Annotated in this window: 112 protein-coding genes, 2 tRNA genes, 3 pseudogenes and 1 riboswitch (2 of these 118 running past the window's edge); of the genes and pseudogenes, 66 read left to right on the plus strand and 51 right to left on the minus strand. The window is 64.5% G+C overall.

The annotated features are described in order from the left end of the window. The 4 genes from TO66_RS25965 to TO66_RS25980 form a co-directional block, all read right to left on the minus strand. Positions 1–795: the 5' portion of a DUF1329 domain-containing protein gene (locus TO66_RS25965; RefSeq protein ID WP_044464961.1), read on the minus strand. It extends 570 nt beyond the left edge of the window; the window shows 795 of its 1365 coding nt (coding positions 1–795); it begins with the start codon at positions 793–795; its stop codon lies off the left edge, out of view. A 28-nt stretch (positions 796–823) separates the two neighbouring features. Next, the gene (locus TO66_RS25970; protein WP_044464962.1) at positions 824–2713 is read right to left on the minus strand and encodes a DUF1302 domain-containing protein; all 1890 of its coding nucleotides are present in this window, start codon (positions 2711–2713) and stop codon (positions 824–826) included. A gap of 337 nt (positions 2714–3050) precedes the next feature. Continuing rightward, positions 3051–4733 carry a fatty acid--CoA ligase gene (locus TO66_RS25975; RefSeq protein ID WP_044464963.1) on the minus strand — a complete coding sequence of 561 codons (1683 nt, stop codon included), beginning with the start codon at positions 4731–4733 and terminating at the stop codon, positions 3051–3053. Between the two features lie 171 nt (positions 4734–4904). Next, on the minus strand, positions 4905–6089 hold the full coding sequence (locus TO66_RS25980; RefSeq protein ID WP_044464964.1) for an MFS transporter: 1185 nt from the start codon (positions 6087–6089) through the stop codon (positions 4905–4907). A gap of 86 nt (positions 6090–6175) precedes the next feature. Here TO66_RS25980 and TO66_RS25985 point away from each other — a divergent pair, with 86 nt between their 5' ends. Further along, the gene (locus tag TO66_RS25985; protein WP_044464965.1) at positions 6176–6949 is read left to right on the plus strand and encodes a helix-turn-helix domain-containing protein; all 774 of its coding nucleotides are present in this window, start codon (positions 6176–6178) and stop codon (positions 6947–6949) included. Here TO66_RS25985 and TO66_RS25990 read toward each other — a convergent pair. Together TO66_RS25990 and TO66_RS25995 are read right to left on the minus strand one after the other, a co-directional pair. Then, the gene (locus TO66_RS25990) at positions 6942–8036 is read right to left on the minus strand and encodes a hypothetical protein (protein WP_044464966.1); all 1095 of its coding nucleotides are present in this window, start codon (positions 8034–8036) and stop codon (positions 6942–6944) included. The genes TO66_RS25985 and TO66_RS25990 overlap by 8 nt on opposite strands. A gap of 135 nt (positions 8037–8171) precedes the next feature. Beyond that, a pseudogene (locus TO66_RS25995) lies at positions 8172–8802 on the minus strand (LysE family translocator). A gap of 83 nt (positions 8803–8885) precedes the next feature. Here TO66_RS25995 and TO66_RS26000 point away from each other — a divergent pair. The 3 genes from TO66_RS26000 (at position 8886) to TO66_RS26010 (ending at position 11731) form a co-directional block, all read left to right on the plus strand. Next, on the plus strand, positions 8886–9851 hold the full coding sequence (locus tag TO66_RS26000; protein WP_044464967.1) for a 2-hydroxyacid dehydrogenase: 966 nt from the start codon (positions 8886–8888) through the stop codon (positions 9849–9851). 33 nt (positions 9852–9884) lie between these two features. Next, complete coding sequence (locus TO66_RS26005; RefSeq protein WP_044464968.1) at positions 9885–10883, plus strand: class I SAM-dependent methyltransferase; 999 nt, start codon at positions 9885–9887, stop codon at positions 10881–10883. A 52-nt stretch (positions 10884–10935) separates the two neighbouring features. Then, positions 10936–11057, plus strand: a riboswitch (yybP-ykoY riboswitch). An 89-nt stretch (positions 11058–11146) separates the two neighbouring features. Next, positions 11147–11731, plus strand: coding sequence for a TMEM165/GDT1 family protein (locus TO66_RS26010; RefSeq protein ID WP_044464969.1), 585 nt, complete (start codon positions 11147–11149; stop codon positions 11729–11731). Positions 11732–11823: 92 nt separating this feature from the next. Here TO66_RS26010 and TO66_RS26015 read toward each other — a convergent pair whose 3' ends face one another. Continuing rightward, positions 11824–12639: a M48 family metallopeptidase gene (locus tag TO66_RS26015; protein WP_044464970.1), complete on the minus strand. Its 816-nt coding sequence runs from the start codon at positions 12637–12639 to the stop codon at positions 11824–11826. A 1353-nt stretch (positions 12640–13992) separates the two neighbouring features. Here TO66_RS26015 and TO66_RS34340 point away from each other — a divergent pair. Together TO66_RS34340 and TO66_RS34345 are read left to right on the plus strand one after the other, a co-directional pair. Beyond that, a pseudogene (locus TO66_RS34340) lies at positions 13993–14190 on the plus strand (HAMP domain-containing protein); the annotation flags it as partial. A 111-nt stretch (positions 14191–14301) separates the two neighbouring features. Then, positions 14302–15045, plus strand: coding sequence for a methyl-accepting chemotaxis protein (locus tag TO66_RS34345; RefSeq protein WP_409077202.1), 744 nt, complete (start codon positions 14302–14304; stop codon positions 15043–15045). A 74-nt stretch (positions 15046–15119) separates the two neighbouring features. Here the strand turns inward: TO66_RS34345 and TO66_RS26025 are convergent, their stop codons facing one another. The 3 genes from TO66_RS26025 to TO66_RS26035 are packed head-to-tail and all read right to left on the minus strand — an operon-like array spanning position 15120 to position 16228. Further along, a complete protein-coding gene (locus tag TO66_RS26025) occupies positions 15120–15740 on the minus strand; it encodes an SOS response-associated peptidase (RefSeq protein WP_044464972.1) in 621 nt (206 codons plus the stop codon). 34 nt (positions 15741–15774) lie between these two features. Next, a complete protein-coding gene (locus TO66_RS26030; RefSeq protein ID WP_044464973.1) occupies positions 15775–16035 on the minus strand; it encodes a putative signal transducing protein in 261 nt (86 codons plus the stop codon). A gap of 10 nt (positions 16036–16045) precedes the next feature. Beyond that, complete coding sequence (locus TO66_RS26035; RefSeq protein ID WP_044464974.1) at positions 16046–16228, minus strand: CPXCG motif-containing cysteine-rich protein; 183 nt, start codon at positions 16226–16228, stop codon at positions 16046–16048. Positions 16229–16369: 141 nt separating this feature from the next. On the opposite strand from TO66_RS26035, the gene TO66_RS26040 reads away from it, so the two are divergent. Then, positions 16370–17539 (plus strand): 1-acyl-sn-glycerol-3-phosphate acyltransferase, encoded by a 1170-nt coding sequence (locus tag TO66_RS26040; protein WP_044464975.1) that lies wholly within the window; start codon positions 16370–16372, stop codon positions 17537–17539. A gap of 65 nt (positions 17540–17604) precedes the next feature. On the opposite strand, the gene TO66_RS26045 is transcribed toward TO66_RS26040, so the two are convergent. After that, on the minus strand, positions 17605–17892 hold the full coding sequence (locus TO66_RS26045; protein ID WP_044464976.1) for a hypothetical protein: 288 nt from the start codon (positions 17890–17892) through the stop codon (positions 17605–17607). Between the two features lie 186 nt (positions 17893–18078). Here TO66_RS26045 and TO66_RS26050 point away from each other — a divergent pair, with 186 nt between their 5' ends. Further along, positions 18079–18285 (plus strand): hypothetical protein, encoded by a 207-nt coding sequence (locus TO66_RS26050; RefSeq protein ID WP_009050770.1) that lies wholly within the window; start codon positions 18079–18081, stop codon positions 18283–18285. A 152-nt stretch (positions 18286–18437) separates the two neighbouring features. On the opposite strand, the gene TO66_RS26055 is transcribed toward TO66_RS26050, so the two are convergent. Further along, complete coding sequence (locus TO66_RS26055) at positions 18438–19022, minus strand: YajG family lipoprotein (RefSeq protein ID WP_044464977.1); 585 nt, start codon at positions 19020–19022, stop codon at positions 18438–18440. 206 nt (positions 19023–19228) lie between these two features. Here TO66_RS26055 and TO66_RS26060 point away from each other — a divergent pair, with 206 nt between their 5' ends. Beyond that, on the plus strand, positions 19229–19462 hold the full coding sequence (locus TO66_RS26060; protein WP_044464978.1) for a hypothetical protein: 234 nt from the start codon (positions 19229–19231) through the stop codon (positions 19460–19462). A gap of 733 nt (positions 19463–20195) precedes the next feature. Further along, positions 20196–21707, plus strand: coding sequence for a malate dehydrogenase (quinone) (gene mqo, locus TO66_RS26065; RefSeq protein WP_044464979.1), 1512 nt, complete (start codon positions 20196–20198; stop codon positions 21705–21707). A 110-nt stretch (positions 21708–21817) separates the two neighbouring features. Here the strand turns inward: mqo and TO66_RS26070 are convergent, their stop codons facing one another. From TO66_RS26070 to TO66_RS26085, 4 genes are all read right to left on the minus strand, one after another. Next, the gene (locus tag TO66_RS26070) at positions 21818–22105 is read right to left on the minus strand and encodes a PA4642 family protein (RefSeq protein ID WP_044464980.1); all 288 of its coding nucleotides are present in this window, start codon (positions 22103–22105) and stop codon (positions 21818–21820) included. 63 nt (positions 22106–22168) lie between these two features. Continuing rightward, positions 22169–22654 (minus strand): hypothetical protein, encoded by a 486-nt coding sequence (locus TO66_RS26075; RefSeq protein WP_044464981.1) that lies wholly within the window; start codon positions 22652–22654, stop codon positions 22169–22171. A gap of 142 nt (positions 22655–22796) precedes the next feature. Then, positions 22797–23270 (minus strand): WbuC family cupin fold metalloprotein, encoded by a 474-nt coding sequence (locus TO66_RS26080; protein WP_044464982.1) that lies wholly within the window; start codon positions 23268–23270, stop codon positions 22797–22799. Between the two features lie 3 nt (positions 23271–23273). Continuing rightward, positions 23274–23831 (minus strand): hypoxanthine-guanine phosphoribosyltransferase, encoded by a 558-nt coding sequence (locus TO66_RS26085; protein WP_044464983.1) that lies wholly within the window; start codon positions 23829–23831, stop codon positions 23274–23276. A gap of 166 nt (positions 23832–23997) precedes the next feature. On the opposite strand from TO66_RS26085, the gene upp reads away from it, so the two are divergent. Together upp and TO66_RS26095 are read left to right on the plus strand one after the other, a co-directional pair. Beyond that, positions 23998–24636, plus strand: a complete 639-nt coding sequence (upp, locus tag TO66_RS26090) for a uracil phosphoribosyltransferase (RefSeq protein ID WP_007928379.1) — start codon at positions 23998–24000, stop codon at positions 24634–24636. Positions 24637–24638: 2 nt separating this feature from the next. Beyond that, positions 24639–25913, plus strand: a complete 1275-nt coding sequence (locus tag TO66_RS26095; protein ID WP_044464984.1) for a uracil-xanthine permease family protein — start codon at positions 24639–24641, stop codon at positions 25911–25913. 75 nt (positions 25914–25988) lie between these two features. Here the strand turns inward: TO66_RS26095 and hemH are convergent, their stop codons facing one another. Together hemH and TO66_RS26105 are read right to left on the minus strand one after the other, a co-directional pair. Next, a complete protein-coding gene (gene hemH, locus TO66_RS26100; RefSeq protein WP_044464985.1) occupies positions 25989–27005 on the minus strand; it encodes a ferrochelatase in 1017 nt (338 codons plus the stop codon). Between the two features lie 13 nt (positions 27006–27018). After that, on the minus strand, positions 27019–27921 hold the full coding sequence (locus tag TO66_RS26105) for a TIGR01777 family oxidoreductase (protein WP_044464986.1): 903 nt from the start codon (positions 27919–27921) through the stop codon (positions 27019–27021). A 197-nt stretch (positions 27922–28118) separates the two neighbouring features. Here TO66_RS26105 and TO66_RS26110 point away from each other — a divergent pair, with 197 nt between their 5' ends. The 5 genes from TO66_RS26110 to TO66_RS26130 all read left to right on the plus strand — a co-directional run bounded on the left by TO66_RS26110 (position 28119) and on the right by TO66_RS26130 (position 33125). Then, positions 28119–29102 carry an NAD(P)/FAD-dependent oxidoreductase gene (locus TO66_RS26110; RefSeq protein WP_044464987.1) on the plus strand — a complete coding sequence of 328 codons (984 nt, stop codon included), beginning with the start codon at positions 28119–28121 and terminating at the stop codon, positions 29100–29102. A 296-nt stretch (positions 29103–29398) separates the two neighbouring features. Continuing rightward, complete coding sequence (locus tag TO66_RS26115) at positions 29399–30361, plus strand: DUF523 and DUF1722 domain-containing protein (protein WP_044466160.1); 963 nt, start codon at positions 29399–29401, stop codon at positions 30359–30361. A gap of 3 nt (positions 30362–30364) precedes the next feature. Further along, complete coding sequence (locus TO66_RS26120) at positions 30365–31291, plus strand: MerR family transcriptional regulator (RefSeq protein WP_044464988.1); 927 nt, start codon at positions 30365–30367, stop codon at positions 31289–31291. A gap of 14 nt (positions 31292–31305) precedes the next feature. Next, a complete protein-coding gene (gene phrB / locus TO66_RS26125) occupies positions 31306–32751 on the plus strand; it encodes a deoxyribodipyrimidine photo-lyase (RefSeq protein WP_044466161.1) in 1446 nt (481 codons plus the stop codon). Positions 32752–32819: 68 nt separating this feature from the next. Beyond that, entirely contained in the window at positions 32820–33125 is a 306-nt protein-coding gene (locus TO66_RS26130; protein WP_044464989.1) for a YkgJ family cysteine cluster protein, read from the plus strand. A 7-nt stretch (positions 33126–33132) separates the two neighbouring features. Here the strand turns inward: TO66_RS26130 and TO66_RS26135 are convergent, their stop codons facing one another. The 6 genes from TO66_RS26135 to hemA all read right to left on the minus strand — a co-directional run bounded on the left by TO66_RS26135 (position 33133) and on the right by hemA (position 38496). Continuing rightward, positions 33133–33651 (minus strand): acyloxyacyl hydrolase, encoded by a 519-nt coding sequence (locus tag TO66_RS26135; protein ID WP_044464990.1) that lies wholly within the window; start codon positions 33649–33651, stop codon positions 33133–33135. 110 nt (positions 33652–33761) lie between these two features. After that, positions 33762–34553, minus strand: a complete 792-nt coding sequence (murI, locus tag TO66_RS26140) for a glutamate racemase (RefSeq protein WP_044464991.1) — start codon at positions 34551–34553, stop codon at positions 33762–33764. Next, entirely contained in the window at positions 34546–35301 is a 756-nt protein-coding gene (locus TO66_RS26145; RefSeq protein WP_044464992.1) for a molybdopterin-synthase adenylyltransferase MoeB, read from the minus strand. The genes murI and TO66_RS26145 overlap by 8 nt, the downstream gene beginning before the upstream one ends. Then, a complete protein-coding gene (gene prmC / locus TO66_RS26150; protein ID WP_044464993.1) occupies positions 35295–36125 on the minus strand; it encodes a peptide chain release factor N(5)-glutamine methyltransferase in 831 nt (276 codons plus the stop codon). Before prmC ends, TO66_RS26145 begins: the two co-directional genes overlap by 7 nt. A 5-nt stretch (positions 36126–36130) precedes the next feature. Beyond that, the gene (gene prfA / locus TO66_RS26155) at positions 36131–37213 is read right to left on the minus strand and encodes a peptide chain release factor 1 (RefSeq protein ID WP_044464994.1); all 1083 of its coding nucleotides are present in this window, start codon (positions 37211–37213) and stop codon (positions 36131–36133) included. Then, the gene (hemA, locus tag TO66_RS26160; RefSeq protein WP_044464995.1) at positions 37210–38496 is read right to left on the minus strand and encodes a glutamyl-tRNA reductase; all 1287 of its coding nucleotides are present in this window, start codon (positions 38494–38496) and stop codon (positions 37210–37212) included. The genes prfA and hemA overlap by 4 nt, the downstream gene beginning before the upstream one ends. A 181-nt stretch (positions 38497–38677) precedes the next feature. Here hemA and TO66_RS26165 point away from each other — a divergent pair, with 181 nt between their 5' ends. The 8 genes from TO66_RS26165 (at position 38678) to ychF (ending at position 45594) form a co-directional block, all read left to right on the plus strand. Continuing rightward, positions 38678–40402, plus strand: a complete 1725-nt coding sequence (locus tag TO66_RS26165; RefSeq protein WP_044464996.1) for a tetratricopeptide repeat protein — start codon at positions 38678–38680, stop codon at positions 40400–40402. A gap of 4 nt (positions 40403–40406) precedes the next feature. Next, complete coding sequence (gene lolB / locus TO66_RS26170; protein ID WP_044464997.1) at positions 40407–41024, plus strand: lipoprotein insertase outer membrane protein LolB; 618 nt, start codon at positions 40407–40409, stop codon at positions 41022–41024. A gap of 2 nt (positions 41025–41026) precedes the next feature. Beyond that, positions 41027–41878 carry a 4-(cytidine 5'-diphospho)-2-C-methyl-D-erythritol kinase gene (gene ispE, locus TO66_RS26175; RefSeq protein ID WP_044466162.1) on the plus strand — a complete coding sequence of 284 codons (852 nt, stop codon included), beginning with the start codon at positions 41027–41029 and terminating at the stop codon, positions 41876–41878. A gap of 36 nt (positions 41879–41914) precedes the next feature. Then, a tRNA-Gln gene (locus TO66_RS26180) sits at positions 41915–41989 on the plus strand. Positions 41990–42037: 48 nt separating this feature from the next. Further along, entirely contained in the window at positions 42038–42979 is a 942-nt protein-coding gene (locus tag TO66_RS26185; protein WP_003205529.1) for a ribose-phosphate pyrophosphokinase, read from the plus strand. Between the two features lie 141 nt (positions 42980–43120). After that, the gene (locus TO66_RS26190) at positions 43121–43717 is read left to right on the plus strand and encodes a 50S ribosomal protein L25/general stress protein Ctc (RefSeq protein ID WP_044464998.1); all 597 of its coding nucleotides are present in this window, start codon (positions 43121–43123) and stop codon (positions 43715–43717) included. A 169-nt stretch (positions 43718–43886) separates the two neighbouring features. Next, complete coding sequence (pth, locus tag TO66_RS26195) at positions 43887–44471, plus strand: aminoacyl-tRNA hydrolase (protein ID WP_044464999.1); 585 nt, start codon at positions 43887–43889, stop codon at positions 44469–44471. Between the two features lie 22 nt (positions 44472–44493). Then, entirely contained in the window at positions 44494–45594 is a 1101-nt protein-coding gene (ychF, locus tag TO66_RS26200; RefSeq protein ID WP_044465000.1) for a redox-regulated ATPase YchF, read from the plus strand. A gap of 370 nt (positions 45595–45964) precedes the next feature. Here ychF and TO66_RS26205 read toward each other — a convergent pair whose 3' ends face one another. Next, entirely contained in the window at positions 45965–47182 is a 1218-nt protein-coding gene (locus TO66_RS26205; RefSeq protein ID WP_082061144.1) for an MFS transporter, read from the minus strand. Between the two features lie 98 nt (positions 47183–47280). On the opposite strand from TO66_RS26205, the gene TO66_RS26210 reads away from it, so the two are divergent. From TO66_RS26210 to gspM, 16 genes are all read left to right on the plus strand, one after another. Then, the gene (locus tag TO66_RS26210) at positions 47281–48243 is read left to right on the plus strand and encodes a LysR family transcriptional regulator (RefSeq protein ID WP_044465001.1); all 963 of its coding nucleotides are present in this window, start codon (positions 47281–47283) and stop codon (positions 48241–48243) included. 133 nt (positions 48244–48376) lie between these two features. Continuing rightward, positions 48377–49006, plus strand: coding sequence for a response regulator (locus tag TO66_RS26215; RefSeq protein ID WP_044465002.1), 630 nt, complete (start codon positions 48377–48379; stop codon positions 49004–49006). 15 nt (positions 49007–49021) lie between these two features. Then, the gene (locus TO66_RS26220; protein WP_044465003.1) at positions 49022–52609 is read left to right on the plus strand and encodes an ATP-binding protein; all 3588 of its coding nucleotides are present in this window, start codon (positions 49022–49024) and stop codon (positions 52607–52609) included. A 212-nt stretch (positions 52610–52821) separates the two neighbouring features. Continuing rightward, positions 52822–54318 (plus strand): N-acetylglucosamine-binding protein GbpA, encoded by a 1497-nt coding sequence (gene gbpA, locus TO66_RS26225; protein ID WP_044465004.1) that lies wholly within the window; start codon positions 52822–52824, stop codon positions 54316–54318. Positions 54319–54382: 64 nt separating this feature from the next. Then, positions 54383–54904: a cytochrome b gene (locus TO66_RS26230; protein ID WP_044465005.1), complete on the plus strand. Its 522-nt coding sequence runs from the start codon at positions 54383–54385 to the stop codon at positions 54902–54904. Further along, positions 54901–55452 (plus strand): type II secretion system protein N, encoded by a 552-nt coding sequence (locus TO66_RS26235; protein ID WP_044465006.1) that lies wholly within the window; start codon positions 54901–54903, stop codon positions 55450–55452. Before TO66_RS26230 ends, TO66_RS26235 begins: the two co-directional genes overlap by 4 nt. Continuing rightward, positions 55449–57347 carry a type II secretion system secretin GspD gene (gspD, locus tag TO66_RS26240; RefSeq protein ID WP_044465007.1) on the plus strand — a complete coding sequence of 633 codons (1899 nt, stop codon included), beginning with the start codon at positions 55449–55451 and terminating at the stop codon, positions 57345–57347. Before TO66_RS26235 ends, gspD begins: the two co-directional genes overlap by 4 nt. After that, on the plus strand, positions 57344–58828 hold the full coding sequence (gspE, locus tag TO66_RS26245) for a type II secretion system ATPase GspE (RefSeq protein WP_044465008.1): 1485 nt from the start codon (positions 57344–57346) through the stop codon (positions 58826–58828). The genes gspD and gspE overlap by 4 nt, the downstream gene beginning before the upstream one ends. Before the next feature lie 2 nt (positions 58829–58830). Next, complete coding sequence (gene gspF, locus TO66_RS26250) at positions 58831–60045, plus strand: type II secretion system inner membrane protein GspF (protein ID WP_044465009.1); 1215 nt, start codon at positions 58831–58833, stop codon at positions 60043–60045. Positions 60046–60057: 12 nt separating this feature from the next. Then, positions 60058–60492 carry a type II secretion system major pseudopilin GspG gene (gspG, locus tag TO66_RS26255; RefSeq protein ID WP_044465010.1) on the plus strand — a complete coding sequence of 145 codons (435 nt, stop codon included), beginning with the start codon at positions 60058–60060 and terminating at the stop codon, positions 60490–60492. Further along, entirely contained in the window at positions 60492–60962 is a 471-nt protein-coding gene (gspH, locus tag TO66_RS26260; protein WP_044465011.1) for a type II secretion system minor pseudopilin GspH, read from the plus strand. The genes gspG and gspH overlap by 1 nt, the downstream gene beginning before the upstream one ends. Further along, positions 60946–61320 (plus strand): type II secretion system minor pseudopilin GspI, encoded by a 375-nt coding sequence (gspI, locus tag TO66_RS26265; protein WP_044465012.1) that lies wholly within the window; start codon positions 60946–60948, stop codon positions 61318–61320. The genes gspH and gspI overlap by 17 nt, the downstream gene beginning before the upstream one ends. Then, positions 61317–61919 (plus strand): type II secretion system minor pseudopilin GspJ, encoded by a 603-nt coding sequence (gspJ, locus tag TO66_RS26270; RefSeq protein WP_044465013.1) that lies wholly within the window; start codon positions 61317–61319, stop codon positions 61917–61919. Before gspI ends, gspJ begins: the two co-directional genes overlap by 4 nt. Next, positions 61912–62778 carry a type II secretion system minor pseudopilin GspK gene (gene gspK, locus TO66_RS26275; RefSeq protein WP_044465014.1) on the plus strand — a complete coding sequence of 289 codons (867 nt, stop codon included), beginning with the start codon at positions 61912–61914 and terminating at the stop codon, positions 62776–62778. Before gspJ ends, gspK begins: the two co-directional genes overlap by 8 nt. A gap of 4 nt (positions 62779–62782) precedes the next feature. Next, positions 62783–63865: a type II secretion system protein GspL gene (gene gspL, locus TO66_RS26280; RefSeq protein WP_044465015.1), complete on the plus strand. Its 1083-nt coding sequence runs from the start codon at positions 62783–62785 to the stop codon at positions 63863–63865. A 3-nt stretch (positions 63866–63868) separates the two neighbouring features. Next, the gene (gene gspM / locus TO66_RS26285) at positions 63869–64339 is read left to right on the plus strand and encodes a type II secretion system protein GspM (protein ID WP_044465016.1); all 471 of its coding nucleotides are present in this window, start codon (positions 63869–63871) and stop codon (positions 64337–64339) included. A gap of 12 nt (positions 64340–64351) precedes the next feature. Here the strand turns inward: gspM and TO66_RS26290 are convergent, their stop codons facing one another. Then, on the minus strand, positions 64352–65065 hold the full coding sequence (locus tag TO66_RS26290; protein WP_044465017.1) for an MOSC domain-containing protein: 714 nt from the start codon (positions 65063–65065) through the stop codon (positions 64352–64354). Continuing rightward, a complete protein-coding gene (locus tag TO66_RS26295; RefSeq protein ID WP_044465018.1) occupies positions 65062–65631 on the minus strand; it encodes a MarR family winged helix-turn-helix transcriptional regulator in 570 nt (189 codons plus the stop codon). The genes TO66_RS26290 and TO66_RS26295 overlap by 4 nt, the downstream gene beginning before the upstream one ends. Before the next feature lie 127 nt (positions 65632–65758). On the opposite strand from TO66_RS26295, the gene TO66_RS26300 reads away from it, so the two are divergent. From TO66_RS26300 to TO66_RS26310, 3 genes are all read left to right on the plus strand, one after another. Next, positions 65759–65989, plus strand: a complete 231-nt coding sequence (locus tag TO66_RS26300; protein ID WP_044465019.1) for a thioredoxin — start codon at positions 65759–65761, stop codon at positions 65987–65989. Positions 65990–66058: 69 nt separating this feature from the next. Beyond that, positions 66059–66328: a DUF2024 family protein gene (locus tag TO66_RS26305; protein WP_044465020.1), complete on the plus strand. Its 270-nt coding sequence runs from the start codon at positions 66059–66061 to the stop codon at positions 66326–66328. Between the two features lie 3 nt (positions 66329–66331). Further along, entirely contained in the window at positions 66332–66610 is a 279-nt protein-coding gene (locus TO66_RS26310) for a Rho-binding antiterminator (protein ID WP_044465021.1), read from the plus strand. Positions 66611–66685: 75 nt separating this feature from the next. Here TO66_RS26310 and TO66_RS26315 read toward each other — a convergent pair whose 3' ends face one another. Together TO66_RS26315 and TO66_RS26320 are read right to left on the minus strand one after the other, a co-directional pair. Next, positions 66686–67903 (minus strand): MFS transporter, encoded by a 1218-nt coding sequence (locus TO66_RS26315; RefSeq protein WP_044465022.1) that lies wholly within the window; start codon positions 67901–67903, stop codon positions 66686–66688. 153 nt (positions 67904–68056) lie between these two features. Then, on the minus strand, positions 68057–68962 hold the full coding sequence (locus tag TO66_RS26320) for a LysR substrate-binding domain-containing protein (RefSeq protein WP_044465023.1): 906 nt from the start codon (positions 68960–68962) through the stop codon (positions 68057–68059). 238 nt (positions 68963–69200) lie between these two features. Here TO66_RS26320 and TO66_RS26325 point away from each other — a divergent pair, with 238 nt between their 5' ends. The 6 genes from TO66_RS26325 to TO66_RS26350 all read left to right on the plus strand — a co-directional run bounded on the left by TO66_RS26325 (position 69201) and on the right by TO66_RS26350 (position 74803). Continuing rightward, positions 69201–70319 (plus strand): ABC transporter ATP-binding protein, encoded by a 1119-nt coding sequence (locus TO66_RS26325; protein ID WP_044465024.1) that lies wholly within the window; start codon positions 69201–69203, stop codon positions 70317–70319. Between the two features lie 15 nt (positions 70320–70334). Then, positions 70335–71255, plus strand: coding sequence for an ABC transporter permease (locus TO66_RS26330; protein WP_044465025.1), 921 nt, complete (start codon positions 70335–70337; stop codon positions 71253–71255). Then, on the plus strand, positions 71252–72061 hold the full coding sequence (locus TO66_RS26335; RefSeq protein WP_171820030.1) for an ABC transporter permease: 810 nt from the start codon (positions 71252–71254) through the stop codon (positions 72059–72061). Before TO66_RS26330 ends, TO66_RS26335 begins: the two co-directional genes overlap by 4 nt. Positions 72062–72088: 27 nt before the next feature. Continuing rightward, entirely contained in the window at positions 72089–73123 is a 1035-nt protein-coding gene (locus TO66_RS26340) for an extracellular solute-binding protein (protein WP_044465027.1), read from the plus strand. A 61-nt stretch (positions 73124–73184) separates the two neighbouring features. Continuing rightward, positions 73185–74639 carry an amidase gene (locus tag TO66_RS26345; RefSeq protein ID WP_044465028.1) on the plus strand — a complete coding sequence of 485 codons (1455 nt, stop codon included), beginning with the start codon at positions 73185–73187 and terminating at the stop codon, positions 74637–74639. 87 nt (positions 74640–74726) lie between these two features. Then, a tRNA-Met gene (locus tag TO66_RS26350) sits at positions 74727–74803 on the plus strand. A 38-nt stretch (positions 74804–74841) separates the two neighbouring features. Here the strand turns inward: TO66_RS26350 and TO66_RS26355 are convergent. Next, positions 74842–75810 carry a DMT family transporter gene (locus TO66_RS26355; protein ID WP_044465029.1) on the minus strand — a complete coding sequence of 323 codons (969 nt, stop codon included), beginning with the start codon at positions 75808–75810 and terminating at the stop codon, positions 74842–74844. Positions 75811–75902: 92 nt separating this feature from the next. Here TO66_RS26355 and TO66_RS26360 point away from each other — a divergent pair, with 92 nt between their 5' ends. From TO66_RS26360 to TO66_RS26395, 8 genes are all read left to right on the plus strand, one after another. Beyond that, complete coding sequence (locus TO66_RS26360; protein ID WP_044465030.1) at positions 75903–76829, plus strand: LysR substrate-binding domain-containing protein; 927 nt, start codon at positions 75903–75905, stop codon at positions 76827–76829. A gap of 103 nt (positions 76830–76932) precedes the next feature. Next, positions 76933–78771, plus strand: coding sequence for a gamma-glutamyltransferase (gene ggt, locus TO66_RS26365; protein WP_044465031.1), 1839 nt, complete (start codon positions 76933–76935; stop codon positions 78769–78771). Between the two features lie 537 nt (positions 78772–79308). Continuing rightward, on the plus strand, positions 79309–79596 hold the full coding sequence (locus TO66_RS26370; protein WP_044465032.1) for a DUF3077 domain-containing protein: 288 nt from the start codon (positions 79309–79311) through the stop codon (positions 79594–79596). Between the two features lie 99 nt (positions 79597–79695). Next, entirely contained in the window at positions 79696–79998 is a 303-nt protein-coding gene (locus TO66_RS26375; RefSeq protein ID WP_044465033.1) for a type II toxin-antitoxin system HigB family toxin, read from the plus strand. A gap of 5 nt (positions 79999–80003) precedes the next feature. Further along, positions 80004–80375 (plus strand): type II toxin-antitoxin system HigA family antitoxin, encoded by a 372-nt coding sequence (locus tag TO66_RS26380; protein ID WP_044465034.1) that lies wholly within the window; start codon positions 80004–80006, stop codon positions 80373–80375. A gap of 226 nt (positions 80376–80601) precedes the next feature. Then, the gene (locus TO66_RS26385) at positions 80602–81414 is read left to right on the plus strand and encodes a MerR family transcriptional regulator (RefSeq protein ID WP_044465035.1); all 813 of its coding nucleotides are present in this window, start codon (positions 80602–80604) and stop codon (positions 81412–81414) included. A 107-nt stretch (positions 81415–81521) separates the two neighbouring features. Beyond that, on the plus strand, positions 81522–82238 hold the full coding sequence (locus TO66_RS26390) for a polyphenol oxidase family protein (protein ID WP_044465036.1): 717 nt from the start codon (positions 81522–81524) through the stop codon (positions 82236–82238). A gap of 79 nt (positions 82239–82317) precedes the next feature. Beyond that, positions 82318–82893 carry a DUF4234 domain-containing protein gene (locus tag TO66_RS26395; RefSeq protein ID WP_044465037.1) on the plus strand — a complete coding sequence of 192 codons (576 nt, stop codon included), beginning with the start codon at positions 82318–82320 and terminating at the stop codon, positions 82891–82893. A 30-nt stretch (positions 82894–82923) separates the two neighbouring features. On the opposite strand, the gene ddlA is transcribed toward TO66_RS26395, so the two are convergent. From ddlA to TO66_RS26415, 4 genes are all read right to left on the minus strand, one after another. Continuing rightward, positions 82924–84018 carry a D-alanine--D-alanine ligase gene (gene ddlA, locus TO66_RS26400; RefSeq protein ID WP_044465038.1) on the minus strand — a complete coding sequence of 365 codons (1095 nt, stop codon included), beginning with the start codon at positions 84016–84018 and terminating at the stop codon, positions 82924–82926. A 90-nt stretch (positions 84019–84108) separates the two neighbouring features. Then, the gene (locus TO66_RS26405; protein WP_044465039.1) at positions 84109–84750 is read right to left on the minus strand and encodes a LysE family translocator; all 642 of its coding nucleotides are present in this window, start codon (positions 84748–84750) and stop codon (positions 84109–84111) included. 39 nt (positions 84751–84789) lie between these two features. Beyond that, positions 84790–85002: a helix-turn-helix transcriptional regulator gene (locus tag TO66_RS26410; RefSeq protein WP_044465040.1), complete on the minus strand. Its 213-nt coding sequence runs from the start codon at positions 85000–85002 to the stop codon at positions 84790–84792. Between the two features lie 7 nt (positions 85003–85009). After that, entirely contained in the window at positions 85010–85567 is a 558-nt protein-coding gene (locus TO66_RS26415; protein ID WP_044465041.1) for a DUF2975 domain-containing protein, read from the minus strand. Positions 85568–85833: 266 nt separating this feature from the next. Between TO66_RS26415 and TO66_RS26420 the strand changes: the two genes are divergently transcribed. Both TO66_RS26420 and TO66_RS26425 read left to right on the plus strand, forming a co-directional pair. Further along, the gene (locus TO66_RS26420) at positions 85834–86643 is read left to right on the plus strand and encodes an AraC family transcriptional regulator (RefSeq protein ID WP_044465042.1); all 810 of its coding nucleotides are present in this window, start codon (positions 85834–85836) and stop codon (positions 86641–86643) included. 88 nt (positions 86644–86731) lie between these two features. Further along, positions 86732–87121 (plus strand): cupin domain-containing protein, encoded by a 390-nt coding sequence (locus TO66_RS26425; protein ID WP_044465043.1) that lies wholly within the window; start codon positions 86732–86734, stop codon positions 87119–87121. Between the two features lie 212 nt (positions 87122–87333). Here the strand turns inward: TO66_RS26425 and TO66_RS26430 are convergent, their stop codons facing one another. Beyond that, positions 87334–88737, minus strand: a complete 1404-nt coding sequence (locus tag TO66_RS26430) for an MFS transporter (RefSeq protein ID WP_044465044.1) — start codon at positions 88735–88737, stop codon at positions 87334–87336. A gap of 96 nt (positions 88738–88833) precedes the next feature. On the opposite strand from TO66_RS26430, the gene TO66_RS26435 reads away from it, so the two are divergent. After that, the gene (locus TO66_RS26435) at positions 88834–89718 is read left to right on the plus strand and encodes a LysR family transcriptional regulator (protein WP_044465045.1); all 885 of its coding nucleotides are present in this window, start codon (positions 88834–88836) and stop codon (positions 89716–89718) included. 234 nt (positions 89719–89952) lie between these two features. Here the strand turns inward: TO66_RS26435 and TO66_RS26440 are convergent, their stop codons facing one another. Beyond that, on the minus strand, positions 89953–90558 hold the full coding sequence (locus TO66_RS26440; RefSeq protein WP_044465046.1) for a flavin reductase family protein: 606 nt from the start codon (positions 90556–90558) through the stop codon (positions 89953–89955). Positions 90559–90722: 164 nt separating this feature from the next. On the opposite strand from TO66_RS26440, the gene TO66_RS26445 reads away from it, so the two are divergent. Both TO66_RS26445 and TO66_RS26450 read left to right on the plus strand, forming a co-directional pair. After that, a complete protein-coding gene (locus TO66_RS26445) occupies positions 90723–91496 on the plus strand; it encodes an SDR family oxidoreductase (protein WP_044465047.1) in 774 nt (257 codons plus the stop codon). A 189-nt stretch (positions 91497–91685) separates the two neighbouring features. Continuing rightward, complete coding sequence (locus tag TO66_RS26450) at positions 91686–92603, plus strand: LysR family transcriptional regulator (protein ID WP_044465048.1); 918 nt, start codon at positions 91686–91688, stop codon at positions 92601–92603. Positions 92604–92624: 21 nt separating this feature from the next. Here TO66_RS26450 and TO66_RS34160 read toward each other — a convergent pair whose 3' ends face one another. From TO66_RS34160 to TO66_RS26475, 6 genes and pseudogenes are all read right to left on the minus strand, one after another. Further along, positions 92625–93941 (minus strand): PAS domain-containing methyl-accepting chemotaxis protein, encoded by a 1317-nt coding sequence (locus TO66_RS34160; RefSeq protein WP_044465049.1) that lies wholly within the window; start codon positions 93939–93941, stop codon positions 92625–92627. A gap of 231 nt (positions 93942–94172) precedes the next feature. Then, a complete protein-coding gene (locus tag TO66_RS34350; protein WP_409077203.1) occupies positions 94173–94604 on the minus strand; it encodes a methyl-accepting chemotaxis protein in 432 nt (143 codons plus the stop codon). A 108-nt stretch (positions 94605–94712) separates the two neighbouring features. Next, positions 94713–95489: pseudogene (locus tag TO66_RS34355) on the minus strand (PAS domain-containing protein); the annotation flags it as partial. 214 nt (positions 95490–95703) lie between these two features. After that, the gene (locus tag TO66_RS26465; RefSeq protein ID WP_082061145.1) at positions 95704–97026 is read right to left on the minus strand and encodes an OprO/OprP family phosphate-selective porin; all 1323 of its coding nucleotides are present in this window, start codon (positions 97024–97026) and stop codon (positions 95704–95706) included. 314 nt (positions 97027–97340) lie between these two features. Next, entirely contained in the window at positions 97341–98294 is a 954-nt protein-coding gene (locus TO66_RS26470) for a LysR family transcriptional regulator (protein WP_082061146.1), read from the minus strand. After that, positions 98273–98605 (minus strand): DUF2790 domain-containing protein, encoded by a 333-nt coding sequence (locus TO66_RS26475; protein WP_044465051.1) that lies wholly within the window; start codon positions 98603–98605, stop codon positions 98273–98275. The genes TO66_RS26470 and TO66_RS26475 overlap by 22 nt, the downstream gene beginning before the upstream one ends. Positions 98606–98937: 332 nt before the next feature. Between TO66_RS26475 and TO66_RS26480 the strand changes: the two genes are divergently transcribed. Then, complete coding sequence (locus tag TO66_RS26480) at positions 98938–100266, plus strand: OprD family porin (protein ID WP_044465052.1); 1329 nt, start codon at positions 98938–98940, stop codon at positions 100264–100266. Positions 100267–100443: 177 nt separating this feature from the next. Then, positions 100444–100635, plus strand: coding sequence for a hypothetical protein (locus TO66_RS26485; RefSeq protein WP_044465053.1), 192 nt, complete (start codon positions 100444–100446; stop codon positions 100633–100635). Positions 100636–100977: 342 nt separating this feature from the next. Here the strand turns inward: TO66_RS26485 and TO66_RS26490 are convergent, their stop codons facing one another. The 5 genes from TO66_RS26490 to TO66_RS26505 form a co-directional block, all read right to left on the minus strand. Next, a complete protein-coding gene (locus TO66_RS26490; RefSeq protein WP_044466166.1) occupies positions 100978–101436 on the minus strand; it encodes an REP-associated tyrosine transposase in 459 nt (152 codons plus the stop codon). 484 nt (positions 101437–101920) lie between these two features. Beyond that, positions 101921–105085, minus strand: a complete 3165-nt coding sequence (locus TO66_RS26495; RefSeq protein WP_044465054.1) for an efflux RND transporter permease subunit — start codon at positions 105083–105085, stop codon at positions 101921–101923. 41 nt (positions 105086–105126) lie between these two features. Next, positions 105127–106356: an efflux RND transporter periplasmic adaptor subunit gene (locus TO66_RS26500; RefSeq protein ID WP_044465055.1), complete on the minus strand. Its 1230-nt coding sequence runs from the start codon at positions 106354–106356 to the stop codon at positions 105127–105129. Positions 106357–106406: 50 nt separating this feature from the next. Next, positions 106407–106559, minus strand: coding sequence for a hypothetical protein (locus TO66_RS33500; protein WP_156162103.1), 153 nt, complete (start codon positions 106557–106559; stop codon positions 106407–106409). Continuing rightward, positions 106556–107821 (minus strand): TolC family protein, encoded by a 1266-nt coding sequence (locus TO66_RS26505; RefSeq protein ID WP_044465056.1) that lies wholly within the window; start codon positions 107819–107821, stop codon positions 106556–106558. The genes TO66_RS33500 and TO66_RS26505 overlap by 4 nt, the downstream gene beginning before the upstream one ends. Before the next feature lie 388 nt (positions 107822–108209). Between TO66_RS26505 and TO66_RS26510 the strand changes: the two genes are divergently transcribed. Next, positions 108210–108884, plus strand: coding sequence for a heavy metal response regulator transcription factor (locus TO66_RS26510; RefSeq protein ID WP_044465057.1), 675 nt, complete (start codon positions 108210–108212; stop codon positions 108882–108884). 394 nt (positions 108885–109278) lie between these two features. Here the strand turns inward: TO66_RS26510 and TO66_RS26515 are convergent, their stop codons facing one another. The 4 genes from TO66_RS26515 to TO66_RS26530 all read right to left on the minus strand — a co-directional run. Then, a complete protein-coding gene (locus tag TO66_RS26515; protein ID WP_044465058.1) occupies positions 109279–110184 on the minus strand; it encodes a cation diffusion facilitator family transporter in 906 nt (301 codons plus the stop codon). 119 nt (positions 110185–110303) lie between these two features. Continuing rightward, positions 110304–110852 carry a UDP-4-amino-4,6-dideoxy-N-acetyl-beta-L-altrosamine N-acetyltransferase gene (gene pseH, locus TO66_RS26520; RefSeq protein WP_044465059.1) on the minus strand — a complete coding sequence of 183 codons (549 nt, stop codon included), beginning with the start codon at positions 110850–110852 and terminating at the stop codon, positions 110304–110306. A 63-nt stretch (positions 110853–110915) separates the two neighbouring features. Next, entirely contained in the window at positions 110916–111437 is a 522-nt protein-coding gene (locus TO66_RS26525) for a hypothetical protein (protein ID WP_230013375.1), read from the minus strand. Between the two features lie 193 nt (positions 111438–111630). Further along, positions 111631–111663, minus strand: partial view of an MFS transporter gene (locus tag TO66_RS26530; protein WP_044465060.1) — the end only. It continues 1290 nt past the right edge of the window; 33 of the gene's 1323 nt are visible here — the last part of the coding sequence; its start codon lies off the right edge, out of view — the gene reads right to left on this strand; the stop codon is at positions 111631–111633.

Consider the following 111663-nt stretch of genomic DNA (forward strand, 5'->3'; position numbering starts at 1 on the left):
CACGCGACGCTGACCGGCGTTGTAGACCCACGCCGAACGCGGTTCCTTCACCTGGTCGAGGGTTTCGTGCACCAGCAGCACGCCACCGGCCAGGCGCGCCGGCGCCGTCACTTTCTGCTTGAAGTAGAACAGGATGTTGCCCGGGTTCGCCGGATCGTAGTCCTTCATCTTGTCGCGGAACACGAACTGGTCCTGGAAGTACACCAGGCTGAACGAGCCGTTGGCCTGTGGCGTGGCCTGGGTCACCAGGCGGGTCACGCTGCCGCCGCGATAGCGGGTGATGTGGTTCCAGATGACTTCCACGCCGCTTTTCGGAATCGGGAAAGGCACCGCGGTCTTGAAGTTCTCCAGGCCGTTGCCACCGCTGACCAGGTTGGTCTTGGTGGCGTTTTCCTTGATGGCGGCGAACACCTCGGCGGGCACCGTGGCCCCGCGGTGCGAGGGATAGACCGGCATCTTGAAGGTGTCCGGGTAGCGCTTGAACATCGCGTACTGCCCCGGGGCCAGCTTGTCCTTGTACTGCTCGACGTTCTGCGCAGTGATGGTGAACTGCGGTTGCTCGCTGGCATACGGGTTGGCGAGGAAGCCCTTGCTGTCCACACTGCCGGCGTTGGTCGGCATGGCCTTCCAGGCCGGAATGGTGCCGGCGGAGTTGCCGGCCATTTCCGCGCCCATCGGCGTCAGGGAGGTCCCCAGCTTGGCCGCTTCATCGGCCGAGACCGCGGCCATGACCCCGGTCGCCAGCAGTGACAGTCCGAGGACACCGACCTGCAACAGACTCTTGGTTACTTTCATATTCTTGTTCTTCCTGAAAATGCAGTGCTTAGAAGTTCACGCCGAAACTGAGGGCCACGAAGTCACGGTCATCCACGGTGGTGTACTTGCCGTCGAAGAAGTTGGTGTACGCCAGGCTCGCGGTGTAGGTGTTCTGGTATTCGGCATCCACGCCCAGGCTGATGGCCTTGCGGCCTTCCTCGAAGTTGCCGCCTGGGCCGGGCGAGTAACCACTGACGTCATGCGACCAGGCGACGTTCGGCTTGAGGTTCACGCCGGCGAATACGTCGTTGTATTCCCAGATGGCACGACCGCGGTAGCCCCAGGAAGTCGGCGTGGTGAAACCTTCGTTGGTGCAGTTGCGGCTGCGGTTGTTGGTCGCTGCCCCCGCGCCCGCGCCGTTGATGGTGCTGGTGTTGAGGATCTGCGAGCAGGTATCCAGGCCACCGGTGGCCGGCAGCTCGCCCGGGCCGTAGACCGGGTCGCGACCGTAACGCACGTCCGACTTGGCTTCCAGGCCACCGACGTAGGTCAGGCCGACTTCACCGACCAGGGTCAGGCGGCTGGCGCCCATGACCTGGTCGAAGAAGTGGGTGAAGGTGGTCTGGATCTGGGTGATTTCCTTGCGGCGATAGCCGTGCAGGTCCTCGCCCGGTACGCCATTGAGCAGCGAGGCGTTGGCCAGGGTGCCGCCCAGCGGGCGAACGCCGGCGAACAGGATATCGGTGGAGTTCAGTTGCACCGGCGCGTTCGGACGGTAACTGATCTCGCCGCTCCACGCGGTGCCGGTCGGCAGGGTGGTGGAGAAGCTCAGGCCGTACAGCCGGATGTCCTCGGGGTACTCAACGAAGTACTGGGAGTTACCCGCCACGACCAGCGGGCCCAGGGCGCGGAAAGGTCCTGGCAACGCCGCCACCTGGTTGTACACCGACTGTGGCGCGCCGGTGGCGCTGAAGATCGGCGCACGGCTGTGGTAGTTCATGAAATACGCGCCGAACTCGGTGTCGAGCGGCTCGTACATGTATTTGAAGGACACGCCCCATTGCCCGCTGTCCCGCGCATCGCGGTCCGGGCCACGGCGTACCAGCACGCCCTCCTCGTTGACGTCCACGCCCGCGCCAGCCAATGGCCCCAGGGCGATGGCCGGAATGGTCGAGCGCTTGTTCAGCACCCGCAGGTTGTCGCTGCAACCGTCGGCGATGATGTCCGGCTGGGAGAAGAAGGTGCCGCAGTTGTCGACGACGGTCTGGTCCCATTCCAGCTGGTAGAAGGCTTCGGCCGAGAGGTTGTCGGTCAGGCTCTGCGAGACGTAGAACATGTTGACCGGGATCAGGCCTTCCTTGATCTCCGCGCCAGGGCGACGGAAAGCGGAGACGTCGATCGGGTTGATCGAGTTGATGCCGCCGCCGATGAAGGTACTTTCACCCCAGCTCACCACCTGCTTGCCCAGGCGCACCGAGCCCGGCTGCTCGCCGATCGCATAGTTGTGGTAGACGAAGGCGTCGAGGATCTGCCCGCCGGAGGACTTGGCGCCTTCCTTGCGGTTGCTGTCACTGATGTCCTTGAACTCGCGGCTTTCGTCCTTGAGTTCGAAGTCATACCAATATTTGCCACGGACGAAGACGCCGGTATCGCCGTATTTCAGTTCAAGGTCATGGATGCCCTTGAAGATCTTGGAAAAGGTTTCGCCGCTTTTGAAGTTAGCGTGGCCATCGTCGGAGGTCTGGGACAGACCGTGCCCGCCATTGTTGACCCCAATCAGATTCTTGTTGGGGCTCTGGGTAGACCAGCTCGCACCCAGCGACAGAGAAGAGTCGAACTGACCTTCGATTTCACCGATGTTGAAACTGACGCCGAAGGCAGGTCCGGCGAGCGTAGAGGCGAGACTGACGGCCAGTGGCAGTTTCGCCCGGCGCCAGAACTGGTTTACTGATGTCATCGACGCTACTCCATGTGCTTTATTGTTATGGCAGTGAGCACTTTTAAAAACGCTCTGAACGAGCGGAACCCAGTCAGTTCCGAAGCCGTTCAAAGTTGCATCGCCCCATGTCGTGCGGTTGCCCCGTTCTTAAAAATCCTTGGGCGGACTATAGCCAGCAGGTGGTACGGCTTGATCCCTCTAAAGTGTGATTTGCAGCCACCAACCACTCTGGAACGGTCCTTTCGCCAGTCCGGCGAATGCCGGCACGGCAAGGATGGCTGAAAATTCCGATTTGACAAGGCAAGCGCTTGCTTGGTGGGCTCTACCGTGCCCTTTTGGGCACGGTAGAGGGTGTTCACAAGGTCGAGAGGAAGGTGCTGTTGTTGGCCTGCCATTCGGTGATGTCGAGGCGGATGCGCTTCTTGTCGAGCTTGCCGACACTGGTCTTGGGAATTTCAGTAACAAGGGCGATCTGGCTGGGAATCGCCCACTTGCTCAAGTGCCCCTGCTCGACGAACGGCTTGAGGTGTTCCTTGAGCTCCCTGGCCCCGATCGCATGCCCCTCGCGGACCACCAGCAAGGCGAACGGGCGCTCGCCCCATTGCGGGTCGGGAATGCCCACCACTGCTACTTCGCGTACCGCCGGGTGGCGGCTGACCAGGTCTTCCAGGGCCAGGGACGAGACCCATTCGCCTCCGGTCTTGATCACGTCCTTGATCCGGTCGCGGATGTCGATCACGCCCATGCCGTCGAGGGTCGCCACGTCGCCGGTGTGCAGCCAGCCGCCCTCCCACAGTTCCGCGCCCTTCTGCGGCTCGTTGAAATAACCCTCGGTCAGCCAGGGTGCCCGCAGCACCAGTTCGCCCTGGGTCTCGCCATCGGCCGGCAGGAAGTTGCCGTCGCCGTCGACGATGGCCGCCTCCACCAGAGGCCCGGGCACACCGGCCTTGATCCGGTAGGACGTGCGCTCGTCCTCGGTGCCCGCCAGCAGCTCTTCGTTGAGGTGCGCACACGACACCAGCGGCCCGGTTTCCGACATGCCGTAGGCCGCTGTCAGCTGAATCCCCTTGGCCCTGGACGCTTCATACAACGCACGGTTGAGGGCACTGCCGCCGATGACGATCTTCCAGCCGCCGAAGTCGGTGCCCTGGGCCCCCTTGGCATTGAGCAGCATCTGCAGGATGGTCGGCACGCAATGGGAGAAGGTGACCTTTTCCTTGCGCCACAGCTCCACCAGGAACTCCGGGTCGTAGCGGCCGGGGTAAACCTGCTTGAGGCCGAGCATGGTCGCCACATAAGGCAGGCCCCAGGCATGCACGTGGAACATCGGGGTGATGGGCATGTACACATCGCTGGTGCCCAGCAGGCGCACGCTGTCGATGCTGCCCATGATCACCGACACGCCCATGGTGTGCAGCACCAGTTGCCGATGGGTGAAGTACACGCCTTTCGGGTTGCCGGTGGTGCCGGTGGTATAGAAGGTGGTCGCTACCGAGTTTTCGTCGAAGTCCGCGAAGTCGTACCGGGTACTGGCAGCCGCCAGCAACTCTTCGTATTCGCCGATCAGGTTCGGCAGGTCGGCATGCTTTTCCGCGCCGTCGGTCAACAGCAGGGTTTTCTCCACCGTGGTCAGCTGCCCGGCGATCGCCTGGTAGAGCCCGACGAACTCGCTGTTGACCAGCACGAAGCGATCCTCGGCGTGGTTCATGGTGTAGAGGATCTGGTCCGGCGACAGGCGCACGTTGATGGTGTGGATCACCGCGCCGATCATCGGGATGGCGAACATGCACTCCAGGTAGCGATGGCTGTCCCAATCCATCACCGCCACGGTGTCCCCGGCCTTGACCCCGGCTTCTGTCAGCACATTCGCCAGCCGGGCCACGCGCTCGATCAGGGTCGGATAGGTGTAGCGCAGCTTGTCGCGGTAAATGATTTCGCGGGTTTTCTCGTAACGGGTCCCGGACATCAGCAGCCGCTTGATCAGCAGCGGGTATTGGTAGGCGCCTTCGGCTGGCGGAATAACGCGAGTCTGCAACATAAGCATCCCTTTTTGTGACTGCACGGTCGTGGCTGAAGAACGCTCACTCTAGAGCGCCATCGGCTCCGCCAAATCAGCCAAAGGAATGATTTGCAGAGCCGTACGAATGCTAGCTTCAAGCCAGCATTCGCGCGACCGCGAGCGCCTTCGCTCAGGCACGGCCAACGCCGCTCACGCCGTCTGCCCTGCCGCGGCCTCTGCCGGAGTGCGTGGGAAGATCAAGGCCGCGGCGAAGGTCAGCGCGGCAAAGCCGCCGAGGATCAGGTACAAGCCGCTCAATCCCTGGCGCGGCTCCACCAGCGCAATCAAGGGAATCGCCGTGGCGCTGGCGCCGAACGACAGGCAATAGCGCAAGGCGAATACCCGGGACTGCCATTGTGGGGCGACGAAGTTGGCGACCATCGCGTCGTTGACCGTGACCTGGCCGAACACCACGAACATGAAGGCGGCGCCCAGGACGATCAGTGGCCAGCCCTCGGCCTGGGCCAAACCGACCAGCAACGGCGCCTGGCACAGAGTCAGCAGGATGAAAGGCCATTTCAGGCTGAAACGGTGCAACACCCGGCCGATGCTCAGTTGCGCCACCGCGCCGAAGGCATACGCCAGGCTGACCACCAGGCCCAGCACCTGCGGCGAGGCGAACAGGTCCTGCAGGCGTTCCTGGAACAGCTTCGGGTAGGTCATGGTGGTGGCGTTGAACACCACCCCGCCCGTGGCGGTGGCCAGGGCCAGCACGGCAAATACCAGGGTCATGGAAATGCGCTGGCCACTGGCGCCCTTGAGCGGTACGTGGGGGCGCAGCGGAGCCGGCTCCTCGCGCACCTGCCAGGCAAACCCCAACCCCAGGAGAATCGCCACCGCCCCCGGCAGGATGAATGCCACCCGCCAGCCGAAATGCGCCACCAGCAAGCCGGTGAGCAAGGCCGAAAAGGCGACGCCGAGATTGCCCCACATGCCGTTGATGCCGATTTCCCGTCCGCGATTCTGCGCATAGGCCACCAGCATCGCCGTACCGACCGGGTGATAGATCGCGGCGAATACCCCCATCAGCGTCAGGCCGATCACCAGCATCGTCGGGGTGCTGCTCAAGCCGGTGAACACCGTCGCCGCGCCGATGCCGAAGAAAAACACCAGCATCATCTGCCGCCGGCTCCAGCGGTCGCCCAGCCAGCCGGCCGGTAGCGAGCAGGCGCCGAAGGCAATGAAGCCGCCCAGGGATAGACCGATCAGCGCGGCATAGTCCAGGGCGAAGGCCTGGGTCATGCCGAGGACGGCGGCGGGAAAGATCAGCATGAACATGTGATCGATCACATGGGCGGCGTTGATATAGCGGATGACGTTTCGAGACTGATTCATGACGGCACGCTGTTTCGTTGGAAATGTGCCGTTATGCTAGGTTGGCCAGAAAACGCACTCCTGACAATAAAGTCACTGGATCGGACATGTTGATCAGCCACTTCCAACACAATCCGGTGTGCGCCCATCCGCGCGATTACCTGGACGGCGCCCACCAGCAATTGCACTGCCATCGCGAGGCGCAACTGCTGTATGCGGTGCGCGGCACCATGCGCGTGGTCACGGCCCAGGGGGCCTGGGTCCTGCCGCCGACCCGCGCGGTGTGGATCCCGCCGCGGGTGGAACATGAAATCTTCATGGCGGGCGAGGTGCAGATGCGTTCGTTGTTCATCGCCCCCGAGCTGTCGCCCGCCTCGCTGCAACACTGCTGTGTGCTGGCGGTCACGCCGCTGCTGCGCGAGCTGATCCTGCGCGCCGCCCAGGGGCGCGAACATGCGCAGAACCCGCTGATCCAGCAATTGATGCTGGAGGAAGTGGCCAGCCTGGAAAACCTGCCGCTGCACATTCCCATGCCGCGCGATCGGCGCCTGCAAGCCATTTGCCAGGCGCTGCTGCAAGCGCCCGACCACGCCAATACTCTGGAAGACTGGGCGCAACAGGTCGGCGCCAGTTCACGCACCCTGGCGCGGCTGTTTCAACAGCAAGTGCAGATGAGCTTCAATGCCTGGCGCCAGCAACTGCGCCTGATGGAAGCCCTGCCGCGGCTGATCGCCGGCGAGAGCGTGCAGCAGGTGGCGACGGCGCTGGGCTATGGCAGCGCCCGGGCCTTCAGCACGATGTTCTGCCGCCTGCTGGGCAACCCTCCGCGGGAATACCTCGGCGCCCTGAACCAGCTCAAGGCGCTGGGCCCCGCTACTTAGGTGCCGCCCCGTGCGCCTGCAAGTGCTGCTGCATATAGCGGCGCAGGCGTTTTTCCACGTCGCGGTTGCGCGGCCGCGGCCAGCCGGCGGGCCATTCGCCCTGCGCCAGGGCGCGAATCGACGAGCGCTGGCTCATGCCCCGCCGCTGGATCTGGCGCAATCCCTGATCCCACCAGACATGCCGGCAGGCGTCGACATAGGGCGACACCGGGCAATGGCTGCCATACAGCAGGTCGCGCCCGACTTTCTGGATGTCCTTGTCCTGGCGCTGCAAATAGAACTTGATCCGCGAGCGCTGGAACAACGAAGGCACAGGCTTGCGACGCGGAACCTCACGCTGCATCGCCAGCAACTCCGGGCGGAAGGCTTCGCCATGACGCTGGAAGAACAGCGCCTGCATGGCATGGAAGAAGTCCTTGTCGGAGAAGTAGTGGTAGATGCAGTCCGTGCTCTCGCCTACAGGCCGGTCGCCCAGGGCAAACGACAGGGCGATCTGTTCCAGGGTGTGCAGGTCCTTGATCGGCGCGCTCCATTCGTCGATCAGGGCGATCGAGGTCTGCATCAAGGCGCCGTCGCCGGCCGTCAGGCCGCAGACACCGCTGTTGTACAGGCGTTGCTGCGCCGGCACTGCATAGCCGCTGGCCTGCAAGTGGCGATCGAGATGGGCGAACTGCGGACGGCTGCGGACCTCGGACCAGAGAAACTCGATTTCGTCGACCAGGTAGCGGCCCGGCGCAATACGATCGAACAGGCGCTGCGGATCAGCCTCGAACAGGGTGTCGGTATCGGCAAACAGGGTCTTGTCCGCCAGCTCCAGCGCCGCAGCAAAGGCGCAGGCCTTGCGGCGATGGAAGTAGCCCTGGTCGCCCTGCCATTCGAGCAGCGTCTGCGCACTCAAGGGCACCACTTCTACCGGCCAGCCGTGGTAATCCTGCGGGCGGTCGGTCATCACCCGGATCACCAGGGCGTCGGCATCGCTGCTCTGGTCAAGGGCCGTCAGGATGCTGAACTTCGCTTCATGGCGATACACCTCTTTGTCGCCATAAACCAGATAGAGCAACTGCTGCGGTACTTTCTGTATCGTCATCAAACGTCCGCTCGCGCACGCCGCGCCGGACACTCAAGGTGTCAGGGCAGCATAAAAGCGGGCGATTGTACGATAAATCTTAGATATCGATCAGAAAGATCCTAGACCTTAAAGGTCGCCTGGAAAGCCATCGACTCAGTGCATCTCGGTAAAGGCCAGTTTCACTCCGATGGCGATCAGCACTGCGCCCATGGTGCGGTCGAACCAGTGGCCCATGCGGGCGAAGCCGGCGCGGACCTTCTGCTGGCTGAACAGCAGCGCCACCAGGCAGAACCAGGTGGCTGTCGCCACGGCCAGGTACACCCCGTAGCCGGCCTGGATCGCCAGGGGGGGTGTGCGGGTTGATGACCACGGTGAACAGCGACAGGAAGAACAACGTCGCCTTCGGGTTCAGGCCGTTGGTCACGAAACCCGAGGTGAAGGCGCCGCGGGCGGTGCGCTCACCGGCCTCCAGGTGCAGGTTTTCGGTCTCGGGCTTGGCAGGCTGCGCCCGCAGGGCCTTGTAGCCGATGTACAGCAGGTAGGCAGCCGCGGCCCATTTCAGGGCGTTGAACAGCACGATCGACTGCGACACGATCAGCCCGATGCCCAGCAGCGAATACCCCACGTGCAGGAAAATCGCGCAGCCCACGCCCAGGGCCGTCCAGGTGCCGGCACGGCGACCGTGGGTCACGCTCTCGCGCACCACCACCGCGAAATCCGGGCCGGGGCTAGCCACGGCGAGCAGGTGGATAAGGGCAACGGTCAAGAACTCGGCGAGGTACATGGACGCTCCTGTGTATCTAATTATTTCATCTGTTAGGCTCGGCAGATTACGCCTTCGGACCCCTCGTGCAAAAGGTACAGTTGATGACTAACAATCGCCGCGCCGTCTTTCTCGACCACAGCTCCCTGGACCTCGGCGATCTCGACCTCGATGCTCTGCGTCACAGCTTCGACGAGCTGCAACTGCACGACCGGACCCGCCCCGACCAGGTGATCGAACGACTGCAGGGCGCCCAGGTGGCGATCAGCAACAAGGTGCTGCTCGATGCCGATACCCTGGCCGCCTGCCCCAAACTGAAACTGATCCTGGTGGCCGCCACCGGCACCAACAACGTCGACCTCGCCGCCGCCCGCGCACTCGGCATCCGGGTCGCCAACTGCCAGGGCTACGGCACCCCCTCGGTGGCCCAGCACACCCTCATGCTGCTGCTCAACCTCGCCACCCGCTTCAGCGACTACCGCCAGGCGGTCGCCGATGGTCGCTGGCAGCAGGCCCGGCAGTTCTGCCTGCTGGACTTCCCGATCGTCGAACTGCAAGGCAAGACCCTGGGCCTGCTGGGGCATGGCGAACTCGGTGGCGCCGTTGCGCGCCTGGCAGAAGCCTTCGGCATGCGCGTGTTGCTGGGGCAGATTCCCGGCCGACCGGCCCGCGCCGATCGGTTGCCGCTGGAAGAGCTGCTGCCGCAGATCGACGCGCTGACCCTGCACTGCCCACTCAACGAACACACCCGGCACTTTATCGGCGCCCGCGAACTGGCCCTGCTCAAACCCACCGCGTTGCTGGTCAATACCGCCCGCGGCGGCCTGATCGACGAACAGGCCCTGGCCGATGCCCTGCGCAGCGGTCACCTGGGCGGCGCCGCCACCGATGTGCTGAGCGTCGAGCCGCCAACCGCCGGCAACCCACTGCTGGCCCCGGACATCCCGCGCCTGATCGTGACGCCGCACAATGCCTGGGGCAGCCGCGAAGCCCGCCAGCGCATCGTCGGCCAACTGGTGGAAAACGCCCGGGCGTTTTTCAGCGGTACAGCGCTGCGGGTCGTCAGTTGATAAACTGCGCCACTTTTTTCCCAGGAGCAGATTATGGATCCGCGCAGTGAAGTACTGCTTCGTCAGGCTGACTTGTTCCAAGGCTCGCTGCTGCTGGCCGGCCTGCCCGCCGACGACCTGCTCGGCCGCCTGCCCCAGGCCCATGGCTGGAGCTGGCACGCCGGCGACCAGGCCGCGTTGGAGGCCCGTTTCGCCGGGCGCAGCCACTTCGGGGTGAACGCCCCCGAGCAGGCGTTTACCAGCGCGGTGCTGTTCCTGCCCAAATCCCGGGAGCTCACCGACTACCTGCTCAACGCCCTCGCCTCGCGCCTGGGCGGATGCGAACTGTATCTGGTCGGGGAAAAACGCAGCGGCATCGAACGCGCGGCCAAGCAGCTCACTCCGTTCGGCAAGCCACGCAAGCTCGACAGCGCGCGCCATTGCCAGCTGTGGCAGGTAACGGTGGAACAGGCGCCGCAGGCCGTCGCCCTGGAAAGCCTGGCCCAGGAATACGAATTGCCGCTGGCCGAAGGGCCGTTGAAGGTGGTCAGCCTGCCAGGCGTATTCAGCCATGGCCGCCTGGATCGTGGCAGCGCCCTGCTGCTGGAACACCTGGACCAACTGCCCGGCGGCCATCTGCTGGATTTCGGCTGTGGCGCCGGCGTGCTCGGCGCGGCGATCAAGCGTCGCTACCCGCACAACAGCGTGACCCTGCTCGATGTCGACGCCTTCGCCGCCGCCAGCAGCCGCCTGACCCTGGCCGCCAACGGGCTGCAAGCCGAAGTGCTGACCGGTGACGGCATCGATGCCGCGCCCCTGGGGCTGAACACCATCCTGACCAACCCACCCTTCCATACCGGGGTCCATACCGACTACCAGGCAACGGAAAACCTGCTGCGAAAAGCGGCAAAACATCTGAAAACAGGTGGCGAACTCCGGCTGGTGGCCAACAGCTTCCTGCGTTACCAGCCATTGATCGAAGAGCATCTGGGCCCCTGCTCGATCAGGGCCGAGGGCGATGGTTTCCGTATCTACAGCGCCCGGCGCGGCTAACCACTTTTTTGCAAAAGAACGCTTGCCGAATGGATTTCGCCTAGGCAGAATCCGCTCCGTCCTAGGGGAGTAGTCTCCCGCGAGCGCCAAGCTCGCCCGGCATGCGTCAACATACTTGATCCTCAGATCATGGCGCATGCGACCCGAGAGTCCGCACAGACGGACCGCCGGGTTTGACAAGACCTATGACACGCACACCTTACCCGGGGCGGGAAGGCTGTACGTGTCATAGCCGTGTCGACCCGCCCCTTAGGAATGCCCTGATGCTGGATTCTCTCCTGGTTCCCACCGCGATCGTTGCCTTGGCCGAAATCGGCGACAAGACGCAACTGCTTGCTCTCATTCTCGCCGCGCGCTTTCGCAAGCCCTGGCCGATCATCGCCGGCATCGTCGCCGCGACCCTGGCCAACCATGCCGCCGCAGGCGCGGTAGGCGCCTGGTTCGGCAGTTTCTTCTCGGATGCCACCCTGCACTGGATTCTCGCCGCGAGCTTTGCCGCCACCGCGCTCTGGACCCTGGTGCCGGACAAAATGGATGACGACGAAGCCAGCACCACCCGCAAGTTCGGCCCGTTCCTGACCACGCTGATCGCGTTCTTCCTCGCGGAAATCGGCGACAAGACCCAGATCGCCACCGTGATGCTCGCGGCGCAATACCCGGAGTTGTGGCTGGTGATCATCGGCACCACCGCCGGCATGCTGATCGCCAACGTCCCGGTGGTCCTGGCCGGCAACTTCGCGGCGGAGAAACTGCCGTTGAACCTGATCCGTCGCCTGGCGGCATCGGCGTTCTTCATCCTGGCCATTGTCGCGGTGTACAAGGCCATGCAGAGCAGCGGCTGGGTGTAAGCGTCGCGCCACGGCGTTGCACCGTGGCGCTCCCATCGCGAGCAAGCTTCGCTCCGACAACAGATAGCGGCGTCAGCGACGCCGCTGGAAGGTCAGGACTTCTTCGCCTGCTGGTACAGCGGCATCACTTTGGGAATCGCCGCTTCCAACGAAGAAATCCGGCTGCTGGAGGCCGGGTGAGTGCTGAGGAATTCAGGTGGCGCGCCTTCCGAGGCCTTGCTCATCTTGTTCCACAGGGTGATGGCCGCGTTCGGGTTGTAGCCGGCGCGGGCCGCCAGCTCCAGGCCGATCAGGTCCGCTTCGTTCTCGTTGCCGCGGCTGTTGGGCAGGGTCATCAGCAGGTTGACCCCGTTGTCGCCCACGGCCACCGCTTCCTGCGGGGCGCCGGCGATCAGCGCGATCTGCTTCAGCGCGCTGACACCGTAGGCCTTGGACATGGCTTCACGGCCGTGCTCGCGCAGGGCGTGGGCAATTTCATGGCCCATGACCGCGGCGATTTCATCGTCGGTCAGTTGCAGCCTGTCGATGATTCCGGTGTAGAAAATGATCTTGCCGCCAGGGCCGCAGTTGGCATTGAGCTCGTCGTTCTTGATCAGGTTGACTTCCCACTGCCACTGCGCGGAGTCCGGACGAAATACCGGTGCCTGGGCAATCAGCCGGTTGGCGATCGCCTGAAGGCGCTTGGCATTGGCACTGGATTTATCCAGGGCATTCTTGCTGCTCGCCTCACCGATCGTCTGCTGATAGGACTGGGCGTAGGACTGGTTGACCTCATCGGTCGACAACATGCTGAACATGTACTGCTTGCGATCGACACCGACGGCACCACCACTGGTGGTGTTGACCGATTGGCAACCCGACAGCAGCAACGCCGCGGCCAGCGCAACCGAAACCTGTTTCTTGCTCATGAAAACACTCCCTGGAAACATGGCGCGTATCCTAGGCCCAGTTGTGTATCGGCGCCAGATACCCGGACGCTTAGCACGCGGTTTTCGGATACCGCGCAGAAAAAATTCACCCAGCCTGCCCCACCGCCTCCGCCAACGCCTGGCAGCTATCCATGCGCGACATCCACGCCTGGAAAACGACGATTTTTCCGCGCCTCGCCTCATGACCGCGGGGGGCCTTGCCGATACAACGGGGCAGACGTCATTCCTGCGTCCGGAGCCCTTATGAAATTCAAGTCGATCCAGTTTTCCGTGGCCGCCCTGGCCGGCGCCATCGTCCTCAGCGTGGTCGTTGCCCTGGTGCTGTACGCCCTGTTCGCTGGCGCCCGGACCCAGGAAATGGTGCAGCAGCAAACCCAGATCCAGTTCGAGCAGGTCATCGAGCAACGCCTGATCGGGCTGGCGCAGACCCAGGTCAGCCAGATCCAGCGCGAACTCGAAGCGCCCCTGCTGATCGCCGGCGGCCTGGTGCGGGTCAACGCGCTGCTCGGCAGCAAGGACGCCAGCGGCAATCCGCAACTGACGCTCAGCCGCGAACAACTGATCAACCTGATCAAGGAAAACGTCGCGCAGAACCCGAAGATCCTCGGTGCCTATATAGGCTGGGAAAAGAACGCCATCGACCATAACGACAGCGCCTACGTCGACACCAAGGTGGTGGGGATCGACGCCGGCAACGGGCGCTTCCTGCCGTGGTGGTTCCGCAACGAGGACGGCAGCCTGGCCCTGGACAAACTGGTGGACGTGGACGACCAGAAGGTCCTGTCCACCGGCGTGCGCGCCAGCGAGTACTACCTGTGCTCCAAGGAAAGCAGGAAACCCTGCGTGATCGATCCGGCGCCTTACAAGGTTGGCGACAAGATCGTCATGCTCGCCTCCTTTATCGAACCCATCCTGCTCGACGGCGCCTTCCAGGGCATAGTCGGCGCCGACCTGTCGGTGAATTTCATCCAGGACATGCTCCTGGGCGCCAACCAGAAGCTCTACAAGGGCGTGGGCGAAATGGCCCTGATCGGCGGCAATGGCCGGCTGGTGGCCTACACCAAGGACCCGAGCAAATTCGGCGAGAAGGTCAGCGACATCCTCGACAGCGAAGAAGTCGCCAAGCTGGGCAGCCTCAAGCGCGACGAAGTGAACTACAGCGTCGACCAGAGCAAGGGCCGGATCGAACTGTACCTGCCATTCGGCATCGGCCAGACCGACGCCCGCTGGACCCTGATGCTGCAACTGCCGCTGGACGCGGTCATGGCCGACCTGCAGAAACTGCAGGGCGACCTGGCCGACCAGCGCAAGGCCGACGCCTTTGGCATGGCCATGGTCGGCCTGATCATCGCCGGTCTCGGCTTGCTGGTGATCTGGCTGGTGGGCCACGGCATCGCCCGGCCGCTCAAGCAGATGGTGGCCATGCTCGACGATATCGCCCAGGGCGAAGGCGACCTGACCCGGCGCCTGAGCAGTGACCGCGCCGACGAACTCGGCTCGATCGCCAAGGGCTTCAATACCTTCCTGGCCAAATTGCAGGCGATGATCAGCCAGGTGGTGACGTCGGTGCAGAGCGTCAGCGATTCTTCCGAACACACCGCAGATATCGCCATTCGAACCAACCAGGGCGTGCACAAGCAGATGGCCGAGATCGACCAGGTGGCCACCGCCGTGCACGAGATGACTGCCACTGCCCAGGACGTGGCGCGCAACGCGACCCAGGCCGCGCAAGCCGCCAACCATGCCGACCAGGCCGCCAGCCAAGGCATGCGCATCGTGCGCGACACCTCGACCGCCATCGGCGCCCTGGCCGTGGAAATCGGCCGCGCGGTGGGCGTGGTGCAGACCCTGGCCAAGGACAGCGAGAACATCAACGCGATCCTGATCGCCATCCGCGGCATCGCCGAACAGACCAACCTGCTGGCCCTCAACGCGGCCATCGAGGCGGCCCGTGCCGGGGAACAGGGCCGCGGCTTCGCCGTGGTCGCCGACGAGGTGCGCAACCTGGCGCAGAAGACCCAGCAGGCGACGGAAGAAATCCAGTCGATGATCCAGCAGCTGCAACAAGGCACCCGCGATGTGGTGCGGGTCATGGAGGACAGCCAGCACCGCACCGACGAAAGCGTGCAGCACGCGGCGAAGGCTGCCGAGGCACTGGAGACCATTACCCAGGCGGTGTCGGTGATCAACGACATGAATACCCAGATCGCCAGCGCCGCCGAAGAGCAGAGCGCCGTCGCCGAGGACATCAACCGCAACGTGATCAATATCGGCCAGGTGGCCAATGAGGTGGCCGGCGGCGCCGACGAATCCAGCGCCGCCAGCGCCGGCCTGACCAAGCTGGCCGAGCAGCAGCGCCGGCTGATCAATCAGTTCAAGGTCTGAAACCGACGAAAGGTCCCTTGGACCTTATCGCGGGCAAGGGGATCGCCGCCCGCTCGCTCCTACCGACGAGCGGATCAGCCCGGCGTCAGGCACTCGGGGGCATTGAGCTTCGGGTCGTTCACCAGGTTGGCCAGCACCCGCTCGCGCAAGGCGGCCGGGGGGCTGGCCAGCAAGGCCTGGAGCACCGGCAGCGGGGTCTCGGGGTCGAGCCAGGCGTCCTGGCCCTGGGCATCGAGAATCAGCGGCCGGCGCTGGCTGGCCGCCGGCTGGGTGACCACCGCGGTGCTCAGCCAGACCTGCTCCTGCACCGGATAAGCCTCCCAGATCGCCGCGAAGAACAGCGAAGAACCCTCCCCTGGCGTCAACCAGTACGGACGCTTGCGAGTGCCACCCCGCCATTCGTAGAACCCGTTGGCCGGCAGCAGGCAGCGCCGCTGGCGAAAGGCTTCGCGAAACATCGGCTGTTCGGCCAGGGTCTCGGCCCGGGCATGGGCGGGGGTACGCGACAGGTCGGTCAGCCAGGGCGGCGTCAGCCCCCAGCGGGCGCGCGCCAGGTTACGCTGGCCGTCGCTGCTGCGCAGGATCAGCACCGAATCGTTGGGCGAAATATTCCACTGCGCCTGCTGGTCCGCCGGAAATCCGGGCAAGGCAGCAAACGCTGGGTTCCAGCGAAACAGGGCGTAACGTCCACACATGGGGCAAGCAACTCTTGGAAAAACGGCCGCCAGCCTAACAGATCAGTACGCCGGCATGATTGGCCGGTTCGTCGCCGGGTATCGGCAGCGCGGCGTTATAGGCAGCGATCAGTTCCCGGGCGTATTGCGCCTGGTCGTTGTCCACCGCCAGGCCAAGCAGGCCGAACACCGGCAATTCCCCGGTGCCGCCGAGCAGATCCCGCCCCACCAGGTGCGCCTCGATGCCTTCGCTGGCCAGCATGCCCTGGAGCAACTCGCCTTCCAGCAGGTTTTCCGGTTCGTAGATGCGCTGCATGCCGCCTCCGTCAATCGTTTTCGCTGCGTACGTCGAGCATCCATTCCTGCCCGTCGGTCTGCAGGATGAACACAATGGGCCGACAACAGACGGGGCAGTCCTCGACGTATTGCTGGTCGCCCCCGGACAGGTCCAGCACGGCCTCGGCTTCCTCGCCACAGTAGGGACATTGATAGCGTTCGGTTTCCAGCATCGCGGCCTCCGGAGTGACTTGTGCGTATAATCGCCGGTCTATTTGCAGGGCTATTGAGATCTGAGCTTACTTTTCAGACCGCGCCCGGCTATTTTTTCGATTCAAACCTTTTCTTACCCTAGCCGTTTCCAACAAGAGAGCATGATGGGCGAATTCGATGCCATCCGGCCTTACGACGACAGCGAAGTACCCGCGGTACTGGCCCGGCTGCTCGGCGACAAGGCGTTTCTAGATATCCTCACCCACTTCCGCTTCCCGCGCTTTGCCGGCGCTTTCGGCTGGCTGCTCAAACCTCTTATAGCCCATCGGCTGCGCCGCGAGTTCGCCGCGGTCACTTCGGTGGCGACCCTGCAGGACAAGGTCGAGTTCTATGTCGACCACACCATCGAGCGGGCCACCGACGGCGTGACCTATACCGGCGTCGAGCAATTCAAGTCCGGCAGCGCCTACCTGTTCATCGCCAACCACCGCGACATCGTGATGGACCCGGCCTTCGTCAACTATGCCGTGTACCACGCCGGGCTGCCGACGCCGCGCATCGCCATTGGCGACAACCTGCTGCAAAAGCCCTTCGTCAGCGACCTGATGCGCCTGAACAAGAGTTTCATCGTGCATCGCTCGATCACCGGGCGCCGGGAAAAGATGGCCGCCTACCAGCTGCTGTCGGCCTATATCAACCACTCGATCCGCAACGACTGCGCCTCGATCTGGATCGCCCAGGCCGAGGGCCGGGCCAAGGACGGCGACGACCGTACCGAGTCGGCGATCCTCAAGATGTTCCACATGAGCCGCAAGGACGAACCCTTCGGCGAAGTCATCCAGTCGCTGAACCTGACCCCGGTGTCGATCAGCTACGAATACGACCCTTGCGACCAGGCCAAGGCCCGCGAGCTGTATATCCGCGCCACCACCGGCAGCTACACCAAGGCGCCCGGCGAGGACGACATCAGCATCGCCAAGGGCATCACCGGTTACAAGGGCCGGGTCCACGTGAATTTCGCCGCGCCGATCAGCGAAATCTTCGAGGACACCAAGCAGTTGGCAGTGGAAATGGACCGGCAGATTCTCGGTGGTTACCGCCTGTTTCCCGTGCATTACCTGGCCTACGCCCAATGGAGCGAAGCCGATCCGGCGTTGCAGGTGCCCAGCGCGGCCCAGGTGTTCCCCGCCGAAGAACTGGCCAAGGCCGAGCAAGAGTGGCAACGACGCCTGGACGCCTGCCCGGCGGAACATCGCCCCTACCTGGTGCTGCAATACGCGACACCGGTGCGCAACCAGTATCGGGTCAAGGCGGGCCTGGCCTTGCCATGATCCTTGCCGCATGAACGACAACGGCGCCCGCGGGCGCCGTTGTCGTTTCTGCCGGGCAGGCTCGCTCAGAATCGCGTACTGATCCAGGACACCAGCAGCGCCAGCCCCAGGCAGGCGAAACCGAAGCGGTAGAAGAAGCGATTCATGCGTGAAGTCGCGTCGTCCAGCACCTGCGCCGATGCCTGCCGGGGACGCGCCTCGCTGCGGGCCGCCAGCAGGGCCAGCGCCCGCTGTTCGCGACGCCGGGTGGCGTGCAGCAACCAGCTGCCGGGACAGGCGAACAACAAGGCAAGCACATTGATCAGTTTGGCGGGGTGGGCGCTGGCCAGCGACCAGATCAGTTGCAACGACATCACGAACCTCGAATGAAACCGGACAGCGGGCCCTGCGACCCGCGGCGCGGATTCTACCCAAAGGCCCACTTTGTGCACGGTTTTTCCGACAGATAACAAACCGCTGGCCGGCTAATTCGTCCTGTCACACGTTCGTCATCTAAACAGGCCAGTCTTGCGCCCCTCGAAATCGCCACGGAGCTTGTCATGCTGCATGCAGAAAACCAGGATCGCCTCTACCTGATCGCCCCCAGCGACGAACAGGAAGCCTTGGTCGGTGGCCTGGCCTTCAACGTCCAGGACCGCCACTGGCTGGTGTATTGCGCCCTCGGCGGGCACCAGCACGCGGACCTGCCGGAAACCGACCTGCTGACAGGGGTCAGCGTGCTGGATTTCTATGTCGAGGCGGCGTGAGTTCGGGTACGGCAGGAATCAATAGGAAATAAAAAAGCCCGGTTGCCAATGGTACCGGGCTTTTTTTGTGTACGGCGCTTATGCCGTCAAGCAAGGCCCTTCGGGCCTTGTCGCAGCCTCGCTGGGGCTCGGCAGCGGCTACAGGGCTCGCATTACTCGCCGAGGATCTGGCCGATGCTCGGGTCCTTGAACAGACGGGTCAGGGCATCGCTCAGTACATCGCCGACCAGCTTGGTGTTGGTTTCCTGGTTCGGCGCCATGCCGAAACGCTGGTCCAGGGACGCGCCGTAACGGCCGCTGTAGCGGCGGTTGGCATTCTGCACGTCGGAGCGGAAGGTCGCGCCGATGGTGGCTTCGGTCACGTACAGGCCTTCCTTGGGCGACTGGTACTTCAGTTCGGCCAGGGTCACGGTCAACTGCGGGGCATTCAGCGCGTTGGCGGTTGGCGTAAAGCCCAGCAGACGCACGGCGGCTTCGGCCTGGGCCTGCAACTTCGGCAGGATCTGCGCGCCCTGGACGGTGATCGCGCTGGTTTCCGGGTAGAGCCCGCCACGGGTGCCCAGGGTTGGCGACGGACGGCCATCGACCACTCTCACCACCACGGGCTGGCCATGACCGACCGGCGCGAGCTGGGTAGTGAGTTTCGGTTCAGGGCTGAGTTGTTGCGGGCTATGGGCGCAGCCGACCAGCGTCAAGCTGGTCACAGTGATCAAACCGAACAACAGGCGTTGCAACATGCTCATTTCTCCAGAAATCAGGCACAAACAGGCGCGCAGTATAGCGGTGGTCGGCCGCCGCTAACCAGCGGCCCGGCTCGAGTCAGTCAGCTCTCAGACAGGTTCCATACAAGCCGGTTCCTGTAACCTCCCGGTAACCGGCTTTACACGACCATGTAACTCCCGAGCGGCATTCTTCCCAGCAACTGCCCAACAGGTATATCGCCATGCACTTTCTCTGGTCCTTGTTCGCCCCGCGCCAGAAATACCGCAGCTTCGCCCGCCTCGATCCGCAGGGGCGCTGCCAGGCCTTCAAGCATTGCAAGGTGCCGCCGATGGGCGACGGCTGGGTGGAAATCGAGGAGATTCGCCTGAACTGGTTGCACCAGCCGCTCCCCGCCAGTGCCCGTATCAGCCCGCGCATTGGCCGTGCCCAGGTGCAACCGATGATGGCCACCTGACCAAAAGCCTAATAAAAGTCATTAAACAGGGTCATTTCTGCGCGTTTCTTCGTTACAATCTCCCCCCGATTATAAGGACGTCTCCTGATCGGGCCTCGCAGCATCGCTGACGCATCAGCATCAGCTCCCCCGCATTGCCCACAGAGAGCCGCCCACACAGATCGAGTGAAGCCGGCGTGCTTGCTGTTCATCGTGCAACCCACCGCTTTTCGCGCATCTGCAGAGCTGCCATTGCTCGGCCACTGAGTTGTTCGCCCGTTAATGCCACATGCTCCATGTCGGCATTCACCCCTCGGGTCGGTGCCAGGCTTGGACAGCCCTTTTTTGAGGTTCACGTCTTCAAAAGAGCGTGAAAAAACGGGTTTTCACAACTTCACAAGAGTGTGGCGAGCAAATGAATAGTTTTGCGTCTGTACTGGCACCATTAGCGTCTACAACAGCCCGATTACACAGGACCGAGCACACCTCAGATACTTGCGCTTGACGCCTGTCCGCTACGGATTTGGTTGCACAAACGGACCCTCGGCCATAAGTCGAATTGCCCGCCCCGCCCTGAAATGCGTTCATACGCGGATCAGGCCCGGTTGGTAGCGTCCGTCGAAGTTGCGAAAAATTGCGAAGATTCGGACATGGCGATCCTGGCCATGAGTGACCTGGGGCATAACGTGAACCGCCCCGTAACTCCTGGCAGCTATGCCGTCAATTTGGTGCTGCAGATTTTGGAGACGCGTTAATGGCGCATAACGAAGCAGTAGACGTCGTATTGGTTGGGGCCGGCATCATGAGTGCCACCCTCGCTGTACTGCTCAAGGAGCTCGACCCCGCGATCAAGCTGGAAGTCGTCGAGCTGATGGATTCGGGAGCCGCGGAGAGTTCCAACCCGTGGAACAACGCCGGTACCGGCCATGCCGGCCTCTGTGAGCTGAACTACACGCCACAGGCCGCCGACGGCTCCATCGATATCAAGAAAGCCGTGCACATCAACACCCAGTTCGAGGTGTCGAAGCAGTTCTGGTCCTACCTGACCAAAAAAGGCACTTTCGGGTCGTCCAAGTCGTTCATCAGCCCGGTGCCGCACCTGAGCTTCGTGCAGGGCGACAGCGGTGTGGCCTTCCTGAAGAAGCGCTTCGAGAAGCTGAGCCAGCACCACGCGTTCGCGGACATGGAATACACCGAAGACAAGGCCAAGATGGCCGAGTGGATGCCGCTGATGATGCCGGGCCGCGCGCCGGACGAAACCATCGCCGCCACCCGTGTGATCAATGGCACCGACGTCAACTTCGGCGCCCTGACCAACCAGTTGCTCAAGCACCTGACCAGCGCGCCCGATGCCCAGGTCAAGTACTGCAAGCGCGTGACCGGCCTGAAGCGCAACAAGGACAACGGCTGGACCGTGAGCATCAAGGACGTCAACAGCGGCAACAGCCGCGACGTCGATGCCAAGTTCGTGTTCCTCGGCGCCGGTGGCGCGGCACTGCCGCTGCTGCAGGCCTCGGGTATCGAGGAAAGCAAGGGCTTCGGCGGCTTCCCGGTCAGCGGCCAGTGGCTGCGTTGCGACAACCCGGAAGTGGTCAAGCGGCACCAGGCCAAGGTCTACAGCCAGGCGGCCGTGGGGTCGCCACCGATGTCCGTGCCGCACCTGGATACCCGCGTGGTCGACGGCAAGAAATCCCTGCTGTTCGGGCCTTACGCCGGCTTCACCACCAAGTTCCTCAAGCACGGTTCGTTCCTCGACCTGCCGATGTCGGTTCGCGCCGGCAACATCGGCCCGATGCTGGCCGTGGCCCGTGACAACATGGACCTGACCAAGTACCTGGTCAGCGAAGTCATGCAGTCCATGGAACAACGCCTGGAATCGCTGCGTCGCTTCTACCCGGAAGCCAAGGCCGAGGACTGGCGCCTGGAAGTGGCCGGCCAACGGGTGCAGATCATCAAGAAAGACCCGAAGAAAGGCGGCGTGCTGCAGTTCGGCACCGAACTGGTCGCGGCCAAGGACGGCTCCCTGGCCGCCCTGCTCGGCGCCTCGCCGGGTGCTTCGGTGACCGTTTCGATCATGCTGGAACTGATCGAGCGCTGCTTCCCGGCCAAGGCCAGCGGCGAGTGGGCAACCAAGCTCAAGGAAATCTTCCCGGCCCGTGAAAAGGCCCTGGAAACCGACGCCGCGCTGTATCGCAAGATCAACAGCGAGAACAACGTCAGCCTGGAGCTGGTCGAGCAGAGCAGCGAAGCCGAAAGCTACGCTTGAGCCGCTCATGAAAAACGCCCCGCTCTCCAGGAGAGCGGGGCGTTTTTTTATGGCCCTGGCGCAGTGCCGCGAGGATCGCGAGCCAGCCCGCGCCTACAGGAACGCGCGGTTCAGCCGCGAGCCTTGTCGATCAGTTCGATGTAGTCGGCGGCGTTGCGCTGGTCCTGGATCAGGGCCACGAAGTCCTTGCCCTGTTCGTCCTGCCCGTTCAGGTCGTAGCCGGCCTCGACGAAGAACACCAGGAAACGCTCGAAATCGTCGATACGCAGGCCGCGATAGGCCTTGATCAGTTTGTGCAGGGAAGGTGAAGTGGCGTCGGCCGGCTCGAAATCGAGGAACAGCTTGATCTGCGCATCGCCGATCTCGTCACCAATCACTTGTTTCTTATCTTTACGCATTGCCGACTCCAGCTCGCAGACATTTCACGGGGCACGCAGTGTACCCCCAGGCCGCGTCGCGCCTCAACGCGAGCGTACCGCGCCAGTGTGCAGGTCGGCCCAGATGTGGCCGTTGGCATAGCTGAGGAACTGGCAATACACCGTGTCGTTGCGCAGCAGGTCCATCACCACCCGATACTGGGCCAGCGGGTAGAACAGGGTGAGGGTCTTGCTCTTGTCGTCGAACTGCGGCTTTTTCAGGCTTTTGCTCTCGCCGTCGAAATTCAGCAGCACCTGGCCGATGGTCGCCCCCTTGTTCAGCGGCTTGCCCTTGAGGCGGATCAGCACAGGCGAGGTCACGGGGATCGGTTGCTGATTGGATTGCCGCTGGCTGCCGATCACCACCGAATACTCGGTGACCTGCAACAGCTGTTGCTGTTCGGGAACGCTGTCGCGCAGGGTCAGGTCGTCCGGCGGCAGGAACTGCGCGTGCATGGGCGCCGGGGCGGCGGCCAGGGGCAGGCTGAGGGTCAGAAGAAGGGCCGCGCTACTGCGAATCAACAGGCTCATGACAGGCTCCAGGCAGGTGGCCGAGCACTCTAGCATGGGTTTTTGCTGTAAATCTCAGCCACTCTGCCGGCCACCGCCGAAGACCGCGAACGCCCGACGAAGAACCCGCGCGTTGTTGCTCCACGGCAGTGGCGATAAGGGATCAGTCGAACTGGGCGCGCATCCAGGCCTGATAATCGGCCACGCCCGGCTCGCCTTCGCGAGGCGCCCAGCCCGCCAGTTCGCCCTCGCCTACCGGCCGATAGGGACCGGCCTTGCACTCGAACATCAGGCTGTCGGGCTCCAGCACCACCAGGCCATGAAAGACGCCAGCCGGAAGGTCCACACCCACGCAGTCACCGCCCGCCTGCAAGATCCGCTTCGCCAGAACCTGGCCGGCCTCGTCGAAAATCAGCAGGCCCAGGCGTCCCTTGAGCACCAGCAGGGTCTCGGCCTTGTCGGCGCTCAAGTGACGATGCGGAGGAATGTAAGTGGCCGGTTGCAGACCCACGGCCATGCGGTGGCAAGGCTCTTCCATGGCGTGAAAGTTGTGGTGCTGGCGACCACGGGGATTGGCCGAGGCTTTCTCGGCCAACTCGTGGAACAACGACTGATCAAGAAAGCTCGGCTCGCTCATGACTTACATCCCTTTGACGGCAAAAATCCCGGCAGCATTACGCCAGTAGCCCTTGTAGTCCATGCCGTAGCCGAAGATGTAGCGATCAACGCATGGCAAGCCAACGTAATCGGCCTTCAGGTCGGGACGGGCCTTGCGGTCGTGGTCCTTGTCGATCAGCACGGCGGTGTGTACTGCGCGGGCGCCGGCGTGTTTGCAGAAGTCGATGATCGCGCCCAGGGTGTGACCTTCGTCGAGGATGTCATCGATGATCAGTACATCGCGGTCGATGAAGGACACTTCCGGCTTGGATTTCCAGAACAGTTCGCCGCCGCTGGTTTCGTTGCGATAGCGGGTGGCGTGCAGGTAGGAAGCTTCCAGCGGGAATTGCAGGTGAGTCAGCAACTTGCCGGAGAAGATCAGGCCACCGTTCATCACGCAGAACACCACCGGATTGCGCTCCGCCAGTTGTTCATTGATTTGTGCACCGACTCGGGCGATGGCCGCCTCGACCTCAGCTTCGGTGTACAGGCAGTCAGCCTCGCGCATGATTTGACGGATATGCTCGAGATCAGCGGACATGGCGCTCTCCAGGGGGGTGGCAGTTTCGGAAAAGCGGGCAAAGGTACGCATCCGGCCCGGTCAGATCAAGCGTTTCTGGACTAACGTACTGAGATGTCTATAGGACAACACCCTCGGATAGATTAATCTAGGCCGGTTTTTTTGCCCGCCGCCGGAGCCTTTCCCTATGCCCATCCGTGAGATCCGCCATCCGCTGATCCGACACAAACTTGGCCTTATGCGCCGCGCCGACATTAGCACGAAGAATTTTCGCGAGCTCGCTCAGGAAGTCGGAGCCCTGCTGACGTACGAAGCCACCAAGGATCTGCCACTCGAATCCTACGAGATTCCGGGTTGGTGCGGTCCGGTCCAGGTCGAGAAGATCGCCGGCAAGAAGATCACCGTGGTGCCGATCCTGCGCGCCGGCATCGGCATGCTCGAGGGCGTGCTCAGCCTGATCCCGGGCGCCAAGGTCAGCGCCGTGGGCGTGGCCCGCAACGAGGAAACCCTGCAGGCCCACACCTACCTGGAAAAGCTGGTTCCGGAAATCGACGAACGCCTGGCCATGATCATCGACCCGATGCTCGCCACCGGCAGCTCCATGGTCGCGACCATCGACCTGTTGAAGAAGGCCGGTTGCAAGGACATCCGCGCCATGGTGCTGGTCGCCGCTCCCGAGGGCATCGAGGCCGTCGAGAAAGCCCACCCGGACGTCACCATCTACACCGCGTCCATCGACCAGAAACTCAATGAACACGGCTACATCATCCCGGGCCTGGGCGATGCCGGCGACAAGATCTTCGGCACCAAGCAGAAGGACGCCTGAGCATGCAGGACGAGTTCAACGATCCGCTCTGGCGCCAGGTCCTGTCTGGCGCCCAGATGCTCTTCGTGGCCTTTGGCGCGTTGGTGTTGATGCCGCTGATCACCGGTCTCGACCCCAACGTGGCGCTGTTCACGGCGGGTCTCGGGACTCTGCTGTTCCAGCTCGTGACGGGGCGCCAGGTGCCGGTGTTCCTGGCATCCAGCTTTGCCTTCATCACCCCGATCATCCTAGCCAAGGGCCAGTTCGGCCTGGCCGCGACCATGGGCGGCGTGATGGCGGCCGGTTTCGTCTACACCTTCCTGGGCCTGGCGGTGAAGATCAAGGGCACCGGCTTCATCGACCGGCTGCTGCCGCCGGTGGTCATCGGCCCGGTGATCATTTCCATCGGCCTGGCCATGGCGCCGATCGCCGCCAACATGGCGATGGGCAAGGCGGGCGATGGCAGTGAGCTGATTCATTACCAGACGGCGATGATGATCTCGATGCCGGCGCTGCTGACCACCCTGGTCGTCGCGGTGTTCGGCAAAGGCATCTTCCGCCTGGTGCCGATCATCTCCGGCGTGCTGGTGGGCTTCGCCCTGTCGTTCTACTTCGGCGTGGTCGATACCGCGAAGATCGCCGCGGCGCCCTGGCTGGCCCTGCCGCACTTCACCGCGCCGGAGTTCAACTGGCAGGCGATCCTGTTCATCGTCCCCGTCGCGCTGGCCCCCGCCATCGAGCACATCGGCGGGGTTATCGCCGTCGGCAGCGTGACCGGTCGCGACTATCTGAAGAAGCCCGGCCTGCACCGCACCCTGTTCGGCGACGGCATCGCCACCACTGCTGCCGGGCTGTTCGGCGGCCCGCCCAACACTACCTACGCCGAAGTGACCGGCGCGGTGATGCTGACCAAGAACTACAACCCGAAAATCATGACCTGGGCGGCGATCTTCGCCATCAGCCTGGCGTTTATCGGCAAGTTCGGCGCGCTGCTGCAAAGCATCCCGGTGCCAGTGATGGGCGGGATTCTCTGCCTGTTGTTCGGCTCGATCGCCGCGGTGGGCATGAACACCCTGATCCGCCACAAGATCGACCTGGGCGAAGCCCGCAACCTGGTGATCGTCTCGGTGACCCTGGTGTTCGGGATCGGCGGCGTGTTGATCGGCACCGGCACCGGTCCGGACGACTTCGGTCTGAAAGGCATCGCCCTGTGCGCCATCGTCGCGATCGCGCTGAACCTGATCCTGCCGGGCAACGATGGCTGGAAGAACAAGAAGGCTGACGAACCGCTGATCTGAGGATCGGCGTCAGCCGGAACATCCATCGCGGGCAAGCCTCGCTCCTGTAGGAGCGAGGCTTGCCCGCGATGCGTTCTACAAGGCCAAAGGCGCGCGCTCGCACAGGGCGCTCAAGGCCCTGGCCCATTGCGGGTCGTCGTTCAGGCACGGCACCAGCACCAACTCCTCCCCGCCCGCCTCACGGAACTGTTCGCGACCGCGGTCACCGATCTCTTCCAGGGTCTCGATGCAGTCGGCAACAAAAGCAGGGCACATCACCAGGATCTTCTTCACCCCTTGCCGGGCCAGTTCGTCCAGGCGTGCCTCGGTGTAGGGCTCGATCCATTTGGCGCGCCCCAGGCGGGACTGGAACGACACCGACCATTTGCCCTCCTCCAACCCCATGCGCTCTGCAAATGCCCGGGCGGTATTCAGGCACTGGCCGCGATAACAGGTGGCGGCCACTTCGGGAGGCGCGTCACGGCAGCAATCGCCTTCGAGGCTGTGACCGGGGTTGAGCTTTTTCAGGTGCCGCTCGGGCAAACCGTGGAAGCTCAGCAGCAGGTGGTCGAAGTCCTGCTGCAAATGCGGCCGGGCACTGGCCACCAGGGCGTCGAGGTACTCCGGCTGATCGTAGAATGGCTGCAATACCGAAAGCTGCACCGCAAGCTTCTGGTCGCGAATCACCCGCCGGGCTTCTTCCACCACCGTGGTCACGGTGCTGTCGGCGAATTGCGGGTACAGCGGCGCCAGGGTGATTCTTTTCTGCCCCTGGGCCACCAGGCGCAACAACGCCGACTCGATGGACGGCTCGCCGTAACGCATCGCCAACTCCACCGGCCCCTGCTTCCACTCGCGGCTCATGACCGCCTGCAGACGGCGACTGAGCACCACCAGCGGCGAACCTTCGTCCCACCAGATCGAAGCGTAGGCATGGGCCGACTGTTCCGGGCGCTTGATCAGGATCAGCGACACCAACAGGCGCCGGACCGGCCACGGCAGGTCGATCACGTAAGGGTCCATCAGGAATTGATTGAGGTAGCTGCGCACATCCGCCACCGAAGTGGAGGCCGGCGACCCCAGGTTGACCAGGAGCAACGCGTGATCGGTCATGCAACGTCCTATTTCAGAGGCGGCCGGACAAGTCGTCCAGGGCCGCGCGCAAATCAGTGAACTGGAAAGTGAACCCGGCGGCCAGCAAGCGCGCTGGCACCGTGCGCTGGCCCCCCAACAACAATAACGACAACTCCCCCAGGCCGAGGCGCAAGGCAAAGGCCGGCACCGGCAGCACGGCCGGCCGGTGCAAGACGCCCCCCAGGGTCTTGGCGAATTCGCGATTGCGCACCGGCGTCGGCGCGCAGGCATTATAAGGACCGCTGGCATCATTGCGGTGCAGAAGAAAATCAATCAGGGCGATTTGATCCTTGATATGAATCCACGGCATCCACTGCCGACCGTTGCCGATCGGCCCACCCAGCGCCAGCTTGAAGGGCAGCAGCAAGCGCGACAGAAAACCGCCCTCGGCGGCCAGCACCAGGCCCGTGCGAATCAGCACCACGCGCATGCCCATGGCCTCGGCGCGTTGCGCCGTCTCTTCCCAGGCGATGCACAGCTGGCTGGCGAAATCTTCGCTGACGGGGGGCGAGTCCTCGTTCAGCTCGCGCTCGCCGCCATCGCCATACCAGCCGACGGCCGAGCCGGAAATCAGCAGCCCGGGTTTCTGTTCACGGTTTTCCAGCCAGGCCAGCAGGCTTTCGGTCAGGGTGATCCGGCTGCTCCAGAGCAGCGCCTTGCGCTTGTGGGTCCAGGGGCGATCGGCGATCGGCGCCCCCGCCAGGTTGACGATGGCGTCGAGCGGCTCCTGCGCCAGCTCCTCCAGGCGAGCGATGCCACGCACTTGAGCGCCACACAAGGCGGGCACCTGGTCGGGCCGGCGACTCCACACCGTCAGTCGGTGACCCTGGGTCAGCCAGTGACGACAGAGCTGACGTCCGATCAAACCAGTACCGCCGGTCAGCAATATGTGCATGACATCTTCCTCGCGTGGCGTTTTACCCGCATCCCTAGTCTATTTTTATAAGCAGGGATCATTTCAATCGGGCAGGCTCTGTGTTTAACAATAGGACACCCTGTAAATCCGATGACGCCGAAAGTTATACCAAAAAATAAAATTGTACAGATTTAACCACGGCGTGATCTGCACAGAAAGGTAAAACGAGGCCCCCTATGACTGTACCCATCGCAATCATCGGCACCGGCATCGCCGGGCTCTCCGCCGCCCAGGCGCTGCGGGATACCGGGCATGCCGTGCAACTCTTCGACAAAAGCCGCGGCAGCGGCGGACGCATGTCCAGCAAGCGCAGCGATGCCGGCTCGCTGGACATGGGCGCACAATACTTCACCGCCCGCGACCGGCGCTTCGTCACTGAAGTGCAACGCTGGCAAGCCAATGGCTGGGCCGCCGAATGGGCGCCGCAGCTGTACAACTCCCACGGCGGCCAGCTCACCCCGTCGCCGGACGAACAGACTCGCTGGGTCGGTGCGCCACGCATGAGCGCCATCACCCGCGGCCTGCTGGGCGAAACGGAAGTGCACTTCGCCTGCCGCATCACCGAGGTCTACCGTGGCGAACGGCATTGGCACCTGCAGGATGCCGAAGGCTTCACCCATGGCCCGTTCAGCCACGTGATCATCGCCACGCCCGCTCCCCAGGCCACCGCCTTGCTGGCCGCCGCGCCAAAACTGGCCAGTGCCGCCGCCGGAGTGAAGATGGACCCGACCTGGGCCGTCGCCCTGGCCTTCGAAACCCCGTTGCAAACCCCGGTGGAAGGCTGCTTCGTCCAGGACAGCCCGCTCGACTGGCTGGCCCGCAACCGCAGCAAGCCAGGACGCGACAGCCAACTCGATACCTGGGTCCTGCATGCCAGCAGCGCCTGGAGCCGCCAGCATATCGACCTGCCGAAAGAAGCCGTGATCGAACAATTGCATGGCGCCTTCGCCGAACTGCTGCACAGCGCCATGCCCGCCCCGGTCTTCAGCCTGGCCCACCGCTGGCTCTACGCTCGCCCGGCGAGCAGCCACGAATGGGGCGCCCTGGCGGATGTCGACCTGGGGCTCTACGTCTGCGGCGACTGGTGCCTGTCCGGCCGTGTCGAAGGCGCCTGGCTCAGTGGACAGGAGGCCGCCCGCCGGTTGCACGAAAGCCTGTAGCTCATTGCATCACCCCGCGTGACCCGCTGCTGTCGCCCTGGGCAGCAGCCCGCCCTCCGAGTCCGGAACTCGCCAGGCATTGTCCCCTCGAACCACCCCGCACCGCACAAGCCGCCCCTTGGAAAAACGCTCCAGCGCCAGCGCTCATAGGCGCCGGGTCGAACAGTTTTATGGGCGCGAAACCCGCAACCCGAAAACCTGTACAAAATATTTGACTTGTACATACCCAGCTCTATGATGAGCAAAGTTGTACAGAAAATAGTTCTTGTACATGAATACTCGCGGAAGCCATGCCCATGCCCCACAGCCCGAGCCAGGCCCACAAACCGAAAATCGCCGTCAGCGCCTGTTTGCTGGGCGCGCCCGTGCGCTACAACGGCGGGCACAAGGCATCGCACCTGTGCGGCGAAGTTCTTGCGGAGTTTTTCGATCTGGTCCCGCTGTGTCCGGAAGTCGCCATCGGCCTGGGCACACCCCGCGAACCCATTCGCCTGGTGGGCGATCCACGGCAACCGCGGGCCGTCGGCAGTGTCGATCCGACCCTTGACGTCACCCAGGCCCTGGCGGACTACGGCCAGCGCATGGCGGACGAACTGGACGATATTTGTGGCTACATCTTCATGCAGCAATCGCCCTCCTGCGGGCTGGAGCGAGTCAGGGTCTACCACGGCCGCTCGGTCGAGCGCAGTGGCCGCGGCATCCATGCTCAGGCGTTCTGCAGCCGTCGCCCGGACCTGCCGGTGGAAGAAGACGGACGACTCAACGACCCGGTACTGCGGGAAAACTTCCTGACCCGGGTGTTCGCCTACAGCGCCTGGCAGGACCTGCTCCGGCAAGGTCTGAGCCGTCGCCGCCTGACCGACTTTCACGCCCGCTACAAATACCTGCTGATGGCCCACGACCCCGTGCAGTACAAGGCCCTTGGCGCCCTGCTGGGCAGCATGGGCAACAGCGACCCGGCGCACATCGGCCCGCGCTATTTCAGCCAGTTGATGGCCGCCCTGAAGAAATGCGCCACCCGGCGCACCCACACCAACGTCCTGCAACACATCAGCGGCTACCTCAAGCGTGCCATCAGCCACGAGGACAAACAGGAGATGCAGCACCTCATCGCCCAGTACCGTCACGGCATCGTGCCGCTGGTGGTGCCGCTGACCCTGCTCAAGCATCACCTGCGCCTGCACCCCGATCCCTACATCGCGCAACAGGTGTACCTGCAACCGCACCCGGAACGCCTCGGCCTGCGCAACGCGCTCTGAACCATGAACGACACCCCGGATAGCCGCCCCCACGATCACCACCGCCCGCGGGAACAGGGCTGGTTGCCGATCCGCGAAGTGACCCGCCAGACCGGCGTCAACGCCGTCACCCTGCGGGCCTGGGAGCGTCGCTACGGGTTGGTCGTACCGCAGCGCACGGCCAAGGGGCATCGGCTGTTTTCGCCCGAGCATGTGCAACGGATCCTGAACATCCTGACCTGGCTCGACCGCGGCGTCGCGGTCAGCCAGGTCAAGCAATTGCTGGACGCTACACCGGCCTCCAGCGAACCGGCGACGAACGATTGGCAGTTGCAGCGCCAACGCCTGACCCAGGCCATCGGCCAACTGGCCGAGCGCAAGATCGACGACGCGTTCAACCAGGCCATGGCCCTCTACCCGCCACGCACCCTGTGCGAACACTTGCTGCTACCGCTGCTGGGCGAACTCGAACAACGCTGGCAGGGGCGCTTCGGCACCCAGATGGAACGGGTGTTCTTCCATACCTGGCTGCGCAGCAAGCTCGCCGTGCGGGTCTACCACAACAACCGCCAGCTGCAAGGCGCCCCGCTGCTGCTGGTCAACCATGCGGAACTGCCGCTGGAGCCGCACCTTTGGCTCAGCGCCTGGCTGGTCAGCAACAGCGACTGCCCGGTGGAGGTCTTCGACTGGCCGCTGCCGCCCGGCGAGTTGGCCCTGGCCGCCGACCTCCTGAGCGCCCGGGGCGTGCTGCTGTATGCGAGCCGATCGATCGATCCGCGGCAACTGCCGCGACAGCTCGCCGGCCTGGCCTGCCCGATCTTCATCGTCGGGCCGGCGGTGCGCATCCATCGCACCGAGCTGCTCGCCTGTACCCACACAATCGCCGACCTGCACCTCGCCGAGGACCCGCTTTCGGCGCACCAGGCCCTGATCGGCCGAGGACTCTTCTAATGCCGCAACGCCCCCTGCAATTGATCTGGCTGCGCAGCGACCTGCGCCTGCACGACAACACCGCGCTGCATGCCGCGACCCAGCGCGGGCCGACGGTGGCCGTCTATCTGCTGAGCCCCGGGCAATGGCTCGCGCATGACGACGCGCCGTGCAAGGTCGACTTCTGGCTGCGCAACCTGCGCCAGCTGAGCAGCGACCTGGCGCGGTTGAACATCCCGCTGCTGATTCGTGAAGCATCGTCCTGGGACCAGGCGCCCCAGGCCTTGCTCCAGCTGTGCCGGCAACTGTCCGTCGAGGCGCTGCACGTCAACGAGGAATACGGCATCCATGAAAGCCGCCGCGACACCGCGGTGGCCAGCCTGCTGAAAAGCCAGGGCGTGGGGTTTCACAGCTACCTCGACCAACTGCTGTTCCGGCCCGGCAGCGTGCTGACCAAAAGCGGCGGTTACTTCCAGGTCTTCAGCCAGTTTCGCAAGGTCTGCTACAGCCGGCTGTACAGCGCCCTGCCGGCGCAAGTGGCGGCGCCCGGGGCACAAGCGGCGCTGGGGATACCCGCCGATGCGGTGCCGCGGCATGTCGAGGGGTTCCCCACGCCCAGCCCACAGCTGCAAGCGCTCTGGCCGGCCGGCGAAGAGGCCGCGCAACAGCGCCTTGGGTATTTCGCCGAGGCCCGGCTCGACCACTACCAGGCCGAACGCGACCTGCCGGCCAGGCCCGGCACCAGCCAGCTGTCCCCCTACCTGGCGGCCGGCGTGCTGTCGCCGCGCCAATGCCTGCACGCCGCCCTGCAGACCAACCAGGGCGAGTTCGCCAGCGGCAACCCCGGCGCGGTCACCTGGATCAACGAGTTGCTCTGGCGCGAGTTCTATAAACACATCCTGGTGGGCTACCCGCGGGTATCCCGGCATCGCGCGTTCCGCCCGGAAACCGAGGCCGTGGCCTGGCGCGACGCGCCCGATGAACTGGCGGCCTGGCAACAGGCCCGTACCGGCTTGCCGATCATCGATGCCGCCATGCGCCAGTTGCTGGAAACCGGCTGGATGCACAACCGCCTGCGGATGGTCGTGGCGATGTTCCTGACCAAAAACCTGCTGATCGACTGGCGCCTGGGCGAACGATTTTTCATGCGCCACCTGATCGATGGCGACCTGGCGGCAAACAACGGCGGCTGGCAGTGGAGTTCGTCCACCGGCACCGACTCGGCGCCCTACTTCCGTATCTTCAACCCCTTGAGTCAATCGCAGCGGTTCGACAGCCAGGGCACCTTCATCCGCCACTGGCTGCCGGAACTGGCGGGGCTGGACGCCAAAGATATCCACAACCCGGCGGCCATGGGCGGGCTGTTCGGCGTACCCGGCTACCCGGCGCCGATGGTCGATCTGGGAATGTCGCGCGAACGCGCCCTGGCGGCGTTCAAGAACCTGCCTTCGCGAGTCGACGCCAGGGGCGGACAGGACTAGGCGAGATCCGGCAAACGCCTGTCGCCGGCTGCACACAAGCCGGGCCCAGTGCCTTACACTGCGCGCCCATGACCACTATTCCCGTCACCCAGATCGCCGAAACGGCGGTCACCTGTTCCAGCTGCGCCGCCTGCTGCTGCCAGCTGGAAGTCCTGCTGATCACCGAAACCGGGGTACCGGAGCGATTTATCGACACCGACGACTGGGGGGGCGAGGTCATGCGGCGCCTGGACGACGGCTGGTGCGCCGCGCTGGATCGCGACAGCATGCTGTGCAGCATCTACGAACAACGTCCGCTGATCTGCCGGGAATTCGAGATGGGGGAAGCGGACTGTCTCAACGAACGCCGCGGCATCGCCACGGCGTATCGCTGAACGGGCCTTACAACGGCATGGTGTAGTGCAGCGCGTAGCTCTCGACGCCGTCGTTGGGAGAGGCGATGCCGGCGTTGGAGTAGTGCGTGGCGCGGATGCCGACTTCATGCCCGCCGTTGAAACGCAGGCCAAAACCGATGCGGTCCTCGAACTGGAAGGCCGAGCCGAGCTTGTTGCTTTCCACTTCGGTGTTGGCGAACACCGCCACGCCGATACCCGCCTCGACATAAGGCTTGACGCTCTGCCCGGCGAATTCGTAGACCAGCACCGGCGAGAACGACAGGCTGTGGTTGCTCGACTTGTCGTCGCCATCCCAGAAGGTGTAGGCGCCGCTCCAGTAGCCGGTCAGGCGCCCGACGTCGCTCTGCAACCAGCTTTTATCCCAGTCGAACTGCATGCCCAGGCGATAGGTCTGGGTCGAGTCGCTGGTCTGCCCCACCGAAAACTCGACGCCGGCCGCCTGTGCCGAGAAACTGTGCCCCAACAACGCGGCTGCAAGCGCAGCCAAACAGAACATTCTTCTCATCAGGAACATCCTTTTTTTAACTATTCGTATGGTGTTTTACGACTCTGCAGCTAGTAGAAGTCTGCGCGTGAACAGAAGTTCAGCGTAAATCGCCGCTTCTGCATGATTTTTTATGACGCGAAGCTTTCCACCGCTCCCGCTTCGTTCCAGAGCAGGGGCAGGATATGTCCGAAGTGAGCCAGATTGCCACTTGTCCAGAACCGCGCCTGGCGCGCAGGCCCCGCCGCCAGTAGCTCGCGTTCGCCGAGCAGACGCTCCAGCTGGCGGGCCACCGCGGCCCCGGTATCGATCAGGCTGATGTGCACAGGGATCATTTGCCCGAGCAAGGGCTTGAGAAACGGGTAGTGGGTGCAGCCCAGGATGATGGTGTCGCAACCGGCCGCCAGCAGCGGCTCGACATAGCCCCGGAGCAATTGGCGCAACGCCTCGCTGTGCAGGTCGCCGGCCTCGATCAGTTCCACCAGGCCCGGACATGGCTGGGTGATGACCTGGATGTCGGTGGCGAAGCGATCGAGCAAGGCGGCGAACTTGGCGCTCTGCAAGGTGCCGGTGGTGGCCAGCACGCCGACCACGCCGCTACGGGTCGCCGCGGCGGCCGGCTTGACCGCGGGCTCCATGCCGACGATGGGCCACTGCGGATAGTCGCGCCGCAGGTCGGCGACGCCGGCCACCGTCGCGGTATTGCAGGCCAGCACCAGCGCCTTGGCGCCCTGCTCGCGAAAGAAACCGGCGATCAGGCTGCAACGCTGGCGAATGAATTCGGGGGTTTTCTCGCCGTAGGGAATGTTGCCGCAATCGGCCACATACAACAGCGATTCGTGGGGCAGGCGCTGCCGGATCTCCGCCAGCACCGATAGGCCACCGACACCGGAATCGAAGACACCGATCGGCGCTTCACGCATGTGAGCCTCCACAGACACTGCAGCCGGGGTCACGCTTGACCCGCAGTTCGCGAAAACGCGTGCCCAGCGCGTCGATCAGCAACAGGCGGCCCACCAGCGGCTCGCCAAACCCCGCCAGCAACTTCAACGCCTCGAGGGCCTGCAGGCTGCCCACCAGGCCTACCAGCGGCCCGAGAACCCCGGCTTCGCTGCAGGTCAGCTCGGCTTCGCTGCCATGGCCATATAAACAGTGGTAACACGGGCTTTCGGGGCGACGCGGGTCGAACACCGACAATTGCCCTTCCAGGCGGATCGCGGCACCGCTGACCAGCGGCTTGCCCGCGGCGACGCATGCGGCGTTTACCGCCTCGCGGGTCGAGAAGTTATCGGTGCAGTCGAGCACCAGGTCCACCGCCGCGACCGCGGCCGCCAGGGAATCGGCATCCAGCGCCGCGCGGTGGGGCACCAGCCGAATCTCGGGGTTGATTGCGCCCAGCCGACGCAGCGCCGAATCGACCTTGCCCAGGCCGACGCTATCGGTGTCGTGGATGATCTGGCGCTGCAGGTTGGTCAGGTCGACCGTATCGAAGTCGGCCAGGTGCAACTCACCGACACCCGCCGCCGCCAGATACAGGGCCACCGGAGCTCCCAGGCCACCGAGGCCGACGATCAGTACCCGGCTGGCCTTGAGCCGCTCCTGGCCATCGATGTCGACGTGCTGCAGCAGGATCTGCCGGCTGTAGCGCAACAGTTCCTGATCGTTCAGCACGGCAGGCGCCCCAGACTGATGCGCTCATGGCCGCCCAGGTCGACACGGCTCTGCACCTCGACGAATCCCTGGGTCAGCAGCAAGTCGCGCACCGCCGGCGCCTGGTCGTAGCCGTGCTCGAGCATCAGCCAGCCGCCGGCCTCGAGGTGCGCGGGCGCCTGGGCGATGATCAGGCGCAGGTCGTCCAGCCCGTCCTTGCCCGCCACCAGGGCGCTTTCCGGCTCGAAACGCACATCGCCGGCCGCCAGGTGCGGGTCGGCATCGGCGATATACGGCGGGTTGCTGACGATCAGCTGATAACGCCGGCCTTCCAGCGCGCTGAACCAGTGGCTGCTGAGCACGGTGACATTGTCCAGTTGCAGGCGCTGGCGGTTGCGCTCGGCCAGGGCCACGGCCTCCAGCACGCGGTCGACCGCGGTGACCTGCCACGCCGGGCGTTCGCTGGCCAGAGCCAGGGCGATGGCGCCGCTGCCGGTGCCCAGGTCGAGCACCCGGGCGGGCGTGGCCGGCAGCAATTCCAGCGCCACTTCCACCAGCAGTTCGGTGTCGGGGCGCGGGATCAGCGTGTGCGGCGCAACTTCCAGGTCGAGCTTCCAGAACCCTTGCTGCCCGAGGATATAAGCCACCGGTTCGCCGGAGCGACGGCGCTGCAGGTACTCGGCAAAGGTCAACGCCGCTTCGCTGGGCACGATCCGCTCGGGCCAGGTGTGCAGGAAGCTGCGCGGCTTGCCCAGGGCCGCGGCCAGCAGCAGTTCGGCATCCAGGCGCGCGGTCGGCGAGTCGGGCAATTGGGCGGCGCGCAACAGGCTGGCGATGATGGTCATGGTATTTACTCGCCCAATGCGGCTAGTTGATCGGCCTGGTATTCGGCCAGGAGCGGTTCGATCACCGCCTCGACACCGCCGGCGAGGATCTCGTCGAGGGAATAGAGGGTCAGGTTGACGCGGTGATCGGTCACCCGGCCCTGAGGGAAGTTGTAGGTACGGATCCGCTCGGAGCGGTCGCCCGAACCGACCAGCAGCTTGCGCTCGCTGGCGATCGCGTTGGCCGCGGCGCTGGTCTGCTGGTCGTTGAGCTTGGCCGACAGCCAGGACATGGCCCGCGCCCGGTTCTTGTGCTGGGAACGCTCTTCCTGGCACTCGACCACGATCCCCGTCGGTAGGTGGGTGATACGGATCGCCGAGTCGGTCTTGTTGACGTGCTGGCCACCGGCGCCGGAAGAGCGATAGGTGTCGATCCGCAGGTCCGCCGGGTTGATCTCGATGGCTTCCTGTTCGTCCGGCTCGGGCAGCACCGCCACGGTGCAGGCCGAGGTATGGATACGGCCCTGGGATTCGGTGGCCGGCACCCGCTGGACGCGGTGCGCACCGGACTCGAACTTCAGCTTGCCGTAGACGTTTTCGCCTTCGACCCGGGCGATGACTTCCTTGTAGCCGCCGTGCTCGCCTTCGTTTTCCGAGAGGATCTCCAGCCGCCAGCCGCGCCGCTCGGCATAGCGCGAATACATGCGGAACAGGTCGCCGGAAAAGATCGCCGCCTCGTCACCGCCGGTGCCGGCGCGGATTTCCAGGAACACATTGCGCCCGTCGTTCGGGTCCTTGGGCAGCAGCATGCGTTGCAGGGTGCCTTCCAGTTCGGCCAATTGCTCCTTGGCTTCGCGGGCTTCTTCCAGCGCCATTTCGCGCATGTCCGGGTCGCTGTCCTTGAGCAGCGCCTGGGCGCCCTCGAGATCGGCCTGGACCTTGAGCACCTGTTTATAGCCCTGGACGATCGGCTCGACTTCCGCGTACTCCTTGGAATAGGCGCGGAACTTGGCCTGATCGGAAATGACTTCGCCGTCGCCAAGCAACGCGGTCAATTCCTCGAAACGATCCTGGAGGACATCCAGCTTATTGAGCAGTGACGCTTTCATTGCGGTTTTTTATCCGAAGAGTCCGAAGCACCCTCACCGAGGGCAAAGAGTTCCTGGGCCATGGCCAGCGCATCCAGGCGGCCTTCAGCGGTCAGTTTCTTCAACTGGACGCTGGGCGCATGCAGCAATTTGTTGGTCAACCCGCGAGCCAGTTGCATCAGGACCTCTTCGGCGCTGCCGCCGTTGGCCAGCATGCGCTGGGCCTTCTGCAGTTCTTCGTCGCGCAGGCGTTCGCTCTGCTGACGATACGCCTTGAGCACATCCACCGCAGCCAGCTCGCGCAGGCGCACCATGAAATCCTCGGCGCCGATGTTCACCAGCTCTTCCGCCGCCTGCGCCGCGCCCTGGCGGCTCTTGAGGTTTTCGGCGACCACTTCGTGGAGATCGTCGACGGTATACAGATAAACGTCGTCCAACTCGCCGACTTCCGGCTCGATGTCCCGGGGCACCGCGATATCCACCATGAAGATCGGCTTGTGCTTGCGCAGCTTCAGCGCGCTTTCCACCGCGCCCTTGCCGAGGATCGGCAACTGGCTGGCGGTGGAGCTGATGACGATATCGCTGTGCACCAGTTCCTGGGGAATATCCGACAGCAGCACGGCATGGGCGCCAAACTGTTCGGCCAGGGTGCTGGCACGCTCCAGGGTACGGTTGGCGACCACGATGCGCTTGACCCCCAGGTCGTGCAGGTGGCGGGCGACCAGGGTGATGGTTTCGCCGGCGCCGATCAGCAGCGCCTGGCTGCGTTGCAGGTCGCTGAAAATCTGTTTGGCCAGGCTCACCGCGGCAAAGGCCACGGAAACCGGGTTTTCGCCGATGGCGGTGTCGGTGCGCACCTGCTTGGCGGCACTGAACGTGGCCTGGAACAGACGCCCGAGCAACGGACCGATGGTGCCGGCTTCACGCGCGACGGCGTAGGCGGACTTCATCTGCCCGAGGATCTGCGGCTCGCCCAGCACCAGCGAATCCAGCCCTGAGGCGACCCGCATCATGTGACGAACGGCCGCATCGTCCTCGTGCACATAGGCACTGGCGCGCAGGTCTTCGAGGCTCAGATGGTGGTACTCGGCCAGCCAGCGCAACACGATATCCGCCGAAAGATGATCCTGTTCTATATAGAGTTCGCTGCGATTGCAGGTGGAGAGGATCGCAGCTTCGCGGCTGTCGGTAAGGCGGCAGAGCTGCTGCAAGGCCTCAACCAACTGCTCAGGGGTAAAGGCCACGCGCTCGCGGACGTCTACTGAAGCAGTCTTGTGGTTAATACCGAGTGCAAGGAAGGCCATTCAAGGTCGCTGATGATGTCGAGAAGCCGACAATTGTCCTACTTCGAAAGATTCAGAACAACCACTGCCGACTATTGTCCCAATAGACTGCCTCTTACCGGCGTCCGCCGAGTCTCGGTTATGTTTGGCCGAAGGCTTGTGTCATGATGCTCCGACCGCAGGTTAGTCATCCTCTTCCTATATGAATAGATCCTCCGCGCTGCTCCTTGCTTTTGTCTTCCTCAGCGGCTGCCAGACCCTGGCTCCCGTTTCGCCGGACGGTACCTCGCCGGTCGAAGACAGCACCCCGGCTCCCGAAAAGCCCAAGGTTTACTCCTCGTTCAGCGAAGACACGATCTTCAGCCTGCTGAGCGCGGAACTGGCTGGTCAACGCAACCGGTTCGACATTGCCCTGGACAACTACGTCACCCAGGCCGTCAACACCCAGGACCCGGGCATTTCCGAGCGGGCCTTCCGCATCGCCGAATACCTCGGCGCCGACCAGGCCGCGCTGGACACCGCGCTGATCTGGGCGAAAAACGCCCCGGACGATCTGGAAGCCCAGCGCGCCGCGGCCATCCAGCTGGCCCGCAGCGGGCGTTATGACGACTCCATGGTCTATATGGAGAAAGTCCTGCAGGGCAAGGGCGATACGCATTTCGACTTCCTCGCGCTGTCGGCCGCCGACACCGACCAGGACACTCGTAACGGCCTGATGAAGAGCTTCGACCGCCTGCTGCAGAAACACCCGAACAATGGCCAACTGGTGTTCGGCAAAGCCCTGCTGCTGCAACAGGACGGCGACACCCGCGAGGCGCTGAAGCTGCTGGAGCAGAACCCGCCGGAGGAAGGCGAGATCGCGCCGATCCTGTTGCGCGCGCGCCTGCTGCAAAGCCTCAACCGCGCTGACGAAGCCCTGCCGCTGCTGGAAAAGAGCATTCGCAAATACCCGGACGACAAGCGCCTGCGCCTGACTTACGCACGCATGCTGGTCGAACAGGATCGCATGGACGACGCCAAGGCCCAGTTCTCCAGCCTGGTGCAGCAGTATCCGGAAGACGACGAGCTGCGCTACTCCCTGGCGCTGGTCTGCCTGGAGGCCAAGGACTGGCAAGAGGCCAAAGGCTATCTGGAAGACCTGATCGCCCGGGAAAGCCATGTCGACTCGGCGCACCTGAACCTGGGCCGCATCGCCGAAGAACTCAACGATCCCCAGGGCGCGCTGGCCGAGTACGGCCAGGTCGGCCCCGGTAACGACTACCTGCCGGCACAACTGCGCCAGGCCGATATCCTGATGGGCAACGGCCGCACCGCCGACGCCGAAAAACGCCTGGCCGCGGCCCGCGACGCCCAGCCGGACTACGCCATCCAGCTGTACCTGATCGAGGCCGAGACCCTGTCCGCCAACAATCAGGGCGACAAGGCCTGGAAAATTCTCCAGCAAGCCCTGCAGCAATACCCGGACGATGTCAGCCTGCTCTACACCCGTGCGATGCAGGCCGAGAAACGCAACGACCTGGCGCAGATGGAAAAGGACCTGCGCCTGATCATCAAGCGCGAGCCGGACAACGCCATGGCCCTGAACGCCCTCGGCTATACGCTGTCGGACCGTACGACCCGCTACGCCGAAGCCAAGGCCCTGATCGAACAGGCCCACCAGTTGACCCCGGACGATCCGGCGGTACTCGACAGCCTGGGCTGGGTGAACTATCGCCTGGGCAACCTGGCGGAAGCCGAGCGCCTGCTGCGCCAGGCGCTGGAGCGCTTTCCCGACCAGGAAGTCGCTGCGCACCTGGGCGAAGTGCTCTGGGCCAACGGCAAGCAACGCGAAGCCAGGCAGATCTGGAGCAAGTTCCTCAAGGACCAGCCCGACAGCCCTATCCTGCGCAGCACCATCAAACGCCTGACCGGATCAGAGAACCTTTAAGACTATGTTTTTGCGCCACCTTATTGTCTTCAGCCTTATTGCCCTGCTCGCCGGCTGCTCCGGCTTCGGTACCCGCGAGTCCGTCGAGGGGCACGGCAGCCCTGCGCTATGGCGCGAGCACAAGCAGCAACTGAGCGGCCTCGACGGCTGGCAGATCAACGGCAAGATCGGCATTCGCGCGCCCAAGGACTCGGGCAGCGGCACGCTGTTCTGGCTGCAGCGCCAGGACTACTACGACATCCGCCTGTCGGGCCCGCTGGGCCGCGGTGCCGCCCGCCTGACCGGCCGCCCCGGCCAGGTCGCGCTGGAAGTCGCCAACCAGGGACGCTATGAAGCGCAGACCCCGGAAGCCCTGCTCGAAGAGCAACTGGGCTGGAAGCTGCCGGTTTCCCACCTGGCCTGGTGGGTTCGCGGGCTGCCCGCGCCCGACAGCAAGAGCCGCCTGACCCTGGACGGCGACAGCCGCCTGGCCAGCCTCGAGCAGGATAACTGGCAGGTCGAATACCTGAGCTACGCGCAACAGAACGGTTATTGGCTGCCCGAGCGCATCAAGCTGCATGGCCAGGACCTTGACGTCACGCTGGTGATCAAGGAATGGCAACCACGCAAGCTGGGGCAATGAGCATGAGCGCCCCCCGGCTGACCCTGCCCTCCCCGGCAAAACTCAACCTGATGCTGCATATCCTCGGTCGTCGCGAAGACGGCTACCACGAACTGCAGACGATCTTTCAGTTTCTCGATTACGGCGATGAAATCACTTTCGCCGTCCGCGACGACGGCGTCATTCGCCTGCACACGGAATTCCCCGACGTGCCTCACGACAGCAACCTGATCGTGCGCGCGGCCAGGCAGCTGCAGGCACAATCGGCCTGCCCGCTGGGCATCGATATCTGGATCGACAAGGTCCTGCCCATGGGCGGTGGCATCGGCGGCGGCAGTTCCAACGCGGCGACCACCCTGCTGGGCCTGAACCATCTCTGGCAACTGGGCTGGGACAGCGACCGGCTGGCTTCGCTGGGCCTGGGGCTGGGCGCCGATGTCCCGGTTTTCTTGCGCGGGCATGCCGCTTTTGCCGAGGGCGTGGGGGAGAAACTCACCCCGGTCGAACCCGAGGAGCCCTGGTATCTCGTGCTGGTGCCGCAAGTCTCTGTAAGTACAGCAGAAATTTTTTCGGATCCGCTGTTGACACGTGACACCGCGCCCATTAAAGTGCGCCCCGTTCCCGAGGGAAACAACAGAAACGACTGCCTTCCGGTAGTTGCAAGGCGTTATCCAGAAGTACGTAACGCATTGAATTTGTTAGGTAAATTTACCGAAGCAAAACTGACTGGAACTGGAAGTTGTGTGTTTGGGGGCTTCCCAAGCAAAGCTGAAGCTGATAAAGTCTCGGCCCTTCTTACAGAGACCCTTACAGGGTTTGTAGCAAAAGGAAGCAACGTTTCGATGTTGCATCGCAAGCTGCAAAGTCTGCTCTAAAGGAACCAAGTGCCAGGCACTTGATGCAACAGATACAGGGGCGTCGCCAAGCGGTAAGGCAGCAGGTTTTGATCCTGCCATGCGTTGGTTCGAATCCAGCCGCCCCTGCCATTTTCCTTATACTCATCCAGGTATACCCTCAGCCTTCAGGTACTGCGCGTGTCCAAGATGATGGTCTTTACGGGGAACGCTAACCCCGATCTGGCTCGGCGTGTCGTACGTCAGCTGCATATCCCTCTCGGTGACATCTCTGTCGGAAAGTTTTCCGACGGCGAGATTACCGCTGAGATCAATGAAAATGTCCGCGGTAAAGACGTCTTCATTATTCAGCCGACTTGCGCTCCGACCAACGATAACCTGATGGAACTCGTCGTGATGGCTGATGCCTTCCGCCGCTCCTCAGCGACTCGAATCACTGCTGTAATTCCTTACTTTGGTTATGCCCGTCAGGATCGCCGTCCGCGTTCCGCACGTGTGGCTATCAGCGCGAAAGTCGTGGCTGACATGCTGACCGTCGTCGGCATCGACCGTGTGCTCACGGTTGACCTGCACGCAGACCAGATTCAAGGCTTCTTCGATATTCCGGTAGATAACATCTACGGCTCCCCCGTTCTGGTGGACGACATCGAAGACCAACGTTTCGAAAACCTCATGATCGTGTCCCCGGACATTGGCGGCGTCGTGCGTGCACGTGCCGTGGCCAAGTCCCTGGGCGTGGACCTGGGGATCATCGACAAGCGCCGTGAGAAAGCCAATCACTCCGAAGTGATGCATATCATCGGTGACGTCGAAGGTCGTACCTGCATCCTGGTTGACGACATGGTCGACACCGCCGGCACCCTGTGCCACGCGGCCAAGGCCTTGAAAGAGCATGGCGCTGCCAAGGTCTTTGCCTACTGCACGCACCCCGTGCTGTCGGGTCGGGCAATCGAGAACATTGAAAATTCCGTGCTGGACGAGCTGGTGGTGACCAACACCATCCCGCTGTCCGCCGCAGCACAGGCCTGCGTGCGTATCCGCCAACTGGATATCGCGCCGGTGGTTGCCGAAGCGGTTCGCCGCATCAGCAACGAAGAATCGATCAGTGCGATGTTCCGATAAGGGCCCTGCCCTTTTCGAAATGTCTCGTTGACGAAAAGCGCCCCGCCCCGGCACCACTGCCGGGGCGGGGCTTTTTTGCCCATGCCGTGTTTGGCGCTGGTCGCAAACGCCACTCGGTAATGGCTATTTTGGAGATATGAAATGACTGATTTCACCCTGAACGCTCAAGCGCGTACTGACCTGGGGAAAGGTGCGAGCCGCCGCCTGCGTCATGCCGCGAACATTCCTGCCGTTGTCTACGGTGGTAACAAGGACGCCGAGTCCGTGACCATCCTGGCCAAGGAAATCGCCAAGCTGTTCGAAAACGAAGCTGCCTTCAGCCACGTTATCGAGCTGAACGTCGACGGCACCAAGCAGAACGTCGTGATCAAGGCCCTGCAGCGTCACCCAGCCAAGCAGTTCATCATGCACGCTGACTTCGTGCGCGTTGTTGCCGGCCAGAAACTGACCGCCAAGGTTCCAGTTCACCTGATCAACGAAGAAGCTCCGGTCAAGAAAGGCGGCGAAATCTTCCGCGCAGCCACCGAGATCGAAGTTTCCTGCCTGCCGAAAGACCTGCCTGAGTTCATCGAAGTCGACATGGCCGAGACTGAAATCGGCACCGTGATCCACCTGTCCAACCTCAAGGCCCCTAAAGGCGTTGAGTTCGTTGCCCTGGCTCACGGTAACGACCTGGCTGTTGCCAACGTTCACGCTCCACGTGTTGCTCCAGAAGCTGAAGAAGGCGCTGCAGAGTAATCCACTCTGCTTGCCGGAGTGGCCGGAAACATCGCGGACTGGAACGTAGCGAGAAAGCGGGCGGGAACGCGGAGTTTACATCCATGGTAAATGAGCTTTTTTCGTCCGTTTTCGCCGCTCTCCCGGGTTGCGGCGATGTTATCCACCACTCCAAGGAAGGGCCCCTATCGTGACTGCCATCAAACTGATCGTTGGCCTGGGTAATCCAGGTGCCGAATACGAACAGACCCGGCATAACGCAGGGGCCCTTTTTGTTGAGCGCATCGCCGACAAACAAGGCGTCAGCCTTGTGGCCGATCGCAAGTATTTCGGCCTGACCGGGCGCTTTTCGCACCAGGGTCAGGACATTCGTCTGCTGATCCCCACCACCTACATGAACCGCAGCGGCCAGGCCGTGGCGGCATTGGCCGGTTTCTTCCGCATCAAGCCCGAAGAAATCCTGGTGGCGCACGACGAACTCGACCTGCCACCCGGCGTCGCCAAGCTCAAGCAGGGCGGCGGGCACGGCGGGCACAACGGGTTGCGCGACATCATCGCGCAACTGGGCAACCAGAATACCTTCCACCGCCTGCGGCTTGGCATCGGCCATCCCGGCGTCGCCAGCATGGTCTCGAACTTCGTCCTGGGTCGCGCGCCACGCGCCGAACAGGAAAAGCTCGACGCCAGCATCGATTTTGCCCTCGGCGTGCTGCCGGATATCTTCGCCGGGGAATGGAACCGCGCGATGAAAAACCTGCACAGCCAGAAGGCCTGACTCTTACCCGAGGGGAAACACCATGGGATTCAACTGCGGCATCGTCGGCCTGCCTAACGTCGGCAAGTCCACCCTGTTCAACGCCCTGACCAAATCCGGTATCGCGGCCGAGAACTTCCCCTTCTGCACCATCGAGCCGAACAGCGGCATCGTGCCGATGCCGGATCCGCGCCTGGATGCCCTGGCCGCCATCGTGGTGCCGGAGCGCGTGCTGCCGACCACCATGGAGTTCGTCGACATCGCCGGCCTGGTGGCGGGCGCCTCGAAAGGCGAAGGCCTGGGTAACAAGTTCCTGGCCAACATCCGCGAAACCGATGCCATCGCCCACGTGGTCCGCTGCTTCGAAGACGACAACGTGATTCACGTTGCCAACAGCGTCGACCCGAAACGCGACATCGAGATCATCGACCTGGAACTGATCTTCGCCGACCTCGACAGCTGCGAAAAACAGCTGCAGAAAGTCGCGCGCAACGCCAAGGGCGGTGACAAGGACGCCGTGGCGCAGAAAGCCCTGCTCGAGCAGCTCATTGCCCACTTCACCGAAGGCAAGCCGGCGCGCAGCCTGATGAAGAACATGAGCACCGAGGAAAAGGCGGTGATCCGCGGCTTCCACCTGCTGACCACCAAGCCGGTGATGTACATCGCCAACGTCGCCGAAGACGGTTTCGAGAACAACCCGCTGCTGGACGTGGTCAAGGCCATCGCCGAGGAAGAAGGCGCGATGGTGGTGCCGGTCTGCAACAAGATCGAAGCGGAAATCGCCGAGCTGGACGACGGTGAAGAAAAAGACATGTTCCTCGAGGCCCTGGGCCTGGAAGAGCCTGGCCTGAACCGCGTGATCCGCGCCGGCTACGAAATGCTCAACCTGCAGACCTACTTCACCGCCGGGGTCAAGGAAGTCCGCGCCTGGACCGTCCGCGTGGGCGCCACCGCCCCACAGGCCGCGGCCGTGATCCACACCGACTTCGAGAAAGGCTTCATCCGCGCCGAAGTGATCGCCTACGACGACTTCATCCAGTTCAAGGGCGAAGCCGGTGCCAAGGAAGCGGGCAAATGGCGCCTGGAAGGCAAGGAATACATCGTCAAGGATGGCGATGTGATGCACTTCCGCTTCAACGTCTGAGGCGCTTTAGCCGCAGCTCGGTGGCGTTCGAGGACGCCACTGACAATAGCGCTCTTCAAGCGAGAGAGTGTTGAAAACAGTAGGGCCCCATACGGGGCCCTACTGTTTTCAGCCACAAAAAAAACCGAAGTATTTCGATTCAAGATCAAGCCAGTAAAACGGTCGCGGCAGGAATGGCAGTTACCAGCCAACTCCACCAGATCCGTACGTGCGGAACGACCCCATACAGCTCCCGCCTTGGTACGTGACGCGAAGCGATCTTCAGAATACGGGCGCGCATTCTTTAGGTCGGTATGTAGTGATCTGTGAGCAGCGTAAGCGCCCGCCCGCTTATGCGGCAGCAACTCTGTAAATCCTCAACGCTTCGGTGCTAGTGCCCCCTGAAAGCGTGCCCCTTGGCTATCGAAACAATCAACAGCGCCGGCAGCAACAAAGCCAGCACGACCCAGGGAAGAGCGCTTGCCCCCCGGGTTTCCAAGAGAACGCCGCCAATCACACCGCTGCCTGCAAACGCCAGGTTGAAGACGGTCACCAGTATTGATTGGGCAATATCGGCGCCGTCACCGGCAGCTTCAGCCAAGGCGGTTTGCAATAAGGTTGGTGCACCACCGAAGGTCATCCCCCACAGGATGATGCCGATATAGAGCGCACTGACGGGCAGATCACCCAGCCCAAGAGCAAACGAAACCAGGGTGAAGGCTGTCAGGCTGAGCAGGATCAGATGCCGAAGCCTGCCATCGATCAGCATGCCGATCATCCATAGACCGACCAAGGCAGCAATGCCGAATGCAAAGAGGCCCCGCTCTACCTGATTGGCCAATCCCACAGAAGCCAAGAACGCAGCGATATAGGTATAGAGGGTGTAGTGGGCCAGAATCCAGAGCATGACCACCGCCAGCACAGGCCGCACACCTGGCGTTTGCAGAACCGTACGTAGCGGCAGGCGGCGATCGGAGCGTTGTCCAGGATAATCAGGCACGTTCAGGTAGATCCAGGCCATCAGCAAAAGGCTCAGCCCTGAGAGCGTCCCGAATACACAACGCCACCCCAGAAGTTGGCCGAGCCAGGCACCGAGCGGTACACCAAGGGCCAGTGCCAAAGGGATGCCGAGCATGGCCAGGGCCATGGCGCGACCGTGAAGCGCTGGGGCGACCAAACGTCTGGCGTAGCCTGCCAGCAGGCTCCAGGCCAGGCCGGTTGCGATCCCCGCCACGAAGCGAGCAGCCAGCGTCAAGGAAAACCAGGGCGACAGGGCAGTCACCGCATTACAGGCGAAAAACACCCCAACAGCCAGCAACAGCAGCAAACGCCGGTGCCAGCCCTGCAGCGCGAGGGTCAATGGAATAGCCGCCAACCCTGAGCCCAATGCACATAGGGTCACCATCTGACCCGCCCACGATTGCGACACACTGAACGCCTCGGCGATTTGTGGCAAAAGTCCTGCTGGCAACGTTTCGTTGGCGGTGGCGATAAAGCTACCCATTGTCAGCGCTAACAGGGCCCTCAGTGGGAGACGCCCGGTAATGCGGTACTCGACATTGCCCAATGTCGTGAAAGAGCCTTTATCAAATTGCGATTCGCCGGTCATGACCTGTGCTCAAAGAGAAGGGAGGCGAAAGTGTGGTGAGTTTCCACAGCTTTGATAATTGGCCTACCATTTGACGAACTATCAAATTTGAATTGAATATGGCTACCGACCGATTGGGTGATATGCGTTTGTTTGTCGAGGCAGCTGCACTCGGCAGCTTGTCTGCCGCTGGGCGCAAACTGGCGCTGTCGCCAGCCGCGGCCAGCGCGCGGCTTATCAAACTTGAGGCGGCGCTGCGCACCAAGTTGTTCGATCGCACAACGCGCCAGTTGCGCCTCACAGAAGAAGGTCGGTTTTATTTGCAGCAGTGCTGGGTCGCATTGCGGGCTATCGATGAGGCCGAAGCGGGGCTTCAAGCAAGTCAAACAGAAGTGTGTGGCAAGGTACGGATATCCGCATCTGCCGATTTTGGCCGCAATCTTTTGAATGACTGGCTTGAGGCATTCAGCACGTTGCACCCGGAACTGTGCATCGCGCTGACGCTGTCGGATTCCGTATCGAATCTGGTGCAGGACGATGTCGATCTGGCAATCCGGTTTGGGCAGCCACATGACAGTTCGATGATCGCCCGACAGTTGGCGCCCAACTGGCGAGTACTGTGCGCTTCGCCTGATTATCTGGAGAGATACGGTGAACCCCAGACCCCTGCTGACTTGGTTAACCACAAGTTCATCGTGCTGGTGACGTCTGCCGGTCCGTTAAACACCTTTCACTTTGTGGTGGACGGTCAGGAATGGAACCACACCGTGCCGATGAGCCAGGCATGGGAAACAAACGATGGCGCCCTCGCACGCACATGGGCGTTGGCCGGACATGGCATCGCGCGTAAGACCATTTGGGATGCGGCAGACGATATCCGTGCTGGACGGTTGAAAATCCTGTTGCCCGACTTCTGTGTCCGTGAGGCTGGCGTCTACGCGGTATTACACGGCAATCGTTATCGGACTCCCCGCGTGCGTGTATTGCTGGATTTCCTTATCGACCATTTCGATCGCGCAACCGATGAGCTGTTGTTCGACCTTAAGGTACCGAATGTCAGCAGGTTGCAAGCCATGCCATGAAAGCCACGGGACACTTCATCGCGCCACGCGACAGGAGTACCCTTGCATCCCTTTGACACAGGCAGCTACGTGCACAGGTTCTGCTTAACTCATTCTCTCGCTCATGTTGCGCACGGACAGGGACCTGCCCCAGATGCAAAAGAAAGTTATCGTCGTCGATGATCATCTGCTGACACTCATCGGCATCCGCGCTTCGCTAAGTGGCGACAACACCCTGCAGATCGTCGGCGAGGCCCAGGATGTCGAAGGGCTTTTCCAGCTGTTGGCCACGCAACCCTGCGACCTGGTCATCACCGACCTGATGATGCCCCACAGCCAGCAGGCCGACGGCATCCGCCTGATCGAGCAATTGCGACGGCGCCATCCCGGTATCGCGGTCATCGTGGTGACCATGCTCAACAACCCGGCGCTGCTCGCCTCGATCCTCAAGCTCGGGGTCCAGGGGTTGATCAGCAAGCGTGGCGTACAAGGCGACCTGCAGATGGCGGTTCGCGCCAGCCAGGCCAAGCCTTTCATCTCGCCGTCCATCCGCCACCTGCTCAACCCCGACGACCAGCCCGTATCCCGTTCGGAGCCCCTCTCGCCCCGTGAGGTCGAGGTATTGCGCCTGTACGGTGCGGGGCTTTCGGTCAATGAAATCGCCGTGCACCTGAATCGCTCCAAGCAGACCATCAGCAGCCAGAAGAGCAACGCCATGCGCAAGCTCGGCCTGGACAACAACGCCGCCCTTTACCTGTACATCAAGGAAGTCGGGCTGACCTGAGATCGCCAAACCCTTATGCCGAATCCCCTAGCGAGCCTGCCCCGGCTGATCATTCGGATCGCCCTGTTGCTCGGCAGCATCACCTCCCTGTACGCCGCCGAACCGCAGCCCACGTCGCTGAACCTGTCCCTGAACGCCCTGACCGCCATGCGCCAGGCCCTGCCTTCGCGCCCGCTGCGGGTCGCCGAAGTGAGCGCCTCCAACGAGCGGCCGCAGCCCCGTGGCAACGATGTCCTCAACCAGATCACCAACGATTACCTGAGCCACATCAGCCAGTTTCTCGAACTGCCGATCCAGCGCGTGCCCTACCCTTCGGTGGACAGCGCGATCGCCGCCCTGAGCGCCGGCGACATCGACCTGATGCCGCGCGCCACCGAGTACGAAAGGAGGCAGACCGGCTTCCTCTACAGCACCCCCTACCTGGACAACGAGCCGATCATCGTCGGCCGCATCGCCGACAAGGACCTGCCCCCGGACCTGGCGGGCAAACGCGTGCTGGTGCCGGCCTACTACGTGCAGGCCAGAACCGTCGGCGAGGCCTACCCCAAGGCCGAACTGGTGGAGATCAACAGCATTGTCGAAGGCCTGCAACGCCTGGCCGACGGCAAGGCCGACGCGCTGATCGGCGACCAGCTGCGCAGCAACTTCTACATGCGCAGCCTGGCCAACCTCAAGCTGCAGAACAAATACGTCGCCAACCTGCCGGCCATGGGTTTCAGCTTCGCCGCGCGGGCGCAGGACGAGAACCTGGTCACCCTGGTCAATGCCGCGTTGAAGACGGTTTCCCGGGCGCGCAAGCAAGAGATCCTGCAGCACTGGGAGCACTCGCCCTGGCTGTTCGCGCCGACCGACTCCTTCGCCCTGAACAGCGCCGAAGACAGCTGGCTCAAGCACCTCCCGGCGCTGAACCTGATCGCCCACGAGATCCCCAACTACCTGTACCGCAACGCCGACGGCCAATGGGCCGGCCTGGCCTTCAACGTATTGCGCAGCCTGGCCGACGACTATCAGTTGCAACTGAACATCATCGACAGCCAATCCGCAGCCGCCGACCAGCAGCGCCTGGAGAGTGACGAAGCGCAAATCGCCCTGTCGCTGGCACCGACACCTGCGCGGCAAAAAAACCTGTTGTTCAGCGATGGCTTCGGCACCGAATACTGGGCCTTCATCACCCGCGACGACGCGAGTTCCCCCAGTTCCCTGGAGGCCCTGAGCGGCAGGCGCCTGGCGCTTCCCGCCGGTCACCCGCTGCAATCCCTGCTCCAGAGCCGCTACCCGAACATCGAGCTGGTGCTCACCGATCATTACTCCCAGGCCGTGCAACTGGTTGAACAGGGCATGGTCGACGCCACCCTGAACAGCGCCGCCGATGCCCAGCAACTGGACAATTCGCGGCTGCGTACCGGCAAGCAGTTCCAGGCCCAGCCCGAGCCCCTGGTGTTCGCCGTATCGGCCCAGCATCCCGAGCTGCTGAGTATTCTCAATAAGCTCCTGTACTCGTTGAAAAACTCGAGCGCCAACCAGGACCGCATCAGCATTCTGGCGCTGCCCACAGCCCGCGGTTCGCTGTGGGACTACCTGCCGAACTGGGTGTGGCAGACCGCGGCCCTGGTGCTGGTCCTGGTGATGCTGTCGTTGCACTGGAACTGGCGCCTGCGGGTTCAGATCCGCAAACGCCGCGCCGCGCAGAACCAGCTCAAGGACCAATTGGCCTTCCAGTTCGCCCTGCTCAACGGCCTGCCCATCCCGCTGTACGTGCGCGACCTGCAAGGCCGCCTGAGCACCTGCAACCACGCCTACGAGCAGTTTTTCGGCCGGTCCCTCGACGAGATCCGCGGCACCACCCCGCAGGAACAGGGCATCGCCCCGCCCGCCCTGGCCCGGGAACTGGAGGAACAGCACCAGCGGCTGCTCGATAGCCGCCAGTCGCAGTTCCTCGACAGCGTGATCGAGGTCGACGGCCAGACCCGCCATATCTACCAATGGCTGGTGCCCTTCTATACCGCCCTCGGCAAGCAACAGGGGCTGCTGGGTGGCTGGATCGACATCAGCGTGCGCAAGCACCTGGAGCACAAGCTGCTCGAAGCCCAGCAGCAGGCGCTGGACGCCAGCGCCGCGAAAAGCCAGTTCCTGGCGACCATGAGCCATGAACTGCGTACCCCGCTGAACGCCATGGTCGGCCTGCTGGAGCTGGAAACCAGCGGCTCGCCCACGCCGTCGCAGAACCTCGGCATCGCCCAGCAGTCGGCGCAATCGATGATCGACCTGATCGGCAACATTCTCGACCTGGACAAGGTTGAGACCGGCCAGATGGAACTGGCGCCGAGCCTCACCGACCTCGGCCAGTTGCTGGAAAACTGCCTCGAGCTGTTCGCCGTCCAGGCCCGGGAAAAACACCTGGAGCTCAAGCTGGAACACCGCCTGGACCCGCGGCGGCGCTATCGGGTAGACGCCATGCGCCTGACCCAGATCCTCCATAACCTGCTGTCCAACGCCCTGAAGTTCACCGCCCGGGGCCAGGTCGAACTGCAGGTCCAGGAGCTCGATTCGGCGCCCCGCCAGAGCCGCTTGATGTTCCATGTCAGCGATACCGGCATCGGCATCGCCGAGGAGCTCCAGCCACAGATTTTCGCGCCCTACCAGCAGGCCCATGCCGAAATCGCCCACCTGCACGGAGGTTCCGGCCTGGGCCTGAGCATCTGCAAGCAACTGGTCGAACTCATGGGCGGCAACATCCGCCTGGCCAGTACCCCGGGCCAGGGCTGCCGGGTCAGCTTCGAGCTGATCCTGCCCTGGCAACCGGTCGCGCACGAGCCACAGCAGACACTACCGACCGATACCCCGGGCGCCGCGCTGAAGGTGCTGATCGTCGACGACGTCTCGACCAATGGCCTGGTGCTCGAACAGCAACTGCTCAGGCTCGGCCATCGGGGCACCTACGTCAGCAACGCCCGGGCCGCCCTGCACGCCCTGGAGCAGGAACACTTCGATGTACTGGTCACCGATTGCAACATGCCGGACATGGACGGCTATGCCCTGACCCGCCAGGTGCGGGCCGCCGAGCAGACGCGCGGGCAACCGCGGCTGCCGATCATCGGCTACACCGCCCGCGCCCTGGCCGACGAACAGCAGCGTTGCCAGGCGGCCGGCATGGACGACCTGATGATCAAGCCCATCGTCCTGGAGCGTCTGCGGGAAATCCTCGACGGGCTCGAACCCTTGGCACCTTCCCTCGACGCCCCGCTTGCCCAGGCCCCCGGCCTGCCGTCCGCCGCCACGGCGCCCGCCAGCTTCGACCTCGCGCACCTGGGCAACCTGCAGGACGACCCACAGCTCAAGCAGCGCCTGTTCCAGGAGCTGCGCCGCAACCTGGAACACGAGCGCGACCTGTTACACGCACCGTTGCCGACTACCCCCGAACTCATCGACCAGTGGGCCCACCGGCTCAGTGGGCTGGCCTGCACGGTCGACTCGCCAGCGTTGATGCAAGCCTGCCTCGACCTGCAAACGGCGGCCCGCCAAGGCGCCCCCGTGGACGGGCCGCGCGAGGCGTTGCTGGAGGTCATCGCGCGGATGCTGGCCGACATCGAACGTCACGGCTGAGCCCTCTGGCACAGGCCCGCGGGCCCGCTCCGGGCTCGCGCGCACTTCTTGAAACATCTTGTTCCACTCCCTCCCCGCGCCTTTCGTACTCGTCTCATACAAGCCTCCAGGCCTGCTCGGCATCCTAGGCGCCCTTCGATACCGGGGGCTCCGGGACGCTATGGGGCACCTGGCATCGAAGACTTCCATAACTCTTAAAAAAGGTTGATTCGATGCTTCCTAGCACCCGCGCCAGCGCCCTGCGCAAGCTGCCCCTGGCCATTACCCTCGGCCTGGCATCCCTGGCCACCCAGCAAGCCTTCGCCCACGGTTACGTCGAAAGTCCGAAGTCCCGTGCCTTCATGTGCAACTCCGCCGGGGGCAACCTCAACGGCAATTGCGGCCCTGTCACGTACGAACCGCAAAGTGTCGAGTACTCGCCATCGGTGGCCCACCACTACCCGAAGGATTACTGCGCGGGTGACTTCACCCAGTGCGGCCCGGCCAACGGCACCATTCCGGCCGGCGGTATCGCCAGCTTCTCCCAGCTCAACGAGCAGACCGCTACCCGCTGGCAGAAAACCACCATCAAGCCAGGCATGAATGAATTCACCTGGCACTACAAGGCCGGCCACGCCAGCGCCTACTACCAGTTCTACATCACCAAGAAAGACTGGAACCCGAACCAGCCGCTGACCCGCGACTCGTTCGAGCTGACCCCGCTGCTCAATGAAAACGCTGGCGGCGCGCGTCCGCAGAGCGGCAGCACGACCAAGCACAAGGTCAACATCCCGGCCGACCGCAGCGGTTACCACGTGATCCTGGCCACCTGGAAAATCGCCGACACCGCGGCGACCTTCTACCAGGTCATCGACGTCAACATCGACAACGACGGCGCACCGGTTCCCGACTGGAAAATCCTCGGCGCGGTACAGCCTGAAGAGCTGCGTGTCGGCGACAAGGTCAAGACCCGCGTGTTCACCAACGCCGGCGAGCAGCAGAACCGCCAGACCGTGCTGAACATCGAGACCGCGGAACAGGCCAAGGCCAACACCTGGCCGTTCCTGCTGGCGCAGAAGGTCAACAAGGCCAACGCCGGCTACCTCATGGGCGAGCTCAACGCCAACAACGAAGTGGTGCCGCACTACGGCAAGAACACCATGTACGCCAAGAAGGGCAGCGACGTGGTGAACGTGGAAATCCAGAAAGACCAGCCGAGCATCCCGGGCGAGCTGAAGATTTCCGGCCTGCAAGCCGAGTACACCCTGAAGGACGGCGCCACCGACCTGCACTTCAATGCGATCGCCCAGGGCGGCAAGTACACCGTCAGCTCGACCGTGTTCAACGGCAAGAACGAAAGCATCGCCCACGTCCAGGCCGAGCCAGGCAACAACATGCCGCACTTCTCCATCCCGCTGCGCAATGTCAGCGAAGGTGAGTACGACGTCGTGGTCGTGGCCAAGCCGGAAAAAGGCGAGCAGCTGCAACAGAGCCAGCGCATCACCCTGAAGGCCGAAGAAACGGGTGGCGGCACCAGTGAATACGACTTCGTCTTCCCCAAGGGCCTGAGCAGCTACAAGGCCGGCACCAAGGTGCTGGGCAAGGACGGCAAGGTCTATGAGTGCAAGCCCTTCCCTTACAGCGGCTACTGCATCCAGTGGAACGCTGGCGCCACTCACTATGAGCCAGGCACCGGCAGCAACTGGCAGGACGCCTGGATTCGCAAGTAATCCATGACCTGACCAACCGCCACACGGTGCTTCGGCACCGCGTGGCGGACTCAAGGGAACCGATATGAGCCAACTTCATTATTCAAAACCGCGCCGGCTGCTGCACTGGACGTTCGCCGTCGTGGTCCTGTGGGCCACCCTCAGCGGCTACGCCAGCTTCCTGCTGCAACCTTCCGTAGAGATCAAACAGACCCTGGCCTTCATCAACGTTTCGCTGACCACCCTGCTGGTGCCGCTGTTCGTCCTGCGGCTGCTGTACATGCTGCGCCACCCCGCTCCCGCGGCCCCCGCCCACCAGAACAAGGCCGAGCGCCTGCTGGTGCATGCCGGGCACGCAGGCCTGCTGGTCACCCTGGGCACCGTATTGCTCAGCGGCGTGCTGATGATGTCGCGGCCGATCGACGTATTCGGCCTGCAACTGCCGCAGCCGCTGCGGGATCCGGCGGCCATCACCTTTTTCGAGGAGCTTCACCATTACAGCTGCCTGGCCCTGGCCCTGCTGGTGGCCGGCCATATCGCCGCGGTGATCCTCCATCAAGTGCGTGGCCATGGCGTCCTCAGGCGCATGCTGCCCAAGCGCCCATGAAGACGCTTCTTGCATGGCGCCCGCGCTGGCCCGGGACCCGTTGCCTTCTGCCCGCCAGCCTGATCGCCCTGGGCGTGTGGCTGGCCTGGCTGGGGTTCGACAGTTGGGCCTACCGGCAAGTGATCGCCGGCCGGCCCGTGCCGGGCGCAGTGCCGACCGTCAGCGCGGAAAAGCTGCGGCCCGCGCCCCTGGACGAACGCACCATCGCCCGGGTCTTCGGTGCCGTACCGATCGAATTCGACAGCGCGCAGGCCAACCTGCCGCTGACCCTGCTCGCCAGCCTGCAAGGCAGCCAGCCGGAACAATCCAGGGCGCTGATCCAGTACGCCGACAGCCGCGCCTTCTACTCCCCGGGCGAGCGCCTGCCCGACGGCACGCTGCTCAAAAGCGTCGGCGCCGACCAGGTCGTGGTGCTGCGTAACGGCCGCGAACAGAACCTGCTGCTGCCAGGGCAACCGATGCGCCTGCTCAGCCCCCAGACAACCCCGACGGAGGTCGCCGACCCGCAACCCACGGCGCTTCTGCAAGCGATAGAGAACACACCATGAAACTGCCTCAGATTGCAGGCGCCGTGCTCAGCCTCGGCCTGTTGTTGAACGCCCTGCCCAGTACGGCCGCCCTCACCACCCAGCGCCTGTGGACGCTGAACATGAAGGATGCCGAACTGCGCGACCTGGCCAATGAAGTCGGGAGCATCACCGGCAAGACCCTGGTGGTCGACAACCGCCTGCAAGGCAAGGTCAGCGTGCAATCGTCCAAGGCGCTGGACCAGGAAGGCATCTACTCGCTGTTCCTCAGCGTGCTGCGCAGCCAGGGCTTCGTCGCCCTGGAGCAGGGCGACCGGGTCATGATCATGCCGGCGGTGGAAGCCAAGACCAAATCCAGCGAGCAGTCGGGCGACGAATTCGTCACCCGCGTCCTGGACCTGCGCAACGCCAGCGCCGCCGAGATCTCCGGCGTGGTCCGCCCGCTGGTGGGCGACGACGCCTATGTCGCGCCCTCGGCCAGCTCCAATGCCCTGGTGGTCTCCGACAGCGCCAGCAACGTCGAGCGGATCCGCCAGGTGGTCAACGAACTGGACCAGGCCGGCAACCGCTCCTTCAGCACCGTGGCCCTCAAGCATGCCTGGGCCAACGAAGTGGCCCGGACCCTGAACGAAAGCGTCAGCCAGACCGGCAACGGCCCCAGCAGCGCCAAGGCGGTGGGCGATGCCCGCAGCAACCGGGTGATCCTCGCCGGCACCGCCCAGGACCGCCAGCGCATGGCGGCGCTGGTCAAGGACCTGGACGTGCCGGGCAACGCCAACGACAGCGCCCGGGTGGTGCGCCTGCATCACGGCGATGCCAAGCAACTGTCGAAGCTACTCGACGGCATCGGCAAGCGCCTGGAAGACGGCAAGCGCGGCACTGGCGAAAGCAAGGGCGGCAGCTCGGTGCTGGTCAGCGCCGACGAAAGCCAGAACGCCCTGGTGCTGATGGCCGACCCGGCGCAACTGAGCATGCTCGACAAGGTCATCACCCAGCTCGACCAGCCTCGGGCCCAGGTGCTGGTGGAAGCGGCCATCGTCGAAGTCAGCGGCGACATCAACGAAGCCCTCGGCGTGCAGTGGGCCGCCCGCGCCGGCAATGTCGCCGGCGGCACCAACTTCAGCGGCACCGGCCTGTCGATCGGCACCCTGCTGAGCCAGGCCAAGGACAAGAGCGTGACCCTGCCGGACGGCGCCATTATCGGCATCGGCACCAGCAACTTCGGCGCGCTGGTCACGGCGCTGTCCAGCGACTCGAAGAACAACCTGCTGTCCACCCCGAGCCTGCTGACCCTGGACAACGAACCCGCGGAAATCCTCGTCGGCCAGAACGTGCCCTTCCAGACCGGCTCCTATACCACCGATACCGCCGGCGCCAGCAACCCCTTCACCACCGTGGAGCGCCAGGACGTCGGCGTGACCCTCAAGGTGACGCCGCACATCAACGACGGCAACACCCTGCGCCTGAAGGTCGAGCAGGAAAGCTCCGAGCTGGCCAGCGCCCCGCCCGGCATCGCCACCAGCGACGTGATCACCAACAAGCGTTCGGTGAAAAGCACCATCCTCGCCGACGACGGGCAGATCATCGTGCTCGGCGGCCTGATCAAGGACAACGTCAAGACCCAGGTCAGCAAGGTGCCGGTCCTGGGCAGCATCCCGCTACTCGGCCGGCTGTTCACCAGCACCAAGGACGTCACCGAAAAGACCAACCTGATGGTCTTCCTGCGTCCGACCCTGGTGCGCGGCAGCAACGATGCCGTGGACATCAGCACCCGCAAGTACAACGACCTGCGCAAGCTGCGCACCCATGGCGACAGCCGCAACGGCCTGGCCCTGCCCGCCGACTCGCGCCAGCTGTTCGACAGCGCGCCGCAGGACGGCACTCTCGACATGCGCGCCAAAGAGCCACGCCGATGAGCCCGCTGGCCCGCCTGCCCTTTGGCTTCGCCAAGCGCCATGGGGTGCTGCTCGAACCCCATGAAAACGGTCTGCGGCTCTACTGCCGCAGCGACACGCCGGTGGAGATCCTGGCCGAGATCCGCCGCTGCCACGGTCCGCTGTCGGGCCATCGGATACTCGACACGGAAGGTTTCGCCGAACGCCTGGCCGAGCAGTACCGCGACGGGCGCGGCGACGCCCTGCAAATGGCCGAGGGCCTGGGCGACCAGATCGCCGGCCAGGACGACCTGGCCAGCCTGGCCGAACAGCTGCCGCAGATCACCGACCTGCTGGAGCAGGAGGACGACGCGCCGATCATTCGCCTGATCAACGCGATCCTCGGCGAGGCGGTCAAGGTCAAGGCCTCGGACATCCACCTGGAAACCTTCGAACAGCACCTCTCGGTGCGCCTGCGGGTCGACGGCCTGCTGCGCGAAGTGCTGCGCCCGCGGCGCGAGCTGGCCGGCCTGCTGGTGTCGCGGATCAAGGTCATGTCCAAGCTCGATATCGCCGAAAAACGCATTCCCCAGGACGGGCGCATCGCCCTGCGCATCGGCGGCCACGAGGTGGATGTGCGGGTCTCGACCCTGCCTTCGGCCTACGGCGAGCGGGTGGTGATGCGCCTGCTCGACAAGCAGGCCGGGCGCCTGAACCTGGGCCGCCTGGGCATGGCCGAGGCGATCCGCAGCAAGCTGGAGGATGCGTTGCTGCGCCCCCACGGCATCCTGCTGGTCACCGGACCCACCGGCTCCGGCAAGACCACCACCCTGTATGCCGGGCTCAGCAGCCTGAACAACCAGACGCGCAACATCCTCACCATCGAAGACCCGGTGGAATACCACCTGGCCGGCATCGGCCAGACCCAGGTCAACACCAAGGTCGACATGACCTTCGCCCGCGGCCTGCGCGCCATCCTGCGCCAGGACCCGGACGTGGTCATGGTCGGCGAGATCCGCGACCGCGAGACCGCCGACATCGCCGTGCAGGCCTCCCTCACCGGCCACCTGGTGCTCTCCACCCTGCACACCAACAGCGCCATCGGTGCCGTCACCCGCCTGCTGGACATGGGCATCGAACCCTTCCTGCTCTGCACCTCGCTGCTGGGCGTGGTCGCCCAGCGCCTGGTGCGGGTGCTCTGCCCCGACTGCAAGCGCGCCGCCCCGGCCGACGCCGCGGCCTGCCAGCAGTTGCACCTCGACCCGCAACAGGCGCCGCAGCTCTATCACCCGGTGGGCTGCCCGGCCTGCCAGCAGAGCGGCTATCGCGGCCGCCAGGGCATCTACGAGCTGGTGCTGTTCGACGAGCCGTTGCGCCAGTTGATCCACGAAGGGGCCGGCGAATCCGCCTTGACCCACTACGCGCGCCAGCATGCCCACAGCCTGTTCGCCGACGGCCGCGACAAGGTCTTGCAGGGCGTCACCAGCGTCGAAGAACTGCTGCGCGTCACCCGGGAGCACTGACCGTGGCCGCCTACGAATACCTCGCCATGTGCAACGCCGGGCGCAAGACCCGCGGCGTGCAGGAAGCCGACAGCGCCCGGCAGGTTCGCCAGTTGCTGCGCGAGCGCAACCTGATCGCCCTGCAGGTCAAGCCGGCGCGCGGGCAGAAGGACCCGGCCGGCGGCGCGCTGACCAGCGGCCTGCGCCTGGGCCCGGCCCAGCTGGCGCTGCTGACCCGCCAGCTGGCGACCCTGGTCCAGGCCGCCCTGCCGCTGGAGGAAGTGCTCGCCGCGGTCGCCGCCCAATGCAGCAAGCGCGCCCAGCAGAGCATGATGCTGGCGATCCGCGCGCGGGTCCTGGAGGGTCACGACCTGGCCCGGGCCATGGGCGAATTCCCCCGCGCCTTCAGCGCGATGTACCGGGCCACGGTGGCCGCCGGCGAGCGCGCCGGGCACCTGGCCCAGGTGCTGATGCAACTGGCCGACTACACCGAGTCCCGGCATGCCGCCCGCCAGCAACTGCAACTGGCCATGCTGTACCCGAGCATCCTGATGCTGGCGGCCTTCGGCATCGTCGGCTTCCTGCTCAGCTTCGTGGTGCCGGATGTGGTCAAGGTGTTCGTCGACAGCGGCCAGGAACTGCCCGTGCTGACCCGCGGCCTGATCGCCACCAGCGATTTCGCCCGGGACTACGGCCTGGTCCTGCTCCTGCTGCTGGGCAGCCTCGCCGGCGGCCTGCGCCTGGCCCTGCGCAAGCCCGCCCTGGCGATGCGCTGGCACCAGGCACAGCTGCGCCTGCCGGTGCTCGGGCGAGTCATCCAGGCCAGCAACAGCACCCGCTTCGTCAGCACCCTGGCGATTCTCGGGCGCAGTGGCGTGCCTTTGGTCGATGCCCTGGAGATCTCCGCCGAGGTGGTGGCCAACCAGCAGATTCGTACTCGTATGAAAGACGTGGCGCGTGCGGTGCGCGAAGGTAGCGGGCTGACCCGAGCCCTGGAACAGAGCGGCGATTTCCCGCCGATGATGCTGTACATGATCGCCAGCGGCGAACGCTCGGGGGAACTGGACAGCATGCTCGAACGCGCCGCCCACCAGCAGCAGACCCAACTGTCCAACGGCATCGCCATGCTGGTCGGCCTGTTCGAGCCGGCGATGCTGGTGTTCATGGGCGCCAGCGTGCTGGTGATCGTCCTGGCGATCCTGATGCCGATTCTCAACCTCAACCAACTCATCACCTGAAGAGCACACAACATGCGCAACCTTTCCCGCCAACGCGGCTTCACCCTGATCGAGATCATGGTGGTCGTGGTGATCCTCGGGGTCCTGGCCGCCCTGGTCGTCCCACAGATCATGAGCCGTCCCGACCAGGCCAAGGTCACCGCCGCCCGCAGCGACATCAAGGCGGTCGCCACGGCCCTGGAAATCTACAAGCTCGACAACCATCACTACCCGTCCACCCAGCAGGGCCTGGAAGCCCTGGTGAAAAAACCGGCCGGCATGCCCGCGGCCCTCAACTGGAACCCCGACGGCTACCTCAAGCGCCTGCCCAAGGATCCCTGGGGCAACCCTTACCAGTTCATCGCCCCGGGCCGCGAAGGCACGCCCTACGATCTGTACTCCTTCGGCGCCGATGGCCGCAGCGGCGGCGAAGGCACCAATGCCGACATCGGTAACTGGCAACCTTGATGCGCAAGCCAATGGCCGGATTCACCTTGCTCGAGCTGCTGGTGGTCATGGTGATCGTCGGCCTGCTCGCCGGCCTGGTCGGGCTGGTGCAGAGCGACGCCGGCGGGCAGCAGGCCCGGCGCGAGGCCGAGCGCCTGCAGAACCTCATTGGCCTGTTGCGCGAAGACGCGGTGCTGAACAGCGTCAGCCACGGCCTGCGCCTGGAACCGGACCGCTACGCGGTGCTGAGCCTCGACCGCAGCGGCCAGTGGCAAGCCGACCGACGCTTCAAGGAACACCGGTTGCCCGGCGAATTGCGCCTGACCCTGCAAGACCCGCAACCCCGGACGCAGAACACGGAGCCGCAGGTGTGGGTCCTGCCCGACGACCAGCTCTCGGCCTTCAGCCTGCTGCTCGAATACCGCCAGCAGCCGCTGCTGTCGCTGTCCAGCGACGGTGTCGAGGAGGTGCGCCTTGCCCCGGTGCCCTGAACAGGCGGGCTTCACCCTGCTCGAAGTGATGGTCGCCCTGGCGATTTTCGCCGTGCTGTCGTTGTCGCTCTACAGCGCCACCGAACACCTGATCGGCAACAACGGCAGCCTCACCGAACGCACCCTGGCGCAGTGGCTGGCGGACAACCGCCTGAACGAGCTGCGCGCCGGCATGCGCCAGCCCGAGAGCCAGCGCCAGGAACCGATCCGCTTCGCCGGGCGCGACTGGCTGCTGACCAGCGAAACCACCGCCGCGCCCGACCCGCGCCTGCGCAAGATCGTCCTCGAAGTCGCCACCGACGCGCCCAGCCCGCGGCAACGCGCGCGCCTGGCCGGCTACCTGGAGGCACGCCCATGAAACCCCGCCAGCAAGGCTTCACCCTGCTCGAAGTGCTGATCGCCATGGCCTTGTTCAGCCTGCTGGGCCTGGCCTGCTATCAGTTGCTGGAGCGGATGATGCACACCGACCAGCGGATTCATCAGCACGAATTGCAACTGCGACGGCTGCAACGCGCCGTGGGCATTTTCGAACGCGACCTGGTCCAGGCCATCGCCTACCCGGTCAATGGCAGCTCGGCGCGCCAGGCGCTGATCGGCGAGCCCGAGCGGATCCAGCTGGTACGCAGTGGCTGGAGCAACCCGCAGCAACAGGCGCGCAACGACCTGCTGCTGGTCAGCCATCGCTGGAGCGATGGCCAATGGTTGCGCGAGTACCGCAGCCCGGTGCCCGGGCCCGCGCTGCCTGGCGCAGCCTCCCAGCAATTGCTGCTCGACGGCATCCGCCTCGAACGCCTGCGCTACATCGACGCCCAGGGCCAGGCCCACCCCAACTGGCCGCTCGGCCAGGCGCCACTGAGCCTGCCCCGCGCCATCGAACTGGAGCTCGACGCCCCGGGGTTTCCCGGCCTGCGGCGGGTGATCCTGCTGCCGGGCTTCAAAGGGCTGGACCATGGTTAACCCGGCCCGACAACGCGGCATCGCGCTGATCACCGTGCTGCTGATCACCTCGCTGGCGACGCTGATTGTCAGCGACATGCTGGCCCGCCAGCGCCTGAGCCTGGTCGGCAGCGCCAACCAGCTGTCGCAGCAACAGCTGTGGCAACTGGCGCTCAGCGGCGAAGCCTGGGCCCGCGGCCAATTGCGCGACGACTGGCGCGACGAGCCGGAGCCCAAGCGCGTGTACCTGGGCCAGCGCTGGGCACAGAACACCCCGGTGTTCGACATCGATGGCGGGCGCATCCGCATCCAGCTGCAGGACCTCGGCGGGCGCTTCAACCTCGGCGCCCTGCGTAACCCCAACGACCGCATCAACCGTGCGCGTTACCAGCGCCTGTTGCAGGTCCTCGGCCTGGCGCCCCACGATCCCGCGCGCCTACCGCCGGTCCGCGGCTTCGATGGCAAGCCGCTGGCGTGGAACGACAGCAGCGAACTGATGCGCCTGGAAGGCGTCGACCAGGCCACCCTGCAGCGCCTGCGGCCCTGGGTCAGGACCACCCCGGGCGCGCTGAACCTCAACACCGCCCCGGCCGAGGTCCTGGCCAGCCTGGGCCAGCTGGACCTGGCCCAGGCCGTTGCGCTGGTGCAGGCGCGCCCGGCCGAGGGCTACAAGACGGTCCAGGAATTTCTCGACACCCCCGTGCTCAAGCAGCACGAAATCAATTCCCAGGGGCTGGACGTCAGCAGCCGGTATTTCCAGGCGGTGCTGGATGTCGAGCTGGGTGACCGCCGATTGCGCCTGATCAGCCGCCTGCTCATCGAGCCGGACGGCCAGGTCAGCGTCTTGCAGCGCACCCTCGCCGCCCCTCTTTCGGAGTAATCCCATGCAAGCCTGGCTTTACCTCACCCGCATGGCCACGGACGACGATTCGCCCGTGACCTGGTGGCACCCCGACGGCGAGCCCCAGCACGGCACCCTGCAACAGGCGGCGGTCCTGGCCGGCCAGCGGCTGACCCTGCTGCTGCCCGCCGAAATCGCCAGCCATCACCGCTTCGACATCCCGCCGGGCAGCGGTCGCTGGCTGCAACAGGCGATCCACTCGGTGCTCGAAGAGCGGCTGCTGGACGACCCCGAGCAGTTACACCTGGCCCGCGGGCCGTTGCAGGCGCGCCGGCACTGCCGCCTGTTCGCCCTGCAACGCCAGGGGCTGGAACAATTGCTGGAGCGCCTGGCCGGCCATGGCCTGGACGTCGAACGCATACATATCGATGCCGACTGCCTGCCGGACGAGCAGCCGCTGGCGCTGCGCTGCCATGAGCGCTGGCTGGTCGGCGGGGCCTGCGCGCAACGCCTGGCGCTCGACGATCAGGCTTTCGAAGAACTGGCGCCGTTGCTGCCCGACGACCTGCAACGCAGCGAGGAGGCGCCCTGGCCGTTGCTGGCCCGGGGCAGCGCACATGCCATCGACCTGCGCCAGGGCACCTTCGCCCGACGCGGCCCGGCGCGCGCCCCCTGGCCGGCGCTGCTGGCGATCCTCGCCGTGATCTGCGGCGCCGAAGTGGCGCAGGACGTGGGCCACCGCTGGTTGCTGCAACACCATACCGCCCAGGTCAACGACGCCAGCCTCGCCCTCTGGCAGCAGCGTTTTCCCGACGAGCCACGGGTGGTCGACCTCGCCCGCCAGGTCCAGGCCCGCGCCCAGCATGCCGGCCAGCCCCTGCAAAGCCTCGCGCGCCGGCTCGATGGCCTGGCCGGCCAATGGGTCGCCAGCGCAGGCGGGGAAACCCGGATCCGCCGCCTCGATTACCAGAAGGCGCAAGGCTGGACCCTGCAAGTCAACACGCCGGACTTCTCCACTCTCGAACGCTTGCGCGAAGCCCTCGCGCAGCAGGGCGCGAACGTCCAGGCCGACTCCGCGGTGCTCGCCCCCGATGGGGTCAGCGCCCGCCTGAAAATCACGGACTAACCCATGAACGCTCTTTTCACTCGTTACTCGAACCGTTGGCAACAGCTGCCGCCACGCGATCGCCTGGCCCTGCGGTTGCTCGCACTGTTTCTGTTCGCGACGCTGTTCTGGACCCTGCTCTGGAGCCCTCAGCGCCAGGCCCTGCAACAGGCGGAACAGCACTATCAGGAGGCCCTCCAGTTGCAAACCGACCTGCTCAAGCTCCCCTCTTCCAGCAATGCCCGCGCGCCACGCGCCGACAACCGGACGCTGGCCGGCCTGATCACCGACAGCACCACCGCGGCCAACCTGACCATCGCGCGCATGGACAGCGAAGACGCCGGACGCCTCAACCTCAACCTGAGCGGCTCGCTGCAAGCCCTGCTGCAATGGCTGGACGAGGTGGAAAACCAGGGCGTGAACCTGGTGTCGCTGCAACTGGAAGTCGACCCCCAGGCCATGGTCCAGGCGCGCCTGAGCGTCGAGTCCTATTGATCGCGCCGACGCTCAGCGCGGGTTCTGCCCGGCAGGGGGCGTGCCCACCAGGCGCGGGCCCCAGTCCTCGACCACCGCGTGCTCGGCCCGCCGTTCCAGGGTCCGGCGCCAGGACGGCACCAGCGGCAATTCCAGGCATTGGCGGATCTCCTCCAGCGCTACTTCGCGGGAAAACAGCACCCCGCTCAGGCGCGCCAGCGGCCATTCCTCGAACGGCCGCTCGAGCCGCTGCAACACATCCCCGGCGCGCACCCGGCCGGCTTCCAGCACCCGGTAATACCAGCCGGTGCGACCGCTTTGCTGCACCCGCAGCGCCATGTCCGGCACGGCAAACCGGTCGTTGAGTTTCCAGCACGGCATGCGCCCCTGGGACACTTCCAGCAGCACGCTGCCGACCCGCACCCGGTCGCCCAGGCAGACGTTCCATTCGGTCCAGCCCGTGGCGCTGAAGTTCTCGCCAAAGGCGCCCGGCTGCTCCAACTGCGCGTTCGGCCCCAGCTCGGCGAGCCAGGCGGCGTAATGCTCGCGAGGGTAGTAGTGGATGGCCTTTTCGATGCCGCCATGCACCCGCAGGTCGCCCTGCTCGTCGTCCAGCAAGCCCAGCGGGCCGACTTCCAGGCTGCCGGTGCGCGGGCTCTTGGCGATCGCGCTGAGAGAACCGGGGCGGGTGTAAGGCACGGCGCGACCGGTCAGCAGGGTGTCGAGGGGAATGCGTTCGGGGGTCATTGGCCTTGCTCCTGGGAGGCTTCGGGGAACTGGTGTTCGCGGCAGATCAGTTCGATCGCGGGACGCGCCAGCGGCTCTTCGGTCAGGCCGCAGAAGGGCTCGCCCGCGACCTGCCGGTGAAAGCGGCAGGTCTTGCACAAACCGAAGCTCGGCACGTCCGTGGCGCGCTGCACGTTGCGCAGCAAGTCGCCCAGCAGTTGTTCGAGTTCCCCGGCCTGCCCGCCCATGCGCCCCGCGGCGGTTTCCAGGAACGCCGGCGGCATCACCCTCGCCAGCAGATTGCGGGCCTCGTCGGTCAGCAACAGGTGCACGCTGCGCTTGTCGCGGGCGTCCTGGCTCTTGCTGAGCAGGCCCTTGGCCTCCAGCGCCTTGAGCGATTGCGACACCGTGCCCTTGGTCAGCCCCAGGTACTCGGCCACCGCCAGCGGGGTATTGGAATAGCCGTTGCAACGCGCCAGGTACAGCAGCGCGCTCAACTGGATCGGCTGGATGTCCACGAGCAGCGGGTGCTCGCGAAACCAGACGCGGGTCAGGCTGGTAAGCCTTTCAAGCAGATCGAACAACACGGGAGGTTCTCGGATCGGTGGTGGCGACGAGCAAATAGTATCGGATAAAAACTATATTGACAAAAAATCGGACCAGTGAAAGTCTAAATACGGTATCGATCCGATACTTTTACTGGAGACCTGACCCATGACATTCGCTCGTTACTACCACGCCGGTTGCGCCGTCTGCGTCGAAACGGAACAGACCCTGCTGGACTTGCTGGACCCGCAACTGAAAGTGGAAATCGTCCACCTCGGCCAGGCGCCGGGTCGGATCGCCGAAGCCGAGGCGGCCGGCGTGCAGTCGGTGCCGGCCCTGGTGGCCGATGGCAAGGTCCTGCACCTGAACTTCGGTGCGTCCCTGGCCGATCTCAAGTAACCGGCCCGCCCATTCGCCAGCGCCTCGACACAGCGCTGGCGCCCCTCCTTTGCCGATGGATGAAACGCCATGAACGTAAAAGTCTTCGATACCCATGTACGCACCACCGCGGGTCATTACCTGCACTTCGACGTATTGACCCAGACCGACGACGCCGACCTCGCGCGCCAGTACGCCTTCGCCTGGCTGGGCAGCCTGGGCATCCAGCAAGGCGATATCTCGCAGAACGAATGCCGCTTCTGCCACAGCCGGATCGGCGATCCGCTGGTCATGCAGGACATCGCCCGCCAGGGTTATTTCATCCTGCCCCTGCAGGGCTTCGAGACCACGTCGAGGTGACCGATGAACGCCTATCGCCCCCTGCACTGCGACCTGCACGACTACCTGGAAATCGCCTGTATGCATGGCTATCGGCTGTGGGTGGAACGGACCGACGGCCGCGGCTTCGAGGCCGTCGCCAAGACCACCCGCACCCGCGCCGGCGGCGAGGAATTCCTCTGCCTGGAAAGCGCCGAAGGTTCGCTGGAAATACGCCTGGACCAGTTGCAGGCCATTACCCCGCAGGACGCCAACCGCAGCTTCGGACGCATCCTGTTGAACGCGCCGGCTTGCCCGACCTGACATGCCGGGTACTGGGCTAGGGGCAAAAAAAAGCGCCGACATCACGGTCGGCGCCCTTGTCCAGCGTCAGGTCGGTCAGGCCTTGCGGGTGCGCGGCAGGAAGATCGCCAGCAGGCCGAACAGCGGCAGGAACGAGCACAGGAAGTACACGTACTCGATGCCGTGGATATCGGCCAGATGGCCCAGCAGCGCCGCGCCGATGCCACCGAAACCGAACATCAGGCCGAAGAAGATCCCGGCGATCATGCCGACATTGCCCGGCACCAGTTCCTGGGCGTAGACCACGATGGCCGAGAACGCCGACGCCAGGATGAAGCCGATCACCACGCTGAGCACGCTGGTCCAGAACAGGTCGACGTGGGGCAGCAGCAGGGTGAACGGCGCCACGCCGAGGATCGAGAACCAGATCACCGCCTTGCGCCCGATCTTGTCGCCGATCGGCCCGCCGAAGAAGGTCCCGGCCGCCACCGCGCCGAGGAAGAGGAACAGGTGCAACTGCGAGCTGGCCACCGACAGGTCGAACTTCTCGATCAGGTAGAAGGTGAAGTAGCTGGTGAGGCTGGCCATGTAGAAATACTTGGAGAACACCAGCAGCCCCAGCACCACCAGGGCGCTGAGCACCCGCCCCCGGGACAGCCCGTGGGTCGCCGCCTGCCCCTGCTTGAGCTTGAACAGCTTGAGGTGGCTGGCGTACCAGCGGCTGATGGCGTAGAGCAGCACCAGGGCGAAGACCGCGAACAGGCCCATCCACGCCACGTTGCCCTGGCCAAAGGGAACGATGATGGCCGCCGCCAACAGTGGACCGAAAGCGGTGCCGGCATTGCCGCCGACCTGGAAGCTCGATTGCGCCAGGCCGTAACGCCCGCCGGAGGCCAGCCGTGCCACGCGCGAGGCTTCCGGGTGGAAGGTCGAGGAACCGACGCCGATCAGCCCCGCCGCCAGCAGGATCAGGGCGAAGCTGCCGACCTGGGACATCATCAGGATGCCGACCAGGGTACAGATCATGCCCAGCGGCAGCAGGTACGGCTTGGGATGACGATCGGTGTAATAGCCGACCCACGGCTGCAACAGCGAGGCGGTGAGCTGGAAGGTCAGGGTGATCAGGCCAACCTGGGTGAAGCTCAAGCCATAGTTGCTCTTGAGCATCGGATAGATCGCCGGCAGCACCGCCTGGATCAGGTCGTTGATCAAATGCGCCAGCGCCACCGCGCCGATGATGCGCAGTACCAGGGGGCTGCTTTGGGGAGGCGCGGGGGTCGCCACGGAGGCGTTCTGGACGTTGCTGATAGCCATGAAAAATTTCCGTACAGCAGGTGGGTGCGCAGTTGCAGGGCGACCAATGTGCCACTTTTTCCTGCGCCGAGGCTATCCCCTTAGCTTGCTAACGACCTCGCCAGGCCGACTATCGAACGCTTTCGCTTGCGCCTCCCGGGGCAGGCGCCGCCTTCACTCGGCGATCACCGCCTCGGGAAAGTCCGCTTCCAGCTCGGTCTTCAACCATTGGATAAACCACTGCACATCCGCCGACAACTCCGCCGACGGGGTCAGCACGCGATAGCTTTCCAGCTTCACCTGAGCGTCCAGCACCCGCACCAGCCGGCCCGCCTTGAGTTCCTCGCGCACCAGCACCTCGTTGGCCAGGGCGATGCCCTGGCCGCTTTCGGCCACCGACAGCGCATGGTCGTTGTTCACGTAGATCAGGTCGGAGCGCAGGTGGATATCCAGGCCATTGGCAGCGAACCACAGGTTCCACCATTCACCGTCGTCAAAGTGGATCAGCTCGTGCCGCACCAGGTCGGCCGGGGTGGCGATCGGGCCGATGTCGCGCAGGTGAGCCGGGGTGCAGATCGGAAACACCCGCGGGCAGATCAGCGTCGCGCGCGAGCCGGCGTATTGCCCGTCGAGGCCATAGGCGATGCCCAGGTCGGCGCTCCTGGCGTCCACTTCGGTGAAGGTCGAATTGGGCTCGATGGCGAATTTCAGGCCAGGGCGCACATGGCGCAAGGCCTCCAGCCGCGGGGTCAGCCAGCGCTTGGCGAACCCCGGCACCACCATGATCCGCAACCAGCGCTCGGCGGCCTTGGGCTGTACTTCCTGGCCGGCCTCGACGATCAGTTGCAGCGCCGCGGCGATCTTGCGGTGGTACTTCTCCCCGGCCGGGGTGAGGGTGACGCCGCGCGAAGTGCGCTCGAACAACGGCGTGCCCAGCCATTCCTCCAGCAGCTTGACGTGGCGGCCGATGGCCGGCTGGGTCACGTGCAAGGCTTTCGAGGCTTCGACATAGCTGCCCAGGCGGGCGGCGGCATCAAAGGCACGTACCGCGTTGAGCGGCGGCAAGCGGTGCTCGGCCATGGTCTGGGGACGCCCTTGCTATTAAATTATTTAACAGCTGCTATGTTAAAATTGAAGTTTCGCCCTCGCAACCCCTCACTGATAATCGCCCCCAGCAGAACAATAAAGAGCCCGCGATACCGGCTCGCCGCACACCCGAATACATCTCGATCCTGCCCAGAAAAATAATATCCATGGCCTGGTCATGCCGCGTTTGCCAACGCGGTGCCACAGGCGATGGGGGAATCGGAGGTTACGCATGAATGCCCTGCATTCGCTGCAAACGCTGGCTGTGTCCATTCGCGCCGTGCGCAAAGTCTACGGCGACCCGCACAGCGGACCGGTGGCGCTGAAAAGCATCGATCTGGATATCCGCGACAACGAATTCTTCACCCTCCTGGGCCCGTCCGGCTGCGGCAAGACCACCTTGCTGCGGATGATCGCCGGCTTCGAATTCCCGACCCAGGGCGAGATCCTGCTCTACGGCGAAAACATCGCCGACCGTCCGCCCTTCCAGCGCCCGGTCAATACGGTGTTCCAGCACTACGCCTTGTTCCCGCACATGAGCATCGCCGAGAACCTGGCCTTCGGCCTGGAATCCCGGCCGATGGGCCAGGTGCTGGGCAAGGCGCAGATCGCCGAACGGGTGCGCGAGATGCTCGCCCTGGTGCAGATGGAACGCTTCGCCACGCGCAAGCCGAGCCAACTGTCCGGCGGCCAGCAACAGCGGGTAGCCCTGGCCCGGGCCCTGGCGCCGCATCCCAAGGTGCTGCTGCTCGACGAACCGCTCTCGGCCCTGGACCTCAAGCTGCGCCAGGCCATGCGCGAGGAGCTGAAAAGCATCCAGGCGCGCACCGGCATCACCTTCATCTTCGTCACCCACGACCAGGAAGAAGCCCTGACCATGTCCGACCGCATCGCCGTGCTGTCGGAGGGCGAGGTGCAGCAGGTCGGCCGCCCGGAAGACATCTACGAACGCCCGCGCAACCGCTTCGTCGCCGACTTCATCGGCGAAACCAACTTCATCGACGCCAGCGTGACCCGTGTCGAGGCCGGCCTCGCCTGGTTCGCCGGGCCCACCGGGCACCCGCTGCCGGCGCAACCGTGCAGCGAGTTGCAGGTGGGCGCGAGCGTGGCCTTGTCGGTCCGCCCGGAACGCCTGCACCTGGTGCCGCAAGGCAGCGAAGGCGCCCTGCCCTGCCGGATCGAGGCGCAGGTCTACCTGGGCACCGACCTGCAATACCAGGTCAGCCTCGGCGACGGCTCGCGCCTCACGGTGCGCACGCCCAACAGCGTCGAGCAGAGCCAGCGCTTCCCGCTGGGCAGCCAGGCCGGCCTGCTGTTCGACCGCGGCAGCGCCAGCGTCCTGCTGGATTGAGCACGAGGGTTCGTCATGCACACATCATCGCTCTCCTCCACCCTGGAACGGCGCAAGGCCCTGCACAACTTCCTCGGCGTCAGCCCGGCGCTGCTGGCCATCGCGCTGTTCCTGGTGGTGCCGATCCTGATCGTCATCGGCTATTCGCTGATGCAGGCCAACCCCTACGGCGGGGTCGACCGCATTTTCAGCAGCGACGCCTACACCGCCCTGTTGTTCGAGCGCCAGCTGGACGACAGCCTGGTCTTCACCGACTCCTACCTGATCATCGCCCTGCGCTCGATCGGCATCGCCGGCCTGACCACGCTCATCACCCTGCTGATCGGTTTCCCGGTGGCGGTGTGGCTGGCCATGCAGCCGCCGCAGCGGCGCGGCCTGCTGATCTTCCTGATCACCGTGCCGTTCTGGGCCAACCTGCTGATCCGCACCTACGCCTGGATCCTGCTGCTGCGCAGCAGCGGCGTGATCAACAATGGCCTGCTGGACCTGGGGCTGATCCACGAGCCGCTGCAAATGCTCTATACCGATGGCGCGGTGCTGCTGGGGCTGGTCTATACCTACGCGCCCTTCGTGGTCCTGCCGATCTACGCAACCCTGGAAAAAATGGACACCCGCCTGCTGGAGGCCGCCCAGGACCTGTACGCCGGGCGCATCCGCACCTTGCGCAAGGTGGTGCTGCCCATCGCCCGGCCGGGCATCCTGGCCGGCGCCATCCTCACTTTCGTGCCCTGCCTGGGCGCGATGATCGCCCCCGAGCTGCTGGGCGGCGGCACCCGGATGATGCTCGGCAACCTGATTTTCCGGCAGTTCAGCGATGCGCGTAACTGGCCATTCGGCGCCGCCCTGTCGCTGGTGCTGATGGCGGCGGTGATGCTGGTGCTGATCCTTTATGCGCTGCGCGCCCAGCGCCAGCGCACTGCCCAGGGAGGTGTGTGATGCGACGCCTGTTCAAGCGAAACGGCCTCGGCGTACAGGACTTTCCCGGCTTCGGCGGCTTCAGTTTCCTGTTCTACCTGTACCTCTACGCGCCGATCCTGGTGCTGGTGGTGTTCTCGTTCAACGCCAACCAGTCGGCCACGGTCTGGAGCGGTTTCAGCCTCGACTGGTACCGCGCGGCGTTCGCCAACCAGGCGCTGCGTTCGGCGGCCGGCAACAGCCTGCTGATCGCCGTGTGCGCCAGCATGATCGCCACCGCCATCGCCACCCTGGCGGCGCTGGGCACTTCCCGCGGCGCCAGGTTCAAGGGCCTGCAACTGTCCATGGGGGCGATCATGCTGCCGCTGGTGCTACCGGAAATCGTGGTCGGCGTGGCCACCCTGGCGCTGTTCTCCACCCTGGGCCTGTCCCTGGGCTACGGCAACCTGATCATCGCCCACACGGTGTTCTGCATCCCGTTCGCCTACCTGCCGATCCGCGCACGACTCAACGACATGGACCTGTCCCTGGAACAGGCCGCCGCCGACCTCTACTGCGGCCCGTGGCGCACCTTGCGCAAGGTCACCCTGCCGCTGCTGATGCCGGGCATCGTCTCCGGGCTGATGCTGGCCTTCATCGTCTCGCTGGATAACTTCGTGATCTCGATGATGGTCTCCCAGGCCGGCACCACCACCTTGCCGATCTTCATCTTCGGCCTGTTGCGCATGGGCGTGACACCCGACGTCAACGCCGTCTCGACCCTGATCCTGGGCGTCTCGGTGCTGTTCGTCAGCCTCTCTTACCTGCTGGGCAAGAAACACGCTTGAACCTTCCACTGACCTTGGGGAAATGACATGAGCAAGTTGATCGCAAGCCTCGGCACCTCGTTGCTGCTGAGCCTGCCACTGGGCGTGCACGCCGCCGAGAAACTCAACGTGGTGAGCTGGAGCGGCTACTTCTCGCCGCAAATCCTCGCCAAGTTCCAGAAGCAGACCGGCATCGAGGTCACAGTGGATTCCTACGATTCCAACGAGACCCTGCTGGCCAAGCTGAAACAGGGCGGCACCGGCTACGACGTGGCGATTCCGTCGCACCAGTTCATCCCGATCCTGATCAAGGAACAATTGCTGGAGCGTTTCGACCCGGTCAACGAACCCTATTACGCCGGCCTCGCCGACAACCTGAAAAAGCCCACCTGGGACCCCGAAGGCGCCTACTCCGTGCCCTTCATCTGGGGCACCACCAGCGTGGTGCTCGACACCCAGCGCTACCAGGGCCCGGCCGACAGCTACAAGGTGCTCTACGAGCCGCCGGCCGAACTGCAGGGCCGGATCAACATGTTCGACTCGGTCAGCGACGTGATCGACATGGCCAGCCTGTACCTGGACATCCCGCTGTGCAGCGAAGACCCCAAGCAGATGCAACAGGTGCTGGCGCTGCTCAAGGCGCAGAAACCTTTCGTCAAGACCTACAGCTCCAAGGCCGGCTCGATCCGCGAGAACCTGGCCTCGGGCGAGATCGACATGTCGATGTTCTGGGGCGGCTCGTCGATGCGTGCCCGGGAGATGAAACCCAGCCTGAAATACCTCTACCCCAAGGAGGGCGTGCTGGCCTGGGTCGACAATATGGTCATCCCCAAGGGCAGCCGCAACCCGGCGAACGCCAGGGCCTTCATCGCCTTCCTCAGCCAGCCTGAAAACGCTGCGATGACCCAGAATTTCCTCAAGCACCAGAGCCCGGTCAAGGGTGTGGAGCCCTTCCTCGACGCCGGCCTCAAGGACGCGCCCGAACTGCACATTCCCGAAGGCACCAAGGTGGTGTTCAGCCAGACCTGCGGCGAAGGCGCGATCCGCCTCGCCGACCGCCTGTGGACCAACCTGATGCGTTGACCCCTGCCGCCCCGCCCGCGCGGCGGGGCGTTTCTCCAGCCGTTTGAAAGGCCGCCCTGCCATGACTTCCAACCCCCTCAGCGAACTGGTCCTGCTGCAGGCCCATGAACTCGCCGAACGCATTCGCCTGCGCCACGTCTCCTGCCGCGAGGTGATGCAGGCCTACCTGGCCCATATCGAGCACTTCAACCCCCGGGTCAACGCGCTGATCAGCCTGCAACCGGCCGAACAACTGCTGGCCCAGGCCGACGCGCGCGACGCCGAACTGGCCCGCGGGCACTACCGCGGCTGGATGCACGGCCTGCCCCATGCGATCAAGGACCTGTCCCTGACCCAGGGCATCCGCACCACCCTCGGCTCGCCGCTGTACAAGGACTTCGTGCCCGCCCGCGACGGCATCATGGTCGAGCGGATCAAGGCCGCCGGGGCCATCCTCATCGGCAAGACCAACACCCCGGAGTTCGGCCTCGGCTCGCAAAGCTACAACCCGCTGTTCGGTGCCACCGCCTGCGCCTTCGACGCCGCCAAGACCGCCGGCGGCAGCAGCGGTGGCGCCGCCGCGGCGCTGGCCATGCACCTGGTGCCGGTGGCCGACGGCAGCGACATGATGGGCTCGCTGCGCAACCCGGCGGCGTTCAACAACGTCATCGGCTTGCGCCCGTCCCAGGGCCGCGTGCCCTTCGACGACAGCAGCGACCTGTTCTTCGACCAGCTGGGCTACGAAGGCCCCATGGGCCGCAGCGTGCGCGACACCGCGCTGCTGCTGTCGGTACAGGCCGGTGCCGATGCCCGGGCGCCGCTGTCGATCGCCGAGTCCGGCGCCGCCTTCGCTGCCCCGCTGGAGCGCGACTTCAAGGGCACCCGGCTGGGCTGGCTGGGGAATTTCAACGGCTACCTGCCGATGGAGCCGGGCCTGCTCGCCCTGTGCGAGAAAACCTTCGCCGACTTCGAAAGCCTGGGCTGCCATGTCGAAGCGGTACAACCCGATTTCGCCATGCCGCAACTGTGGGACTGCTGGCGCACCCTGCGCCACTGGATGGTCGCCGGCGCCCTGGGCGCGGCCTACGCCGACCCGCAAAAACGCGCGCTGTTGAAACCGGAGGCCTGCTGGGAGGTGGAAAACGGCCTGAAGCTGTCGGCCGCCGAGGTGTTCGCCGCCTCGGCGCTGCGCAGCGACTGGTACCGGGCCATTTCCCGGCTGTTCGAGAGGTTCGACTACCTGCTGCTGCCCAGTGCCCAGGTCTTTCCTTTCGACAAGACCCTGGCCTGGCCCGGCGCCATCGACGGCGTGGCGATGGACACTTATCACCGCTGGATGGAAGTGGTGATCCCCGGCACCCTGTCCGGCTGCCCGGTGGCCAGCGTCCAGGCCGGCTTCAATAAAGACGGGCTGCCCATGGGGCTGCAGATCATCGGCAAACACCAGGCCGACTTCGCCGTCCTGCAACTGGCCCACGCCTACGAACAGGCCAGCCGCTGGTTCCAGCGTTGCCCATCGCCGCTGCTACAGGAGTGAATTGGATAAACGGTTGATAGCGTAGGTAATTTTTTTATAAAAAGCGCTTGACGCCTTACCGTTCTACGCGAATAATGCGCGCCACTTGGCTACATAGCTCAGTTGGTTAGAGCATAGCATTCATAATGCTGGGGTCCGGGGTTCAAGTCCCTGTGTAGCCACCAAGTACTGAAAACGGCTTACCGCAAGGTAAGCCGTTTTTTTATGCCCGGGAAAAAGCCTCGCCGCAGGCCGTTTCGGCCGAGAGGATTTCCCGCACCGCCAGCAGCACGCCCAAAAGAATCGCCGCGAACCCCAGCGCCTCGACCGGCGTCGGCCAGCGTCCATGGAATGCCAGTCCCAGCAGCGTGGCGAACAGCGATTCCAGCGAAACCAGTTGCCCGGAAAGCACCATGGGCAAGCGCCGCGTCGCCTGGTTCCAGGCCCACGCTCCGGCCACCGAGGAAAACAGTGCAATGGCCAGCGCCCACGCGTACAACCACCCCGCGTGCTCAAGGCCAAAGCCCAGGGCCGGCAACCTGAATACCCCCAGCATCAGCCCGATGGGCACCAGGCACAGCGTGCCCAACGCCCCGCCGCTCATCATCAACCCGGTCCAGGCACCGACCGACGCGGCGGGAATCACATGCAGCGCTTTCTGGTTGAGCAGGCTGAACAGCAGCCACAGCAGGACGGCGATGATCGAGGCGGCCAGACCGATCATCAGGCCGCGCGGCGATGCCATGGCCTGAGTCGCCGCGCTGAGATGAATCAACCCCAGCCCTGTCCCGAGCAATACCAACGGCACTGCCAAACGCTTCCAGGCCAGCGTCTGGTAGTGGGCGTTGCCCAGCAGCGCCAGCAGGATCGGCACCATGGCGATCAACGAAGGGGTCAGCAGCGGCCCGCCGAATACCACACCGATGGCGATACTGGTGCTGTAGCCCAGGTAGCCAGCGATGCCGAGCCCCAGGGAAACCAGCTTCCAGCCGGGCCGGATAAACCTGAGCCCTGCCCGGTGGGTCACGAGCAGCACCGCGCCTATCGCCCCCGCCAGCAGAAACCTCAGCGCCATCAGGTCATGAATGCTGTAGGCCCCCGTGACATAGGGTGCGATAAAGTTCAGCGACCAGCTCAAGGTGGCGAAAATGGCTAGGGCCACGCCGGCGGCCAGGGAGGTTCGGGAAGTCATCGGTAGCTCCACTGTCAAGCGAACCTCATAGTGGTTGGCCCCGCCGCTGTGCTACAAACGAGTTCTCGGTCCTGAATGCATAACCGAAAATTATGAATCCGCTCGGCAAGGCCCTTCCTCCACTGTCCAGCCTGCTGCCCTTCGAAGCGGCTGCCCGCCTGGGCAGCTTTTCCCGGGCGGCGGACGAATTGCACCTCACCCAGGCGGCCATCAGCCGGCAGATCCGCGGCCTGGAAGAAAACCTGGGAGTGAAGCTGTTCTGCCGCCGGAACCGGGCGGTCTTCCTGACGCCGGAAGGCTACGAGCTGTCCAACGTCGTCAGCGCCGCACTGCAAAACATTCGCAGCAGCGCCGAGGGGCTGCGGGGGGCCTCCCGCAAGCACCAGGTCGTCCTCCTGTGCCAGCTGTGCGAAGCCTTCTACTGGCTGATGCCGCGCCTCTCGCTGTTTCACCAGCGCCACGCACAGATCGAGATCCAAGTGGTGACCACCACCCGGCCCCTGACCGAATTCGATGGATCGTTCGACGTCGCCCTGCAAAGCACCGGCAAGGCCAGCGGCCCGCATGCCCTGGCGTTTACCGCCTCGGACGAAGTGTTTCCGGTGTGCAGCCCGGGCTATCTGCGCGGTGCGGCCATGCCGCTGACTCTGTCGGACCTGCAGCGGCATACGCTGCTGCACCATCGCACGACCCCACCCAACCTGATGGAGTGGGACAGCTGGCTGCGCAGGCTCGGACATACCCTGGCCGACGGCACCCGCAGCATGGTGTTCGACAACTACCCGATGATGTTGCAAGCCGCCGTCGAAGGGCACGGCATCGCCATGGGCTGGAGCCGGACCGCCGACCGCCTGATCGAAAGCGCAGCGTTGATCAGGCCCTGCCTGGAAAGCGTACCGCTGCCCAATGCCTTGTCGATCTACGTCCACGAGCGCGACCCGCAACGGAGCGAGACCCAGGCCCTGGTCCAGTGGCTACGGGACGAATTGCAGGGCGATGAGCCTGGCGCCTCCATCTAAGCCTTTCCCAGAACGGCAATCGCCCTGCCTCTTGCCCCGTTCACTGCTGTACATTCCTCCCCACGGACGACACATCATTTACCCAGTGAACGGAGTTCAACGCGTGTTCTCGACCCTCAATCCGCGTCACCGCCGGCTTACCAGTTGCTCGCTGATAGCCGTCGCCCTCACCCTCGCCGCTTGCAACGCCTCCGCCCCTTCCCACACAGCCCTGCCCCCGCCGCCCGAAGTCGCGTCGGGCTACCGCACCGACCTGCGCGTGCAGCACGCCGACCGGCACATGGCCGCGGCCGCCAACCCGCTGGCCGCCGAAGCCGGGCGCGAGATGTTGCGCCAGGGTGGTTCGGCCATCGACGCGGCGATTGCCATGCAAGCGGTGCTGACCCTGGTGGAACCACAGTCGTCGGGCATCGGCGGCGGCGCCTTGATCGTGCTCTGGGACGGCAAGGCGGTGCGCACTTACGACGGTCGCGAAACCGCGCCGGCCGGGGCCACCGAGAAGCTGTTCCTGCAGGCCGACGGCAAACCCATGCCCTTCCCCCAGGCGCAGATCGGCGGGCGCTCGGTGGGTACGCCGGGGGTGTTGCGCGCCCTGGAACTGGCGCATGAAAAACACGGACGCCTGCCTTGGGCGCAGTTGTTCGAGCCGGCGATCAAGCTGGCCGAACAGGGCTTCCCGATTTCGCCGCGCCTGCACGGCCTGCTCGTCGCCGACCCGTACCTGGCGCAATCGCCGGACATGGCCGCCTACTTCCTGAATGCCGACGGCACGCCGAAAGCCGTCGGCACCCTGCTGAAAAACCCGCAGCTGGCCGCCGTGCTCAAGCGCATCGCCGCGGAAGGTCCGGACGCCCTGTACAAGGGCCCGGTGGCACGGGAAATCGTGGCCAAGGTGCAAGGCCACGCCAACCCGGGCAGCCTGTCGCTCAACGACCTGCAAGGCTACCGCGCCAAGGAGCGCGAGCCACTGTGCACCGACTACAAGCGCTGGCAGGTCTGCGGCATGCCGCCGCCGTCGTCGGGCGGCATCGCCCTGGCGCAGATCCTCGGCACCTTGCAGGCGCTGGAAGCCCGCGACCCGCGCTATGCGCTGCCGCCCTTGAAGCCGACCAAGACCCACCTGCCCGCCGGCCTGGAACCGGCGCCTGAAGCCGTGCACCTGATCGCCGAAGCCGAGCGCCTGGCCTATGCCGACCGCGCGCTGTACGTGGCGGATTCGGACTTCGCCCCGGTGCCGATCGCCGGCCTGGTCGCCCCGCAGTACCTGGCCCAGCGCGCGGCCCTGATCGGCGCGCGCAGCATGGGCAAGGCCGAACCCGGCAAGCCCCAGGGCGTGCAGGTGGCCTACGCCCCGGACCGCTCGCCGCTGCGCATCTCCACCTCGCAAGTGGTGGCGGTGGACGACCTCGGTGGCGCGGTGTCGATGACCACCACCGTGGAAGCGGCCTTCGGCTCGCACCTGATGGTCCAGGGCTTCCTGCTCAACAACCAGATGACCGACTTTTCCTTCATTCCCGAAGAGAACGGCCAGCCGGTGGCCAACCGCGTGCAGCCGGGCAAGCGCCCGCGCTCGTCCATGGCGCCGACGCTGATCTTCGACCGCGCCAGCGGCGAGCTGCTGGCCACCGTTGGCTCGCCGGGCGGTTCGCAGATCATCGAGTACGTGGCCAAGTCGGTGATCGGCATGCTCGACTGGAACCTCGATCCGCAAGCGGCGATCAGCCTGCCCAACTTCGGCAGCCGCAACGGCCCCACCGAGCTGGAGCAAGGGCAATTCACCCCGGCGCTGAAAGCGGCGCTGAAGGCCAAGGGGCACGAAGTGAGCGATATCGACATGACCAGCGGCACCCAGGCGATCGTCCGGGTCCGCGACGCCCAGGGCAAAACCTCCTGGGCCGGAGGCGCCGACCCACGGCGTGAAGGGGCGGCGCTGGGGGATTGATAACCAACAGATAAACCCCGGCCCCTGACGCCTGGCTCCTGGCTCCTGGCTCCTGACTCCTGACGCCTGACGCCTGTAGCCGCTGCCGAGCCCCAGCGAGGCTGCGATCGACTGCGAAGCAGGCGCATGTTCTTGAGACCGCAGGAGGACCTGCGGTCCTATCGCAGCCTCGCCGGGGCTCGGCAGCGGCTACAGGGGCCGGTGTACCTTCGACGAATGCGTGGGGTGCTCGTCAGCGTCACAGAATGTCGCAGCAATGCCGTTGCGACGCTCTCCCCTCCCCGCTATCCTTCGCCCGTCGCTGCAACAGCAGCGAACGGGCTTGGCGGCCCGAATCACGAAAGGCACAACAGCGCCAAAACACGAATGCAGGCGCTTTTTTTGCGCCCGCATTTTTGTGTCATGGCGGATTGCGCAGGGACCCCTTAGGGGGTGCCGGTTCCTTTCGTGCCGGTCCGCCAACCTTGTGCAATTCGCCACCCTAATCTGCTTGGCGGCAGACGGTGGTGATCCCCTCAAACGAAAGGATTCGTCACCATGGAACACACCCTCAATCCGTCCCCCTCATCCCTGCACACCCTCGGCGAAATAACCTTTGCCCATTGTGGCGAAGGCCAACGCCCGCTCCTGCGGGTCAACGCCGACGTGCCCCTGGGCGATGCCCTGGAACATGCCTCGCTGCTGCTACATCTGGCAAAACAGTTGACCCTGGACGCGGCCATGGAGCCGCAGGCGGACCGCTATGCTTGGGCGACACATTACCTGGGTGAGATGGGTAAAGCGGTGATGGATGACGTGCACACCGCGATGACGGCAGGCGCCTGACGATAGTGCCTCGACGGACAGTCTGCATGGCTGTCCGTCCATCGTCTTCCTCTCTCTCCCCCTTGTTTAAGTCCCATGACGGGACTAAGGTTTCGAGCCATGAGGATTATCGCCGTCAGTCATTTGAAGACGTTCTGGAAGCAGTATCCGGATGCCGAGCAACCGCTTCTGGCCTGGATCGATGAAGCGCGCAGTGCCCACTGGTCCAGCCCGGCACAGATCAAGGAGCAGTTTCGCAGCGCCAGCATTCTCAAGAGCCGTCGAGTGGTGTTCAACATCAAAGGCAATGACTACCGGCTGGTGGTGGCCGTGGCTTACCGCTACAGCGCCCTCTACATCAAGTTCGTTGGCACTCACCCGCAGTACGATGCCATCGACGCCGACAGCGTTGAAATGGAGTAACGAGCATGCAGATTCGCCCCATTCACACCGACCAGGATTACCGTGCGGCCCTCAAGCAGGTGTCCGTGCTATTCGATAACGAGCCGGAACCCGGCACCCCGGAAGGCGATTACTTCGACGTGATGATCACCCTGATCGAAGCCTATGAAGCCCGGCAGTTCCCCGTCGACCTGCCCAACCCGATCGAGGCCATCAAGTTCCGCATGGAGCAATCGGGCCTGTCGGCCGCCGACCTGGCCCCGGCCATTGGCCGCACCAACCGGGTCTACGAAGTGCTCAACGGCAAGCGCGCCCTGACCCTGCCGATGATCTGGAAGCTGCACCAATTGTTCGGCATCCCCGCCCAGAGCCTGATCAAGCCGGGGAAGTCGGTCTGAGTGACACTCGGCTACGGACCCGCAACACTGTCGATACCCATGTCGAATGTTGCCCTCGCCACCGAGGGCACATGTCCCATCTCCGCCATTAGCGTCACTCCGCCATGAATTGCGCCTCCATCCGAGGTCCGAGCCTCAAGCCGCAAAGGCGAAACAACCTTGAGCTTGCCCTTAGGTAAACCTCTAAAGTGCCCTCTCGCCCCTCACCACAAAAAAGGATGTTTGCATGCTCACCATCGGACAAATGGCCCGCTGTCATGGCCTCACCACCAAGACCTTGCGCCACTACGACAGCATCGGCCTGTTCACCCCGGCGTTGACCGGGCAGGACAACGGTTATCGCTATTACCAGCCGGAGCAGATCGGCATCCTGGGGCGCATTGTCTGGTTGCGGCAGTTGGGCATGGGGCTGGAGGAGATTCGTGGGCTGGCGGACAACGGCGCGCTGCACGATGTATTGAGCCTGCGCCAGGCGTTGCAGGCCCATGCCGACGAGCTGCAAGCGCAGCTCGCCCGTGGCCAGAACCTGCTCGGCCAGCTGCAGCGTTACCTGGCGCAGCCCGAGCGCAGTGTGCCGGAGCCGCAGACGCCAGTGCGGGTGAAGCTGCCGGCGCAGCGCATCATCGGCATGGCCTGGCAACAGGATGACGAAGGCACGATTGCCGAGTTGTGGCAGCGTTTCGAGCCACGGGAGCAGGAGATCCAGCGCCTGGCCGAGCCGGTCGGCACCTATGGCATTTGCCAGCCCCTGGGCGACGGCCAGTGGCGTTACGTCGCCGGGCTGCCGGTCAGCGCCGAGGCACCCTTGGTGGAAGGCATGGTGGCGCTGGAGATTCCCGCCCGTCAGTACGCCCGGGTCGAGCATCGGGGCACGGTACAGACCCTGCCGGAAACCTTCCGCGCGGCCTACAGCGAATGGCTGCCGGCCGCCGGGATGCAGCCCGACGAAGGGGTGGAATTCGAATACACCGGCGAGCGTTTTTTCGGACCGATGCACCCGGACAGCGTGGTCGAGCTCTATATCCCGCTGAAAGGCTGAGCCCGCGATCAGACGAACCGTCGCCGTCTGACAGGCCACTGTCAGCAAAAGGACTCACGATACCGCTATGCTCTGTAGCGAACCCACGGCAACGGAGCGAAGGGGCGATGAGTTTCCAGGCGCCAGTGTTGAAGCAGATACCGGGTATCCGCCATGAGTTTTCGCGGATCGGGGCACCGCCACCCGCCAACCTGTTCTTCTGCTCCCAGGTCCATACCGGCGAGGTGGTCGAGGCCAGCACCACCCTGCCGAGCGGCATCATTCGCGGCGACGCGGTGTTCACCCGCACCGGCCGGCCGATCGCGGTGATCACCGCCGACTGCCTGCCGCTGCTGATCAGCAGCGAAGACGCGTCCTGGATCGCCGCAGTGCATGGCGGCTGGAAGGGCCTGCACGGCGGCATCATCGATAACGTGCTGCAACACTTCGCCGCCAAGGGCATCGCCGCGCATCAGTTGCGCGTAGCGTTCGGCCCTTCGATCAAGCCGTGCTGCTATGAAGTCAGCCCGGATTTCGTCGAGACCCTGGCCGCCACCCAGGGTCACCTGTGGCCCCGGGACCAGGCCCCCTGGAGCCAGCAACGCCCGGCGCCGCAACGGCCGCCGGAAATTGCCCCGCCGGCACCTACCCGGCCGGACTCGCTGTGGTTCGACCTGGGCCGCTACGCTCTGCATCTGCTGCACGCGGCGGGTATCGCCGACGAACAGATCGAACACTGCGACCACTGCACCTATTGCTCGAGTTCGAGCCTGGCCAGCTATCGCCGGCGTGGTCGACTGGGCGAAGAGAAGTCTTTTCAGTATTCATGGATAGGGCGAGCCTGAGACCGGTTTGTCACAACCGATCTCTGTCGCCATGCCGGGGCAACCTTGCCCCTTTCACAGACCCACCAAAGGAACGACCGTGTCTGACAATCTCTATGCCCCGCCTCAAGCCGAACTTGTCGCCTCCAGCCATGCGCAGCGACCTTTCTACGTGGTCTCCCGGCCCAAGTTCCTGACCCTGTTCGTGCTGACCTTCGGCATCTACCAGCTGTACTGGGCCTACAAGAACTGGCAGCAGTTCAAACAGGCCAGCGGCCAGGAAATATGGCCCATCGCCCGAGCGTTGCTGGCGATTTTCTTCACCCATGCGCTGTATCGCGAGGCCGACGCGAAGATCAAGGCCAGCGGCCGCACCTTCGACTGGCGGCCGGGCGAGCTGGCGACCCTGTTCGTGGTCATGGTGATTGTCAGCAACGTGATCGATGGCCTGGTCAGGAAGAACATCGGCTATCCGCTGCTCGACCTGCTCAGCCTGGCGCTGCTGCCGGTGCATGCCTGGATCACCTTCCTGGGCCAACGCGGCCTCAACGAAGCCGCCGGTGACCCGCTCGGGCAAAGCAATGCGCGGTTCACCCCGGTCAACTATGTATTCATCGTCCTCGGCGTGCTGCTCTGGGCCCTGGCGCTGTTCGGCCTGACCCTGCCGCCGGAATGACCCGGCGACGCCTACCGAGCGCGCCTTGACTCAACGGCTGATTTTCAAGGCCCGGCGCGCCGCATGCCGTTCCAGCGCCAGTTCGATCAGGCGGCTGACCAGTTCGCTGTAGCTCATGCCCGCGGCCTGCCACAGCTTGGGGTACATGCTGATGCGGGTGAAGCCGGGCAGCGAATTGATCTCGTTGATCAGCACTTCGCCGCCCTGGGTCAGGAACACATCGACCCGCGCCAGCCCCGAGCAGCCCAGCACCTGGAACGCCTCGACGGCCAGGGCGCGAATGCGCTCGCTGACTTCCTCGCTGAGGTCCGCCGGCACCACCACCTGGGCCGCCTGGTCGTCGATGTATTTGCTGTCGTAGGAATAGAAGCCGCTACCGACCACGATTTCCCCGCAACCACTGGCAATCGGCTGGTCGTTGCCCAGCACCGCGCATTCGATCTCACGGCCGCTGACCGCCGACTCCACCAGCACCTTCTCGTCGAAGCCCAGCGCCTGCTCGAGGGCCGCGCGATATTCGGCCTCGCTGGTGACCTTGCTGACCCCCACCGACGACCCCTGGTTCGCCGGCTTGACGAACATCGGCAGGCCCAGCTTGCCCTGCGCCTGGGCAAAATCGGTGCGCGCCGCGGTGGCCCGGTTCAGGGTGATGAAAGGCGTCACCGCCAGGCCGGCGTCGCGCAGCAGGCGCTTGCTGACGTCCTTGTCCATGCACACCGCCGACCCCAGCACATCGGAGCCCACGAACGGCAGGTCGGCCATGCGCAACAGGCCTTGCAGGCAACCGTCCTCGCCGAGGGTGCCGTGGACGATGGGGAAAATCACATCGACATGCCCCAGCAGCTCCTGGCTGGAGGTTTCCACCAACTGCTGGCTGGCTTTGCCCGGCACCACCGCCAGTTCGCGGTTGGACTGGTTGAGGGCGATCAGCGCCGGGTTTTCCTGGTTGATCAGGAAGTTCGAGGTGTCGTTGAGGTGCCAGTGGCCGTGCTTGTCGATGCCGATCAGCACCGGCTCGAAGCGCTCGCGATCCAGCGCATCGACGATATTGCGTGCCGACTGCAGCGACACTTCGTGTTCGGCCGAACGGCCGCCAAAAATAATCCCGACCCGCAACTTGCTCATGGTTTGTTCTCGTTGGAAAAAGGGTTCGCCGGCTCTCTCTGACCGCTCGAGCCGGCGGATGTCACAGATGAATCAGCGCAGCGCCGGGCTTCAGCGGCTGGCCACCAGGTGGGCGCCGAACAGCACATAACAACTGCCGGCAAAGCGGTCCAGCCATTTGCGCGAACGGCTGTAGACCACCGCCATCCGGCTGCTGGCGAAGAACAGCGCGACGCAGCAGTACCAGGTGAACGACAGCGACGCCATGGTCAGCACGGCCAGGGCCAGCAGCGAGGGCGCTGGCGCGGCCGGCATCGAGGTGGCGAAGATGGTGGCGACGAACAGCGCCGACTTGGGGTTGGTCATGTTGCCGAGAAAGCCCAGGCGATAGGCCGAGAGCAGGCTGCGGCCCGACTCGCCGGGCAAGCCGTTGCCAGCACCGCCCGGCGCCGCCTGGCGCTTGAACAGCTTCAGGCCGAGGTAGATCAGGTAACAGCCGCCAGCGATCTTGAACCCCAGGTACAGGGTCGGGGCCGCGCTGAACAGCGACTTGATCCCCAGGCCGCCGGCCAGCCCCCACAGCACCGTGCCGGTGGCCACGCCCAGCGCGGCCGTCACGCCATGGCGACGCGAACAGCTGGCCGCCATTTGCGCGGTGGTGAAGAAGTTCGGCCCCGGCGTGACCACCGCCACGGTCCAGAGCAACGCCAGCGACAAGAGCGGGCCGGCATACGGCAAATGTTCAAGGGCCATGGCACAGACCGCCTTTTGTCGAGTGAGGGGAAGCCGACGCTACTCCACCTCGGGCTCATGGATCAACAGGTCGCCCGGCTGGCAGTCGAGGTATTGGCAGATCGCGTCCAGGGTCGCGAGCCGCAGGCCCTTGACCTTGCCCTGCTTGAGCAGCGACAGGTTGGCCTCGGTGATACCGATCGCCGCAGCGAGGTCCTTGGACTTGACCTTGCGCCGGGCCAGCATCACATTCAGCTGAATGACAATTGACATAGTGATCTCACACGAAAGCGCGGTTTTCCGCATCCACTTCACTGGCCTGCCAGAGGATACGCGCGATGATCGAAATGCACGCGGCGAGGAAGAGCGCAACGACGGTCGGTGCGGTGATGCTGAGCGTGATCAGGCGCTCGCCCACCGGCGCGTTCAAGGTCACCCAGAGGCTGAGCAGCGGTTCGCAGAGAAAATCCAGCAACACCCACAACGCCACGCCTCGCCCGACCTTGCCCAGATGCACCGCCGCCGCGGCGCAAAAGTACTCGCCATGGGCATAGCGCTGGAACAACCGACGCAAATGGCTCAAGCCGAAAGCCAGCGCCAGCAGGGGCACGCTCGACAACAGGATGCCGCCCAGGGTCTGCCACCAGGGCAACGTGGCACCGGCGGCCAGATGGCTCGCCTGACCATTGCTCAGGCCAAAACCGAAGCCGTAGCCATTTTCCGCGCTCAGTTGTGGAAACAGCCACAGCGCTGCGTTGAGCAACAGCATGGCAACGATCAGCAACAGGGTGGCAGCCGACATGCGCTGACTGAACCGGGCAAGACCTTGGGACGTCATGGGAAGCTCCAGAAGAATGAATGCGGGAGAAACCATAGAGAATTAATTATCGTAAAACAATAATTAATTTCTGCATTTCGATTATTTACTCACATTATTCGCGATAGCGCGGCGCATCCCGCCGCCTTCCGGGGCAACGCCATGAGCAGCTGCACGGTGCACGTGTTTCCCCCGGCGGGTTTGTCGCCCGCCCACCAAATGCCCGGTGACGGGCTCATCGGGCTGGGTTACCGTGCTGGCCTGGCGTCATCGACGAGGACAGTTCCATGGGCAAGCCTGCCCCCCGCACCGACTGGGTCCACCGTGCACCTCCCGCCCGTGGGCTCGAGCGTATCGAGGCGTTTTTTGCCGGCCATGGCTATGACCTGCACCGCCACGACACCTACGCCATCGGTCGCACCCTGGCCGGCGTGCAGAGCTTCCAGTACCGCGGCGGCTGGCGCCATAACCTGCCGGGCGGGACCATGGTGCTGCACCCGGATGAGGCCCACGACGGCGAGGCCGGCACCCAGGACGGCTTCCATTACCGCATGCTCTATATCGAGCCGGCGCTGATCCAGCAGATCCTCGACGGCCAGCCGCTGCCCTTCATCAAGAACGGCCTGTCCACCGACCCACGCCTGTTCGCCGCCACCGACACCTTGCTGCGCAGCATGGAAAGCCCGCTGGACCCGTTGGAACAGGAAGACGCGCTGTTCGACCTGGCCCATGCGCTGAATGCCGTGTCGGGGGTTGCCCGGCCGACGAAGCGCTTTGACTACCAGGCCGCGGAACGCGCGCGGGAATACATGCACAGCGCCCTGGAGCAGAGCATCACCCTGGAGGAGCTGGCCGCCCATGCCGGTCGCGACCGCTGGAGCCTGTCGCGGGATTTTCGCCTGCTGTTCGGCACCAGCCCCTATCGCTACCTGACCATGCGCCGCCTGGACCTGGTCCGCGCCCTGTTGTTGCAAGGCCAGTCGCTGGTCAGCGCGGCGCTGCTGGCCGGCTTCACCGACCAGAGCCACATGACCCGGCAATTCAGCAAGACCTATGGCCTGCCGCCGGCGCGCTGGCTGAAAATGCACGGTCGCTGAGCGCCGCACGCCACGCACAATCGTACAAGAAGCCCGGCACCGCGCTAATTACCGTAGAGGCCCGATCACCTCTTTACGGAGCCACGCCATGAGCCAAGCCACCCCTGTGTCCATCCCCTACCAGAGCCTGAACTTCGCCTACAAACTCGGCCTGATCAACGAGCACTGGCAACCCCGGGTCATCGCCGAAATGAACGACTACCAGTTCAAGCTGGTGAAGCTGCAAGGGGACTTCATCTGGCACGACCATCAGCACACCGACGAGACCTTCATCGTGCTCGAAGGCCAGTTGCGCATCGACTTTGCCGACGGCCAGGTGACGCTCAACCAGGGCGAGATGTTTGTCGTGCCCAAGGGCGTGAAGCACAAGCCGTACGCCGAGCAGGAGGTCAAGTTGCTGTTGATCGAACCCAAGGGCGTGCGCAATACCGGCGACGAAGACGGCGAACGCACGGCTGCCAACGATGTGTGGGTCTGAGGTGTACTGCGCTTAACGCTGACGCTCTTGTGTAGCCGCTGCCGAGCCCTGGCGAGGCGGCGATCGAGGACAGCGTCCTCGCCAAGGCTGTGTCTGCGATCTGCCTGGATAAACGCGGTGCCGGGGTTTGCGACTGCTGCGCAGTCGATCGCAGCCTCGCCAAGGCTCGACAGCGGCTACGGGGCCATGGGTAGTGCGTTGGCGCCCGGAGCTCAAGCGCGCTCGGCCGCGGCTTGCAGGCCCCGCGCCGTCGGGGTGCGCAAGCGCAACGCCAATACCGCGCCCAGCAGGGAGAGCAAGGCGCTGGCGCCTACCGCCTGCTCGATGCCAGCCGCCGGCGAACCACCCAGCCCGGCGTTGGCCAGAGACACCAGCAGCGCCAGCCCCAGCGCGCCGCCGATCTGCTGGCTGGTGGAAGCGATGCCCGCCGCGACACCCTGCTCGCCCGGCGCGATACCCTGGCCGGCCGAGACCCACATGGCGGTCCAGGTCATGCCCTGGCCGATGCTCAGCACCACGATGCCCGGCATCAGGCTCCAGAACCCCGCCCCATCGGGCAGCGCCACATACACCCCGCCAATGCCCAACGCCCCCAGGAGCAGGCCGCCGGCCAGGGTCCCGCGCAGGCCGAAACGTAGCAACGAACGCTCGGCCAGCCAGATGCCCAGGGTACACAGCAAGGTCGCCGGCAAGAACGCCACACCGCTTTGCAGCACGCTGTAGCCGTAGACCTGCTGGAAGTACAAGGCCAGGAAGTAGTACTGCACGCCGAAGCTGCTCATGAACAGGGCCGTGAGAAACATCGCCAGGCGCAGCTCGCGATGGGCCAGCAGGCGCAACGGCATCAGCGGGTCGCGGCTACGCCGCTCGATCGCGGCGAACAGGCCGAGCAGGATCAGCGCCAGGGCCGCGCAGCCCAGGGTCGCCGGAGCGCTCCAGCCCCACTCCGGCCCCTGGACGATGGCGAACACCAGCAGCGTGCCGCCCACCGTCACGGTCAGGGCGCCGGCGAGGTCGAAGCGCCGCCCGCGCTCGCGCTCGCCATCGGCCGCGATCCAGCGCCGGGCCAGCAAGGCACAGGCCCCCGCCAGGGGTACGTTGACCAGGAACACCGCTTCCCAGCCCCACCACTGGGTCAGCACGCCACCGAGCAACGCCCCCAGCGCCAGGCCCGCGGCCGAGGCGGCGCTCCAGACGGCGAACGCGCGGTTACGCGCCGGCCCCTCGGGGTAATGGCTGTTGATCAGCGCCAGCGTCGCCGGGAACAACAGGGCCCCGCCAACGCCCTGCACCGCCCGCGCCAGCACCAGCAGCAACGCGCTGCCGCCCAGGCCCCCGGCCAGCGACGCCAGGGCGTAAAGGCTTTGCCCGACGATATAGAAACGGCGCTTGCCCAACAGGTCGGCCGCCCGACCGCCCAGCAGCAGGAAGCCGCCGAAGGCCACGCTGTAGGCACTGACCACCCACTGCAACTGTTGCGCGGAAAACCCCAGGTGGCGGCCGATGTCCGGCAAGGCGACAAACACGATGGTCGCATCCAGGGCGATGATCAGCTGCGCGCACGCCAGCAGGAACAGCATCCGGCCCGAGGGCGCGTCAGAGGAAGTGACGGGCATTGCGGCAGTCCTTGTACGGAAAATCAGGGCCTCAGTTTCTTTGATGCCGAATAGATGATAAATACCGTCATCGCTCTTTCAGTGATGACTTTAATCATGGATCTGAACGCCGTTCGCTTGCTGGTCCGGGTCGCCGAGACCCGCAGTTTCACCCGCGCCGCCGGCGACCTGCGGCTGACCCAGTCCGGTCTGTCGCGGGCCATTTCGCGCCTGGAGCAGCAGCTGGGCGTGCGCCTGCTGCAACGCAATACCCGCAGTGTCAGCCTGACTCCGGATGGCAAGCTGCTGGTGGATCGCGCCACGCCGCTGCTGGCCGAACTGGCGCAGACCGAAAGCCTGCTGCTGGACCGCCGCGACTCGCCCACCGGGCTGCTGAAGATCAGCACGCCGTCGCTGTTCGGACGCAAGGTGGTGATGCCGCTGATCGGCCGCCTGACCGAGCAATACCCGGACCTGAGCATCGAAGCGGTGATGACCGACCGCCTGGTGGACATCGTCGACGAAGGCTTCGACGCCATCCTGCGTACCGGCGAGATCCAGGACCAGCGCCTGATCGCCCGGCCGCTGGCGCCGCTGCGCTGGGTCACGGTGGCGTCACCGGCCTACCTCGCGCGCCATGGCACGCCGCACACCGTGGACGATCTGCAACGGCATAACTGCCTGACCGTGCGCAACCTGCGCAGCGGGCGCCTGGTGGACTGGCAGTTCATGCTCGACGGCAAGGTGCGCGACCTGAGTGTGCCCAGCCGGCTGATCTTCGATATCGGCGACGCCCTGGTGGACGGCGTGCTGGGTGGTTTCGGCATTGCCCAGTTGATGAACTTCGCCGTCGAGGACGCCCTCGCAGACGGCCGCCTGGTGCCGATCCTGCAAGCCTATTCCGGGCGCAGCCGGGCGTTGTCGCTGGTGTACCCACCATCGCGCCAGTACTCGCCCAAACTCAAGGTATTCGCCGAAGCGCTGAACAGCGTCAGCTGGTAACCCCACGCCCCTGTGGTCGCTGTAGCCGCTGCCGAGCCTGCGAGGCTGCGATCGAGGACGTAGTCCTCGCAAAGCCTGTGCATGCGGTTTGCCAGGGGGAACGGGATGTTCGCCGTTGCGGCCGCTGCGCGCCCGATCGCAGCCTCGCTGCGCTCGGCAGCGGCTACAGGATTACGGGGTTACGGGGTTACGGGGTTACGGGGTTACGGGGTTACGGGGTTACGGGGCCACAGGTTACGACAGACCTGGCAGGGTCTTGCCGTCCACGGCGTCGCCGATGGTCAGGAAGTGCCCGCCCGCTACATGGTGCAGGGTGCGCAGGGCATCGTGCCCGGTGAAATGCCAGCGGCCCTCGCTGAACACCCGGTCGTCGGCCTGGGCGGCGATGACTTCGCCGAGGAACAGGTCGTAACGCTCATGGTTGAGCGGCTCCGGCAACAGGCGGCATTCCAGCCATGCCACGCAACCATCGAGCAGCGGCGCGTCGATCAGTTCGCCGGCAAAGGTCGGCAGGCCATACAGCTCGAACTTGTCGCGACCCTTTTCCCGGCTCAGCTCAAGGCCGGAGGTGGAACCGACGGTCTGCACGATATCGGCCTGGGCGGCGCACGGCACGTTGAGCACGAAGGTGCCGCTGGCCTCCAGCAACTGGCGGGTCCAGGTGGCCTTGTCGAGCACCACCGCGACTTTCGGCGGCTCGAAGTCCAGGGGCATGGCCCAGGCCGCGGCCATGATGTTGCGCTGGCCGCCATGGGCGGCGCTGACCAGCACGGTCGGCCCGTGGTTCAACAGGCGATAGGCCTTGGCCAGGGGAACTGGCCGACGATGGGATGCGCTCATGGATAGCCTCCAGGGAAAAGAGCCGATTGTAGCGAGATCCGGGCCTGGCACCTTATCGCGATTGGGCGATTTTCCTGGACAATCCATCCAGATTGGCCGGGCTTTTCCCCTGGCCGCCGCTGCTTAGACTGGGCCTTCACCTCATTGGCTGAAGGAGCTTTTCCATGGCGGATCATTCCCTGAACAACAAAGTGGCACTGATTGCCGGCGGCGCGAAGAACCTGGGCGGCCTGCTCGCCCGGGACCTGGCCGCCCACGGCGCCCAGGCCATCGCCGTGCATTACAACAGCGACGCCAGCAAGGCCGATGCCGAGCGCACCGTGGCGGCGATCAAGAACCTGGGGGTCGATGCCCAGGCCTGGCAGGCCGACCTGACCACCGCCGCGGCCGTGGAGAAACTCTTCAGCGACGCCAAGGCGCGTTTCGGCAAGATCGACATCGCCATCAACACCGTGGGCAAGGTCCTGAAGAAACCCATAGTCGAGATCAGCGAAGCCGAGTACGACGACATGTTCGCGGTCAATGCCAAGAGTGCTTTCTTCTTTATCAAGGAAGCCGGCAAGCAGTTGGAAGACCACGGCAAGCTGGTCACGCTGGTGACCTCGCTGCTTGGCGCCTACACACCGTTCTACGCCGCCTACGGCGGCGCCAAGGCGCCGGTGGAACACTTCACCCGCGCGGCCTCCAAGGAGTTCGGCGCCCGGGGTATCTCGGTGACCGCCGTGGGCCCGGGCCCGATGGACACGCCGTTCTTCTACCCGGCCGAAGGGGCGGACGCGGTGGCCTACCACAAGACTGCCGCGGCGCTGTCCGGCGTGAGCAAGACCGGCCTGACCGACATCGAGGATGTGGTGCCCTTCATTCGTCATCTGGTCACCGACGGCTGGTGGATCACCGGCCAGACCCTGTTGATCAACGGCGGCTACACCACCAAGTGAGGCCAGCCTTCTGATCGACGGTTGCCATCGAGGCGGGTAATCCGCCGGGGCGCAAGGTAGATTGGCGCTTGGGGAAACAACGCCATCTCGTAGGAGCGAGGCTTGCCCGCGATAGCGGTGTGTCAGGCAGATCGCAATCGCGGGCAAGCCTCGCTCCTACAATACCCAGCTTCGGAACACGCCTCATCCATGGACAAGCTCGAGCAATACCGTGTGTTCATCCAGGTGGCCGAAATGGGCAGCTTCATCAAGGCCGCGCACGCACTTGAACTGCCCAGGGCCACGGTGTCGGCCGCGGTCCAGCAACTGGAAACCGCCCTCGCCACCCGCCTGTTGCACCGCACCACGCGCCAGGTACAGCTGACCGCCGATGGCGCGATCCTGCTGGAGCGCGCACGCCTGTTGCTGAGCGACGCGGTAGAGCTCGAGCAGCTGTTTCACACCCGTCAGCAGGATGTCTTCGGCCGGCTCAACATCGATGTGCCCAGCCGCATCGCCCGCCGCCTGATCGCCCCCGCCCTGCCCCGGCTCTTCGCCCGCTACCCCGGGCTGAAACTGGCGCTGGGCTCCACCGACCGCGCCATCGACCTGGTGCAGGAAGGCGTCGATTGCGCGATCCGCGTCGGCGCCCTGCGCGACAGCAGCCTGATCGTCCGCCGCCTGGGCCACCTGGCCCTGATCAACTGCGCCAGCCCCGCCTACCTGGCCGAACACGGCGCGCCCCAAACCCCAGGCGACCTGGCCGACGGCCACTGGATGGTCGGCTACGGGGCGCCCAGCACCGGCCGCGAACAACCCTGGGAATACCGCGCCGACGGCCGCGAGCTGGAGCTCGGCCTGCCCAGCCGGGTCATCGTCAACAACGCCGAGAACTACATCGCCTGTTGCCGGGCCGGGCTGGGCCTGATGCAGATCCCGCGCTTCGACGTGCAGTACCTGCTCGAACGCGGCGAACTGGTGGAAGTGCTGCCGGATTATCGCCCCGCGCCCATGGCGATTTCCGCGCTCTACCCCAACCGCAACCACCGCTCGCGGCGGCTCAATGCCTTTGTCGAATGGTTCGAAACCCTGCTCGCCCCCCATCTCGAAGACGAAGGACGGGACTGACGCCCGCGCCCGGCCGGAACCTCAGCCGGACAGCTGGTGGGCGAACTGGCCGACCGCACTCACCACCTTCTGCGCACCGTCCTGGATCTCGACGATCACCGTGCCGGCCTCGGCGGCCAGGGCCAGGCCCTGCTCGGCCTGGGTCTTGCCGCCGGCCATCAGCACCACGGCGTCGCGCGCCATGTCCTGGTTGCGCCGCACCACGCCGACGATTTCCTCGGTGGCCTTGCTGGTGCGCGAGGCCAGCTGCCGGACCTCGTCCGCCACCACGGCGAAGCCACGGCCCTGGTCGCCCGCGCGGGCCGCCTCGATGGCCGCGTTGAGCGCCAGCAGGTTGGTCTGCTCGGCAATGTCGCTGATGGTCTTGACGATGCTGCCGATCACCCGCGACTGCTCGTTCAGCGCCTCGATGCCGTCGCTGGCCTGCTGCATGTGGGTGGCCAGGTCGCGCATCACCTCCACGGCTTCGGTCACCACCGAGGAGCCGCGCTGGGCGCTGCTGTCGGTCTGTTGCGAGATGGAGTAGGCGATGTCCGCCGCCTCGGCGACCGATTGCTCCTGCTTGACCTGCTCGGTGATCACCGTGGCGAACTTCACCACCTTGTAGAGTTTGCCGTTGGCATCGACCACCGGGTTGTACGAGGCATCGAGCCAGACCACCCGGCCCTGGCTGTCGATACGCTTGAAGCGGTCGGCCACATACTCGCCGGCATTCAAGCGGGCCCAGAACGTCTGGTAGCTCGGGCTGTTGTACTCCTGCGGCTCGCAGAACAGGCTGTGGTTCTGCCCCAGGATCTGTTCGAGGCTGTAGCCCATGCAGCCCAGGAAACGCTCGTTGGCGGTCAGCACCCGGCCCTTGAGGTCGAACTCGATCACCGCGGTCGAGCGCAACAGGGCCGCGATCAGGTTGTCGTGTTCGCAGGTGCGTTGCACGGTCTCGGTCACATCGTTGGCGTGCAGCGAGAACGACTGGAGCTGGCGTTCGCCATTGAAGATCGGCTGCAGGATCAGGTTCAGCCAGGCATCGCTGCCGTCGCCGCGGCGCAGGCGCAGGGTCTCGGCGAATGGCTCGCCGGCGCCGATTGCCGCCAGGAAACGCCCGTGCGCCTCTTCGGGGCGGGCGTCGTCCGGCAGCAGCGGCTCGATGGAGCCGCCCAGCAGCGCCTCGGGGGAATAATGCATGCACTGGGCGAAATTGCGGTTCACCGAGAGCACCCGGCGCTGCGGGTCGAACTCGATACCGAGCAAGCTGCGCTCGAAACCTTCCTTGACCTGCTCAAGCGCGCGAAACGCCTCGCTCAAGGCAAGGAGCTTCTGATTCAGACGTTTATTGAACATGGATACACCGATAGCCTGTGATTGGAGACTGCAGCAGCCTCAGCATCGGCGTTGCGAAAGCATTCTTGACGCGCTCAAGAGGCTTTGAGATTCATCCATGGCATAGATAGGAAATATCCTAGAAGACTGTCAGAAAGGTGATCAACCCAGGCTCGGACCGCCTGCGCCACAGCGCTCAGCGGCCACCCGGAGCCAGGGCCCGACAGCCTCGGGCTCCGGCTCGGGCGACACTCAGTTCGACAACTGGCTGGCGAACTGGCCGACGGCATCCACCACTTTCTGCGCGCCGTCCTGGATCTCCACGATCACCGTACCGGCTTCGGCGGCCAGGGCCAGGCCCTGCTCGGCCTGGGCCTTGCCGTCGGTCATCAGCGCCACCGCTTCGCGCGCCATGTCCTGGTTCTGGCGCACCACGCCGACGATCTCGTCGGTGGCCTTGCTGGTGCGCGAGGCCAGTTGCCGGACCTCGTCGGCCACCACCGCGAAGCCACGCCCCTGCTCGCCGGCCCGCGCCGCCTCGATGGCCGCGTTGAGCGCCAGCAGGTTGGTCTGTTCGGCAATGCCGCTGATGGTCTTGACGATGGTGCCGATCACCAGCGACTGCTCGTTGAGTGCCTCGATCCCCTCGCCGGCCTGCTGCATGTGCTTGGCCAGGTCGCGCATCACATTCACCGCCTCGGTGACCACGGTGGTGCCGCGCTGGGCGCTGTTGTCGGTTTGCAGCGAGGTGCTGTAGGCGATGTTCGCCGCCTCGGCGACGGCCTGCTCCTGGTTCACCTGGTCGGTGATCACGGTGGCGAATTTCACCACTTTGTAGAGGCGGTCGTTGGCGTCCACCACCGGGTTGTAGGAGGCCTCCAGCCAGACCACGCGGCCATGGCTGTCGATGCGTTTGAAGCGCCCGGCGACGAACTCGCCGGCGTTCAGGCGCTTCCAGAACGCCTGGTAGTCCGGGCTGTTGTATTCCTCGGGTTCGCAGAACATCCGGTGATGCTTGCCCTGGATCTGCGCCAGGTTGTAGCCCATGCCCTGGAGGAAGCGCTCGTTGGCGCTCAGCACGTTGCCGTTGAGGTCGAATTCGATCACCGCGGTGGAACGCACCAGCGCGCCGATCAGGTTCTCGTGCTCGCGAGAGGCCTCGATGGTGCGGGTCAGGTCGCTGGAATAGATCGAAAAATGCTTGATCCGCCCCTGGGAATCGCGGACCGGCTGGGAGATCGAACGCAGCCAGGCCTCCTGGCCGTTGCCGCGCAGCAGGCGCACCGCCCCGGCAAAGTGCTCGCCACGGGTCAGCGCCGCCTTGAAGCGGTGATGGAACTCGTCGGCCTTGACGTGGGCCGGCACGATATCTTCGATGTGCCGGCCGACCAGATCGCTGCTCCTGTAGAGCATCTCCTGGTTGAAGTTGTCGTTGGTCGAAAGAATGCGTCCATCGGGATCCAGGCTCAGCACCAGCATCTCGCTGTCGAGACTCTCTTTCACTTGCTGCAGGCTCGAGAGTTCCTCGCGTAGAGCCAACAGCTCCTGCTTCAGGCTTTTGTTGAACATGGGATGCACCGATGAGGGGAGGTTTTAAGAACAACTTAGCTTCTCCATCGGCATTGGCGAATTTTTCTGGAGGCCCCGTCGCCCGTGTCGGAAAAAATATTTTCGCCTCTCGAACCGCTATTGAACGCCAACGGGGCCGGGCACTTGCGGCAAGGTCCTCGCGAGCGCTGGCGCGAAGACCTTGCCCTGCGTCGAAGGCGTCCGGGCCAAGGCTCTAGAACTGGTATTGCATGCGCATCACCAGGCCGTCGCCGGTGTCGTCGCCCACCGCGTTGCTGAGGTTATCGGTGCGCGCCTTGACGTAGTTGGCGCTGAGCTTCAGGGCTTCGTTGGCGTACCAGTTGACCCCCAGGGTATGGGTCTTGCCCTCGGTATCGCCGACCTGGCGCGTAGCGCTGCTGACCACCACGTTGTCGTCCTCGACGGTGATCGAGTCGTAGCGGTAGAACAGCTCCCACGCGCCCCACTGCTTGTCCTGCGGCTTGATGGTGTCGAACTTGGCCCCGTCCAGCTTGTAGATCCGTGGCTCGCCGGTGAGGGTATAGGCCAATTGCGCATAATAGCCTGAGGCTTTTATATCGCTTTGCGCGGCATCGGCCTTGAGCGTGCGGCGCAGGTATTCCGCCTGGACCGAGAACGCGTTCAGCGCCCAGGCCCCTTCGACACCCCACACCGAATCGTCCGTCCACAGCCCCTGCTGCGCCGTGCTGCCGCCAAACACCGCGCGATTGCCATTGCTGCCGGCGCTGTTGCCGCCATTGGTCTCCACCCCGCGCATGCCCATGCGCGAACGGATGCGGGTATCGACGGCCGCGTCCGCGAGATCTCGATAAGCGTACTGGGCGCCGATATGCAGGACATTGCCGGATTCGTGCAGTGGGGCGAACACCCCGCGCAGGTTGTAGCGCTTGACGCTGTCGCCATCGGTGTCGTTGTTGTTTTCGCTGAATACACTACCGGACAGGTACGCCATGCCGCCCACCACGCCGTTGGCCTGCACGCCCATGCCGCTGTTGTCGTTGATCCATTCCGCCACGTCGTAGGACAGATTGCGCTCCAGGGCGGTGACCCACTTGGAGCTGGTGGCCTTTTCCAGGCCGAAGTCGGTGTAGAAGCGCCCCACTTTCAGGTTCAGCGGGTTGAAGCCGGTGTAGGTCAGGCTGCCCTCGTCGAAATAGCCGGTACTGTCGTTGCCCACGTTCCGGGAAAGGTCGTAGTTGATCTGATATTTCCAGTCCCGATAAAGCGTGCCGCCCAGCTCCAGGTAGGCCCGGCGAAAGTACGCCGCGTCCGCGGAATTGCCGTTGCGCGTGTAATAACCGTCGAAGGTGCCGTAGTCCGCCTGCACGCGGCCGCCCAACTTGAAGCTGAACTCCTTGTCGGTGGTCGACAGCTCCAGGCCGCCCTTGGTCTTCAACACAATATCGGCCCCATCGGTGGTCACTGTGCCGGCCTGGGCCGTCGCAGACAGGGTCGCGCCGATCAGACCCCAGGCAATACCGTTCCCCAACCCCATATAGAGTTTTTTAATAAACATTCGAGACTCCCGATTTGGCTTTTAGTGTGGCGGCCACCTGTAACCGGCAACTTCAGCGGCTGGATCAGGTTGACCGTGGGCGATCCTGGGAATCCCACATGACACTTTTTGTTTATTAAAAAGATGATTCGATGACAACTAAGCCGGGCTCGACTTCATGAGGGGTACGGCACTTGTAGACAGGGGTTTGCGGGACAACATCGCGTCGCTGGCGGCCGCGGATATGTCAGAAACATTTCAACTTTTGAAAGCGGTGGATAAAACCCGACTGCGGATGCCGGCCATCGTCCGAGGGAAAACGCCCAGACACGCGGTCAGAACCACTCCTGGCGCGCCTCGAACGCCTGGCGGATCAACCTCACGATGGCCTGTACCTCGGGCCGCCCGGCCGCCAGCGCATGGGTGCTCAACCAGGCGTTGCGCTGCATCGGCGGGAACAGCGCCGGAAGCGCCAGCAGATTGCTGTCCAGGGCAGTGATATAGGCTGGTAGCACACCAATGCAGGCACCACGCCGGATCATTTCCAGCGCCAGCTCATGGGTATGCACCTGCGCCACGCCGGCCGGGCGCTGGCGCACCAGTCGGTTCCAGGGCTCCAGCGCCGCGACCTGCAGGTACTCGCGCACCTGCACCAACATGTAGTCGTCCAGGTGGCTGACCAGGCTGGGCAAGGCCGCCTCTCGCGAGTAGCGCTTGGCCATGCAGGCCTGGTAGCCGATCCGGGCCAGGGCGATGGGTGTGGTGGTGGCGAAACCGGGATCGGGCCGCGGGCTGGCGGGCTCGGCGAGCCAGAGCAGGATGTCCGCCGGGCGCGCGCTGGCATGGGGCTCGCTGGAGATTTCCAGGTCCAGGCGCACGGCCGCATTGCGCCGCACAAAGGCCAGCAGGTCGCGCAGCACCAGGTCATGCAACAGGGCGTCAGCCGCTATCAGGCGCACCACGGGCACTGCCGCGCGGCCGGATCCGGGGAATTCGGGAACTTGTCGTTGCGCCGTCAGCAGCGTCTGCAGTCGCTGGCCCTTGAGGGTCAGGCGCAGGACGTTCTGGCGGTAGACAAACAGCGGGCCACCGAGGCGCTCCTCCAAGAGTCGCAACTGCTTGCGCAACACGGTCACGCGGGTATTCAGGCTGCGCGCCGCCTGCTTGAAGCACGCGCAGCGAGCACTGGTCAGAAAATACTCAACTACATCTCGATCGATCGACCCGGGGTCCAATGCTCGCAATTCATCGCACATAGGCAGCCCGTTCAACTGCCGTTGGTACGGCATACCCCCAGCACGCTGTACTCGATGGTGTTGAGCTTGCCCGCCGAGTCCTCGTAGGTCATGCGCGACGGCACGACATCACAGGACTTGATCGGCGGCGTGACGTTGACCACCTTCTTGATATCCAGCTTCTTCTCGTAGGTGTAGTCCTCGACCACCGGGGCTTCCTTGCCCTGCTTCGCCGCATAGGCCGCCATGGCCCGCTCGTTTTCCTTCATGGCCCGCTCGAAGGTGCGGTCGCCACCGCCCTCGGCCATGGCCAGGGACGACATCGAAAGTACCAGGGCGGCAATACTCAATTTAAATAGTTTCATGACACTTTCCTCGCTGTGGTTAGTTGCAACGAGGATAACCAGCGGACCCTGTCAGGAAGATCACGCCTACATTACTTATATGTAAGAAACTCGAACTTCATTCTTCAACACCAACAGAGCCCTTATAAAACAAGGCCTGCGACCATTACCCCAAATAAATTCAGATTGATAATCTTGCAAAATTGTAATTCCCGGGTCACCTCCGCGTTATCTGTTGTTTGCAACTATCGGCGTCGACTCCGGCCGTTAACCAGACGGTCCGCGAGTACAACTAACAAGAACGCCCCAGGCGACATATCAGCTGATCGCTGCCCTATCCAGGAGCAAACAACATGCGTACCCATACCCGCTTGTCCCTGTCCGTGTTTACCGCGGCACTGGGGCTCGGCCCGTTGGCCGTGAGCGCCGCCCAGGAAAAACCCGAAGGCTTTATCGAAGGCAGCAGCCTCAACGTGCTGGCCCGCAACTACTACTTCAACCGCGACGACCGCAAAGGCCAGTCCAGCCCTACCGGCAACGGCTACTCGGAAGCCTGGGCCCAGGCGCTGATCGGCAAGTTCGAGTCCGGCTTCACCCAGGGCACCGTCGGCTTCGGCCTGGATGCCTTCGTCATGTACGGCCTCAAGCTCGATTCGGGCGGCGGCCGCAGCGGTGGCCGCGGCTCGTTCGGCATGCTGCCGGTGGACAGCGACAACAAGCCGGAAGACGACTACAGCAAGGTCGGCGGGGCGGCGAAAATGCGCCTGCTCGATACCGTGGTCAAGGTCGGTGACGTGTTCCCGAAAACCCCGGTGGTGCATTACGGCGACTCGCGCCTGATGCCGGAAAGCTTTCGCGGCGTGACCGTGGAAAACACCAGCATCGAGGGCCTCGACCTGCAGGCCGGACGCCTGCACAGCATGAGCCAGCCCGACAGCAGCAGCCTGCGCGACGGTTTCGCCACCTTCTATGCGGGCAAGGTCGACTCGCCCTGGGTCGCCTACTTCGGTGGCGACTACACCCTGAACAAGCACCTCAGCTTCAGCCTTTACAGCAGCCGCCTGAAGGATGCCTGGGATCAGTACTACTTCGGCACCGCGGCCACCTGGCCGGTCTCGGACGAGTTCTCGCTGTTCGCCGGCTTCAACTATTACAAGGCCGTCGACGAAGGCAAGAAACTGCTCGGCGAACTCAACAACAACATCTGGAGCGCCAAGGTCGGCGCCACCTATGGCGCCCATACCCTGTCCCTGTCGCACCAGCGCAACAACGGCGACGACGACTTCGACTACCTGCGCCAGTCGGACTCGATCTTCCTCGACAACTCGATCCAGTACAGCGACTTCAACTCGCCCAAGGAACGTTCGTGGATGGTTCGCTACGACCTCGACATGGAGACCTACGGCATCCCCGGCCTGTCGTTCATGACCCGCTACGCCAAAGGCACCGACGCCGACTACAGCAACGCCAACTCGGTCTACATGCGCCGCGACGCCGAGGGCAACCCGTTGACCGACCAGCGCCGCTGGGAACGGAATATCGAGGCCAAGTACGTATTCCAGGGCGGCACCCTCAAGGACCTGTCGCTGCGCATCCGCCAGGCGACCATCCGCTCCAGTGCGTTCGAGTCGGACCTGGATGAGTTCCGCCTGATCGTCGAGTACCCGCTGGCGATTCTCTGAGCCTGCGCGCCGGACGGGCAGGACGCCTGCCCGGCGTTAAAACTTATTCACAGACCCGCATCTTTCAGAACTGTAATATCCGCCTCACCTTCCCGTCAGGTTGGCCTTCGTATACTGAAGCCCATTCTGAGGCGGCTGTTCACCACGCCGCTCCATCACTGGCCGGGAGACCCTGCATTGAAGCCTTCCATTGCGTTGCCCGCCCCGTCCGGCAAGGCCCAGGCAGCTGCCGACAGCGAACGCTTCAGTCACGCATTGCAACAGTTCTGGCTCAACCAGCCAGGCGCCCCGGAGACCGGGCACCGCGACACCCCGGCCCGCTCCGAGCAGGCCAGCATTCATAGCCCCGAGCGTCCATCCAGCCCGTGACGCCGGCCCCGAGCACATTCATCTCTTGAAGCGTTTTTTGAATGCTCCTTTGGAAAGAGATGAATTTTTAGCGCCCTCCCAGGGCGCTTTTTTTTGCCCGGCATTTCCCCCCACACCGCAAGCCCGACAGGCCCAATCGCTCGAACCTTGTAGCCGCTGCCGAGCGCCAGCGAGGCTGCGATAGGACCGCAGGTCCTCCAACAGCCTCAAGATCCTGCGCCCGCTTCGTCGGAATGCCGCCCAGGTCGATCGCAGCCTCGCCAAGGCTCGGCAGCGGCTACAGGGATATCCGAATGCAGGAACATCCAGACGCAGGGACAACGCGGACTCTGTAGCCGCCACTCAAAGCCAGATGGCATCCCAGAGCGGATAGTCGCCAGGACGTTGAACGAGCCCCGCTCGTACCGGGTTGAAAATGATGTAGCGGGCAATAGCCTTCAGGTCTTCTTCCTTGCGCAGGGCGCGATCGTGATACCCCTTTTGCCAAAGGCGCCCCTGGCTGCCGAGATGCCGATTGATCAGCAGGCTGCTCCTGGATTTGAACCACCCCATCACGTCGCCCAGGGATCGATCGCGCAATTCAAACAACCAGTGAAGATGATCGGGCATCACGACCCAGGCCAATGAGCGCACACGCCCGGCTTCATGCATCTGCCGAAGCTGATCGACCGCCAGGCGCCCCACACGAAAGTCGCGAAATATCGGACGCCGTTGCTCAGTCACCAGCGTCATCGAATAGACGCGGCCAACTTCCGATACCCGCCCTTTGAGCAGACGGTGGCCATTGGAGTGGACAAGCAATCCTTTGCTCTCCATGCAGGTCAGTTACCTCAACCTAGACGCTCCTGGCTGGGCGGGCAGGAGCACTCTTTCAGCGAATGTTTCCGAATCGCCTGTAACAACGGCAGGCACAACACGAACCCTGTAGCCGCTGCCGAGCGCCAGCGAGGCTGCGATAGGACCGAAGGTCCTCCAGCGCCCTCAAGATCCTGCGCCCGCTTCGCGGTCGATCGCAGCCTCGCCAGGGCTCGGCAGCGGCTACAGGGATATCCGAATACAGGAACATCCAAACTCAGGGACAACGCGGGCTCTGTAGCCGCTGTCGAGCGCCAGCGAGGCTGCGATAGGACCGAAGGTCCTCCAGCGCCCTCAAGATCCTGCGCCCGCTTCGCGGTCGATCGCAGCCTCGCCAAGGCTCGGCAGCGGCTACAGGGTTATCCGAAGGCGACAAAGAAAACCCCGCCTGCGGATGGCCGAGGCGGGGTTCGGGGAGGCTGGGCGAGGGTCAGTCGTTCAGCAGTTCCTGCAGCTCTTGCTCTTCTTCCTTGCGGTGCGCCCAGTGGTAGAGCGCCGGCAGTACCAGCAGGGTCAGGGCGGTGGACGAGATGATGCCGCCGATGACCACCGTGGCCAGCGGCCGCTGCACTTCGGCGCCGGTGCCGGTGGCCAGGGCCATGGGGATGAACCCCAGCGATGCCACCAGGGCGGTCATCAGCACCGGCCGCAGGCGGGTCAGCGCGCCTTCGTTGACCGCCGCGGCGAGCATCCGGCCCTCTTCGCGCAGGCCGCGGATAAAGGCGATCATCACCAGGCCGTTGAGCACCGCCACCCCCGACAGCGCGATGAACCCCACCCCCGCCGAGATCGACAGCGGTATGTCGCGCAGCCACAGGGCCATGATCCCGCCGGTCAGGGCGAAGGGAATCCCGGTGAACACCAGCAACCCATCCTTGAGGTTGTTGAACATCATGAACAACAGGCCGAACACCAGCAGCAGCGCCACCGGCACCACGATCTCCAGGCGCTTGGAGGCCTCCTGCAACTGCTCGAACTGGCCGCCCCAGGTGATCCAGTAACCGGTCGGGATCTTCACCTGGGCGCCGATGGCCTGGGTCGCCTCCTCGACGAAGGAGCCCATGTCCCGTCCGCGCACGTTGGCGCTGACGATCACCAGGCGCTTGCCGTTCTCGCGGCTGACCTGCGCCGGGCCGAGTACCAGGTCGACGCTGGCCACTTCCGACAGGGCGATGAAGCCCAGCTGGCCGTTGACGCTGTTCGCCGTGGCCGCCACCGGGATCAACAGGCGCGACAGGCCGTCGATGTCGGTGCGCAAGTTATCGGCCATGCGCACCAGCATGTCGAAGCGCCGGTCGCCCTCGTACAGGATGCCCGCCTTGCGCCCACCCACGGCAATCGCCACGGCGTCCTGCACATCGCCGACATTGAGGCCGAAACGCGCGGCCTTGTCGCGGTCGACATTCACCGTCAGCACCGGCAGGCCGGTGGTCTGCTGCACCTTCACTTCGGCGGCGCCATCGATCTTCTGCAGCGTCTGCGAGATCTGTTCGGCGGTCTGGTTCAGCACGTCCATGTCGTCGCCGAAGACCTTCACCGCGACGTCGCTGCGCACCCCGGAAATCAGCTCGTTGAAGCGCAGCTGGATCGGTTGCGACAGCTCGTAGACGTTACCCGGCAGGCTGTTGCTGGCCCGCTCGATGTCGGCAATGATCGCCTCGCGCGACTTTTTCGGGTCCGGCCATTGCTCCTTCGGCTTGAGCATCAGGTAGGCATCGGAAATGTTCGGCGGCATCACGTCCGAGGCGATCTCGGCGGTCCCGGTCCGGGCGAATACCCGCTCGATTTCCGGCACCTGGGCCAGCAGGGTCTTCTCCAGGGTTTTCTGCATCTCCACCGATTGCGTCAGGCTGGCATCCGGCACGCGCATCGCCTGCTGGGCGAAGTCGCCTTCGCTCAGGCTGGGGATGAATTCGCTGCCCATGCGGCTGGCCACCAGGCCCGAGACCAGCACGCTGAGAAACGCCAGGCCAAAGGCCAGCGAACGATGGCTCATGACCCAGCGCAGCACCGGCTCGTAGCCGCGGCGCGCACCGCGCATGACGAAGTTTTCTTCCTCCTTGACCTTGCCCGTGACGAACAGCGCGATCGCCGCCGGCACGAAGGTCACCGACAGGATCATCGCCCCCAGCAAGGCGATCACCACGGTGAAGGCCATCGGGTGGAACATCTTCCCGGCCACGCCGGACAGGGCGAAGATCGGCAGGTACACCACCATGATGATCAACTGCCCGAAGATCAGCGCCCGCCGTGCTTCCTTGGCCGCGGCGAAGACTTCGTGCAGGCGCTCGGAACGGGTGAGCATGCGCCCATGGTGCTGCTGGGCGTGGGCCAGGCGGCGAATGGCGTTCTCGACGATCACCACCGCGCCGTCGACGATGATGCCGAAGTCCAGCGCGCCGAGGCTCATCAGGTTGGCACTGACCTTGTTGGTGAACATGCCGGTGAAGGTGAACAGCATGGCCAGCGGAATCACCATCGCGGTGATCAGCGCAGCGCGGATATTGCCCAGGAACAGGAACAGGATGGCGATGACCAGCAGCGCGCCTTCGATCAGGTTCTTCTTCACCGTGGCCACGGCCTTGTCCACCAGGTTGGTGCGGTCGTACACGGTAACCGCCGTCACGCCCTGGGGCAGCGAACGGTTGATCTCGGCGAGTTTTTCCGCCACCACCCGGGACACTGTGCGGCTGTTTTCCCCCACCAGCATGAACACCGTACCGAGCACCACTTCGCGGCCGTTCTCGGTGGCCGCGCCGGTGCGCAGTTCACGGCCGATATCCACGCTCGCCACGTTGCTGACGCGGATCGGCGTACCGTCCACGGTGTTGATCACGATGTTGGCGATGTCTTCGATGGACTTGACCTGCCCCGGCGCGCGGATCAGCAACTGCTGGCCGTTGCGCTCGATGTAGCCGGCGCCGACGTTGGCGTTGTTGCGGTCCAGGGCGGTCATCAGGTCGCTCAGGGTCAGGTTGTAGGCCGCCAGCCGCTTGGGGTCCGGGGCGATCTGATAGAGCTTGGCGAAACCGCCGATGGTGTTGATCTCGGCCACCCCCGGCACGTTGCGCAGTTGCGGGGCGATGACCCAGTCCTGGATCACCCGCAGGTCGGTGGGGGTGTAGGGCGTACCGTCTTCCTTGCGCGCGCCCGGCTCGGCTTCCACCGTCCAGAAGAAGATCTCGCCGAGGCCCGTGGAGATCGGCCCCATGCTCGCCTCCACGCCTTCGGGCAACTGCTCGCGGGCCACTTGCAGGCGCTCGTTGACCAGTTGCCGGGCGAAGTACAGGTCGGTGCCTTCCTTGAAAATCACCGTGACCTGGGACAGGCCCGAGCGCGAAGTCGAGCGCGTCTGCTCCAGGCCCGGCAGGCCGGCCATGGCCACTTCCACCGGGTAGGTGATGCGCTGCTCGGTTTCCAGCGGCGAATAGCCGGGCATGCTGGCGTTGACCTGGACCTGGACGTTGGTGATGTCCGGCACCGCGTCGATCGGCAGTTTCTGGTAGCTGCCGATGCCCACCGCGGCCATCAGCAGCACCGCTAGCAGCACGACGATGCGCTGCTCGATGGCGAATTGAATGATGCGTTCAAACATGGGAAGTCATTCTCCAGGGAAACGTGGGCTGATAAGGCAGGTCAATGGCCATGCTCGGCCGAGCCTTTGCCCAGTTCGGACTTGAGGATGAAGCTGCCGGCGGCCGCCACCTGCACCCCGGCCTGCAACCCTTCCTTGATTTCGACGAAGCCGCCTTCGCTGCCGCCCAGCACCACGGGCATGGCCTGGAAGCCATCGGCGACCCGCACGAATACCGACGGCTTGTCCTCCACGGTCTGGATCGCCTCCTGCGGCACGGTGACCCCAGCCTGGTAGGTGTCGGTCGCCACCTGCACCGAGACGAACAGCCCCGGTCGCCACAGGTCGTCCGGGTTGGGCACGGTGACCCGCACCGTGGCGGTCCGGGTCTGCTCGCCCAGCAGGCTGCCGACATAGGCCACGGTGCCCTGCACCTGGGTGCCCAGTTCCGTGGACTGCACCCGCACCGGCTTGCCTACCCGGACCTTGTTCAGGTCCTTGGGAAACACGCCGAAGGTGACCCACACGCGGGACAGGTCGGACAAGGTGAACGCCGCGCTGGTCTCGCCCACGACCTCGCCGACGCTCAGGTGTTTCTCCACCACCACGCCGTCGAACGGCGCGCGCATTTCATAGCGGTTGCCCCCGGCCAGCACGGTGCTGCCGCTCAGGGCGGTCATTTTCTGCCGGGCGTTGTTCAGGGCGATTTCCGCCTCCTGCAGGGTCTGCCGCGCCAGCAGGTAATCCTGCTCGGCGGAGATCTGGTCGACCCACAGCTGGCGTTCGCGCTGGAAGGTGGTGCGTGCCAGTTCGACCCGGCGCTCGGCGGCGGCCAGCTCGCTGCGCTGGTCGGAAATCTGCTGGCTGGCGATTACCGCCAGCAGGTCGCCCTTCTTCACCGTCTGGCCGAGATTGGCCGCCACCGACTCCACCACCCCGGCCGCGCGCGGCACGATATGCGAGGTGCGGTCTTCGTCGAAGCGGATCTCCCCCGGCAGCGTCAGCAGGCTGCTGAGGTCGCGCGGCGCGGCCGTGGCCAGTTGAATCCCGGCGGCCTGGATCTGCTCGGCGCTGAGCTCGACCTTGCCTTCCTCCTCGGCATGGGCCTCGCCCTGCGGCTCCCCTTCGCCTTCCTGATGCGTCTCGCCGTCCTTGTGCGTGTCGGCCTTGGTTGCGGGTTCTGCCTGCGCGACCAGCGGCGCCTCCTGGAACGGCCGTTGCCACACCAGCCCGGCCACGCCGAGCGCGACGGCCACGGCCAGCGCCAAGGCAATGTTTCGTTTCTTGTCCATGAATGCTCCTGAAAAAATCGACTCGACCGCCGTCCGCCAACAACGGCGCGTCACGAGGCCTGTGGAAAAAAGAAATCGCCCAGCGCCCGATGCAGCTCATGCAGGCACCAGTGGGCCTGGGTTTCCTCGACCCGGACCGACATGCTGCAGTCCGTGAACAACAACCCGCCGAGGCCCAGCAGGACGAACGCCAGCGCTCTCACAGCGCGCGGTCGGTGCCGGCGAGGTCACCGTAGATGCGTTCGATGCGCACCCAGGCATCGGTGGACTGGGCCACGGCGGCGATGTACTGGGTCCGCGCACTGATCAGCGTGCGCTGGGCGTCGAGGACCTCGATGAAGTTGAACTTGCCCATCTCGAAACCTCGGGTGGCGGTGTCCACGGCGTTTTGCGCGGCCGGCAGGATCACCTGGTTGAACGACTGCACTTCGCTGCTGGCGGTACTCCATTGATCGAGGGCCTGCCGGGTTTCGGCGCGCAGGCGCAGCTCCGCGGCGTTGCGCAGGTCACGGGCCTGGTCGGCACGGCGCGCGGCCGACAGCACGTTGCCCTGGTTGCGGTTGAACAGCGGCAGCGGCATCGACACCCCGACCACGTTGACCCGCTCGCGCACGCTGGCGTCGTACTGACTGCCCACGCTGATATCGAGGTCGGGAATGCGCTGGGTCTTTTCCAGCCCCAGGGAGGCCTCGCGCTGCACCACCTGCATCTCGGCCAGACGCAGTTCGGTGGTCTCCGGCAAGCGGGCCAGCAATTGCGCCGGAGGGGGCAGCGGCGGCAACGCGCCGGATGGCTCGGCGACCGCGCTGAAGTTGGTGCTGGCGGCGCCGGTCACGGTCGCCAGCTGGCGATAGGCATTGGCCTGGTCCATCTCGGCGCGACTCAGTTCCAGGCGCACTTCCGACAGCTGGACCTGGGCGCGGGTAGCCTCCACCGGCGAGGCCTTGCCCGCGCTCACCCGCCCCTTGGCCACCGTCAGGCCGCGCTCGGCCAGGGCCAGGGAGCGGCCGGCCAGGGCGCTGCGTTCCTGGGCGCGCACGGCCCCGTAGTAGGCGGCGATCACATCGGCGCGCAACTGGTTGCGCTGGCGTGCCAGCTCCAGCGCCGCGGCGTCCTGGGCACGGCTGGCGACATCGATGCGCGCCCCGCGCTTGCCGCCCAGTTCCAGGGTCTGGCTGAGCTTGACGGTGGTGGTGCGCGAACTGCGGCGGGTGTCTTCGGCGTCCCAGGACAACACCGGGTTGGGGATCAGCCCGGCCTGCTGCCGACCGCCCTGGGCAATGTCGATTTCCCAGCGTGCGGCGGCCAGGTCGGGGTTGTTGGCGAAGGCCTCCGCCAGGGCGGTGTCGAGGCTCAGCACCCCGTTCTCGGCCGCCGCGGCTTGCTGCAACGAGGCACTGGCCAACAGCAGGCAGCCGGACAAGGCACCGACTATCCAGGCAAGTTTCTTAATGGTGGTTGGCATAACGCTTTCTGGCCCCTTACCGATACAGAGTGACGGCGGGGGCTGAGCGGCGCGAAGCAATCGAAGCGACACGACACCTCAACACCGCGCCTGTAAAACAATTAACAGGTGCGTATCAAGTGCCGGCCAAATGTAGCGTTCAGTACTTATCGACAGGGTGGCGCAAAAATTACAAATCCGTTAGCAAACGCTCTACCTCGGGCTTCTGTATTAACATCCCAGCAATCGAATCAATAGCGAATGAAGTAAGCCAACAACTTGAAATATAGAGAAACAACTTCCCCCCGCACCACACTTTCAAACTTTGAAAGTTGAACGGCGCAATCCGTTACTTCAATCGAAGTTATTGGCTCTCTCCACCGCAGCAAACACCGAGGCTACTATCAGCATGCGCATTCTGGTGATCGAGGATGAACCGAAAACTGCCGACTACTTGCATCAGGGATTGAGCGAAAGCGGCTATGTCGTCGATTGCGCCAGCAATGGCGCCGACGGCCTGCACCTGACCCGCCAGCACGCCTACGACCTGGTGATCCTCGACGTCAATCTGCCGGAGCTGGACGGTTGGGGGGTGCTGCAGCGCATTCGCCAGAACAGCAATACGCGGATCATGATGCTCACCGCCCAGGGGCGGCTGGTCGACCGGATCAAGGGCCTGGACCTGGGCGCCGACGATTACCTGGTCAAGCCGTTCGAGTTCCCCGAACTGCTGGCGCGGGTGCGCAGCCTGCTGCGGCGCAGCGAGCAGTCACCGACGCCGGATGTGCTGCGGGTGGCCGACCTGGAGCTGGACCAGGGGCGTCACCGGGCCTTTCGCGGCAAGCAACGCATCGACCTGACCACCAAGGAATTCGCCCTGCTGCACCTGCTGATGCGCCAGACCGGCGTGGTGCTGTCGCGGACCCAGATCATCTCGTTCGTCTGGGACATGAATTTCGATTGCGACACCAATGTGGTGGAAGTCTCGATCCGCCGCCTGCGTGCCAAGATCGACGACCCGTTCGAGAGCAAGCTGATCCACACCCTGCGCGGCGTCGGCTACGTGCTCGAAGAACGCGATTGAAAGATTCGGCAGACACGATCGCTGTAGCCGCTGTCGAGCACTAGCGAGGCTGCGATAGGACCGAAGGTCCTCCAGCGACCTCGAGATCCTGCGCCCGCTTCGTCGGAATGCCGCCCAGGTCGTTCGCAGCCTCGCCAAGGCTCGGCAGCGGCTACAGAAGTTCGGTGACGCGGTGGTGTAGCCGCTGTCGAGCGCCAGCGAGGCTGCGATAGGACCGCAGGTCCTCCAGCGACCTCGAGATCCTGCGCCCGCTCCGCGGTCGATCGCAGCCTCGCCAAGGCTCCGCAGCGGCTACAGAAGTTCGGCAAACACGATCGGTGTAGCCGCTGTCGAGCGCCAGCGAGGCTGCGATAGGTCCGCAGGACCTCCGGCGCCCTCAAGAGCGGCACCGGGATCAATGCACGTGTTCTTCATGCCCCTGTTCATGAAAGCCGGCCTGTTCGACCTGGACCGTCACATGGGAGATCTCGAACCTTTCATGCATCAGTTCGGTAACCTCGCCCAGGATCTGCTGCTCGCTGCGTCGCCCGAGGTCGGCCACCAGGTGCGCGCTCATCACGTTCTTGCCGCTGGTCAGGGCCCACAGGTGCAGGTCGTGGATATCTGTCACCCCGTCTATGGCGCGGATGGCCTGCTCGACCTGATCGATATCGAGGCCGTCCGGCACCCCTTGCAACAGCACGTTCATGCTCTCGCGCAGCAACGTCCAGGTCCGCGGCAGCACCCAGAAACCGATGGCCGCCGCCACCACCGAGTCGACCCAGCCCCAGCCGGTGAACATGATCACCAGCGCCGCGATGATCACCCCGAGGGAGCCGAGCATGTCGCTCCACACCTCCAGGTAAGCGCCCTTGACGTTGAGGCTCTCGCCGCTCGCCGTGGCCAGCAGGCGCATGGAAATCAGGTTGACGATCAGCCCCAGCACCGCGATCACCAGCATCCCCGTCGACTGGATTTCCGCTGGCGCCGACAGCCGCTGCCAGGCCTCGTACAGGATGTAGAAGGCCACCACGAACAACAGGATGGCGTTGAACGCCGCGGCGAGAATCTCGAAGCGCGCATAGCCGAAGGTGCGCTTGCGGTCGGCCGCGCGCTTGCCGATCTGGATCGCCACCAGGGAAATCGCCAGCGCCAGCGCGTCGGTCATCATGTGCGCGGCATCGGACAACAGCGCCAGGCTGCCCGTGACGAAGGCGCCGATCACCTCGGCGATCATGAAGCTGCCCGTCAGCCCCAGGGCCATCCATAACTTGCGTTCGTGTCCGGCCCGAACCTGTCCGTGACTGTGCCCTGCGCCCATGAAAGCCCCCTGCCTGTGAAAAACATCGTGGCTGATGATAGCCGGCCCGGGCCGGTCCCCCGGGCAAAATGACGAAATGGTCATGCCCTCGACAGCCGGCAGTTATCCGCGGCGGGCCCTCAGCGCCCCAGCCGCGCCATCACCGCGAGCATGTCCGGGCGACGGGCGGCCCACTCCTCACGGGTGATACCGAGCAGCATCACGTCGATGCGCTGGCCGTCCTTCTCGACGTTCTGCCGGCGCACCCCCTCAAGGACAAAACCGAATTTCTGGTGCAGGCGAATCACCGCCTGGTTCAGCGCCAGCACCTCGCAGTTGAGCTTCGCCAGGCCCGCTGCGCCGAAGGCATGGTCGAGCAGCCAGAATTCCAATTGGCTGCCCAGGCCCTTGCCCTGCAGGCCGCTGTCCAGATAGAAGGCCCAGTCGGCGCTCTTGTGCAGGGCATTGATCGCGTTCAGCGACACCACGCCACTGGCGACGCCGTCTTGCAGCACCACGAATACCGACTGGCGCGGGTTGCCCACCAGCGAGTCGAGCCAGGCGCGGTGCTCGGCCTCGGAAATCTCGTGGGAGGTGTACATGTACTTGCGCACATCCGGCTGGTTGCGCAACTCGCGAACGCGCGCCTGTACCTGTGCGCAGGTTTCGAGTATCGGCACTACCTGCATGGCATGGCTCCTGGCCTGGAACGAATGCCGCACAGCCTAGGGGCATCGGCGCCAGGCGGCAATTCAAAAAATCCCGGCGCGCGGCACGGCCCTGCGCCGCCGCGCCCAGTGCAGGCCGAAGCACACCAGGCTGCTGCCGAAGGCCATGCCCAGCATGCCCGACGGCGACTCACGCTCGCGGCGGCTGTCCAGGCACTCCATGGCGCTGGCGCACTGGGCGTTGCACAGCGGCTGGTCATCGAGGGTGCACGTCAGCAACGCATCGCGCAGGTGGGTGAAGGTGACGGTGTGCCCCAGCAAGCGGTCGGCGTCGGCGTTCAGGTAGCTGATGCCGCGAATCGCCTTGAGCCGGGTGTACTCGCCGCTGTCCGCGTCCTCCACCAGTACCCCGCCGCGATCGACATACAGCACCTTGCCGGTGAGGGATTCGACACTGGCGCCATCCAGCCCGTAGTCGACCAGGTTGAAGACCCACAGATACAGCACGAGAAAGAACAGGCCGAGGGCCAATGACAACCACGCCGCCTGCAACAACAGCGGCAACCGCGAGAAATCGCGCAGGGAACACAGGACGGACCGGATCAAGGCAGCTCCCGAAAACTGGCGCGTGGACCGCGCGCTTTTTTTCGAGAGATTAGCGGGTTAACGGCACTTGGCTAAGCACAACCTGCGGCGGCGAAAGCCCCGAACCACGCCGTTCTGACGGCGAAGGCTCTAGGCCGCGCGCCCAGCGAGGATTTCGTGGTTGAAAAATTTTCGCGCGCCCGGTGACGAGGCCTCAGGAGCCCGTGCACACCCCGGGCACGGCCCC

The sequence above is a fragment of the Pseudomonas sp. MRSN 12121 genome (assembly GCF_000931465.1).
Classification (GTDB): Bacteria; Pseudomonadota; Gammaproteobacteria; order Pseudomonadales; family Pseudomonadaceae; genus Aquipseudomonas.

Coding starts and splice junctions, on each gene's coding strand:
- TO66_RS26070 (WP_044464980.1), bottom strand. CDS start 22,105: ATGCGTAAAGATAAGAAACAAGTGATTGGTGACGAGATCGGCGATGCG.
- TO66_RS26205 (WP_082061144.1), bottom strand. CDS start 47,182: ATGACCGGCGAATCGCAATTTGATAAAGGCTCTTTCACGACATTGGGC.
- TO66_RS26315 (WP_044465022.1), bottom strand. CDS start 67,903: ATGGCTATCAGCAACGTCCAGAACGCCTCCGTGGCGACCCCCGCGCCT.
- gspD (WP_044465007.1), top strand. CDS start 55,449: ATGAAACTGCCTCAGATTGCAGGCGCCGTGCTCAGCCTCGGCCTGTTG.
- TO66_RS26480 (WP_044465052.1), top strand. CDS start 98,938: ATGCGTACCCATACCCGCTTGTCCCTGTCCGTGTTTACCGCGGCACTG.
- pseH (WP_044465059.1), bottom strand. CDS start 110,852: ATGCAGGTAGTGCCGATACTCGAAACCTGCGCACAGGTACAGGCGCGC.
- gbpA (WP_044465004.1), top strand. CDS start 52,822: ATGCTTCCTAGCACCCGCGCCAGCGCCCTGCGCAAGCTGCCCCTGGCC.
- TO66_RS26340 (WP_044465027.1), top strand. CDS start 72,089: ATGAGCAAGTTGATCGCAAGCCTCGGCACCTCGTTGCTGCTGAGCCTG.
- TO66_RS26080 (WP_044464982.1), bottom strand. CDS start 23,270: ATGAGCGAGCCGAGCTTTCTTGATCAGTCGTTGTTCCACGAGTTGGCC.
- TO66_RS26015 (WP_044464970.1), bottom strand. CDS start 12,639: ATGAGCAAGAAACAGGTTTCGGTTGCGCTGGCCGCGGCGTTGCTGCTG.
- gspE (WP_044465008.1), top strand. CDS start 57,344: ATGAGCCCGCTGGCCCGCCTGCCCTTTGGCTTCGCCAAGCGCCATGGG.
- mqo (WP_044464979.1), top strand. CDS start 20,196: ATGGCGCATAACGAAGCAGTAGACGTCGTATTGGTTGGGGCCGGCATC.
- prmC (WP_044464993.1), bottom strand. CDS start 36,125: ATGACCATCATCGCCAGCCTGTTGCGCGCCGCCCAATTGCCCGACTCG.
- TO66_RS26425 (WP_044465043.1), top strand. CDS start 86,732: ATGAGCCAAGCCACCCCTGTGTCCATCCCCTACCAGAGCCTGAACTTC.
- TO66_RS26130 (WP_044464989.1), top strand. CDS start 32,820: ATGACCACTATTCCCGTCACCCAGATCGCCGAAACGGCGGTCACCTGT.
- TO66_RS26500 (WP_044465055.1), bottom strand. CDS start 106,356: ATGGACAAGAAACGAAACATTGCCTTGGCGCTGGCCGTGGCCGTCGCG.
- TO66_RS26430 (WP_044465044.1), bottom strand. CDS start 88,737: ATGCCCGTCACTTCCTCTGACGCGCCCTCGGGCCGGATGCTGTTCCTG.
- TO66_RS26515 (WP_044465058.1), bottom strand. CDS start 110,184: ATGGGCGCAGGGCACAGTCACGGACAGGTTCGGGCCGGACACGAACGC.
- gspH (WP_044465011.1), top strand. CDS start 60,492: ATGCGCAAGCCAATGGCCGGATTCACCTTGCTCGAGCTGCTGGTGGTC.
- TO66_RS26465 (WP_082061145.1), bottom strand. CDS start 97,026: ATGTTTATTAAAAAACTCTATATGGGGTTGGGGAACGGTATTGCCTGG.
- TO66_RS34350 (WP_409077203.1), bottom strand. CDS start 94,604: ATGCGCGACCTGGCCAAGCACATGCAGCAGGCCGGCGAGGGGATCGAG.
- TO66_RS26410 (WP_044465040.1), bottom strand. CDS start 85,002: ATGTCAATTGTCATTCAGCTGAATGTGATGCTGGCCCGGCGCAAGGTC.
- TO66_RS26095 (WP_044464984.1), top strand. CDS start 24,639: ATGCAGGACGAGTTCAACGATCCGCTCTGGCGCCAGGTCCTGTCTGGC.
- TO66_RS25975 (WP_044464963.1), bottom strand. CDS start 4,733: ATGTTGCAGACTCGCGTTATTCCGCCAGCCGAAGGCGCCTACCAATAC.
- TO66_RS26375 (WP_044465033.1), top strand. CDS start 79,696: ATGAGGATTATCGCCGTCAGTCATTTGAAGACGTTCTGGAAGCAGTAT.
- TO66_RS26000 (WP_044464967.1), top strand. CDS start 8,886: ATGACTAACAATCGCCGCGCCGTCTTTCTCGACCACAGCTCCCTGGAC.
- TO66_RS26135 (WP_044464990.1), bottom strand. CDS start 33,651: ATGAGAAGAATGTTCTGTTTGGCTGCGCTTGCAGCCGCGTTGTTGGGG.
- TO66_RS26445 (WP_044465047.1), top strand. CDS start 90,723: ATGGCGGATCATTCCCTGAACAACAAAGTGGCACTGATTGCCGGCGGC.
- TO66_RS26440 (WP_044465046.1), bottom strand. CDS start 90,558: ATGAGCGCATCCCATCGTCGGCCAGTTCCCCTGGCCAAGGCCTATCGC.
- TO66_RS26385 (WP_044465035.1), top strand. CDS start 80,602: ATGCTCACCATCGGACAAATGGCCCGCTGTCATGGCCTCACCACCAAG.
- gspL (WP_044465015.1), top strand. CDS start 62,783: ATGCAAGCCTGGCTTTACCTCACCCGCATGGCCACGGACGACGATTCG.
- TO66_RS26355 (WP_044465029.1), bottom strand. CDS start 75,810: ATGACTTCCCGAACCTCCCTGGCCGCCGGCGTGGCCCTAGCCATTTTC.
- TO66_RS26210 (WP_044465001.1), top strand. CDS start 47,281: ATGGCTACCGACCGATTGGGTGATATGCGTTTGTTTGTCGAGGCAGCT.
- TO66_RS26115 (WP_044466160.1), top strand. CDS start 29,399: ATGCCCCACAGCCCGAGCCAGGCCCACAAACCGAAAATCGCCGTCAGC.
- TO66_RS26075 (WP_044464981.1), bottom strand. CDS start 22,654: ATGAGCCTGTTGATTCGCAGTAGCGCGGCCCTTCTTCTGACCCTCAGC.
- TO66_RS26390 (WP_044465036.1), top strand. CDS start 81,522: ATGAGTTTCCAGGCGCCAGTGTTGAAGCAGATACCGGGTATCCGCCAT.
- TO66_RS26505 (WP_044465056.1), bottom strand. CDS start 107,821: ATGCCAACCACCATTAAGAAACTTGCCTGGATAGTCGGTGCCTTGTCC.
- TO66_RS26320 (WP_044465023.1), bottom strand. CDS start 68,962: ATGGCCGAGCACCGCTTGCCGCCGCTCAACGCGGTACGTGCCTTTGAT.
- TO66_RS26035 (WP_044464974.1), bottom strand. CDS start 16,228: ATGCTGGAAACCGAACGCTATCAATGTCCCTACTGTGGCGAGGAAGCC.
- TO66_RS26215 (WP_044465002.1), top strand. CDS start 48,377: ATGCAAAAGAAAGTTATCGTCGTCGATGATCATCTGCTGACACTCATC.
- TO66_RS26470 (WP_082061146.1), bottom strand. CDS start 98,294: ATGCCGTACCAACGGCAGTTGAACGGGCTGCCTATGTGCGATGAATTG.
- TO66_RS26230 (WP_044465005.1), top strand. CDS start 54,383: ATGAGCCAACTTCATTATTCAAAACCGCGCCGGCTGCTGCACTGGACG.
- TO66_RS26040 (WP_044464975.1), top strand. CDS start 16,370: ATGATGGGCGAATTCGATGCCATCCGGCCTTACGACGACAGCGAAGTA.
- TO66_RS26495 (WP_044465054.1), bottom strand. CDS start 105,085: ATGTTTGAACGCATCATTCAATTCGCCATCGAGCAGCGCATCGTCGTG.
- hemA (WP_044464995.1), bottom strand. CDS start 38,496: ATGGCCTTCCTTGCACTCGGTATTAACCACAAGACTGCTTCAGTAGAC.
- TO66_RS25985 (WP_044464965.1), top strand. CDS start 6,176: ATGTTGATCAGCCACTTCCAACACAATCCGGTGTGCGCCCATCCGCGC.
- TO66_RS26220 (WP_044465003.1), top strand. CDS start 49,022: ATGCCGAATCCCCTAGCGAGCCTGCCCCGGCTGATCATTCGGATCGCC.
- lolB (WP_044464997.1), top strand. CDS start 40,407: ATGTTTTTGCGCCACCTTATTGTCTTCAGCCTTATTGCCCTGCTCGCC.
- TO66_RS26330 (WP_044465025.1), top strand. CDS start 70,335: ATGCACACATCATCGCTCTCCTCCACCCTGGAACGGCGCAAGGCCCTG.
- TO66_RS26435 (WP_044465045.1), top strand. CDS start 88,834: ATGGATCTGAACGCCGTTCGCTTGCTGGTCCGGGTCGCCGAGACCCGC.
- ddlA (WP_044465038.1), bottom strand. CDS start 84,018: ATGAGCAAGTTGCGGGTCGGGATTATTTTTGGCGGCCGTTCGGCCGAA.
- TO66_RS26005 (WP_044464968.1), top strand. CDS start 9,885: ATGGATCCGCGCAGTGAAGTACTGCTTCGTCAGGCTGACTTGTTCCAA.
- TO66_RS26045 (WP_044464976.1), bottom strand. CDS start 17,892: ATGTCGTTGCAACTGATCTGGTCGCTGGCCAGCGCCCACCCCGCCAAA.
- TO66_RS26050 (WP_009050770.1), top strand. CDS start 18,079: ATGCTGCATGCAGAAAACCAGGATCGCCTCTACCTGATCGCCCCCAGC.
- prfA (WP_044464994.1), bottom strand. CDS start 37,213: ATGAAAGCGTCACTGCTCAATAAGCTGGATGTCCTCCAGGATCGTTTC.
- TO66_RS26360 (WP_044465030.1), top strand. CDS start 75,903: ATGAATCCGCTCGGCAAGGCCCTTCCTCCACTGTCCAGCCTGCTGCCC.
- upp (WP_007928379.1), top strand. CDS start 23,998: ATGCCCATCCGTGAGATCCGCCATCCGCTGATCCGACACAAACTTGGC.
- TO66_RS26305 (WP_044465020.1), top strand. CDS start 66,059: ATGAACGTAAAAGTCTTCGATACCCATGTACGCACCACCGCGGGTCAT.
- TO66_RS26235 (WP_044465006.1), top strand. CDS start 54,901: ATGAAGACGCTTCTTGCATGGCGCCCGCGCTGGCCCGGGACCCGTTGC.
- TO66_RS26120 (WP_044464988.1), top strand. CDS start 30,365: ATGAACGACACCCCGGATAGCCGCCCCCACGATCACCACCGCCCGCGG.
- TO66_RS26475 (WP_044465051.1), bottom strand. CDS start 98,605: ATGAAACTATTTAAATTGAGTATTGCCGCCCTGGTACTTTCGATGTCG.
- TO66_RS26105 (WP_044464986.1), bottom strand. CDS start 27,921: ATGCACATATTGCTGACCGGCGGTACTGGTTTGATCGGACGTCAGCTC.
- TO66_RS26060 (WP_044464978.1), top strand. CDS start 19,229: ATGCACTTTCTCTGGTCCTTGTTCGCCCCGCGCCAGAAATACCGCAGC.
- TO66_RS26025 (WP_044464972.1), bottom strand. CDS start 15,740: ATGTGTGGACGTTACGCCCTGTTTCGCTGGAACCCAGCGTTTGCTGCC.
- TO66_RS26370 (WP_044465032.1), top strand. CDS start 79,309: ATGGAACACACCCTCAATCCGTCCCCCTCATCCCTGCACACCCTCGGC.
- TO66_RS26415 (WP_044465041.1), bottom strand. CDS start 85,567: ATGACGTCCCAAGGTCTTGCCCGGTTCAGTCAGCGCATGTCGGCTGCC.
- TO66_RS26300 (WP_044465019.1), top strand. CDS start 65,759: ATGACATTCGCTCGTTACTACCACGCCGGTTGCGCCGTCTGCGTCGAA.
- TO66_RS25980 (WP_044464964.1), bottom strand. CDS start 6,089: ATGAATCAGTCTCGAAACGTCATCCGCTATATCAACGCCGCCCATGTG.
- TO66_RS26510 (WP_044465057.1), top strand. CDS start 108,210: ATGCGCATTCTGGTGATCGAGGATGAACCGAAAACTGCCGACTACTTG.
- gspK (WP_044465014.1), top strand. CDS start 61,912: ATGGTTAACCCGGCCCGACAACGCGGCATCGCGCTGATCACCGTGCTG.
- TO66_RS26345 (WP_044465028.1), top strand. CDS start 73,185: ATGACTTCCAACCCCCTCAGCGAACTGGTCCTGCTGCAGGCCCATGAA.
- TO66_RS25990 (WP_044464966.1), bottom strand. CDS start 8,036: ATGACGATACAGAAAGTACCGCAGCAGTTGCTCTATCTGGTTTATGGC.
- TO66_RS26085 (WP_044464983.1), bottom strand. CDS start 23,831: ATGTCCGCTGATCTCGAGCATATCCGTCAAATCATGCGCGAGGCTGAC.
- ychF (WP_044465000.1), top strand. CDS start 44,494: ATGGGATTCAACTGCGGCATCGTCGGCCTGCCTAACGTCGGCAAGTCC.
- gspG (WP_044465010.1), top strand. CDS start 60,058: ATGCGCAACCTTTCCCGCCAACGCGGCTTCACCCTGATCGAGATCATG.
- gspM (WP_044465016.1), top strand. CDS start 63,869: ATGAACGCTCTTTTCACTCGTTACTCGAACCGTTGGCAACAGCTGCCG.
- gspJ (WP_044465013.1), top strand. CDS start 61,317: ATGAAACCCCGCCAGCAAGGCTTCACCCTGCTCGAAGTGCTGATCGCC.
- TO66_RS26110 (WP_044464987.1), top strand. CDS start 28,119: ATGACTGTACCCATCGCAATCATCGGCACCGGCATCGCCGGGCTCTCC.
- TO66_RS26010 (WP_044464969.1), top strand. CDS start 11,147: ATGCTGGATTCTCTCCTGGTTCCCACCGCGATCGTTGCCTTGGCCGAA.
- TO66_RS26380 (WP_044465034.1), top strand. CDS start 80,004: ATGCAGATTCGCCCCATTCACACCGACCAGGATTACCGTGCGGCCCTC.
- TO66_RS26420 (WP_044465042.1), top strand. CDS start 85,834: ATGGGCAAGCCTGCCCCCCGCACCGACTGGGTCCACCGTGCACCTCCC.
- TO66_RS26165 (WP_044464996.1), top strand. CDS start 38,678: ATGAATAGATCCTCCGCGCTGCTCCTTGCTTTTGTCTTCCTCAGCGGC.
- murI (WP_044464991.1), bottom strand. CDS start 34,553: ATGCGTGAAGCGCCGATCGGTGTCTTCGATTCCGGTGTCGGTGGCCTA.
- TO66_RS26450 (WP_044465048.1), top strand. CDS start 91,686: ATGGACAAGCTCGAGCAATACCGTGTGTTCATCCAGGTGGCCGAAATG.
- TO66_RS26325 (WP_044465024.1), top strand. CDS start 69,201: ATGAATGCCCTGCATTCGCTGCAAACGCTGGCTGTGTCCATTCGCGCC.
- TO66_RS25970 (WP_044464962.1), bottom strand. CDS start 2,713: ATGACATCAGTAAACCAGTTCTGGCGCCGGGCGAAACTGCCACTGGCC.
- TO66_RS26190 (WP_044464998.1), top strand. CDS start 43,121: ATGACTGATTTCACCCTGAACGCTCAAGCGCGTACTGACCTGGGGAAA.
- ispE (WP_044466162.1), top strand. CDS start 41,027: ATGAGCGCCCCCCGGCTGACCCTGCCCTCCCCGGCAAAACTCAACCTG.
- TO66_RS26055 (WP_044464977.1), bottom strand. CDS start 19,022: ATGTTGCAACGCCTGTTGTTCGGTTTGATCACTGTGACCAGCTTGACG.
- TO66_RS26030 (WP_044464973.1), bottom strand. CDS start 16,035: ATGCAGCGCATCTACGAACCGGAAAACCTGCTGGAAGGCGAGTTGCTC.
- hemH (WP_044464985.1), bottom strand. CDS start 27,005: ATGACCGATCACGCGTTGCTCCTGGTCAACCTGGGGTCGCCGGCCTCC.
- TO66_RS26405 (WP_044465039.1), bottom strand. CDS start 84,750: ATGGCCCTTGAACATTTGCCGTATGCCGGCCCGCTCTTGTCGCTGGCG.
- TO66_RS34345 (WP_409077202.1), top strand. CDS start 14,302: ATGGCCGAGATCGACCAGGTGGCCACCGCCGTGCACGAGATGACTGCC.
- TO66_RS26310 (WP_044465021.1), top strand. CDS start 66,332: ATGAACGCCTATCGCCCCCTGCACTGCGACCTGCACGACTACCTGGAA.
- TO66_RS26290 (WP_044465017.1), bottom strand. CDS start 65,065: ATGACCCCCGAACGCATTCCCCTCGACACCCTGCTGACCGGTCGCGCC.
- TO66_RS34160 (WP_044465049.1), bottom strand. CDS start 93,941: ATGTTCAATAAACGTCTGAATCAGAAGCTCCTTGCCTTGAGCGAGGCG.